The sequence below is a fragment of the Streptomyces sp. NPDC093795 genome (genome assembly GCF_044764665.1).
Lineage (GTDB): Bacteria > Actinomycetota > Actinomycetes > Streptomycetales > Streptomycetaceae > Streptomyces.
Genome location: NZ_JBIWIO010000003.1, coordinates 302,818 through 415,481 on the forward strand (window position 1 = coordinate 302,818; position 112,664 = coordinate 415,481).

Below are 112,664 nucleotides of genomic sequence, written 5' to 3' on the forward strand. Positions count from 1 at the left end.
CCGATGCGCGCGTTCACCAACGCGGTGGGTGTCGACGTCATCTCGTACGGCGGCACGAAGAACGGCATGCTCTTCGGCGAGGCCGTGGTCGTCCTCAACCCCGACGCGGTCAGTCACATGAAGCATCTGCGCAAGCTGTCCATGCAGCTCGCGTCGAAGATGCGCTTCGTGTCGGTACAGCTGGAGGCCCTCCTTTCGAAGGACCTGTGGCTGCGCAACGCCCGCCACGCCAACGCGATGGCGCAGCGCCTCGCGGCGGGCGTGCGCGAGGTGGACGGGGTGGAGATCCTCTATCCGGTCCAGGCCAACGCGGTCTTCGCGCGTCTGCCGCACGAGGTGAGCAGGCGGCTCCAGGAGCGCTTCCGCTTCTACTTCTGGGACGAGGCGGCGGGGGACGTGCGCTGGATGTGCGCCTTCGACACCACGGAGGACGACGTCGACGCCTTCCTCCAGGCGCTGAAGGAAGAGTTCGCCCGCACGCACTGAAAACCGCATGAATATACGGCCGGACGTAAAGTGATTGACTTCCGTCCGGCCATTTCTCTACGCTCGCCTCGCATGGAACTCGTCCAGCAGAGCCCCGACATCGCCGCCTACCTGGCCGCAAGTGACGTCGTCGACCATGAGCACCCCCTGGTCCAGGCGGTCGCGCACCGCCTCTCCGGTGACCACCCTGACGCATACACATACGCCCGAGCGGCCTACGTGTACGTACGTGACACCGTCCCGCACTCCATGGACACGGGTGATCTCCGGGTCACCTGGCGGGCCTCCGACGTCCTGGAGCAGCGGACCGGCATCTGCTACGCCAAGTCCGTCGCGTACGCCGCGCTCCTGCGGGCCCGTGGCATTCCGGCGGCCCTCTGCTACCAGCGGCTCGCCGACGACGACGGCTCGAACCCCGTGATCCACGGTCTCGTCGCGGTCCTGCTGCCCGGCGAGCGGGGCTGGGCCCGGCAGGACGTACGGGGAAACAAGCCCGGCATGGACGCCCAGTTCTCGCTGACGGAGGAGCGGCTGGTGTGGACCGTACGCCGGGAGTTCAATGAAGTGGATTATCCAGTGCTCTACACTGAACCACATCCGGTCGTTCTGGACGCGCTGCGCGCCGCGCCCGACGGGCCGACCCTCTGGCGGACGCTCCCCACGGAGCTCTGACCAGGTACTCCAGCTCCAGCCCCCAGCTCCAGCGAGACTCCAGCGAAACGGCGGACCATGACGCTCACACTCACCGTCTCCGACGAGGTGCGCACCCTCGTCCCCGGCTTCACCGCGCTCGCGATCGAGGCCCACGGTCTGGTCAACGGGCCCAGCGACGAGGCCAGTTCGGCCCTCCTCGACGAGGCCGCGCGGCGGCTCGCCGAGCGTCTCGACGGCCGCACCCCGGACCAGGACCCGCACATCGCCGCCTGGCGCGCCGCGTACACCGCGTTCGGCGCCAAGCCCTCCCGCACCCGCAACTCCGCCGAGGCACTGGCCCGCCGGGCACTCGCGGACGGCGGGCTGCCCCGGATCAACCGGCTCGTCGACGCCTACAACGCGATCAGCGTCGCCCACCTCATCCCGGTCGGCGGCGAGGACCTGGGCAGGATCCAGGGCGCCATGCGCCTGGTCCGGGCCACCGGCGACGAGCCCTTCGTCACCACGGCGGGCGGCGCGGAGACGGTGGAGCACCCCGAGCCCGGAGAGATCGTCTGGTGCGACGAGGAGGGGGTCACCTGCCGGCGCTGGAACTGGCGCCAGGGTCCCCGTACCCGCATCGACGACGACACGGTCGACGCCGTCTTCCTGCTCGAGTCGCTCGCCCCGATGACCCGGGACGAGCTCCTCGCGGCGGGCGCCGAGCTCGCCGAGTCGCTGGGGAAGGTCAGCCCGGGAGCCCGGATCACCGTCCGGGACCCGGAGTAACGGTCCTGCGTTCGAACGGGGAGGCCGTCAGCCCATTTCCTTGACCTGGGCCGGCGTCGGAGCCGTGCCCCCGAGGTGCGCGGGCACCCACCAGGTGTCGCTCGCGTCCTTGGGGCGGACCGGATAGGCGCGCTGCGCGGCCTCCAGGAGCTCCTGGACGCGCTCGCGCAGCCGCCGGGTGATCGCGCCCGCGTACTGGTCGGCAGGCGCCTCGACGGGCTCGCCGACGCGGATCGTCACCGGGATGTGGCTCCGCTTGAAGTTCCGCGGGCGGCCCTTCGTCCACACCCGCTGGGTGCCCCAGAGCGCCATCGGGATCAGCGGGACGCCCGCCTCCTGCGCCAGGCGCGCCGCGCCCGTCTTGAAGCCCTTGAGCGTGAACGACTGGGAGATGGTCGCCTCGGGGAAGACACCGATGATCTCGCCGGCCCGCAGCGACTCGAGCGCGTGCTCGTAGGCGTGCTCGCCCTGCGCACGGTCCACCGGGATGTGCTTCATGCCGCGCATGAGCGGCCCGCCGACCTTGTGCCGGAAGACCGATTCCTTCGCCATGAAGCGCACCAGACGCTTCTGCGGCAGCGCCGCGAGCCCCGTGAAGATGAAGTCGAGGTAGCTGATGTGGTTGCTCACCAGCACCGCCCCTCCGGTCCGCGGGATGTTCTCGGAACCCTGGGTGTCGATCTTCAGGTCGAGTGCCTTGAACAGGGTGAGCGCGGCACCGACGACCGGTCGATAGACGAGTTCTGCCATCGGAGAAAAACCTCTTCTTCGTGTGCCTGGGGATGGGTCGCCCCGCGAAGTTACGCGGCCGTAGGTTTTCGGCTTTGGGCAGATCGTGCCCCATGCGGGCCGCCGTGACCAGTCCAGGCAGCTTCGTACAGGGAGATTCTCGTCACTCGCGGTGGCCGTGGCGGGAATCGAACGCTCCCGTGCGACGCTGCACCGGAAGACATGGCCGAGAGGAAGAGGAAGGGGAAGAGGAGTGACCGAGGAACCGCCCGGACCTGACGCGCCAGGACACCTCGTGCTCGGCTCCGAGGTGCTCGGCGCCGAACTGGGGGAGAGGGCGACCCTCGTTCAGTTCTCCACCGCCTTCTGCCAGCCCTGCCGGGCCACCCGCCGTACCCTCGCCGAGGTCGCCGCGATGGTGCCGGGCGTGGGGCACGTGGAGATCGACGCCGAGGAACGGCTCGATCTCGTACGCGCGCTCGGCATCGCGCGGACCCCCACCGTCCTCGTCCTCGACCGCGCGGGCCGCGTCGTCCGACGGGCCGCCGGGCAGCCGCGCAGGGTGGACGTCATCGCCGCCCTGGGGCGCGCGGTCTGACGCGGTGACACTTCTCCCACATCCCGGTACGCACTTGACTGCACGCCGCAACGATCGTCACCCTGGCGGAGTGCCCCCAGAACTCCTTCTCTACGGCCGGACCCACGTGGACCTGGCCCGCAACGCGAGCGCGCGCTGTCCGGGTCTCTGACGACCCCAGGACTTCTCTCATGCCGCCCTCGCAGAAGGACAACTCCATGACGGTTTCGCCCGAGCTCCGCGCGGTCCCCACCATCGGTGCCCCCCGGCAGGCCTCTCCCGATCTGCTCCGTTCCGTCTTCCGTCGGCACGCGGCCGGTGTCGCGGTCGTCACCGCGCACGGCGAGCGGCCGGTCGGTTTCACCGCGACCTCGCTCAACTCCGTCGCCGCGGACCCCCCGCTGATCTCCTTCGGAGTGGGCACCACCTCCTCCAGCTGGCCCGTGCTCGCCGAGGCCGAACACATCGGCGTGCACATACTCGGCGAGCACCAGCAGGAGCTCGCCGCCACCTTCGCGCGCAGCGGCGCCGACCGCTTCGGCGAGGGGACCCGCTGGAGCCTGGGGCCCGAGGGGGTGCCCGTACTCGACGGCGTACTGGCCTGGATGGTCTGCCGCGTGGTGGCCAGGGTGCCCGCCGGGGACCACCGGATCGTGATCGCGCAGGCGGTCGCGGGCGACCCGGACGGGGCGGGCCGGCCGCTCCTCTACCACCACGGGCGCTTCAACGCGCTGCGCGACTGAGAGTTCCCGCGAGGGTCACTCCGCGCGCGTTGGCCAGATCACATGCCTGAGCGCTTGCTTACTCGTAACGAACTGGGTGTACTGACGAGTAATATCTGGTCGGGGCGTCCGGTGCCCCGACCAGAAACCCGCCCTTCAGGCGCCTATGCTGCGAGCAACAAGGCAGCCCAGTTATGACGATGCAGTAGGAGAGCCGGCGTGAGCTTGAGGATCGTTGTCTGTGTGAAGTACGTGCCCGACGCGACCGGAGACCGCAAGTTCGCGGACGACCTGACGGTCGACCGCGACGACGTCGACGGCCTGCTGTCGGAGCTCGACGAGTACGCGGTCGAGCAGGCCCTGCAGATCGCCGAAGAGGCCGACGACGCCGAGGTCACCGTGCTCACGGTCGGCCCCGAGGACGCCAAGGACGCGCTGCGCAAGGCGCTGTCGATGGGTGCCGACAAGGCCGTCCACGTCGAGGACGACGACCTGCACGGCTCCGACGTCATGGGTACCTCGCTGGTGCTCGCCAAGGCGATCGAGAAGACCGGCTACGACGTCGTCATCGCCGGTATGGCCTCCACCGACGGCACCATGGGTGTCCTCCCGGCGATCCTCGCCGAGCGTCTGGGCGTCCCGCAGGTCACGCTGCTCTCCGAGGTGAAGATCGAGGACGGCAAGGTGACGGGCCGCCGTGACGGCGACACCGCCTCCGAGCAGCTCGAGGCCTCCCTCCCGGCCGTCGTGTCCGTGACGGACCAGTCGGGCGAGGCGCGCTACCCCTCCTTCAAGGGCATCATGGCCGCCAAGAAGAAGCCGGTGGAGTCCCTGGAGCTGGACGACCTGGACATCGACGCGGACGAGGTCGGCCTCGCCGGTGCCTGGACCGCGGTCGACTCGGCCGCGGAGCGCCCGGCGCGCACCGCGGGCACGATCGTCAAGGACGAGGGCGAGGGCGGCAAGCAGCTCGCCGAGTTCCTCGCGGGCCAGAAGTTCATCTAAGGCTCGCGCGAGCCCCTCAGACCGTCCCTTTCGTTCGCAGGAGATTGAAGTCCCATGGCTGAGATTCTCGTCTACGTCGACCACGTCGACGGAGCCGTCCGCAAGCCCACCCTGGAGCTGCTGACCCTGGCCCGCCGCCTCGGTGAGCCCGTCGCCGTCGCGCTCGGCAACGGCGCCGCCGACACCGCCGCCGTCCTCGGTGAGCACGGTGCCACGCGCGTCCTGACCGCCGACGCCCCCGAGTTCGCCGACTACCTCGTCGTCCCCAAGGTCGACGCCCTCCAGGCCGCCTACGAGGCGGTGTCCCCGGCCGCCGTCCTGATCCCGTCCTCCGCGGAGGGCAAGGAGGTCGCGGCCCGCCTCGCGGTCCGCATCGGCTCCGGCATCATCACCGACGCCGTGGACCTGGAGGCCGGCGCGGAGGGTCCGGTCGCGACGCAGTCCGCGTTCGCCGCCTCCTTCAGCACCAAGTCCCGTGTCTCCAAGGGCACCCCGGTCATCACGGTCAAGCCGAACTCGGCCCCCGTGGAGGCCGCCCCGGCCGCCGGCGCGGTCGAGGCCCTCACGGTCTCCTTCGGCCCGCTGGCCACCGGCACCAAGGTCACCTCGCGCACCCCGCGCGAGTCGACCGGCCGCCCCGAGCTGACCGAGGCCGCGATCGTGGTCTCCGGCGGCCGCGGTGTCAACGGCGCCGAGAACTTCGCGATCATCGAGGCGCTCGCCGACTCCCTCGGCGCGGCCGTCGGCGCCTCGCGCGCCGCCGTCGACGCCGGCTGGTACCCGCACGCCAGCCAGGTCGGCCAGACCGGCAAGTCGGTCTCGCCGCAGCTGTACATCGCCTCCGGCATCTCCGGCGCGATCCAGCACCGCGCGGGCATGCAGACCTCCAAGACGATCGTCGCGATCAACAAGGACGCCGAGGCGCCGATCTTCGACCTCGTCGACTACGGCGTGGTGGGCGACCTCTTCGACGTCGTCCCGCAGCTGACCGAAGAGGTCAAGACCCGCAAGGGCTGACCTGCGAGTTCTGTCGCGCCCGGGGGCCGCGTGGTGATGATCACCGCGCGGCCCCCGGCCGTTTCGGACAACCATTGACGCAGGTCCCGACCGACTATTAACTTCGCTATACGGATTGTTGATTCCGTGAAGCGGAAAACAGGAGGATGTGGGATGGGTCAGCAGGAGAAGGTGTCGACAAGCCTCGCGGGCGCGGTCAGCGAGGGCATCAGCGCCTCCCTCGCCACGGTGGACGCCGAGCTGGACCGCCGCTACCCGGGAGACCCCGGCACCCGCCAGCCCGTCCACACCGTCTACGTCCCCGGGAACGTCTTCGACGCCGGCACCATCCGCTCCTGGGGCGACCAGGCCCTCGCCGCGCTCGACGAGCACGCCCCCGACGCCTCCTCCTTCGCCGCCGTCCTCGACCTCTCCGACGACCTCGCCGAAGACGTCTACGGCCGCGTACGCGCCAAGCTGGAGCGCGAGCCCATCGAGGACCTCCGGGTCGACTTCGAGGACGGGTACGGCGGCGCCGACGAGGACCAGGACGCCGCCCGCGCCGCCCGGCTGATCTCGGAGGCGTACGAGAACGGCACGGCCGCCCCGTACATGGGCATCCGGATGAAGTGCATGGAGTCCGCCGTCCGCGACCGGGGCATCCGCACCACCGATGTCTTCCTCACCGGCCTCCTGGAGAACGGCGGCCTCCCCGAGGGGCTCGTCCTCACCCTCCCCAAGGTCACCTATCCCGAGCAGGTCACCGCCTTCGTCCGTCTCCTCGAGGCCTTCGAGAAGGCCCACGGCCTCGACAGCGGCCGCCTCGGCTTCGAGATCCAGATCGAGACCAGCCAGTCCATCCTCGCCACCGACGGCACCGCCGCCGTAGCCCGCATGATCGGCGCCGCCGAGGGCCGCGCCACCGGACTGCACTACGGAACCTTCGACTACAGCGCCTGCCTCGGCGTCTCCGCCGCCTACCAGGCGAGCGACCACCCGGCCGCCGACCACGCCAAGGCGATCATGCAGGTCGCGGCCGCCGGCACGGGCGTACGCGTCTCCGACGGCTCCACCAACGTCCTCCCGGTCGGCTCCACCGAGCACGTCCACGAGGCCTGGCGCCTCCACTACGGCCTCACCCGCCGGGCGCTCTCCCGCGCCTACTACCAGGGCTGGGACATGCACCCGGGCCACATCCCCACCCGTTACGCCGCTGTCTTCGCCTTCTACCGCGAGGGCTTCGAGGCCGCCGCCAAGCGCCTCTCCGCGTACGCCAACCACGCCGGCGGCGACGTCATGGACGAGCCCGCCACCGCCAAGGCCCTCAGCTCCTACCTGCTGCGCGGCATCGACTGCGGCGCCCTCGACACCGCCGAGGTCGACGCGCTCACCGGCATGGACCGCACCGCCCTCGACCGCTTCGCGGCCCCGCGCCGGGGCGACCTCACGGCCTCCGCCGAGTAGCGGGACGGCGGGACGGGATCGCGCTGCCTGCTGGACAGCCGCCCAGCAGGCCGCCTCCGGTGGCGTCCGTCCCCCCGTTGTGGGCAATCGTCCCTCCCCCAGACTCCGTCCGGGGGGACCCCAAGGGCGGGACGGGTGGGCACAACGGGACGGCGCCCTTGGCGGCGCCTCCGCCCCCTGCGCCCCGGTACCCACCAGGACCGTAGCCGTGTGCGGGCCGGTGGTCGGTTTGTGCCCACGTCCCGCCCCGCCGGAATGCCCACAAACCGGGGGCGGTCTCAGACGGCCGGCGGTGCGATCTCGCCCGACCCACGGGCGAGGAGCGTGGTGCCGAGCACCACCCGCTGCGGCGCCTCGTCGGCCCCGTCGAGGCGCCGGAACAGGCGCTCCGCCGCCGTCCGGCCCAGCGCGGCCGCGTCCTGCGCGATGACCGTGATGCCCAGCAGATCGGCCAGCTCGATGTCGTCGAAGCCGACCAGGGCCACCGGTCGCGCGTGCCCGGCGAGGGCCCGGACCACCGTGACCGTGACCCGGTTGTTCCCCGCGAACAGCGCCGTCACCGGCTCCGGCCCGGCCAGGAGGTCCCGTACGGCCGTGCTCACCCGCCCGGGCTCAGTGGACCCCAGCGAGACCCAGTCGTCCCGGACCGGCAGACCCGCGTCCTCCATCGCCGCGCGGTAGCCGCGCAGCCGCTCGGCGGACGTGTGGATACGGGGACGGTCACCGATGAAGCCGATGCGGCGGTGCCCCTGGGCGATCAGATGGGCCACCCCGTCGCGGGCCCCGCCGAAGCTGTCCGAGAGCACGGCGTCGGCCTCGATCAGTCCCGCCGGGCGGTCGACGAAGACGGTGGCGACACCCGCCCTCATCTCGGGCTCCAGGTACCGGTGGTCGTCACCCGCGGGGATGACGATCAGACCGTCCACCCGACGCGCGCACAGGGCGAGCGCCAACTCCTGCTCCCGGTCCGGGTCCTCGGCGCTGGAACCGTTGATGAGCAGGGCCCCGTGCGCCCGTGCGACCTCCTCGACCGCCCGGCTGAGCGGTCCGTAGAACGGGTCGGCGAGATCCTCGAGGACGAGGCCGACAGTCGCCGTCCTGCCCTTGCGCAGGACGCGTGCGCTGTCGTTGCGGCGGAACCCGAGGATCTCGATGGCCTCCTGGACCCGGCGCTCGGTGTCGGGGGTGACCCCCGGTTCGCCGTTCACGACCCGGGACACCGTCTTCAGGCCGACGCCCGCGCGCGCGGCGACGTCCTTCATCGTGGGCCGGTTGCCGTAGCGGTGCTCGGGGCGGCGGGCGATGTCGGCCACGATGTGCGGTTCCTCCGTCGAAGATCGGTGTCGGGTCCCTCGGGGGAAGCATAGGGCCTGGACAACGTTGTCACCGGGCGGGAGACTGTACGGAGCACCGATCCGCCCGCCGCTTGGAGACCCCGCGCCATGCAGACCGATCCCGCCACGGGCCCCGCCGACGGTCTCGTCGTCGCCCTCGACATCGGCGGCACCAAGATCGCCGGCGCCCTCGTCGACGGAGAGGGCCGCATCCGCGCCCGCGCCCAGCGACCCACGCCCGCGCGTGAGGACGGCGAGACGGTGATGGGGGCGGTCGAGGACGTGCTCGGGGACCTCGCGGCCTCGCCGCTGTGGGAGGACGCCGGCGCCGTCGGCATCGGCAGCGCGGGCCCCGTCGACGCGCACCGGGGAACCGTCAGCCCGGTCAACGTGCCCGGCTGGCGCGACTTCCCCCTCGTCGAACGGGTCCATCGGGCGACGGGCGGACGGCCCGTCACCCTGGTCGGCGACGGCGTCGCCATGACGGCGGCCGAACACTGGCTCGGAGCCGCCCGGGGCCACGACAACGCCCTCTGCCTCGTGGTCTCCACGGGCGTCGGCGGCGGTCTCGTCCTCGGCGGCAAGGTCCACCCGGGCCCCACGGGCAACGCCGGTCACATCGGCCACATGGTGGTGGACATGGACGGCGAGCCCTGCGCCTGCGGCGGGCGCGGCTGCGTCGAACGCCTCGCCAGCGGCCCGCACCTCGCCCGCCGCGCCCTGGAGAACGGCTGGCGGCCGGGGTCCGACGGCGATGTCTCCGCCGCCGCCGTGGCCGCCGCGGCACGCGCGGGGGACCCGGTCGCCGTCGCCTCGTACGAGCGGGCGGCCCAGGCGCTCGCGGCGGGCATCGCCGCGACGGCGACCCTCGTCGAGATCGACATCGCCGTCGTCGGCGGTGGGGTCGCGGGTGCGGGCGAGGTCCTCTTCGCGCCGCTCCGCCGCAGCCTCGCCTCGTACGCCACGCTCTCCTTCGTCCGGAACCTGCGCGTCGTCCCCGCCGTCACGGGCACGGACGCGGGCCTGCTGGGCGCCGCCGCGGCGGCTGCGGGGAGTGCGGGCGGGGGAATCGCCCGGCCGGCGGCGGAGGGCCGGCACTCGGCGTCCGGGTGAGGAGGGTGTCCGGGGGACGGGCACCGTCCTGAGCCCGGTTTCACGCGCCTGTTTCTGCGCCGGGCGCAGTCGTGAACGGCGTTCGACGCGCTGTGCGCTCGTCGGATCAAGTGAATCCGAGTGAGTGTGTGTTGGTGCGGTTATGTGACCGGGCACGTTCCGATCAGCGGTCCGCACCGTTGAGAGGGACGTGAATGACGATCCAGGTTACCGAAGTCGAACTGGAAGGCATTCTCCGCCAGGCGCTGGGCGCCACGGGTACGGGGGAGCGCTGGACGGCCGACTCCGACGAGATGTGGTGCCGGGTGACGCCCGGCACCGGGACGCGCCGCGAGCAGGGGTGGAAGCTGCACCTATCGGCGACGGCGGCCTCCGCGCCGACGGTCCTCGAGAAGGCCCTGGACGTGCTGCTGCGGGGGGAGTCGACGTTCAAGTTCGCCCGGTCCCTCGACCAGGTGAGCGCGCTCAACTCCCGCGCCACCCCCCGGGGAAGCTCGGGCAAGTTCATCACCGTCTACCCGAGCTCCGACGACGAGGCGGCCCGGCTCGCCGAGGAGCTGCACCTCGCCACGGCGGGGCTCGCCGGCCCCCGGATCCTGTCCGACCAGGCCTACGCCGCGAACTCGCTGGTCCACTACCGCTACGGGGCCTTCGTAGGGCGGCGCCGGCTGTCGGACGACGGCCTCCTGGTGTGGTTCATCGAGGACCCCGACGGCAACCCGGTGGAGGACAAGCGCACCGGGCAGTACTGTCCCCCTTCTTGGGCGGTCTGCCCCTTCCCCGCCTCGGTGCCCGGCGCGCCACGCGCGGAGGAGAAGACGAGCGGCCCCGTGATGCTCGGGGGCCGGTTCGCGGTACGCGAGGCGATCCGGCACACGAACAAGGGCGGCGTCTACCGGGGCACCGACGCCCGTACAGACGCCCCTGTGGTGATCAAGGAAGCCCGGCCGCACGTGGAGGCCGACGCCTCCGGCTGCGACGTCCGCGACTGGCTGCGCGCCGAGGCCCGGACCCTGGAGAAGCTCAAGGGCACCGGGCTGGCCCCGGAACCGGTGGCGCTGTTCGAGCACGCCGGGCACCTGTTCCTGGCTCAGGAGGAAGTGCCGGGCGTCACCTTGCGGACCTGGGTCGCCGAACACTTCCGCGACGTCGGAGGGGAGAGCTACCGCACCGACGCCCTTGCCCAGGTCGGGCGCCTGGTGGACCTGGTCGCGGCGGCGCACGCCCGCGGCTGCGTCCTGCGGGACTTCACCCCGGCCAACGTCATGGTCCGCCCGGACGGCGAGCTGCGCCTCATCGACCTCGAACTCGCTGTCCTGGAGGACGAGGCCGCCCTCCCGACGAGGGTGGGAACCCCCGGATTCAGCGCCCCCGAGCGCCTGGCCGACGCACCCGTCAGTCCGACCGGCGACTACTACAGCCTCGGCGCCACCGCCTGCTTCGTCCTGGCGGGCAAGGTACCGAACCTGCTGCCCGAGGAGCCCGGGACCAGGGCCATGGAGCAGCGGTTCGCAGCGTGGCTGGCCGCCTGTACGGGGCCGCTCCGGCTCCCGGACGGCCTGACGGAGATGATCCTCGGTCTGATGAAGGACGATCCCGCCGAGCGCTGGGACCCGGCCAGGGCCGGCGAGGCGCTCCGGAGGGCGCTCCCGGCGCGGGCGGAGCACCACACCACACGCCACGCCGCCCCCCACACCGCACTCCACGCGGCGCGGAACGACGGCCGGGACGAAGACCGCGCCGCCACCGTCTCCGGAATCGTGGATCACCTCGTCGACTCGATCGATCCGGCGGACGAGCGGCGGCTGTGGCCCGTGTCCACCATGGCGGGGGAGGCCGACCCGTGCACCGTGCAGCAGGGCGCGGCCGGCGTCCTCGCCGTACTGACGCGGTACTGGGAGCTGACCGGTGACGCCCGCCTGCCGGGGCTCATCTCCACCGCGGGCCACTGGATCGCGGACCGCACCGACCTCCGTTCCACCCGTCCGGGGCTGCACTTCGGCGGCCGGGGAACCGCCTGGGCCCTGTACGACGCCGGGCGCGCCCTCGACGACCGGGCACTCACGGACCACGCGCTGGCCCTGGCCCTCGCCCCGCAACAGGCGACACCCCACTACGACATCACCCACGGCAGCGCGGGCAGTGGACTGGCCGCCCTTCACCTGTGGCACCGCACCGGAGACCCGCGCTTCGCCGAACTGGCGACCGACGCGGCCGACCGGCTGACCGCCGCCGCACGGCGTGACCAGCACGGGGTGGGCTGGCCGGTGCCCGGGGAAGCCGCTTCCCCGGAGGCCGGAGCGCGGTACCTCGGCTTCGCCCACGGATCCGCCGGCATCGGCTGCTTCCTCCTCGCCGCCGCGGCCGTCTCGGAGCGCGCGGAGCACCTGGAGCTCGCGGTGGAGGTGGGCGAGCACCTGGTGGCCGCCGCCGTACTCGTCGGCGAGGCGGCCCAATGGCCCTCACAGGCGTCGGACGTGCCCACGGCCCCGTACTGGTGCCACGGCGCGGCGGGCATCGGGACCTTCCTCGTCCGCCTGTGGCAGGCGACCGGGGACGACAGGTTCGGCGACCTCGCCCGCCGCGCCACGCACGCCGTCACCGAGCGCGCCTCCCGCGCCGCACTCGCCCAGTGCCACGGGCTCGCGGGCAACGGCGACTTCCTCCTCGACATGGCCGCCGCCACGGGTGATCCCGTCTACCGCGCCATGGCCGAAGACCTGGCCCGCCTCATCGTCTGCGAGAGGGCCCAGCGCGACGCCCACGTGGTCTTCCCCACCGAGTACGGGGACGTCTCGACCAGCTGGAGCGACGGATCCGCCGGAATCCTTGCCTTCCTCCTGCGGATCCACCACACCGACCCCCGGCACTGGATGGCCCAGCCGCCGGTCTGAGCGGCAGGAAGTCTGCCGCCCGCTCAACGCAAGAAGGAGCACGTCCATGGAGAACAAGGACCTCGAACTGCTCGCCCGTCTCCACGCCCTTCCGGAGACCGACCCCGTCGGCGTGGACGGAGCGCCGTACGCCGCGACGTGTGACTGCGTGGGTCTGCTGACCCTCCTCAACACGATCTGCATCGGCATCAGCTGCGCGTAACTCAGGCACCACCATCCGGTCGGCGGCTGAACCCGGGAAGCCGCCGGCCGGATGTTCACCGTCCTGTACGAGGCGGGGCCGTCCGCCGCGGAGGGCGTACCCCCAGACGAGGACCAGACCCATGCAGCTACCAGCCGGCGACGACCTTGCCCCGGCAGCCCCCATGACCACCGCCGTCACGAGCCCACCGGCCGCCCGGCGCGTACCCGAGTCCGGGTACGCCATCAGCATGCGCGGCCTGGCCAAGAGCTATCCGGGCCCGCAGGGCAGCACGACCCACGCGGTACGCGGCCTGGATCTGGATGTGTCGCAGGGCGAGACGTTCGCCTTCCTCGGTCCGAACGGAGCCGGGAAGTCGACCACCATCGCCATGCTGTGCGCCCTGGCCCGCCCCACCGCCGGTCACGCCACGGTCGCCGGCGCCGACGTGCTCACCCAGCCCCATCACGTACGCCGACACGTCGGCATGCTCTTCCAGAACAGCGCTGTGGACGCGGAGCTGACGGCCGAACAGAACCTCCGCATCCACGCCCGCCTCTACGGGCTGCCCCGCCGACACGCCCGCCTGCGCGCCACGGAGGTGCTGGAGACGGCCGGGCTGACCAACCGGAGGAGTTCCCCCGTACGCACCCTGTCGGGCGGCATGCGGCGCCGCCTGGAGATCGCCCGCGCCCTGCTGCACTCCCCCCGCGTGCTGTTCCTCGACGAGCCGACCACCGGCCTCGACCCCCACGCCCGCGTCCAGGTATGGGACCACCTCCGGGCCCTGCGCGAGCGGCACGGCAGCACCCTCTTCGTCACCACCCACTACCTGGAGGAGGCGGAGAACTGTGATCGCATCGCCATCATCGACAGCGGTCGCGTGGTGGCCCAGGGCACTCCCCGCGCGCTGAAGGCCGCGATCGGAGACGACCGGGTCGTCCTGCGCACGAGCGACGACACGACGGCGGAACGGGTCGTGCGCGCGGTCGTCCAGCCCGACCGCGCCATCGCCGTGGACCCGTCCGGCATCTCCTTGCGGATGCCGGACGGCAGCGCCTGGATCCCGCGCCTCTGCGCGGCACTGGAGCGCCACGGCATCGCCGTCCACGCCGCCTCCGCTGCCCCGCCCACGCTCGACGACGTCTTCTTCCACCACACCGGCCGCAGCCTCGACGCCACCGAGCGCGGCCACGCACCGGCCGTCCCCGCCCCGTGCGAAACCGAAGCCACGTCAGAGACCGGGGGCGCCCGATGACCACCGTCACCCTGAAGGCCCCTGACACCCCCGGCACCGCGGACACTTTCGGCTCGTCCGTCGGCGGACGGCCCGCACGCCTGCGGCGGGAACTGCGCGCGATCCACGCCCTGATCCACCGCGACCTGCTGCGCCTGGCCGGTCAACGCGCCCACACCGCGCTGATGCTGCTCCAGCCGATGCTCTACCTCCTCATCCTCGGGGGCGGCCTCGCCGCCCTCATCCCCCGTTCCTCCCTGGGCGTCGGCTACCAGACCTATCTCTTCCCCGGCATGCTGATGATGACGGTGCAGGCACCGGCCATCCTGGTCGGAATCCGCCTCATCACCGACCGGCAGAGCGGTTACCTCCGCGAGCTCCTCATGGCCCCCGTCAGCCGCTCCGCCCTCCTCCTGGGCAACTGTGCGGGCGGCACCCTGACCGCCACGGTCCAGGGCGCCGTGATGCTCGGCCTCGTCGGCACGGTCGGCCTCCCCTACGACCCGCTCCTGCTGCTCCTGCTCCTCGGCAGCATGATCATGGCCTCGTTCACGATCACCGCCCTGTCCCTGGCGATTGCCGTCACCCTCCGCAGGCCCGAGACCTTCCACACCTTCCTCGGGCTGATCATGATGCCGCTGCTGTTCCTCTCCGGGGGCTTCTTCCCCCTGCAGTCCCTGCCCGGCTGGGCCCAGGCCCTCGCCGGCGCCAACCCCCTCGCCTACGCGGTGGATCTCCTCCGCCGCTGCATCAGCCTTCGCGTCCCCGGCCAGCCGGCCGCCGCCGGTGTCGAGTGGGGCGACTGGCAGCCGCCCCTTCCCCTCGAAGCGGGCCTCCTCCTCGCCAGCGGCACCCTCGCCCTGCTGTGGGCCGCGCGACGCTTCAACCGTCCGGAATGACGCTCTCGCGGGGTCAGGACGTGCCGACTCCGGCGCGGGCCAGCGCGAACACCCCGAGGACGATCATCGCGACCCCCGCCGACTGGGGCACGAGCCACCAGCCCGCCCGTACGTGCTCCTCGTACAGCAGGACGCCCAGGGCCAGGCTCACCGTCGCGTCGCCGAGGGTCAGGGCGGGCTGGGAGGCGACGAGCGGCCCGCCCTGCATGGCGTGTTCGAGCAGCAGGAGGGCCCCGATCCCCGCGGCGCAGAAGGCGTAGGTCTGCCAGGCCGTCAGGAACGCGCCGATGCCGCCGTCGCCGAGGATGTGCATGGACGTCTTCATGAGGGCCGCGGTGAGCGCGTAACAGATCGCCGTCGCGGCGCCGAGGCAGCCGGCCCTGGCCCGCCCGGGCGGTCTGCGCACTCCGGCGGCGGCCAGGACCACCACGGCGACAGCGCAGGCCACGAGGGCCGGCACCCAGCGGTCCAGTTCCACATGGGTGCGGTTGCCGGTGGGCGACGCGGCCACGAGCGCCACCCCGAGCCCGGCCACGACCGTTGCCACGGCGGCCCAGAGGCGGGCGGGTAGCCGTTCGCGTGTCATGAGGGAGGCGATCAGCAGGGCGAGGGGCAGTTCGAGTACGAACAGCGGCTGTACGAGAGCCAGCGGCCCGGTCGCGAGCGCCGCCGCCTGCCCGACGCCGGCGGCGATGACGGCGAGGATGCCGGCCAGCCACACGGGGCGGTGCAGGAGGTCGAGGACCAGTCCGGGCCGGAAGGAGCCGGACTGCGGGACGGTGAGTGCGGCGCGCCGCTGGAGCACCGTGGCCAGCGCGTTGCTGAACGCCGCGAAGAGAGAGAAGAGGACCGGCAGGACGACGCCCATGCACCGATCCTCACCGGGGCGGCGGCCGTCCGGGGGACGACACCGGCGGGTGCCGGTGCGGAGGACCCGGTCGGGCCAATGCCGGAGGACGACGCGGACGCCTCCTCCCGGCCCGTCACTCCCTCCGTACCCCCTCCGGCGTCCGCTGTTCCACGATCACCAGGTACGTGTCGGACTCCAGGTCCATCACGACCCGGGCCGGCACACCCTCGTCGCGCCGCGCGATGGCGAACTCCTCCGCCGGCCAGCTGCCCCGCGGGCCGCCGGCCGGAAAACGTTCGAGAACCATACGACTCATCTCCGCACCCCCTCGTGCTTGCCGTTCTCAACGACGGCCGCGCGGAAGTGTCACGCACATGCCGAGACAGCGTTCGTGGTTTCCGTGGCAGGGTGTTGCGGGCAAGCCACTGGGGGCTACCGAAGAGGGGGAATCGTGATCGTCTGGATCAACGGTACGTTCGGCGCGGGAAAGTCCAGCACCGCGCGCGAGCTGGTCGATCTGATCCCGAACAGCACGCTGTACGACCCCGAGGTCACCGGCGGGGGACTGCGGCGTCTCCTCCCGGCCAAGCGGCTCGCCGAGGTCGAGGACTACCAGGACCTGCCGATCTGGCGCCGCCTGGTCGTCGACACCGCCGCCGCGCTGCTCGCCGAGGTGGGGGGCGTCCTCGTGGTCCCCATGACCCTGCTCAGACAGGAGTACAGGGACGAGATCTTCGGGGGGCTCGCCGCCCGCCGCATCGAGGTGCGCCACATCCTGCTCGCCCCGGAGGAAACGATCCTGCGGGAGCGGATGGACAGCCGGTCGGAATACGACGACCCGGAGATCGACGCCCGCGTACGCGACTGGTCCCACGAACACCTCGCGCACTACCGGGCCGCCCTCGACTGGCTCGCCGCCGACGCGTACACCGTCGACACCTCGGCGCTCACCGTCGCCGAGGCCGCCCGCTCCGTCGCCGACGCGGTCCGGACCGGTCTCGTCACCCCCTGCGGCATCGTCCAGACCCCCGACCCGACCGGCGAGACCGTCGCCGCGGGTGTCCTGCTCTTCGACGAGCAGGACCGTTTCCTCCTCGTCGACCCCACCTACAAGCCGGGCTGGGAGTTCCCCGGCGGCGTCGTCGAACCCGGCGAACCCCCGGCCCGCGCCGGAATGCGCGAGGTGGCCGAGGAGATAGGCCTCGAACTCGACGCCGTGCCCCGACTCCTGCTCGTCGACTGGGAACGCCCCCAGCCCCCCGGGTACGGAGGACTGCGCCTCCTCTTCGACGGCGGCAGGCTCGGCGCCGAGGACACCGCCCGCCTCCGTCTCCCCGGCGCCGAACTGCGCGGCTGGCGCTTCGTCACCGAGGAGGAGGCCGCCGAACTCCTGCCGCCCGTCCGCTACCGCCGCCTGCGCTGGGCCCTGCGCGCCCGCGAGCGCGGCACGGTGCTCAACCTGGAGGCGGGGGACCCGGTGGGCTGACGTGCGCCGGACCTATCCCGCCGCCGCGGCGAGCAAGGCCGCCGTGTCCTCGGTCACGGGAGCGCCGTGGCCGCAGCACAGCACCGAGGGGGCGAGCTTCGCGAGGTGCCGCATCGAGTCGAGCGCGAGCGCGCGGTCCACATGGAACACACCGAAGGTCACGCCCTGGACGGACGCCACCGTGTCCCCGGTGAACAGCACACCGTGGCGCGGGAGATGCACGGCGATCGAGCCGGGCGTGTGCCCCGGCGTGTGGACCACCACCGCGCCGTCGCCGAAGCCGAGCTCCTCGCCGTCCTCGACCTCCCGGTCCACCCGCGTCGGCGGCGCCTCCGGCACGGTCATCCCGTGCTCGAACAGCGGGACCTCCCAGTCCAGGAGGTCCGGTTCCGGCACCGGCGCCTCGCCCCGGATCACCGGAGCGTCGAGCCGGTGCGCGAGGATCTCCGCCCCGTGCCGGTCCGCGAGCTCCCGGGCCGAGCCCACGTGGTCCCGGTGGCAGTGGGTCAGCACGACGCGCCGCAGCCGGTCCGGGTCCAGTCCGGCCGCCCGTATCGCCGCCGCCGTCCCGGTCGCCGTGCCGACCCAGCCGGCGTCGATCAGGGTCAGTTCCTCCTCGTCCTGCCAGAGGTAGGCCTGGCCGATGGAGAAGTCGAGGAGGTGCAGGCGCGGGGTGATCCGGGTGAGTTCCATACGGCGAACCTACACATCCCCGCAGGTCCGCCGTATGCCTCTACGCTCTCGGCGAGCTTCGCCGAACGCTGAACCCAGAACCGAACCCCCGGCCCCGACCCTTCGTCAGACCTGCTTCGAGCGGGCGTAGTTGAGCAGGAAGTGCGCCTCCGCCACCGAGAGCCGCTCCAGCTCCTCGGGCGAGACGGACTCGTTGGGCGCGTGGATCTGCGCCTCGGGCTCGCTCAGACCGATCAGCAGGATCTCCGACTCCGGGTACAGCGACGCCAGCGTGTTGCACAGCGGGATCGAACCGCCCATGCCCGCCGTCTGCATCTCCTGACCGGGGTACGCGATCCGCATCGCCTCCGCCATCGACGCGTACGCGGGGCTCGACGTGTCCGCCTGGAACGGCTGGCCCTGACCCACCTGCTCGAGGGAGACCCGGGCGTTCCACGGCGTGTGCTTCTCGATGTGCGCGAAGAGCAGCTTCGTCGCCTCGGCCGCGTCCTGGCCCGGCGGCACGCGCAGGCTGAGCTGGGCGCGGGCCGACGCGGGGATGGAAGGGGTCGCCCCGGCCACCGGGTGGCAGTCGATACCGATGACGGTGACGGCGGGCCGCGCCCAGATCCGGTCGGCGACCGTACCGGCGCCCGGCAGGTCCACGCCCGTGAGGACCTTGGCGTCCCGACGGAAGTCCTCCTCCGGGTACTGCAGTCCCTCCCACGCCTTGTCGCACGGCAGGCCGTCGATGACGGTCGAACCGTCCGGGCCGCGCAGCGAGTCCAGTACGCGGATCAGCGCGGCCAGCGCGTCCGGCGCGGCGCCGCCGAACTGACCGGAGTGCAGGTTGCCCTCCAGGGTGTCGATCCGCACCCGGATCATCGTCATCCCGCGCAGGGTCGCCGTCACCGTGGGGAGGCCCACCCGGAAGTTGCCGGCGTCGCCGATCACGATCGCGTCGGAGGCGAGGAGTTCGGGGTGCTCCTCGGCGTACCGCTCCAGACCGCCGGTGCCCTGTTCCTCCGACCCCTCGACGATCACCTTGACCGTCACGGGAACGCCGCCGTTCGCCTTCAGGGCACGCAGCGCGAGCAGGTGCAGGACGAAGCCGCCCTTGCAGTCGGCGGTGCCGCGCCCGTACCAGCGTCCGTCGCGCTCGGTCAGCTCGAACGGCGGGGTGAGCCAGGCCGACTCGTCCAGCTTCGGCTGCACGTCGTAGTGCGCGTAGAGGAGGACGGTCGGCGCTCCGGCCGGGCCGGGCAGTATGCCGTACACCGCCTGCGAACCGTCCGGGGTGTCGAGCAGCGCCACGTCCTGGAAGTCCTCGGCGCGCAGGGCGTCCGCGACCCAGTTCGCCGCCGCCTCGCACTCGCTGCGCGGCGCCACGGCCTCGTCCGCCACCGACTCGAAGGCCACCAGTTCCGTGAGCTCGGCCTTGGCCCGGGGCATCAGGGACCGGACGGTCTCGGCGATCGGATTCGAGGTCATGGGCACGCTCCTGGTGGGTGCGACGTTACGACGTAAGGACGGCGATCGGCGTATGTCGTGGTACGACGAACGCACCGCCGATCCTACGGCGCGGGCCTTCGGGTACCGCGCCGTAGGATGCGTCAGGAGCAGACCACCGGTCGGATCAGGAGCAGAAGCACATCGTGAGCAGCGAGCACGCAGAGAACGCCGGTCCGGAGAACACCGCGCCCGAAGGTGCGGCTCCTGAGGGCATCGGTGTGGACGGGGCGGCGGACGTGGACCCGACGGAAGACGCGGAGGTGTACGCGACGTCCGACGTGGGGGACGACGCGACGGTCGACCCGGAGGCGGACGTCTGGGACGTCGTGGTCGTCGGCGCGGGGCCGGCCGGTGCGACCGCGGCGTACGCGGCTGCGGTGGCCGGACGCCGGGTGCTGCTCCTGGAGAAGTCCGAGCTTCCCCGCTACAAGACGTGCGGCGGCGGCATCATCGGCCCGTCCCGCGACTCGCTGCCGCCCGGTTTCGAACTCCCCCTCCAGGACCGGGTGCACGCCGTCACCTTCTCCCTCCAGGGACGCTTCGCCCGCACCCGCCGCTCCCGCCGCATGCTCTTCGGGCTCATCAACCGCCCCGAGTTCGACGCCCAGCTCGTCGAGCACGCGCAGAAGGCGGGCGCCGAGCTGCGGACGGGCGCCACGGTGAGCCGGGTGGAGCAGCACGGCCCGGCCGTCCCGGACCGCCGGACCGTCGCCGTCGTCCTCGCGGACGGCGAGACGGTGTTCGCGCGCGCGGTCGTCGGTGCCGACGGCAGCGCGAGCCGCATAGGGGCGCATGTAGGGGTGAAGCTCGGTCAGGTCGACCTGGGCCTCGAGGCGGAGATCCCCGTGCCGCCGTCGGTGGCCGAGGACTGGAAGGGGCGCGTCCTCATCGACTGGGGCCCGATGCCCGGCAGTTACGGGTGGGTCTTCCCCAAGGGCGACACGCTGACCGTCGGCGTGATCTCGGCGCGCGGCGAGGGCGCGGCCACCAAGCGGTACATGGAGGACTTCGTCGCCCGGCTCGGCCTGTCCGGCTTCGAGCCCACGATCTCCTCCGGGCACCTGACGCGCTGCCGCACCGACGACTCTCCGCTCTCCCGTGGCCGGGTCCTGGTCTGCGGTGACGCCGCGGGCCTCCTGGAGCCGTGGACCCGTGAGGGAATCTCGTACGCGCTCCGCTCGGGCCGCCTCGCGGGCGAGTGGGCGGTACGGGTCGCCGAGGCGGGCGACGCGGTGGACGCCCGGCGCCAGGCCCTCAACTACGCCTTCGCCATCAAGGCCGGGCTGGGTGTCGAGATGGCGGTCGGGCGGCGGATGCTCGCCCTGTTCGAGCGGCGGCCGGGGCTGCTGCACGCGACGATCACGGGGCTGCGGCCGGCGTGGAACGCGTTCGCGGACATCACCCGGGGTTCGGCGACGCTCGGCGGCATGGTCCGCTCGAACGGCATGGCCCGGAGGGCGCTGGAGGTGCTGGACCGGCGGATGGACACCTCGTCCGGTGTCGGCCCGGCGGGCCGTGGGGTCGGCCAGCGGGAGCGGTCGGCCACGTCGGAGGGCGAGGAGACACAGACCCCGGAGGTCTCGGAGACCCCGGAGGCCTCGGAGACCCTGGAGTCTCCCGAGACGCCCAAGAGCCCGGAGACGCCCAGGGGATCGGAGTCGTCCAAGGCGCCGGAAGTGTCCTGACGCCTCGGCGCGGGGGTGAGTGAGACAGCGGACGGGCTCCGCCGCTCCGGCCGGTTCACGCGGCCGGGGTGGTGGGGCCCGTCGTCGTGACGAGGAAGACGGGGTGCTTCGGGGCGACAGCGCGCAGCTCGGCATCGGAGGAGTCGGGACCGACGCCGCCGAAGAAGACACCGACCTCGGCCTTCCAGCGCTTGAGGTAGGCGCGCAGCAGCGCGGGCTTGTCGTCGTCCGCCACCTCGACGGCGGTGAACTCCTGCACGTGCTTGCCGAGGATCAGCTGCCCGCCGCCGGAGGCCCGCATGTTGTGGGTCCACTGGACGTGGCCACGGGGCGCGACGAGGTACCGGGCGCCGTCGATCGTCATGAGGTTGACGGGGGTACGGCGCCACTCGCCGCTCTTGCGACCGCGGACGGCGAGCACCCGGGAGCCCCAGACGCTGATGCCGCGCCGGGTCATCCAGGCGACGGCGCGGTTGAGGACGTTCACCGTGATCCAGCCGGGCTTCATGACGTGGGCGGTGGGGCTGAGGGGCTGAGCGCTCATGGTGTTCCTCCTGGGGAATCAGGGGCGCGGAGCAAAGTGTGAGCACCGCTCTCGCTTGAGATCAGTGTGCACGAAGCAGTGGCCCCAAACAAGAGCAGCGCTCTCACTTCGTCTCAGTGCTCCGAAAATGGCACACTGCTCTCCATGACGACCGTCCGAGGGGCCCGCGCCCGCGCCCGTATCGAGATCACCGCCGCCATCAAGGACGAGGCCCGAGGTCAGCTCGCCGCCGAAGGCGCCGCGAAGCTGTCCCTGCGGGCCGTCGCCCGCGAGCTGGGCATGGTGTCCTCCGCGCTCTACCGCTACTTCCCGAGCCGCGACGACCTGCTCACCGCCCTGATCGTCGACGCCTACGACGCCGTCGGCGCCGCGGCGGAGGCCGCCGCCGCCGAGAACCCGGCGCTGCGCCCCCTGGACCGCTGGACCGCCGTCTGCCGGGCGGTCCGCGCCTGGGCGGTCGCGCACCCGCACGAGTACGCCCTGATCTACGGGTCCCCGGTGCCCGGCTACTCCGCGCCCCAGGACACGATCGCCCCGGCCGCCCGCGTCGGCCTCGTCCTCATCGACATCGCCCGCCGGGCGCACACCGGCGAGGGCGTAGCCCTCCCCCCGCTCCCGGAGACCCTGCGCCCCGAAGCCGACCGCATCGCCGCCGACATCGCCCCGGACCTCCCCCCGGCCCTCGCCGTCGCGCTCGTCGCCGCCTGGTCGCAGCTCTTCGGCCTCGTGTCCTTCGAGGTCTTCGGCCAGTTCCACCGGGTCGTCGAGGACCGCGACACCTTCTTCGCGACGGCCGCCCGCCGCCTGGGCCAGGACGTGGGCCTGCTGCCCCGCGGCTGAACCGCACCGCCCCCGACCGCCGCTCAGGGTCAGGTGATCGCCGAGGTCTCCCGCCACACCCGGGCGAGCTCCGCGTCCCCGACGAGCGTCACGGCATCGACGGGCAGCCGGTTCCACAGGGTCAGGTACAACCGGCCGGCGGGACCGCTCAGCTCCGCATCAGATCCCCTACCGACCGCAGCACCCGCCACCGGCGAAGCCGACCGGCTCAGCCGCTCCGCCCGGGGCGGCTCAGCCGCAGACAGGCGTACGGTCCAGACGTCACCCGTGTCCGTCGTGCGCACCCTCAACGTCCGGGGCCCGGACGTCCGCACCCGGCTGCGGTCACGCCCATGGAAACCGCACAACAGCTCGTCGATGCCGTCGGCGCCGAGCGCCGGGTCCACCGGCCCGGGGCCGGTCCCGCGAGCCGACTCGACGTCCGCGCGGTGAACCAGGGTCTCGTGCGCCTGCCGCCGCGCCCAGAACGCGAGCGGCGAAGGCGCGGGGAGGAACGTCCAGCACTCCAGCGCCTCCGGCGCGGCGCGCAGGGCGGCGACGAGGCCCGCGTGCCCCTCGCGGTAGTGGGCGAGCAGTTCGTCGCCGTCGAGCGCCGGTTCGCCCTCGTCGGGCTGGTACGTGGTGTGCCCCTCGGCCACGTAGGCCGCGGCCCAGCGGTGGACCATCGTCGTGTGCCGGAGGAGGTCCCTGACCCGCCATCCGGGGCAGGTCGGCACCTCCGCGTCGGGCCCGGCCGCAGCCGCCGCATCGGCCAGGCCCCGGCCGGCAGTCTCCAGTGCCCCGATGTGCTCGGCGATCTCCATAGTCCCCATCCCCCCGACAGCCATATCCACAGGACGAAGTCTCGCAGCTCAAGAACGGCGGCGACTCAACACCCCCCATCGACCCCGGCGTTGCGGGCCCAGTAGCCCATCGCCGCCGCGCCGGCGGCCAGCACGGCGACCGTGGTGAGCGCCACCGGCAGCGAGAACCAGTCGGCGAGGAAACCGATGGACGGCGGCCCGAGCAGCATCCCGCCGTAGCCGAGCGTGGACGCGGTCGCCACCCCGCTGGGTCCTGCGACGGCTCCCGCGCGGGCCACGGCGACGGGGAAGATGTTGGCGAGACCGAGGCCGGTCACCGCGAAGCCGAGGAGTGTGGCCCAGACGGTCGGCGCGAGCGCGCCGAGCAGCATCCCACCGGCGGCCGTCGCGCCACCGGCGACCAGGGTGCGGGTCTGGCCGAGGCGTTCGAGCAGGGCGGTGCCGGTCAGGCGTCCCACCGTCATGGTCAGCGCGAAGACGGAGTACCCGGCGGCGGCCACGCCGGGGTGCGCGCCCAGGTCCTGTTCCAGGTGGAGGGCGCCCCAGTCGGCGAGGGCCCCTTCGCCGTACGCCGTGCAGAGGGCGATGACCCCGAAGACGAGCACGGTACGGCGCGTCCCGCCCCGCGACGGGCCGCCGGCGGGGGCGGCGGGCGCGAGGGACTCGGGCGGCGGGGCGGGGGAGGGGTGACGCAGGAGTACGGGACCGGCGAGAGCCGTCAGGACCAGGCCGACGACGGTGAGGCCGAGGAGATGGGTGGTCGGGGAGAGGCTCCCGGCGAGCAGCCCGCCGAGGCCGGCGCCGAGCATGCCGCCGAGGCTGAAGGCGGCGTGGAAGCTCGGCATCACGGGGCGCCGGAGCGCGGTCACGAGATCCACGGCGGCGCTGTTCATGGCGACGTTGATCCCGCCGTACGCGGCGCCGAAGACGAGCAGGACGAGGCCGAGGGTCAGCGGGGACCGCGTGAGCGCCGGCAGGGCGACCGACAGGGAGAGGAGAACGGCGGTGGCGACGGTGACGGCGTGGGAACCGTAACGACGGCAGAGCCGGCCGGTCAGCGTCATGGTGATCACGGCGCCCGCGGACACCCCGAGGAGGGCGAGGCCGAGGTCACCGGCCGAGGCGCCGGTCTGCTGCTTGACGGCGGGGATCCGGACGACCCAGCCGGCGAACAGGAAGCCGTCGAGCGCGAAGAACAGGGTCAGGGCGAGGCGGAGGCGGGACAGGGAGCGGGTGGCGGTGTCTCCGCCGGGGCCCCCCGATGCGGCCGTCCGTACTTTGTTTAGTAGCGGCACAAACTCAGGATAGGGGCAGAACGCCAGAAGCATCAAGCGGGCGGCACCCGCCCACGCACGGGAGCGGGGGACGCGCAGGGGTCGTGTTCGGGACGTGAAGCGTGATTTGTGGCGCGTAAAAGGAGCGTCCAACTCTCAAGGCCCAGAACGCGCCGTAAATCATGCAGTCCCGGACACGACCCCGGAGCGGCCCCCACGGCCCCCCACGCCAGAGGCGGACCCACCCACCGGCAGCAGACGACCCACCCACCTACCCGAGACAGACCCACCCACCGGCAGCAGACGGCCCCCCCCGCCCGCCCGGGACGGACCCACCCACCCGCCCGGGACGGACCCACCCGCCCGGGACGAACCCACCGGCCCGATCATGGGAGACTCGCCCCCATGAACGGCAAGGCGACGACGACCCGGACACGGCTGGACAGGGGGCGCAACGCGCTCGGGCCCGCCCTGGAGCTGGTGCACACCGGCAGGGCGCCGACCCGGGCCGTCCTCACCGCCGAACTCGGCGTCACCCGGGCCACCGCCGGTGCGGTCGCCGCCGAGCTGGAGGCCCTGGGCCTCATCCGTGTCGACTCGAACCCCGGCGCCGCCGCCGGCTCCCAGGGCCGCCCCTCGCACCGCCTCGCCGTCGACGAGAAGGGCCCCGTCGCGCTCGCGGCCCAGGTCCACGCGGACGGCTTCCGCGCCGCACTCGTCGGTCTCGGCGGCACCATCGTCGCCACGGCCCCCGGCTGCGTCACCGTCTCGGCCGACCCCGCCCAGGTCCTCGGCGCCGTGGTCGACGCCGGAGCCGACCTGCTCCGGGAGAGCGGCCGCCGGTGCGTGGGCGCCGGGCTCGCCGCCCCCTCGGCCGTGGCCGAGCCCGAGGGCACCGCGCTCAACCCGCTCCACCTGGCCTGGCCCGCGGGGGCGCCGGTCCGGGAGATCTTCGCCGAACGGGTACGGGCCGCCGGCATCGAAGGCCCCGCCTTCACCGGCAACGACGTGAACCTGGCCGCCCTCGCGGAGCACCGCCACGGTGCGGGGCGCGGAGCCCGGGACCTGCTCTGCGTGGCCACGGGCCACCGGGGCGTCGGTGGCGCGCTCGTCCTCGACGGACGCCTCCACACGGGCAGCGCGGGCCTGGCCCTGGAGGTCGGCCACCTCACGGTGAACCCGGAGGGCCGCCCGTGCCACTGCGGCAGCCGTGGCTGCCTGGACGTCGAGACCGACCCGCTCGCCTTCCTCACGGTCGCGGGCCGCGCCCCCGGCCCCGAGGTGTCCCTGCTCCAGCAGTGCCGCGACCTGCTGCGCACCAGCCCCGACGACCCGGGCGTCCGGGTGGCGGTGGGGGAGCTGATCGACCGTCTGGGGCTCGGCCTCGCGGGTCTGGTGAACATCCTCAACCCCGACCGGATCATCCTCGGCGGGCTGCACCGCGAACTCCTCGACGCCGACCCCGAGCGTCTCCGCGCGGTCGTCGCCGACCGCAGCCTGTGGGGCCGCAGCGGGGGAGTGCCGATCCTCCCCTGCACCTTGGACCACAACAGCCTCGTGGGCGCGGCCGAACTCGCCTGGCAGCCGGTACTCGACGACCCGCTGGCCGCCCTGGGCCGCGAGCCCGCCTGAGCGGTGCCCCGCTCCTAGGGGACCGGGGACCAGCCCTCGGGGTGGGCCTCGACCAGCGCGGCGAGCCGGTCGAGGGCCATGCGCGTGCCCGCTTCGTTGTCGGCGGCGGGCACAGCGTCCGGAACCCCCTCGTGGACGACGAGCACGTCCGTGCCTCCGCCGATCGCGATCAGGGTGGTCGTGAGGGTCATGGCGCCGCGCATCCTCGGGTCAGGGGCCTCGAACTCGACGACCTCGACCACACGTTCGTCCGCGAGCAGCTCCACGAAGCGCCCGTGGTACGTGTCCGTGCGCTCGCCGGACTTGCCGATGCCGTCCGCGGTCTCGTAGCGCAGCGAGATCCGGAAGGTGCCTCCTTCGCGGGCGTCGAAGTCATGCACCTCGCAGGTCATTCCGTACGGCACCCGCCAGCGCCCGACGGCCCCCGGGTCGAGCAGGGCCCGGTAGACGGCCGAGGGCTGGGCGTCGACATGGCGGGACACACGCGTCGTGTACACGCTGCAAGGCTAGGGCGTCTCGGTCCGGACCGCCCTCCGGCCAAGGACGGCCGGCCATGAAAGCCCCGCACGCGGAAACCCCGAACGCGCAAGCCCCAGCCGCGAAAGCCCCAGCCGCGCCAGCCCCGCCCGCGCCAGCCCCGCCCGCGAAAGCCCCGAACACCCCGAAAACCGGCCTGCCAGCGGAAACCGCTGGGCGGCGGCCGCCGGACGACGTACCCTTCCGCCTCATGATCACTACTGAATCCGATCTTCCTCCGCGTCTCGGCAGCCTCACCTTCCACGGCCCGCTCTCCGAGGCCCGCGCCACCCGAATGATCGAGCGGCTCGCCGCCTCCGAGCCCGCCGATGTGCTCGACATCGGGTGCGGCTGGGGTGAGTTGCTCCTCCGTGTCCTGGACGCCGCCCCGGCGGCGAAGGGCGTCGGCATCGACATCAACGCGGAGGACCTGGCCCGTGGCCGGGCGCTCGCAGAGACCCGGGGGCTCGCCGACCGCGTCGAGTTCGTCGAGGAGTCGGCCCTCGGCACCGATCGCGGTCCCGTCGACGCGATCCTCTGTCTCGGGTCGAGCCAGGCGCTCTGCGACCCCGAGCAGCCGCACGACCCCGCCGCCGCCCTGCGGGAGCTGCGCCGGCTGGTCCGGCCCGGAGGAAGGGTCGTCCTGGGGGAGGGCTTCTGGGAGCGCACGCCCACCGAGGAGGAGCTGGCCGGCATGTGGCCCGGGGCCGCCGCCGACGACCACCTCTCCCTCGGCGCCCTCGTGGACCTCGCCATCGAGGCGGGGTTCCGGCCCGCGTGGATCGAGACGGGCAGCGCGGACGAGTGGGAGGAGTTCGAGTCGGGTTACCGGTACGACACCGAGGTCTGGCTCGCCGCCCACCCCGACCACCCGCTCGCCGAGGAGACCCGCGAGCGCGTCGACCGGCAGCGCTCGACCTGGGTCAACGGCTACCGGCGGGTCCTCAACATGGCCTACCTCACGCTCGTCGCCGTGGCCTGAAACCGGCCCACGTAGGGCTGACGGCCGCCCGGCTCACCCCTGCCGTCGCCCGGCGCCCAGCTCCTGCCGCCCCGGCGCCGAGAGATGCAGGACCCGGAAGCGCTCACCCTCGTCGGTGGGCGCTTCCTCGTCCGCCCACAGGGTGAAGGCGAGCAGCTCCCAGTGGCGCGGGTCCACCGCGAGGGCGGATGCCACGACCCCGTGCCGCCGAGCCTCGCGCGCGTGCCGGGCCACGGCGTCCGTCACGGCCTCGCCCGGAGGGACGGCCTCCCCGATCGGAGTCCTGCGACGCGTCGCGGTACCCGGCGCCGACGTGGCCGCGGGCCCCTCCGCGTACGCCAGGCCCGTCCAGTGCTGCACCACGGGCCGGCCGAAGTCGCGCACGATGCCTTGGAAGCCAGGCCCCCAGAGGAAGGAGTTCATGCCTTCCGGAGTGCCCCACAGATAGAACGGCGCGTACTGGTTCACCGGCGCGCCGGCCTCCCGCTCCCGGACCAGGTACGCCTTGAGGCCGAGCCCGGGGAAGTCGTCGAGCAGATGGCCCCTGGTGGCCACCCGTTCGCGGATGATCCCCATGTCGTAATCGGCGGGCAGGGTGATCTCGTACTGCATGGCGTGCACAGGAGGGACTCCGCTTCTCCGGGGGTACGAGGTGGGGTCAGGCCGAGGCGCCGCGTGGCGCGAGCAGCGCGAGCAGCCCGCGTACCGCATGGTCGAAGGGCGCCCGCGAACCCGTGGCGCGGGCCAGCACGTACCCGCCCTGTACGGTCGCCACCACCGTCGCGGCGAGCTCCTCCGGATCGACGTCCCCGCGCAACTCGCCGCTGTCCAGGCCCTCCTGGATGACCTGGGCGAGTCTGCCGCGTACCAGGGCGAGTACGTCCTCGACCGGCGCGCGCAGCTCGGGATGCGCGATCACCTCCGGGTCCATCGTCAGCCGCCCCACGGGGCAGCCGCGCAGGACGTCCCGCTCGCGCAGCAGGTACGCCTCGATCCGGGCGTACGCCGAACCCTCACCGCCCAGCACCGCTTCGGCCGCAGCCGCGAGCTCCCCGGCCGAACGCCGGATCGCCGCGAGCGCCAGGTCGGGCTTGCCCGCGAAGTGGTGGTACATGCTGCCCTGGCCCACGCCCGCCGCTTGTTGCACGGCCTTGGGGCTGGTGCCGACGTAACCCCGCTCCCACAGCAAATCGCGGGTCGCCTCGATCAGCCGCTCGGGGGTGCTCATGCTCATGACGGCACTGTACATACCAGTAGGTACAGAAGAGAAGAGTCCCGCAGCGGGCCCGCAGGCCCACGGGCCTGCGGGCGGTCTCAGCTCGCGCGTCCCACCAGGACCGGCTCGGGCGTGAGCAGCGGTTCGGGCGCGAGGGCCGGTTCGAGGGCCGGGCCCGGGTCCGCCGGGGTGCTGAGCGGGACGCCGGAGAACCGTCCGTACCCGACGAAGGGACCGTCGGTCGCGGAGCCGTACACGTCGTGCGCACGTGCCATGACAGGGACGGGTCGCGGCGGCGCGGAGAGGGTGAACCACACCACCTTCCCGTCCTCGCCACAGGGGCGGACGCCCCAACTCTCGCTGACCGCACGGACGATGGCGAGGCCTCGGCCGGAGGTGGCAAGTTCGTCGAAGGCGTTGAGCGGGTCCGGGCAGCAGGCCTCCGGTATGCGGGGGTCGTGGTCCCGGACGGAGACCGTCAGCCGGTCGAGCAACAGCTCGATCTCGACGGTGCACCGTTTGTCCGGCCGCGCGTGCCGGTGGACGTTCGTCAGAAGTTCGGTGACTCCGAGCACGGCCTGATCGACCAGAGCGTCGAGGTGCCAGTGACGCAGATGCGCGGAGACAATTCTGCGGACCTGTCCGATCCGCGACGGCAGGGCTTGAAGCTCCACCGCGTAATACCTGCTCGGCTCGCTGATCACGGCTGCGACTCCCCGAAGTTGTCCGGAAGAAGACGAAGATTCGGATCTCTCCTGCGACACAGGGGCTCAGGCGGGGTGGCGACCGAAACGTACCGTCACCATCGGTGAACCCTCTGTGAGGTAATTACAGCGTGAACCAGTGGTGACCGTCCCGCAACTCACGGCGAGCCGAAGCCCGCTCCGGCGCCGCCCCGCCCCGTGGCCGCCGGCCGCCTCAGCGCCGCCCCGCGGCCCGCCTCAGCGCCGCGAGGAAACGCCCCGACTTCTCCGCGGCCTCGCCGTCGCCACCGCCCCCGTGATCGTCGCCGTGCAGCGTCAGCCGGTAGCGGGTGCCGTTCACCGTCGCCACCGCCTCGTCGGCCCTCGCGAACCAGGGGCGCCCCGCCCGGACCTTACTGACGGGCGCGCTGTCGATCTCGCTGCCGTAACTCGTGAGGAGGGCGAGCCTGCCGTCCTCGATCCGCACCTCCCCGGCGCGCGTCAGTGAACGCGGCCAGCGGTCGATCCGTACGCCCCTCGCACTGAACTCGGGTTCCGACATACCGATCCGCCCCTTTCACCCGGTGTCGTACCCAGTGTGCCGGGCCGCCCGCGCCCGCACCAGAGGCCCTCCCGCAAGTCATCCCTATGGACAGTCAAAGGAAACGTTTGCCCAGGTGGGAGGGGTATTGTCGAGAGCGGGGCACCCAGCGGAAGCGACCGAGGAGAGGCACGGATGAGCACCACGGAGAACAACGTGGGGAACCGCGCGGCCGCCGCGACGGTCACCGCCGCGACGGTGACCGTCGACGTCGACCGCAGCGACCCGGCGTACCGGTCCTGGCTCAAGGAGGCCGTCCGCAAGGTCCAGGCCGACGCCAACCGCTCCGCCGACACCCACCTGCTGCGTTTCCCGCTCCCGGAGAAGTGGGGCATCGACCTCTACCTCAAGGACGAGTCCACCCACCCCACCGGCAGCCTCAAGCACCGCCTCGCCCGTTCCCTCTTCCTGTACGGCCTCTGCAACGGCTGGGTGCGGCCGGGGAAGCCCGTCATCGAGGCCTCGAGCGGCTCGACCGCCGTCTCGGAGGCGTACTTCGCGAAGCTCATCGGCGTGCCCTTCATCGCCGTCATGCCCCGCACCACCAGCCCCGAGAAGTGCCGGCTCATCGAGTTCCACGGCGGGCAGTGCCACTTCGTCGACGACTCGCGCACGATGTACGAGGAGGCCGCCGCCCTCGCCGAGCGCACCGGCGGTCACTACATGGACCAGTTCACGTACGCGGAGCGGGCCACCGACTGGCGTGGCAACAACAACATCGCCGAGTCCATGTACCAGCAGTTGAAGCTGGAGCGGTATCCGGAGCCGGCCTGGATCGTGGCCACCGCGGGCACCGGCGGTACGTCGGCGACCATCGCCCGCTACGTCCACTACATGCAGCACGACACCCGCATCTGTGTCGCCGACCCCGAGAACTCCTGTTTCTTCGACGGCTGGACGCACCACGACCCGGACGCCACCGCGGACTGCGGCTCCCGCATCGAGGGCATCGGCCGCCCCCGGATGGAGCCCAGCTTCGTGCCCGGGGCCGTCGACCGCATGATGAAGGTGCCCGACGCGGCGAGCGTCGCCGCCGTCCGCGCCCTGGAGACCGCCATCGGCCGCAAGGCGGGCGGCTCCACCGGCACCGGCCTGTGGAGCGCCTTCAAGATCATCGCGGAGATGGTCGCCCACGAGCGGACCGGCAGCGTCGTCACCCTCATCTGCGACCCTGGCGAGCGCTACCTCGACAAGTACTACTCCGACGACTGGCTCGCCGCCCAGGGCCTCGACATCGCCCCGTACAGCGCCGCTATCGAACGGTTCCTGGCGTCCGGGGTCTGGCCGGAGTGAGCCGCCGGTCGAGCCGCCGCGCCGCGTCCCGGAACGACAGCCCCACGCCGGGCCCCGCGAGACGCAGTCCCATCCGGAACGGAGCGGCGCCGTCGGCCGCCATGGTCCACCGCAGACGGGTGCCCCTGCCCGTGGGGGAGAGGGCCCACTCCTCCGCGAGCGCCGTGACGCCCGGGGCGTTGGTGGTGTCCACCCGGTAGGCGTACCGGACGTCGGGCTCGGAGGCCAGGATCGTCTCCTCGAAGGCGATCCCGCCCCGCAACCGGACGGTCCTGCCGGCGCCGTCGCCGGTCGGGACGGCGGAGACGACCGCCGTGAACCAGGCGGGCATGCTCCCCACCTCCACGGCGAGCGACCGGTAGACGGCCGGGGGTGGTGCGGCCAGCGTCGCGGTGAAGACCAGGCGGACGGGCGCGGATGCGGTGAAGTCGAGCTCCACCGGCCTCAGTCGGCGTGCCATGGACCGAACCTCCCCAGGACGGAAGTGAAAGGGCACCCTAGCTGACGGGCTGTCAACAGCACAGGGGGGTCGCGGCACTTGGCGTGAAGGGAGGCCATCCATGGCGAGCGCCTGAGCAAGACGCCCCCGGGCTCGGCCTCCCGACTCAGCCCCCGGGCTCGGCCTCCCGACTCAGCCCCCGGGCTCGGCCTCCCGACTCAGCCCCCGGGCTCGGCCTCCCGACTCAGCCCCCGGGCCCACCCCCCCGACTCAGCCTCCCGACTCAGCCCTCGGGCCCAGCCCCCCCGCCTCAGCCCCTCCCCAGCAGCCCGTCCACCGCCCGCCCGAACAGCGCCCGGCCCGCCCGCGCGAGCACCGGGTCGAAAGCCCGCGGGAGTCCGCGTACGGACAGCTCCTCCGTCCACACCACCCGACTGCCGCCACCCGGCGTCCCCGTCACCTCGACGAGCGCCCAACCCCGTACCACCCGGCCGTACTTCTCCAACCGGCACGCGCCGGAGCGGCCGCCCTCCGGCGGTTCCCAGCGCACGACCTCCATCGCGTCGTCGAAGGACAGCCGGCCGAGGCCCGTACGGGCGGTGAACCGGGTGCCGACCCGGTTCGGCCCCGGTGTCAGCACCCTCGTCCGGGTCAGCGGCACGAGGCGGCCGTGCGCCGGCCAGTCCGTCAGCCGCCGCCACACCTCCCCGGGCGCCAGCGGCACCGTCCGCTCGACCCGGAAGCGGCTCACGCCTGCTCCTCGCCCGCCACCACGAGCCCCGGCAGCTGCTCCGCCACCTCGGCCCGTACGCCCTCGGCCAGGCCGCGGTCCGTCACCCAGGTGTCCACCTCGTCGAGGGTGGCGAAGGAACTCAGGCCCACCGTGCCCCACTTGGTGTGGTCGGCGACCACCACGACCCGGCGCGCCGACCGCATCAGGCACCGGTTGGTCTCCGCCTCCGCCAGGTTCGGCGTCGACAGGCCGGCTTCCACCGAGATGCCGTGCACCCCGAGGAACAGCAGGTCGAAGTGGAGCGAGCGGACCGCCCGGTCCGCGACCGGCCCCACCAGGGCGTCGGAGGGCGTGCGCATCCCGCCCGTCAGGACGACCGTCGCCGCCCCCCGCCGCGACTCGCCGCCGCTGCCCGCGAGCTGGGCCTCGTGGAAGACGTCCGCGACCCGGACCGAGTTCGTCACCACCGTCAGGTCCGGGACGTCGAGCAGATGCCGCGCCAGGGCGAAGGTCGTCGTCCCGCCGGAGAGCGCGATCGCCGTGCCCGGTGCGACCAGGGCCGCCGCCGCCCGGGCGATCTCGTCCTTGGCGCTGGGTTCGAGCACCGACTTGGCCTCGAAGCCCGGCTCGTGGGTACTCGCCTCGACCACCGGAACGGCTCCGCCGTGCACCTTCTCCAGCATGCCCTGCCGGGCCAGCGCGTCGAGGTCGCGACGGATCGTCATGTCCGAGACGCCGAGGCGTCGGGTCAGCTCGTTGACCCGGACACCGCCGCGCCGCCGGACCTCGTCGAGGATCAGGGCACGCCGCTGCTCCGCGAGGAGGTTCTGGTTGTCAGTCACCGCCGGGGCCGGTCCTTCCGCAGAAGACAAGGGGATGGCTGTCGGATTCGGTGAGGAACGGTGCGCAGGTGCACGTCCGTCCGCGATCCTGTTGCCGACGTCGCATCTTCCCACCCTGAGAGGAAGTCCCCTCAGTGTCCCCTGCCACACCCGCCCCGGAGAGCGGGGGCGCGGCGCTCGAACTCCTCGTCCACGGAGTCGGCGGAGCCACCCCCCAGGACATGCTCGACGACCCCAGGACCGTACGGATCACCGGCGACCGGACCGCCGCCATGCACCGGCGCGCCGAGGACATCGACGCCGAGGCCCACCCCGAGCGGTACGCGGCACGCCCGGTCCCGGAGGCGTACGTCTGGTCCAATCTGACCTCGGGCGACGGCGCCCGCGCCTTATGGCTGCTGCTCCTGCCGTTCATGGTCGCCAACCTGGCGCACTGGATGCGCCCGCCCTCCCGGGGCCGCCAGGAGCTCGTCCGCCTGTACGGGGTCCTCGTCCGGCTCGTCGCCCTCACCCTCACCGTCCTCCTGACCGCCGCGGCCTGCGAGGTCGCGCTCGACCTGACGGCCTGGCAGTGCGCCGGGACCGCCGCCTGCGCCGACACGTACTCCTGGCTCGGTTTCCTCTCCGCGGACCGCGGCGGCTGGTGGTCCCTGCCGGGCCGCCGCCTCGCCGTCGCCGCCCTGGTGCCGGCCGCGCTCGTCGGCCTCCTCTGGTACCTGTCGAACCGGACCTGGAGCGCGTACGAGGCCCAGCGCCCGCCCACCGGCTACGACGCCCCCATGGAGCCGACCGGCACCGCGACCGCAGAGACACAGCCGACCGGCATCGTGACCGCGGAGTCACAGCCGACCGGCGCCAACATGCCAGGCACCGCGACGCCGGCCGCCGCGGACCCCTTCCCCGATCCCGTCGAGCAGCGGCCCGCCCTCGGCCGCCCCGGCTTCTGGTACGGCCGCCGGCTCGTCGCCCGCCTCAGGGCCGCCCACACCGCCGCCGGTTTCCTCACCGTCTCCGCCGCCCTCGTCACGGCGACCGCACGGCACGACGCCACGACCCCCGGCGCCGAGGCCGGCGCCGTCATCGGCCTGCTCCTCCGGGCCGCCGTCGTCGCCCTCTCCGTTCTCGTCGTCTGGGTCGTCTGCCGCCGCGGCCGCAGCGAGCGCCGCCTCGACCTCCGCGTCGAACGCGCCTTCGTCTCCTGGCTGCCCGCCGTCTCGCTCGCCCTGCTCGCGCTCACCGCCCTGTACGCCGGCTGGTACCGCCCCGGCTGGACGTCCGCCGGCGCCCTCCCCGGCGACGCCGTCTTCGGCGCCCTCACCCTCGTCCAGGGCGCCCTCGTCGTCGCCCTCGGCGTGGTCGCCCTGCTGCTCCAGCGACCCGGCCGACACCCCCGGACCGCGCTGCGCGGCCTCGGCGGCCCCGCCGTCGCCATGCTCGCCTGCGCCCTCGCCGGAGTCATGTCCGGGGGAGTGGCCCAACGCGTCGCCGACTGGCTCGACGGTCCCGGCGCGGCCCACGGCGGCCCCCGGATCGGCCCGCCCGTCCTGCTCAGCTGGCAGGCGTCCGTCATCCCCGTCCTGCTCCTGCTGCTCCTCGCCCCCGCCGCCCTCCTCGCCGTACGGACCGTGCTCACCGCCCGGCGACTGCGCGCCACCGTCGAGGCCGACTACGACTCCGCCGACGAACGCGACCCGGTCCGTACGGGACAGATCGCGTCCGGCCGGGCGCGCGCCGCGCTCACCGACTCCGCGCCCGTCCTCGTCGGCGTCGTCTCCGGCGCCACCCTGTTCCTCGGGGCCGTCTCCGTCGCCGGGGCCTGGGCCAGCGGAAACGTTCCGGGACAGGCCTTCGACGGCGCCCACCCCGCCGTCGCGTCGCTCGCCTCCGCCACCCAGGCCCTCGGCTCCTGGATGATCGGCTTCGGCTTCCTGCTCTTCGTCACCTGGGGCCGCCGCGCCTACCGGGACGCCTCCGCCCGCCGCACCATCGGCATCCTCTGGGACGTCGGCACCTTCTGGCCGCGCGCCGCCCACCCCTTCGCCCCGCCCTGCTACGCCGAGCGGGCGGTCCCCGACCTGACCTGGCGGATGAGCTCCTGGACCCGGAGCACCGGCGGCCGGCTCGTCATCTCCGGGCACTCCCAGGGCAGCGTCCTCGCCGCGGCCGCCGTCTGGCAGCTGCCGCCCGCCACCCGGGGCCGGGTCGCGCTCCTCACGTACGGCTCACCCCTGGAGCGGCTCTACGGACGCTGGTTCCCCGCCTACTTCGGCCCCGAGGCGCTGCGCGCCCTGCACCGTACGGTGCACTGCTGGAACAACCTGTACCGCGCCACCGACCCCATCGGCGGACCCGTCCGGGTCCCCGCGGAGGACGGCCGGCCCGCCGTGGACGCGGCCGTCCTGCTCGACCCGGTCGCCTACGGCCGCACCCGCCGCCACCCGCTGCCCGAACCGATCCTCGGCCACTCCGACTACCAGGCCGACCCGGCGTTCGCCCTCCGGCGCACCGCCCTCCTCGACCAGCTTCTGCCCGCGCTTCCCCGGCAGCGCGACCCCAACGAGACGGCCGATCAGGGGAGTTCCGGAAGATCCTCCGGATAGAGCAGCGTCAGGTCGTCCGTGCTCGTCTCGGCGAGCGCGGCGACCCGCCCCGCGTGCCGCTCCACCATCGACTCGAACGTCTGCCGCGCCGTACGGCCGTTGCCGAAGGCAGGACCCTTGGGCAGCTTCTCGAAGTACACGAGCAGAGCCTCGTCCGTGCCCGGGGCGAGCCGGTACTCGTGCTCGTCCGCCTGCTGCCCGACGATCCGCAGCAGCTCGTCCGGATCGTAGTCGCCGAAGGTGATGGTCCGTGAGAAACGGGACGCCACACCGGGGTTGACCGTGAGGAAGCGCTCCATCTCCGCCGTGTAGCCCGCGACGATGACGACCACCGCGTCCCGGTGGTCCTCCATCAGCTTCACCAGCGTGTCGATCGCCTCCCGGCCGAAGTCACGCCCCGAGTCCTCCGGCGACAGGGCGTACGCCTCGTCGACGAACAGCACCCCGCCCCGCGCCCGGTCGAAGGCCTCCTGGGTACGGATCGCCGTCGACCCGATGTGCTCACCGACCAGATCCACCCGGGACACCTCCACCAGGTGCCCCCGCTCCAGGACACCGAGCGAGGCCAGGATCTCGCCGTAGAGCCGCGCCACCGTCGTCTTTCCCGTGCCCGGATTACCCGTGAACACCAGATGACGGCGGACCGAGGCCGCCTTGAACCCCGCCTCCTGACGCCTGCGCCCCACCTCGATCATGTTGGTGAGGGTGCGCACCTCCAGCTTGACGCTCTCCAGACCCACCAGGGCGTCCAGCTCCCCGAGCACGTCCTGCGAGGAACGGGACGCGGGTACGGGCTCCGGAGCGGCCTGAGGTACGCCCTGCGGTACGGCCCCCGTGGGGCGCGGCGCGGGCACCGCACCGAGCAGCCCCGCCGACCGGGTGGCCGTCAGGACCGTCCCCCCGTCGGGTACGGAGGAGCGGACCGCGCTCTCGTCGCTGGTGCAGTCCTCGGCGCTCGTCCCCTCCTCCGGGAACTCGTACCCGCCGCGCGCGCACCGCTCCGTACGGCACTTGCGCAGCGTGGTCCGACAGCCGTCCGTGACGTGGAACCCGTAACCGCCGCTGCCGGTGACCCGGCAGCCGTGGAAGGAGCCGCGCCCCTCAGCGGACACGTAGAAGCCGGCCTCGGCGGGCGAGGTGACCGTGCACCGGTCGATCGTCGGGTCGGCGCCCTTGGTGACGATGACCCCGGTCTGTACGGAGTCGATGGTGCAGCCGGCGAGCGTGCCGCCGCTGCCGTGGTCGCGGAACCAGGCGCCCGTCGAGGCCTCCCGGATCCGGCAGTCGTCGAGCTGCGCCGTCGCCCCGTCGCTCACCGAGACGGCCGTGTTCCGCACCTGCGACAGGTCGCTGTCGACGACGTCCACCCGCGAACCCCGGTCGAGGACGAACAGCGCGTCCGGTACGTCGTGCACCCGGCAGGCGTCGAGGACGGCCGTCGCCCCGTCGCTCACCCACACCGCCGGGTAGTCGCCCGTACTGTCGTGGATCTCGCACTGGTTGGCGTCCACCCGGGTCCCCGGGTCCCACACCGAAAGACCGTTGCGGCCGAAGCGGCGGACCGTCGACCGGGTCAGTGTCAGGACCGAACGCGAACGCAGGTCGACGGCGTTCTCGGGGACGTCGTGGATGTCGCAGTCCGAGAGCGTGAGCACCGCGTCGGTGTCGAGGGTGATGCCGTCCGCCGACGTGCGGTGCACGGAGGAGTCCGTGAGGTGGGCGGTGGCACGGGCCGCGATCTGGAGACCGGCGCCCTTGATCTCGTACACCTCGCAGCCGATGCCCTCCAGGGCGCTGCCCTCGCCGGTCACGGCGATCCCGGCGCCGGAGGCGTGGTGCACCCGGCAGCGCTCGAGACGCGGATGCGCCCCGCCGCGCACCGAGATGCCCGCCTGCCCCGCGGAGACCACCTCGCACTCCTCGAACACCCCGCCCGCTCCGTCGAGTACGGCGATGCCGACCCCGGCCGGGTTGTCGACCGTGCAGCGCCGGACCGTCGGCCGGGCCGCGCCCCGCACCTCGATCCCGGCGGCCGAGCGCGTCATGATCCGCAGATCGAGAAGCTCGGGCGTGCCGTCCTCGACGAGCAGCGCCGGCGCGGCGACGTCCTGCCCCTCGATGTGGAGGTCCTGCACGGTGACGGAGGCGCGGAGGGTCAGCGGCACCCCGTCCGGCGGCGCGATGCGCACCGAGCCGATGCCGCCCTCGGGGCCGCGCAGGGTGACGGCCCTGCGCACCACGAGGTTCTCCCGGTAGGTGCCAGGAGCGACGGTGAGCACGTCCCCATCCCCGGCGGCCTCCAGGGCGGCGGCCAGCGAGGGGTAATCACCCGTGCGGCGCCGCCACCGCGATGTGCCGGTGTGCGTCACCTGGACCGTGCCCTGTGCCATGGGTGTGTCCTGCCCCCGCCTCATGCCTCGCCGCTGAACCGATGCCCCACCGTAGCGCGCGTGGGGCCACGGGGTTGACGGGTCGCGGCGAGCACCCGTACGGGCTCAGCTGCCCGTTCCGGTGCGGCCCCAGTCCGGGCCGGTCGCCGCCCACGCCCGGTCGAGACGCGCGTACCGCAGCAGCACGAGCCGGCGTACGGCCAGGCGCCGGACGATCTCCACCAGAAGACCCGTGAGCAGCGCTGCCGTGAGACCGGCGACGGCCGCGTGCGCGCGGGCCGACCCGGCCTGCAGCGGCGGTGGCACCGGGCGTCCGTCCCGGTCCGTCCAGAGCGCGAAGGTGGCGCCGGGAGCGGACGTCCGCGGGACCGTCGTCACCGTTCCCGTACGGGCCGAGCCGTCGGGCGCCGTCCACCGGGCCACGACCTGGCGGCGCAGCCGCTCCTCCCCGGCCTCGTCGGCGGCCTCCGGGCCGCCCGCGGCGGGACGTACCACCTGAGCGGTCGTCGGCACGCGCTGTTCCTGCTGCGTACGGACCGCGCGCTGGAGCGAGTCGTCGGCCGAGGAGCCGGCCGCCCAGCCGGTCAGCGGCACCACGACACAGAGGAGTACGACCGACACGAAGGCGACCCAGGCCTCGGCGAGATCCGTGGTCCGGCGCAGGGAATTGTGCCGCCAGCGCCAGAGTCCGATGGCTGCGCGCACGTCGGGACCCCCTCGTCGTCCACCGCTCCTCCGACGAGTGTGCCCCGAGCTCCGCCCGTTCGCCCGTCGATCGGCCCCGGGCCGCTCAGTCGAGGACCTTCACCTCGTCGCCGACCCGGACCGTGCCGGTGTGTTCGGGGACGAGGTTCTGGCCGAAGATGACCCGGCCGTCGTTCTTGCGGTGCTGGGCGAGGGTCCGCAGCGGCTCCTTGCCCCGCTCGCCGGTGAACTGGTTCGTCGTGGTGACGACACAGCGCCCGCAGGGCCTGGCGACCCGGAACGTGACCTCTCCGACGGCGAGCCGCGTCCAGCCGTCCTCCGCCCAGGGGGAGGTCCCCTCGATCACCAGGTTGGGCCGGAACCGGTTCATCGGGAGGGGGCCCTCGTGGGCGTGGTCGCCCTGCGCGATGAGGGAGTTGAGGGCGTCGAGCGAGGACGTGGTGGCGACGAGCAGCGGATAGCCGTCCGCGAAGCTCACCGTCTCGCCGGGCAGGGCGTACGCCGGGTCGACCGGGCGCCGGTGTTCGGGCGCGTCCATGTGGACGAGCCGGAAGTCGCCCTCCAGGTACGCCGAGAGCCAGCCCTCCGCCGCGGCGTCGGCCGGGACGGCTTCGACGGGCTTGTCGAAGATCTCCACGGTGATGGTGGACGGGTCGGTGGTGGAGGGGTCCGGCACCTCGACCGTCAGGGGCGGACGGCCGGGCGCGGACAGTCTGATGCCGCCGCCCGGCAGCGGCTCCGCCGTGGCCAACGCCATCCGAGGGTGACGGCGTTGGGTCACGACCTTGGCCGTGGCGTCGACGACGGCCCAGCGGCGGTCCCCGGCCAGCCCCCAGGGCTGGACCTCGGCCTCCGTGGGAGCCAGCGCGCGCATGGCCTTCACCGGGTGGACGTGGACGGAGCTGAGCACAGGAGTCGACATACGGTCATCCTGCCAGCCGCTCCGGACCCCCCGCGGTCCGGTGCGGCCTGCTGTGGCCTGGTGATGCGGCCCGGTGCCTTACGCCCGTCAGTAACCCCCGCCCTGGTAGGGACGGTTGTACGGGTCGTCGTACGGCGCGGGGGCATGCACCGGCGCGGGGGCGGGCCGGGGCGCCGCCGGACGCATCGCCTCGTACCCCGCGGCCGCGGGGCGGGGCTGCTGCGGGTACTGACCGCCCTGGTAGCCACGCGGGGCCGCCTGCTGCTGCGGGATGTAGGGGGCGGGGGCGTGCTGCAGGGGCACAGGGGCCATCTGCTGCGAGGGCTGCGGGTATCCGTAGCCGCCGCCGTAGGACGGCTGCGGGGTGGGCGCCGCCGGAAGGGCGGGCAGCGCCGAGGGGAGCGCCGGCAGGTAGGAGCCGCTCGCGGAGAAGTTGCTGCCGGTGTCGTAGGCGGCGGGCACTCGGATCGGGGCGATCTGAGGCGTGCCCCGCTCCGCGACCAGGGAGTCGTAGATCGGGGTGTCCGGGAAGGACGGCGCGGTGTGGTAACCGCCTCCATAGGAGGAGCGGGGGGAGGTCATGGCCATAAGTTAAGCCCACGATGTGCCGGTTGGGGAGTCCCAATCTCCGGGTCATCCGTTTTACGCTGGTTTTGCTCGCCTGACCTGCCAAAACGCCGTCAAAGCCTGCGTTGGCGGCGGGGGTTTTCCCAGCGCGGCGCTGCCCTGTTAACAAGAAGTGGCGGGCGCGCTACAAAGGGCGACGTCGGCGTCGTCAAGTTTTCTTTCCCAGAACACTTCGTCGCGCCACGCGCCGTCGGCGTAGAAGTGCTCATGGGCGATGCCCCAGGAACGGAATCCGTGCTTGCGGAGGATCGCCTGGGACGCGTGGTTCTCCAGCTGGGTGTGTGCCTCCAGGCGATGCAGGCCCAGCTCGTCCGCGGCGACCCGCACCGCGAGGCCGACGGCACGGCTCGTGTGCCCGAGTCCCTGGTGGAGAGAGGAGACCCAGTAGCCGAGGAATGCCTTCTGGAACGGGCCGCGCAGGATCGTGAGGGTGATCTGGCCGATGACGGTCCCGTCGGAGACCACGACACCGGGCCACGCGAGCCCGTCGCCATGGGAATTCAGGAGATTTGCGATGACCGAGGCCTGTCCGTCGGGCGTGTAGAACTCCGGGGGCTTCGACGGCATCCAGCGCGCGTACGCCTGCTTGTCCCGGGAGAGCATCTCGGCGAGTGCGGGGGCGTCGGAGGGCTCGATCAGCCGAATCAACGTGGAGCTCACAGGTGTTCTGCCGTCTTTTCAGCCGCGCTCGTCGGTCGGGCGCGCGGGAGTACGAAGGGGGCGCGCCGATGATACGCCCGGACCCTCGCGGCACGAGTCGTCCAGAACCCGCACGGGATCAGCCGTCGGTCACCGGTCCGGGGCCGTCTCCGGGCGCGCGTACGTCCGGCCCTTCCAGGCCGCCCCGGCGCCCCGGTGGTGCCGTACCGCCGAGTCCACCGTCATCAGGAGATAGAGGAACGCGGTGAACGGCAGCAGCGGAGCGAGCCACAGCGGCTGCCGGTAGTAGCGGAGCATCGGCACGTACGTCCCCGCCATCACGGCCCAGGCCGCACCACCCGCCCAGGCCGCCACCGGGTCCCCACCCAGCACACCCGACACCAGTGCCACCGGCGGTACCAGATAGACGAGTACGAGACCGGCCACCGTCCCCGCGAGCAGCAACGGGTTGTGCCGCAGCTGCGCGTACGCGCTCCGCGCGACCATCCGCCACAGCTCCCCGAGCCCCGGGTACGGGCGGACGCTGTCGACCCGCTCCGCGAGCCCCAGCCAGATCCGCCCGCCGGCCCGCCGTACCGCCCGCGCCAACGACACGTCGTCGATCACCGCCTGCCGGATCGCCTCCGGGACGTCCGCCGCCACCGCCGTCTCCGTCCGCAGCAGCACACAGCCGCCCGCGGCCGCCGTCGCCAGAGGCCGCGCCCGGTTGATCCACCGGAAGGGGTAGAGCTGCGCGAAGAAGTAGACGAACGCCGGCACGACCAGGCGCTCCCAGGGGCTCGCGACCCGGAGGCGGGCCATCTGCGACACCAGATCCAGATCGTTCCCCACCGCCGCCGACACCAGCAGCCGCAGACTGTCCGGCTCATGGGCGATGTCCGCGTCGGTGAGGAGCAGGAACTCGGGTCCACGCGCGCGTGCCAGCGCCATGCCGTGCCGCAGCGCCCACAGCTTCCCCGTCCAGCCCCGCTCCGGTTCACCGGGCGACACCACGGTCAGCGGCAGCCCCCCGTGCCGGCCGGCCAGTTCGACGGCGAGTCCCCCCGTGCCGTCCGTACTCCCGTCGTCCACGAGGATCACCTCGACGACACCCGGATAGTCCTGGGCGAGCAGCGACGGCAGGCTCAGCGGCAGCACCCCCGCCTCGTCCCGCGCCGGTACGACGACGACCACACGCGGCCACCGGGGCGCGGTTTCCGCACCCGCGGTGTCCCCGTCCCCGCGCGCGTGGCCCCGGGCGGTCGACGGCAGCCGCTGGTCCGTCCGCCAGAAGAACCCCTGGCCCAGCAGCAGCCAGCCCCAGACGGCCGAGGAACCGAGCGCGAACCAGGCGAGGGTGCTCATTCGCGGCAGTCTGCCCCAGATCGCGGGGGATGTAAGGCTCATCGGCTAGGGTGACCGGGTGAAGATCGCGCTCATGGACTCCGGAATCGGCCTCCTCCCGGCGGCGGCCGCGGTGCGGCGGCTCCGGCCGGACGCCGATCTGCTCCTCTCCAACGACCCCGACGGCATGCCGTGGGGGCCGCGCACCCCCGAGGACCTCACAGCGCGCGCCCTGGCCGTCGCGCTCGCCGCCGCCGAACACCGCCCGCAGGCGCTGATCGTGGCGTGCAACACCGCCACCGTGCACGCCCTGCCCGCCCTGCGCGCCGCCCTCGAACCGGACATCCCCGTCATCGGCACCGTGCCCGCGATCAAGCCCGCCGCCGCGGGCGGCGGCAAGGTCGCCATCTGGGCCACCCCGGCCACCACCGGCAGCGCCTACCAGCGCGGGCTCATCCGCGACTTCGCCGACGGCGCCGAGGTCACCGAAGTGCCCTGCCCGGGGCTCGCGGACGCCGTGGAGCACGCCGACGCGGAGGCCGTGGACCGGGCCGTCGCCGCGGCCGCCGCGCTCACCCCCCGGGACGTCCGCGCCGTCGTCCTCGGCTGCACCCACTACGAACTGGTCGAGCAGCGCATCGTCGCCGCCCTCGAAGCCCGCCGCGCACCCGGACTGCCCCCGCTGGTCTTCCACGGCTCCGCGGACGCCGTCGCCGCCCAGGCGCTGCGCCGCATCGGCGCCGAACCGGCCCCCGACGCCGACCCCACCGGCGGCCTCTCCGTCCTGCTCAGCGGACGCCCCGGACCGCTCCCCGCCCTCGCTCTCGGCTACGCCGAGGGCCGGATCCTCGGGGCGATCGCACCCGCTCACTGAGCGTGCGCGGGCGGCTTCGCTCCGGCGCGCTGTCCCGGCCGATCCTGGGTACTCTCCCTCTATGAGGGAGCACGCCCGGAACCAGCACGCCGACGAGCGCAGACCCGTCGTCTGGACCGGCCGCGCCACCAACCGTTTCCAGTGGGTGGCGGCCGCCGCCGGTGCCGCCTTCATGGCCCTCGGCATCACCATCGCCGTGGAATCGCCCTGGACCTCCGGCATCGCGGCCCTCCTGATGGCCGTCATCGGCTGCGTCGCCGCCGGACTGCTCGTCCTCTTCGGCACACTCGCCTTCGTCCATGTGGCCGTGAAGGTCGACGACCTCGCCATGGAGGTCCGCTGCGGCCACATCGGCCTGCCGCGCCGCCGCATCCTCCTCTCCCACGTCGTCGGCGCGGACTTCGCACCGAGCGTCACCCCGCGCCACTGGGGCGGCTGGGGCTACCGCTGGCGCCCCGAGAAGGGCACGGCCGTGGTCGTCAGGCGCGGCGAGGGCCTGGTCCTCCGCCTCGGCGACGGGCGTACGTTCACGGTGACCGTCGACGACGCCGAATCCGCGGTACGCGTCATCCGCGACCACCTCCGCCCCCCGACCCCACCGGGACCGCCGGCGGCGACGGGCGTCTGAGGCCGGAGAGGCCACGCGAGCGCGCGCCCCGTGCCGTACACCCGCGGTACGTCCTGGCAGGTCACCGGGGTCCGTCCGGGTCCCTGCCGCCCTCCTGGCCGACAGGAACGACCCGTAGACTCCGCAGGGTGAGCGCCACCATCACCCCCGTCGACCCGTCCGGAACCGACACCGCACCCACGCCGGGTTCCCGGCTGCGGCGGTTCGTGCGGCCCGGCGCGGCTCTGCTGTCCGGGTTCCTGCTCTACCTGAGCTTCCCGCCGCGCCCCCTGTGGTGGCTCGCGCTGCCCGCCTTCGCCCTGCTCGGCTGGGCCCTGCGGGGCCGCCGCCTCCGGGCCGGGTTCGGCCTCGGCTACCTCGCCGGGCTCGGCTTCCTCCTGCCGCTCCTCGTCTGGACCGGCGAGGAGGTCGGCGCCGGGCCCTGGCTCGCCCTCGCCGCCGTCGAGGCCCTCTTCGTCGCCGCCGCCGGACTCGGCATCGCGGCCGTCTCCCGGCTCCCGTGGTGGCCGGTCTTCGCCGCCGGGGTGTGGATCATCGGGGAAGGGGCACGCGCGCGCGTGCCCTTCGGCGGCTTCCCCTGGGGCAAGATCGCCTTCGGGCAGGCGGACGGGGTCTTCCTGCCGCTCGCCGCCGTCGGCGGTACCCCGGTGCTCGGCTTCGCCGTCGCCCTCTGCGGTTTCGGCCTGTACGAGGCGTACCGGCAGGTCCGGGCGTACCGGGCCACCGGCGCCGTCCCCCGTGGTCCGCTCGTCGTCGCCGCGCTCTCCGTGCTCGTCCCGGTCGGCGGCGCCCTCGCGGCCCTGCCCCTCGTCGACGACGCGGCCGAGGACGGCACCGCCACCGTCGCCGCCGTCCAGGGCAACGTGCCCCGCCTCGGCCTCGACTTCAACTCCCAGCGCCGGGCCGTGCTCGACAACCACGCCGCCCGCACCCGTGAACTCGCCGAGGACGTCAAGGCCGGCCGCGCACCGCAGCCCGACTTCGTCCTGTGGCCCGAGAACTCCTCGGACATCGACCCGTACGCGAACGCCGACGCCGCCGACGTCATCGACGGAGCGGTCCGGGCGATCGGCGTACCGACCGTGATCGGCGCGGTCGTCGCCCCCGAGACCGGCAAGCTCCGCAACACCCTCATCGCATGGGACCCGGAGCGCGGCCCGGTCGCCGCCTACGACAAGCGGCACGTCCAGCCGTTCGGCGAGTACATTCCGATGCGGTCCGTCGTCCGCCTCTTCAACAGCAACGTCGACCGGGTGAGCCGGGACTTCGGCGCCGGCACGAAGATCGGCGTCTTCGATCTGGCGGGGACCAAGGTGGGCCTCGCCACCTGCTACGAGGCGGCCTTCGACTGGGCCGTGCGCGACACCGTCACCCACGGCGCGCAGCTCATCTCCGTCCCCAGCAACAACGCCACCTTCGGCCGCAGCGAGATGACCTACCAGCAGCTCGCGATGTCCCGGGTGCGGGCCGTCGAGCACAGCCGGTCGGTGGTCGTGCCGGTCACCAGCGGGGTCAGCGCGGTCATCCGTCCCGACGGCGAGATCGTCGCGCAGACGAAGATGTTCACCCCGGACGTCCTGGTCGAGAAGGTGCCGCTGCGCTCCTCGCTGACCCCGGCGACCCGGATGGGCACCCTGCCCGAGGCCCTGCTCGTGGCGCTCGGGGCCGCCGGCATCGGCTGGGCGGCGTTCCGCTCGGTACGGGCCCGGCGCGGCACGCGGGCGGAGTGAGCCGGGCCCGGCCCCCATCCCCGGCATCCTCCGACCGCCGCCCGTACATGATCTAGGGTCGAATCCATGGCTACCCCTGACTTCATCCGGGCCCTGCGCGAGACAGCCGGGCACCAGCTCCTCTTCCTCCCCGGAGTGAGCGCCGTCGTCTTCGACGACCAGGGCCGGGTGTTGCTCGGCCGGCGCTCCGACAACGGCCGGTGGGCGGTCATCGGAGGCATCGTCGACCCCGGCGAGCAGCCCGCCGACTGCGCGGTGCGCGAGGTGTACGAGGAGACCGCGGTGCGCTGCGAGGTCGAGCGGATCGTGCTCGTCGAGACCCTCCACAAGCCCGTCGTCTACGCCAACGGCGACGAGTGCCAGTTCATGGACGTGTCCTTCCGCTGCCGTGCGGTGGGCGGCGAGGCACGGGTCAACGACGACGAGTCCACCGAGGTCGGCTGGTTCGACGTGGACGACCTGCCGGAGCTGAAGCGTTTCTCCCGGCTGCGGATCGAGAAGGCGCTGGCCGACGAACCCACATGGTTCCACTCCACAGCAACCAGCTGAACTATGGGCTCGGCACACATCGGTGGGGGCGGAGCCCCTTCATAGGGTGCGGAGCATGAGACCCGCACCCGCATCCGTGGCGGCAGCCGCACCCGCAGCCCAGACCCGTGCCGTCGTCCTCGACCTCACCGGCCGCACCGCGCTCGTCACCGGCGCGGCCGGCGGCATCGGGCGCGCCTGCGCGCTGCGGCTCGTCGCCTCGGGGGCCCGGGTCAGAGCCGTCGACCGGGCCTCCGAGGGCCTGGAGACGCTGGTCGAGGAGGCCGCCGCGCTCCCCGGAAGCCTCGAACCCCGGCTCCTCGACCTCACCGACCTGGACGCCGCGGAGGCCGCCGCGGCCGGCGCCGACATCCTCGTCAACAACGCCGGACTCCAGCTCGTCCGCCCCATCGAGGAGTTCCCGCCCGACGTCTTCCACACCGTTCTCACGGTGATGCTGGAGGCCCCCTTCCGGCTCATCCGGGGCGCCCTGCCGCACATGTACGCCCAGGGCTGGGGCCGCATCGTCAACCTCTCCTCGGTCCACGGGCTGCGCGCCTCCCCCTTCAAGTCCGCGTACGTGGCCGCCAAGCACGGCCTGGAGGGCCTCTCCAAGACCGCCGCCCTCGAAGGAGCCCCGCACGGGGTGACCTCCAACTGCGTCAACCCCGGCTATGTGCGTACCCCGCTCGTCGAACGGCAGATCGCCGACCAGGCCGCGGCCCACGGCATCCCCCCGGAGCGGGTCCTCTCCGAGGTCCTCCTGAAGGACTCGGCGCTCAAGCGGCTCATCGAACCGGAGGAGGTCGCCGAGGCCGTCCTCTACCTCTGCACGCCCCCGGCCTCGTTCATCACCGGCACCTCCCTCACCCTCGACGGCGGCTGGACCGCGCACTGAACGTCCCGGCGAAGGTTGTCCACAGGGGTGGTGCGACCACACGTTCGGCAGGTATCCCTGTGTCCATGTCCCACGAACACGTGTCCTACCTGGAGCTCCTCGCCCGGGGAGCCGCCACGGAGGCCTACGACCGGCCCGTGCTCCTCGCCCGTGCGAGCGGCGCGGGCCCCGAGGCGCTGGCCGAGCTCGAAGAGGCCAAGCAGCTCGCCCTGCGCGTCCGGGCCGAGCTGGAGGGGCGGCGGCGCCGCGAGGCGGAGCTGTCCGCACTCTTCGCCACCGCGCACGACCTCGCGGGACTCCGCGACCTCGACGCGGTCCTGCGCGCCATCGTCCAGCGCGCCCGCTCCCTCCTCGGCACCGAGGTCGCCTATCTGAGCCTCAACGACCCGGCCGCCGGAGACACGTACATGCGGGTCACCGAGGGCTCGGTCTCCGCACGCTTCCAGCAGGTCAGGCTGGGCATGGGGGAGGGGCTCGGCGGTCTCGTCGCCCAGACGGCCCGCCCGTACGTCACCGACGACTACTTCGAGGACCCGCGCTTCCAGCACACCCGGACCATCGACGCTGCCGTACGGGACGAGGGCCTGGTCGCCATCCTCGGCGTCCCGCTCAGCCTCGGCAGCCAGGTCATCGGCGTCCTCTTCGCCGCCGACCGCAGGGCCAGGGTCTTCGAGCGCGAACAGGTCGCGCTGCTCGGCTCCTTCGCCGCGCACGCCGCCGTGGCCATCGACACGGCCAACCTCCTCGCCGAGACCCGCTCCGCCCTCGCGGAGCTGGAACGAGCCAACGGCATCATCCGGGAACACAGCGGCGTCATCGAACGGGCCTCCGAGGTCCACGACCGGCTCTCCGAACTCGTCCTGCACGGCGGCGGCGTCCACGACGTGGCCGAGGCCGTCTCCGAAGTGCTCGGCGGCACCGTCGAGTTCAGCGAGGAGGGCGCCGGAGCCGCCCGCCGCGCCGGTGGCCACGCGGTCCGCGAGGGCGAGGACTGGGTGGCCGCGGTCTCCGCAGGCGGCGAGACCCTGGGCAGCCTGGTCCTCCGCGGACAACCCGACCTCGACCCGGTCGACCAGCGCACCCTGGAGCGCGCCGCCCTCGTCACCTCCCTGCTGCTGCTCGCCCGCCGTTCCGCGGGAGAGGCCGAGCAGCGGGTACGGGGCGAACTCCTCGACGACCTCCTCGACGCACCCGACCGGGACCGCCGCCTGCTCAGGGAGCGCGCCGCCCGGCTCCGTACCGACAGCGAAGCCCCGCACGTCGTGCTCGCCGCCCGGATCGACCGGGCCGGCGGCCCGGCCGACCCCGACGCCGCCGGCCGCGAGGGAGCCGACCGGCAGCGCCTGTGGTCCGCGGCCACCCACCTGGCCGCCACCCGCCACGGACTCGCCTCGGCACGCGACGGCGGTACGGTCCTGCTGTTGCCGCTCGGCCCCGGCGAGAGCGCCGCCGACCTCGCCCGACAGACCGCGCGGAGCCTCGGCGGGACCCTGCGCGAACCGGTCACCGTCGGCGCGTCCGCCCCCGTACGGGCACCCCTCGACCGACCGGACCAGGTGGCCGTCGCGTACGAGGAGGCCCGCCGCTGCCTCGACGCGCTCGTCCTGCTGCACCGCGCGGGCCAGGGCGCCGCCGCCGAGGACCTCGGCTTCCTGGGCCTCCTGCTCGCCGACGGCCGGGACATCGACGGCTTCGTCGACCGGACGATCGGCCAGGTCGTCGCGTACGACCGGCGCCGGGGCACCGACCTGGTCCGCACCCTGGACGCCTACTTCGCGAGCGGCATGAGCCCGGCCCGTACCAAGGACGAACTCCACGTGCACGTCAACACGGTGGCGCAGCGCCTGGAACGGGTCGGCCGGCTCCTCGGCCCCGACTGGCAGTCCCCGTCCCGCGCCCTGGAGATCCAGCTGGCGCTGCGCCTGCACGCGCTCGCGGACGCGGTCACAGGGAAGTAGGGAGCACGGAAAGCCCCGTGCCCCGCTCGCGAGGAGCGGGGCACGGGGCTGTGTGGTGCCGAGCCCGAACCGGGTGAGCGGGTCCGTGGATCAGACGTCGGCGTGGACGTGGGAGTCCGCGGGGGTCCGCTCCTCGATCTCCCCGAGGTCGCGGTCGCGGGTCTCCTGGGCACAGACGATGGCGACGACGGTGAGCAGCGCGGCGGCGATCACGTACAGGGCGATCGGGGTCGAGTTGCCGTAGTCGGCGAGGAGAGCGGTCGCGATGAGCGGGGCGGGCGCGCCCGCGGCCACGGAGGAGAACTGGGCGCCGATGGAAGCACCGGAGTAGCGCATCCGGGTCGCGAACATCTCCGAGAAGAAGGCGGCCTGCGGGGCGTACATCGCGCCGTGCAGGATCAGCCCGACGGTCACCGCGAGCAGCAGGCTGCCGAAGGAGCCCCGGTCGATGAGGGCGAAGAAGGGGAACATCCACGCCCCGACACCGATCGCGCCGATCAGGTAGACGGGCCGACGGCCGATCCGGTCGGAGAGCGCGCCCCACGCGGGGATGACGGCGAAGTGGACGGCGGAGGCGATGAGGACCGCGTTCAGGGCGGTCTGCTTGGAGAGGTCGACCTCGGTGGTGGCGTACACGAGGATGAACGCGGTGATCACGTAGTACGAGATGTTCTCCGCCATGCGGGCGCCCATCGCGATCAGGACGTCACGCCAGTGGTGCCTCAACACGGCGACCAGCGGCATCTTCTCGACCTGTCCGGCGACCGCCTTGCGCTCCTCGGCGGCGGCGAGCGCCGCCTTGAAGACGGGTGACTCGTCGACCGAGAGCCGGATCCAGAGGCCGACGATCACCAGGACACCGGAGAGCAGGAAGGGAACGCGCCAGCCCCAGGAGACGAAGGCGTCGTCCGAGAGCAGCGCGGTCAGCGCGGAGAGCACACCGGTCGCCAGCAACTGCCCGGCCGGCGCACCGGTCTGCGGCCACGAGGCCCAGAACCCGCGCCGCTTGGCGTCCCCGTGTTCGGACACGAGGAGTACGGCCCCGCCCCATTCGCCACCGAGCGCGAAGCCCTGCACGAGCCGCAGCACGGTCAGCAGCACCGGAGCGGCGGAACCGATGGTCGCGTGGGTCGGCAGCAGCCCGATGGCGAACGTCGCCCCACCCATCAGGAGCAGGCTGAGGACCAGCAGCTTCTTCCGCCCGAGCCGGTCCCCGTAGTGCCCGAACACCAGCGCCCCGAGGGGCCGCGCGGCGAACCCGACCGCGTACGTCAGGAACGACAGCAGGGTCCCGACGAGCGGATCGGAGTCGGGAAAGAACAGCTTGTTGAACACGAGCGCCGCGGCGGACCCGTACAAGAAGAAGTCGTACCACTCGATGGTGGTGCCGATGAGACTGGCGGCGACGATCTTCTTGAGGGAGTTGGGTGGCGTAGGGGAGGGTGTTGCGGCGGCCATGTGCACCACTTCCAAGCAGGTACGGGGACGTTTCGGTGTCGCCATACCGTAGGAAGGGGCAGGTCAGGGGCGTATGTGGTGGGACACCATAGTTCTTGCTCCTGGAGTGCACGCGGCCACCATAAGGGCGGTGCCAGGCCTCCGCGACGGCCTCGACGAGGTCACGAAGGTCGCTGTCTGAATTGCACCGTTCGGACAGGACGACCCACGAAGGGCCTGCGCCGGACGAGGCGCGTTTCGAACGCTGGCCACGAACCTGACCGTGCGAACGATCAGTGAAGCGTGGCTGAGCCGTAACTTCGTCCCCGTCCCCGAGGACGAGCTTCGTCACACGGACACGAGCGTCCGGCGCACCATGTTCGAGTCATACGTCACGGCAGTCGACTGGAGCGACCGCGGCCCGGCGTTGAACAGCGCCGCGACGCGTTCGAGGTCGGTCACGCTCTCGTCGAGCGAGGCGCGCATCGCGAGGGCCGTGTCCTCGGCGACGTGCTGCTGAGAGGCGCGTACGGCCTCGGGCACCTCGTCGTGGCCCGCTCGGCCCAGGCCGAGCGCGGCGAAGGCCGCCCGCGACAGCAGAAGGGCCGACAGCACGGAGACGGGCGGGCGCGCACCGCCCAGCAGTGGCATGCCGCTGCTGCGACGGATTCGGAACGATCGCATGTCCTCCGGTCGCCCATGGGTCTCTCTCCTGCTCGACGTCCACGGGCGGCATGCGCCTGCCGGGCGAACTGGTCAAGTCCACCAAGTGAGTTGGGGTGAAGGGCGGCGTGGTCCCGGGAGTGGCGAAGATCGGGATCCATCCAACGTCCCCGCGAGGGGCGAGGACGGTACGTCCACGAGGCGAGTGCGTGAAACCGTGATGAAACCCGTCGATCGGGTCGGCCGCGGCCCGCCTGTGCCCACGGGAAGGACGGCGGGCACGCACGCCGGGGTCGCCGGGCACGGGTCGCGAGCGAGCCCCTCCCTGCGACGGGCCTCTGTGACGCACGACATGTGATCGTTCACCGCGTGTACACCGGAGTCCGGTGTTACCCGCCGCGCGGCCGCTGCCGTACGGACACACTCCGGCACCAGGCTCTCGCAGGTCCAACCACCCCCCTGCAGAGGAGTTTTGCGTGAATCGCTCCACCATCGTCCGATCAGCCGTGCTGACCGTGACCACGGCTCTCGCGGCGGCGGCACTGGCCGTGCCCGCCGAGGCCCAGCACCGCGCATACGCCGACACCCTGCCCGCCGTGACCCCCCGTGCGGAGACGCCGGTGCTGCACGACGACGACGAGGGCGGCAACGCCGACGCGGACGACCCGGCCATCTGGCGCAACACCGCCGCCCCCGGCCGCAGCCTCGTCGTCGCCACTGCCAAGGAGGGCGGCCTGCGCGTCTACGACCTGGACGCCCGCTTGGTGCAGTCGATAGCCGCGCCCCCCGCCGCGGGCGAGGACGACGCCCCCGGCCGATTCAACAACGTGGACCTCGTCCACGGCCTGCGCCTCTCCTCCGGGAAGGCCGACCTGGCCGTCACCAGCGACCGGGGCCACGACCGGCTGCGTTTCTACCGCATCGACCGTGACCGCGCCGGCGGTCCGCTGACCGACGTCACCGACCCGGCCGCGCCGCCCGTGTTCTCCCGGGACCAGGCCGAGATCAACGACCAGCAGACCTCCTACGGCCTGGCGACCTGGACGGACCCCGCGACCGGGAAGTCCTACGCCCTGGTCAGCCGCCGCGAGCGCACCAGCATCGCCCTCCTGGAACTGCTGCCGGCCGCGGAGGGCAAGGTCACCTACCGCAAGCTCCGCACCCTTGACCTGCCCTCCTCCTTCCGGGTGCCCGACGGCACCTCGTGGTCCCCGTGCGGCGAGCCCGGCGAGCTGCCGCAGGTCGAGGGCATGGTCGTCGACCCGGCCAACGGCATGCTCTACGCCGGCCAGGAGGACATCGGCGTCTGGCGGATGCGCGCCGACCTCACCGGCACGCCGAAGCTGATCGACAAGGTCCGCGAGTACGGCGTCCCCGGCGTCTACGACGAGGAGACCGAGGAGTGCACGCCGGGCACCGACCCCGGCTTCGGCGGCACGAAGATCTCCGCGGACGTCGAGGGCCTGACGCTGCTCACCGAGTCCGACGGCGACGGCTACATCCTCGCCTCCAGCCAGGGCGACAACACCTTCGCCGCCTACGACCGCGAGCTGGAGGACGCCAACGAGTACGAGGGCGGCTTCCGGGTCACCGCCGCGAACGACACCCTCGACGGCTCCGAGGAGTGCGACGGCGCCGCCGTCCTCAACGCCCCGCTCGGCTCCAAGTACCCCAACGGCCTCCTCGTCGTCCAGGACGGACACGACGCCCCTGGCGACGGCGACCGCGACTCGACCAACTTCAAGTTCGTCGACCTCGGCAAGGTCATGGACGCCCTCGACGACTGACCGCCCCAACGGGTCGCGGATCACCGCCCGCATGCCGACGCGCGGGCCGAACGGGCCCCGCGCGTCGGCGTTCCCTTGAACAGCATGGGTTCATGTGGCGGGCCGCGGAGCCGGCGTGTAGACGCGGCCGGGTTTGTCCTTCGCCGCCGTCTCCAGCTTCAGGGTGTCCTGGTCGCCAGTGATGAGGGGACTGTCCAGCACGATCCTGTCGCCCGTGGTGAGCAGTGCCACCGCCTGATGGCCTTTCAGGGACTGATGGGCGGCCTCGTCGAAGTCGTTGGGGACGGTGAGGTTGCGGAGGTGGGAGTCGTCCGAGCGGACGGCGACGGTGGCGCTCCCGAGAATGCCGTACGTGCGTCAGCGCTCCGTGGGGGCGAGTCCCCGCAGGCGCAGCCAGCGCAGGTGCTCGACGGCCGTGGCGCCCCTTCCGCCCGCGTGGTCGGCGAAGGGCCATTCCCTGATGTCCTTCTCGCCCGCGTAGTTCCGGTAGGCCGCCAGCACGGTCGACGGCGGGCAGACGGGATCCATCAGTCCGGCGCTGAACAGGGCGGGAGCCGTCGCCCGCCGCGCGAAGTGCATGCCGTCGAAGTGGGCGAGGGTCCTGAAGGCCCGCTCGGCCGCGTGGGGGGCGTGCCGGCGCAGGTAGTCGACGATCTCCGTGTACGGGCCTTCGGTCGCGGTCTCGGCACCCCTGCGGATGTGGCACAGGAACGGCACGTCGGGGAGGGCGCCGGCGATGTCGTCGCCGGCCAGGCCGGCCACGGCGAGGGCGAGCCCGCCGCCCTGGCTCGCGCCCTGGACGACGATCCGGTCCGGGTCGACGTGGGGGATGGAGCGCGCGGCGTCGACGGCGAGGACGCAGTCGGTGACGAGGCGACGGTAGTAGTGGTTGTGTGGATCCTCGACGCCCCGGGTCATATAGCCGTGCACCCAGTGGGGGCCCGCGTCCAGGTGGGGGTCGGGGGTGTCGTGGCCCTGGCCGCGGCTGTCGACGACGAGTTGGGCGTAGCCGGCGGAGGCGTACAGGAGGTGGTCGGTCACCAGGCCGCGTCCGCCGCTGTATCCGAGGTAGGTGATCACCGTCGGCAGCGGTTCCTCGGCCTGCGAGGGGAGGACGAGCCAGGCGGCGACAGGGTGGCCGCCCCAGCCGGAGAACCGTACGTCGTAGGTGTCGAGGGTGAGAAGGGGGGAGTCCCGCACGGGACGGACCTCCGGAGCACGTCCGGCCTCGCGGGCCGTCCGCAGGGACTCGGACCAGAAGGCGTCGAAGCCGGCCGGCTCGGCCGGGGGTTCGTCCCGGGCGGCCGGGTGGTCGAGGGGCAGGTCGGCGTACGGCATGGGAAGGGCTTCTCCTCGGAACGGGGTGGCCGGGCCGGCGGCGGGGCGCGGTCGTCGTACAACGGGCGGCGCGGAACTGTGTCGGTGCTCCGTAGACCCTCGCGCTCCGCAGACCCTCGCGCTCCGCCTCTCCGTGACAGCCCGGCCGCAACTGCGAAGGTCACTCTGCCCAGTCCTGACATCGTTGTCCAGTAGAGCCTTCCCGGTTAAGCCGAGGTTTAGTAAAACCACTCCTCCCCGACCGGTCATGCCTGGACCGAGCAGCTGAATTCCTTCATGCTCGTACCTGTCATCCATCCCCCGCACGAGAGGTCTCCCTTTCCGTGAGCGACTTCCCGGTCTTTCCGCCCGACTTCGAATTCGGTGCCGCCACGTCGGCCTACCAGATCGAGGGCGCTACACAGGAGGACGGGCGTGGGCCGTCGATCTGGGACACCTTCTCCCGGCACGCCGGCGCAGTGTCGGACGGCAGCAGCGGCGAGACGGCCTGCGACCACTACCACCGGCATCGGGAGGACGTGGCCCTCCTCGCGGACCTCGGGGTGTCCACCTACCGTTTCTCCGTCGCCTGGCCGCGCGTCCAGCCGTCGGGCTCGGGTCCGGTGAACGCCCGGGGGCTCGACTTCTACGCCCGCCTGGTCGACGACCTGCTGGAGGCCGGCATCAAGCCGGTCGTCACCCTCTACCACTGGGACCTTCCCCAGCCCCTGGAGGACAGGGGCGGCTGGCGGTCCCGGGACACGGCCGAGCGCTTCGCGGAGTACACGGCCCTGGTCGCGGAGAAGCTCGGGGACCGCGTAGCCCGGTGGATCACCCTGAACGAGCCCTGGTGCAGCGCCTTCCTGGGATACGCGAACGGCGAGCACGCTCCGGGAGCGTGCGGGGGGACGCCCGCGCTTGCCGCGGCCCACCACCTCCTGGTCGGCCACGGCCTGGCCATGGGCGCCCTGCGCGCCGCCGGGGTCCGGGAAGCGGGCATCTCCCTCAACCTCGACCGGGTCCGCCCGGCCACGCCGGACCCTGCCGACGCCGCGGCCGCCCTGCGCGCCGAGACCCAGCGCAACCTCATATGGACCGACCCGCTGCTGACGGGACGCTACGCACCCGGCGAGACGGACACCTTCGGAGAGCTGATCGAGCGCCAGGACTTCCGCCGCGAGGGCGACCTCGCGCTCGTCTCCGCCCCGATGGACTTCCTCGGCCTCAACTACTACACGCCGTCCACGGTGCGCGCGGCGCCCTGGCACGAGCCTGACCCGGCCCTGCGCACCGCGATGGACAACCGTTTCGAAGGGGTGGCCCACCCGGGCGTCCGCCACACCGCCATGGGCTGGGCCGTCGTCCCCGACGCCCTGAGGGACCTCCTGGTGTCCCTCCGCGACCGTTACGGCACCCTCCTCCCGCCGCTCTACATCACGGAGAACGGGTCCGCCGAGGACGACACCCCCGCCGCGGACGACACCGTGCACGACACGGACCGGATCGCCTACCTGGAAAGCCACCTCCAAGCAGCCACCGCCGCCATCGCGGACGGCGTCGACCTGCGCGGCTACACCGCGTGGTCGCTCCTGGACAACTTCGAGTGGGCCTTCGGTTACAGCAGGCGCTTCGGCCTGGTGCACGTCGATTTCGCGACCGGTACGCGCACCCCCAAGACGTCCTACCACTGGTACCGAGCGGCCATCGCGGCCTCCGCGACCCGCTAGGGACCGTGGCGAGCGCCCTTCGCCCCGCTGTGGGGCGACGCGCCGCCCCGGCGCATGCCGGGCGGCGGCCCGGCCGTCGTCCTCCGGCCCGCCGCCCCCTTCCCTGGACCGAGGCCAGGCGGCTGAGGAGGATCAGTGGTGTGCCGTCCGGGCCGGGCCGGGCCGCCGGAGGACGAGGTCCACGCCGCGCGCCGCGACGGAACGGGTCGGCGTGTTCGCGTACGACGCCGGGGCCGGCGCGGGGGAGTGGGGCGTGCGGGATCCTCTCTCGCCGTCGGAGGCGACGGGTGCGCCGGCTCGTTCCCGCCGACACGCCATCGCGACGACGACCTTGCCTAGTTCGTGGGCGAAGGCCGGGTCGGGCGGGCCCGCGACGCTGATGGCGATGCCGCCGGGCTTGAGGATCCGCAGGGACCTGGCCAGGTTGTCGCCGCCGAGGCTGTCGAGGACGACGTCGCAGCCGTCGAGGATCTCGGTGAAGTCCTGGGTGGGGTAGTCGATGACTTCGTCCGCGCCGAGCGCCTCGACCAGATCGGCCGTGGCGGCGCTCGCGGTCGTGGCCGCGTGCGCGCCCAGTGCCTTGGCCAGCTGGACGGCGACGGAGCCGAGGCCGCCGGCGCCCGCGTGGACGAGGACCTTCTGGCGCGGCCGCACGCGTGCCCGCTCGACCAGCGCCTGCCATGCGGTCAGGGCGACCAGGGGGAGCGAGGCGGCCTCGGGCATGGTGAGGGCGGCCGGTTTGGGTGCCAGGTCGTCCTGGTGGGCGGCGAGACGTCCGGCGAAGGTGCCGATGCGGTCCTTGTCGGGCCGGGCGTAGACCTCGTCACCCACCGCGAAGCGGGTGACGGCCGGGCCGACCCCGATGACCGTCCCCGCGAGGTCGTTGCCCTGGAGGAGCGGGAGACGGTAGGGCAGGAACGTCTTGAAGGCCCCGTCGCGGAGCTTGACGTCCAGCGGGTTCACGCCCGCCGCCCGGATCTCGACCAGGACGTCCTCGGCGCCCACCTGCGGCTCGGGTACCTCGACGGCGCGCATTTCGGCGGGGCCGCCGTACTTGTCGATGAGGAATGCCTTCATCGTCCTCTCCGTTCCTTCTCCCGTCGGCGGGAGGGCGGGGTTTTCCGTCCTTGGGCGATTTCTCCCAGTGCGGGACATTCTGTGGATCTTCCGGCTGGGGCGCGGTACGGCATTCTCGGCCGCGTCGGCCCTTCAGATCACCGCCACTCGCGGGCGGCACGCCGGTCTCCTGGGCGATGGCCGGGACTGTGTCGGCGACGGCGGTCTTCCGGCCGGCGCTCTCGGTGCGCACGACCGTGCCCAGGTGGGTCAGGCGCCCATGGGTGCCGCGGCGGTACTTTCCGGTGGGCGGTCCGCCGCCGAGCGGGGACCACGGGGGCGCCGAGTCCCGGGCTCTGGCCATGGGCGGCAGTTCGCGGTCGGCCGTGCGCTCGGCGAGGCCGTGCTCGTGCCTGATACCCACGATCGGTGCCGGGTTCTTCGGGGCCGCGAGGGTGACCGCGCGCGAGGCACGCCAGGCGGGAGGCTCAGCCCGCGTACGCCTGGGGTGTGGTGGCCAGGCTCTGCTTGACGTACCGGCTGGTCGGGTCGGCGAGGATCTCGGGCAGGCCCGTCTCGATGCCGTGCAGGGCTTGGGCCGCGACGTGGGAGGCGGCGGTCTTCTGGTCGGCGGGGACGTCGGCGGCCATGTCGGTGTCCATACGGAAACCGCCTGATCGGCGTCGCGGCGCAGGCGTATCGGTCACGCTCGCGGGCGGTTTTTCCGGGCTCGCCGCCCTCGCGAGGAACAGCACGGCGGGCATGGCCGGTGCCGGTGTCGCGCTATCGCTCGCGCCGAGCCGCCCGTCCCGGCGGGCCACGATGGCCTCCTCGGCCGGTGCAGGGCGGCGAGGGCTTCGCCGCGGTGGGCTCCGCAGGGTCGCCGAAGACCGTCTCGCGGAGTCCTGCCCCGCCCGGAGCGGTCCGACCGGATGGCGTCGGGGAAGGTGAAAGTGTGGTACCCACACCTGCTGATGCACGGCGAACGTTGCCATGCGGGACGCTTGCCTTTCCGCGCGGGGCTGCGACGGAGTTCGGGGTATGCGCCGACGCTCGAACGAGGGCGGACTCGAATTCAAATCTCGCGTCGTTCACACGACTTAACCGGATCCGTTACTCTGTAGACAACGTTGTCATCCGTTGGCAGATTGGTCCGCACAGTTCGGACGGTTCGGAGAGGTTGGGCGGGATGGTGTACGGAGCGCTGGACATCGGTGGTACGAAGATCGCCGGGGCGCTGGTCGATGCCGAGGGACGCGTGGTGGTGCGGGCGCAGCGGCCGACTCCCGCGCGGGAGTCCGCCGAGGCGATGATGGCTGCGGTGACCTCGGTGGTGGACGAGCTGGCCACCCATCCCGAGTGGGCGTCGCTGTCCTGCCTGGGCATCGGGAGCGCGGGCCCCGTGGACACCTACGCGGCCACGGTGAGCCCGGTGAACATCCCTGCCTGGCGCTGTTTCCCGCTCGTGGAGCGGGTGCGGAACCATCCCGCCGTGCCGGACGCCATCGAGCCCGTGCTGGTCGGCGACGCGGTCGCCATGGCGGCGGCGGAACACTGGATCGGAGCCGCGAAGGGCGCCGCGAACGCCCTGTGCATGGTCGTCTCGACCGGGGTCGGCGGCGGCCTGATCCTGGGAGGTTCCCTCCACGCGGGGACGACGGGGAACGCCGGCCACATCGGCCACATCACCGTCGACCAGAACGGTCCCGTGTGCCCCTGCGGCGCCCGGGGGTGCGTCGAGCGCTACGCCAGCGGTACGGCGATCGCGGTCCACGCGCTGGAATCGGGCTGGACGCCCCCGGCCGGCCTTCCCGCCACGGCCCGCGAGGTCGAGCTCTCGGCGCGCGCGGGCGACCCGAGGGCGCTCGCGGCGTTCGACCGGGCCGGCCGCGCCCTGGCCGCCGCCATCGCGGCGACGGCCGCGCTCGTCGAACTCGACCTGGTGGTCGTGGGGGGAGGGGTCTCGCAAGCGGGCGAGGTGCTGTTCGCGCCGCTGCGGCACCACCTGAAGTCGTACGCCGTCCTCGACTTCACACGGGACGTCCCGGTCGTGCCTGCCGGCCTGGCCCTCGACGCGGGACTGATCGGTGCCGCCGCCGCCGGTGTCGCAGCCTCCGGGCTGTCCCGCGCCGGAGCGGGGACGAGGGGTCAGACGGCCACCTGACGTCCGGCCTCCACCGGGACGCGGGCGGGGGCCTTCTCTTCGTGTCCACATACACCGTCACTGGGCGTCCTTCGGGGTGCCGCGGCGTCCAGCCCTTTCACCTCACCGTACGCACTCAGGGAAAGACCATGGATCTCCTCCGCAACACCGTCCAGCCCTACGACTGGGGCTCCCGCACCTTGCTGCCGGACCTCATGGGTGCGCAGCCCACCGGGGCTCCCCAGGCCGAACTGTGGATGGGTGCCCATCCAGCGGCGCCCTCCCGAGTGTCCAGAGGGGAGGTCGTGATGCCGCTGGACCGGGTGGTTGCCGAGGATCCGGAGGGCGAACTCGGAGCGGGCACCATGCAACGGTTCGGATCCCGTCTTCCGTTCCTGGTCAAGCTCCTGGCGGCTGAGGCGCCGCTCTCCGTGCAGGTGCACCCGGACCTCGCCCAGGCCCAGTCCGGATTCGCCCGGGAGAACGCGCTCGGGATCCCCCTGGACGCCCCGCACCGCAACTACCGCGACGACCAGCACAAACCCGAGATGATCGTCGCCCTCACCCCGTTCCGCGGTCTGTGTGGCTTCCGGAGCCCGGCGGACACCGCCGACCTGCTCGCTTCCCTGGAGGTGCCGGCGCTTCGGCCGTACGTCGAGACTCTGCGGGTCGTTCCCGAGCCCCAGGCGCTCGCCGAGGTGTTCCGAGCGTTCCTCCGACCGCCGACGGGCCTGATCGACGCTGTCGCCCGAGCACTGGCGGTCGCGGTGGCGGGCTCGGGCGAACCCTGCATCGCCGCCTATGACCGCATCGCGCAGATCTATCCAGGGGACGCCGGGCTGTTGTCGTCGCTGATGCTCCGGTACGTCGAGCTGAGCCCCGGCGAGGCGTTGTTCCTCGGCGCAGGAGTCCCCCACGCGTATCTCTCCGGGCTCGGCGTGGAGATCATGGCGAGCTCCGACAACGTCCTGCGGTGCGGGCTGACCTCCAAGCACGTCGACACGGAGGAGCTGACCCGGGTCGTCCGCTTCGGCGCACCCGCAGCCCGCGTCCTGACGCCTCGGGAAGAGGGGGGCGAGGAGGTGTACCCGGCGCCGGTGGACGACTTCCGCCTGTCGCGGTACCGCCTACGGGCTGGTGGACCGCGGCGGCGCGTGACCGTGGACGCCCCGCAGATCCTCCTCTGCACCGCCGGGACACTGACTGTCTCGTCGGCCGAGGAGAACCTCCACATCGGCCCCGGGCAGGCTGTGTACGTGCCCGCGGGCGCCGGAGCTGGACTGGAAGGTGCCGGTGTGGCCTTCCGCGCTACGACAGGCACTGCGGAACGCCTGGCCTGATCTGTGAAGGCGTCAACAAAACCATCACTAAACTTAACCGGTTATGTCTTGCCTATTGTTATCGGCCATCACGGCCTCTAGCCTCAACTCGGCCGCCAGGAACCGGCAGGAGAACTCGCTGATCGACGAGGGCGACGGCCTGAACCGCATCGGCGGTTAATCCCCACTGCCGGGAATCGAGCCGCAGCAATCTCCGGGCAGTGGGGCCCGGCGGCGGTCCGCCCACCACCCGTGGGCCCGCCCGGGGCTACCGACCCCGATCAGCCGCGATCTCACTCCATGTCAGGCACCCCCGCGCCCGCACTCCTCCCCGGGCGCGGTACCGAGTTGGGAGCACCACATGAACAGGACACGAGTCTTCTCGACGGCGACGCTGCTCGCCCTCGCCGCCACGATCACCTCGGTCCCCGTCACCGCCCAGGCCGCCGAGCGCTCCGACGGCTTCCGCGTCGTGGACGGACGGCTCGTCGACGCCACCGGCAAGGACTTCGTCCTCCGGGGCGTCAACCACGCCCACACCTGGTACACCGACCGCACCGGGCAGTCCCTCGCCGACATCAAGGGTCTCGGCGCCAACTCGGTCCGCGTGGTCCTCTCCACCGGCACCCGCTGGACGAAGAACGACGCCGCCGACGTCGCGGCCGTCGTCTCGCAGTGCAAGGCCAACCGGCTCGTCTGCGTCCTGGAGGCCCACGACACCACCGGATACGGAGAGCAGAGCGACGCCGCCTCCCTCTCCGAGGCCGTCGACTACTGGCTGGAGGTGGCGGGGGCCCTCAAGGGACAGGAGAAGTACGTCATCGTCAACCTGGGCAACGAGCCCCACGGCAACGCCGGCTACACCGCCTGGACGCAGGACACCAAGGACGCCATCGGCCGGCTGCGCGCAGCCGGCTTCGACCACACCCTGATGGCCGACGCGCCCAACTGGGGGCAGGACTGGTCGGGCATCATGAGCGAGAACGCCCCCGCCGTCTTCGCGGCCGACCCCGACCGCAACACCGTCTTCTCGATCCACATGTACGGCGTGTACGACACCGCCGCCGAGGTCGAGGACTACCTCGGCAGCTTCGTCGACCGCGGGCTCCCCATCGTGGTGGGCGAGTTCGGCTACGACCACTCGGACGGCAACCCCGACGAGGACGCGATCATGGCCACCGCCCGTCGGCTGGACCTCGGCTACCTGGGCTGGTCCTGGAGCGGCAACGGCGGCGGCGTCGAGTACCTCGACCTCGCCACCGCCTTCGACGCCGACCGGCTCAGCGCCTGGGGCGAGCGCCTCTTCAACGGTCCCGACGGCATCCGCCGGACCGCCAAGGAGGCCGGCGTCTACCGGCGCGGCTGCTCCATCGCCTACCGCCTGGACGACTGGGGCACCGGCTTCAACGCCGACATCACCGTCCGCAACACCGGCGAACAGCCCCTCAAGGGCTGGAAGCTCGACTTCACCCTCCCGGCCGGCACCACCGTGAACTCCGCCTGGAACGCCTCCGTCACCCAGACCGGCCGACAGGTCCGCGCCACCAGCGAGTCCTGGACCGCGTCCGTCCCGGCCGGCGGCGCCGTGAGCTTCGGCGTCAACGTCACGGGCCCCGGAGCCGTGCCCGCCTCCTTCAGCCTCGACGGCGTCCCCTGCGCCAAGGGCTGACCCTCTGGACCGCACCCGCCGCACCGGGTGCGAGAGGAGCGGGTTCCGCAGGCACGTCCCTGCCTCGGACCCGCTCCTCGTCCGCTTTCGGCGCCCCTGAGAGGACGCACGACGTTGAGGGGGCGCCCGTACGGGCGCCCCCTCAACGTCGTGCCTGTCCGCCTACGTGCGTCGCGGCGGGCCTGTCGACCCTCTCGGCGTCAGGGACGGGGTGGGCACCTGGCGGGAGCCCTGGTGAGTCCCCTCGATGATCCCGAACAGGGTGCGGGCGACCTCTTCGCCGAAGTGGTGCACGTCGTGGCTCATCGCGGACAGCGGTGGATGCGTCAGCCGGCACAACTGCGAGTCGTCCCAGGCCAGCAGGGACACGTCGTCGGGGACCGAGAGGCCCATCTCCGAGGCGACCGCGGCCCCGGCGACGGCCATGATGTCGTTGTCGTACACGATCGCCGTCGGCCGGTCCGGGGACATCAGGAGACTGCGGGTCGCCCGCGCGCCCTCTTCCCCGACGAAGCCGGTCGCCATCTGTCGCCCTCCGTCCAGGCCCAGTTCGGCCATGGTGGACTCGAAGGCGGCGGCGCGGATGCCACTGTGGCCGAGGCCGGCGGGGCCGCCGACGCGGGCGATGCGCCGGTGGCCGAGCGCGGCGAGGTAGCGCACCGCTTCGGCGGCGGCGGAGGCGTCGTCCGTCCAGACCGAAGGGAACCCCCCGGTCAGCGACGGGTCTCCGACGGCCACCACGGGCATGCCGAGGGCACGCAGGGACGGAACCCGCGGGTCGTCCTGGTGGAAGTCGACGAGGATCGCCCCGCCGACCGTCCGGCTGCGCCACCACTCCTCGTAGAGGGTGGTCTCCTCGTCCAGGTCGCGGACGAGCCGGAGCAGGAGAGAGCAGGACCGTTCGGTGAGGACGTCCTCGATGCCGGAGATGAACTCCATGTAGAAGGGTTCGAGGCCGAGCAGCCGGGCCGGCCGGCAGATCGCCAGGCCGACGATGCCCGCCCGCCGGCCGGAGAGGTTGCGCGCGGTCTGGTTCGGGCTCCAGCCGAGTTCCCGGGCCGCCGCGAAGATGCGCTCGCGGGTCGTCGGGGACACCCCGGAACGGTTGTTGAAGGCGAGGGAGACGGCGCCTTTGGAGACCCCGGCCCGCGCGGCGACGTCGTTGATCGTGACGCGCGGGCCGGAGATGCGAGGGGCTGGGGAGTTCACGCCGCTCCCACGCTGAACAGGGCCGCCCGCACGGCCTCAGGGTCGTCGCCCGCCCAGCCCCGCACCGTGATCCGAACCTGCTCGCCCGGCAGTAGGGTGACCAGGCCGTGGTCGGCGCTCGCCGACGGGGCCAGCCGGTCGGCCTGGAGCAGGAGGTCACGGACGAGGGTGCGGGCGGTGACCGTCACGACCGAGTCGCCGTTCCCGGCCGGCCCGATCAGGACGTCGTACACGGGCGCCGGATAGGCGAACTCCTTCTCGTACACCGGAAGATGGACCGCCCGCAGACCGTCCGCGTCGGCGACCAGCAGTTCCTTGCCGGAGTCGGCGTCCGGGAGCAGCGAGGCCGGGACGGCCAGGCGTACGACCGTTCGGGCCGCCGCCTCCAGCTCCAGCGCCGCCTCCTTCAGGACCGCGCCGTCCGCGCCGAGGCGGCGCAGGGTGACCGTGGTGCGCCAGGTGGTCCCGGACTGGTTGTCGAGGGCGAGCACCGGGCCCTGCTCGGCGGGGACGAGGGCGAGGAGGCGGTCGGCGTAGACGCGGCGCAGCTCGTGGTAGAGCGGCTTGAGGTGGCCGCCGCCGTCGATCGCGGCCCAACTGCTCACCGGCCAGCAGTCGTTGAGCTGCCACACGACCGTGCCCGCGCAGACCGGCCAGTGGGAGCGCCAGTGCTCGATGCCCGCTGCCACCGCCCGCGCCTGCACGACCTGCGCGAGGTAGTGCCAGCGGTCGAAGTCCCCCTCGGGCAGGCCGAAGTGGCGCTCGATGCCCCGGTTCAGCTTGCCGTTGCCGTCCTCGGCCTTCTGGTGGTGGAGCATCCCGGGGGAGTCGGGGGCCAGGTCCTCGCCCGGCAGGGCGCGCCGGAGGGTCGCGAGCGCGGGTGGCGCCTGCCACCCGAACTCCGCGCAGAAACGGGGCACATCGGCCCGGTACTCGGCGTAGTCCTGCCGGTTCCAGACCTCCCACGAGTGGTGGGTGCCGTGCCGGGGGTCGTTGGGGTGGTGGTCCCAGGAGCCCGACCAGGGGCTGCCGGCCGTGTAGGGGCGGGTGGGGTCGAGCTCGGCGACGATCCGGGGCAGGACGCCGAGGTAGTAGCCCTCGCCCCAGGAGTCGCCGGCCAGCGGCTGCTCCCAGTCCCAGTCGCGGAAGCCCCACAGGTTCTCGTTGTTGCCGTTCCAGAGCACGAGGCTGGGGTGTGGCATCAGACGGACAACGTTGTCACGGGCCTCCGCCTCCACTTCTCCGCGCAGCGGCTGCTCCTCGGGGTAGGCGGCGCAGGCGAAGAGGAAGTCCTGCCAGACCATCAGACCCAGTTCGTCGCAGACGTCGTAGAAGGCGTCGTCCTCGTAGATCCCGCCGCCCCAGATGCGGACGAGGTCGATGTTGGCCTCGGCGGCCTGGGTGAGGCGGGCGCGGTACCGCTCGGGCGTGACCCGGGAGGGGAGGACGTCGTCGGGGATCCAGTTGACCCCGCGGGCGAAGACCCGGACGCCGTTGACGACGAAGGTGAAGCCGGTGCCGTGCTCGTCGGCCGAGCGGTCGACGGTGACGGTACGGAAGCCGATCCGCCGCGACCAGGAGTCGAGCGGCTCGCCGCCCTCGTCCAGGAGCTCGACGTCGAGCCCGTAGAGCGGCTGGGCACCGTACCCCCGCGGCCACCACAGCTCCGGCTCTGGCACCTCCAGACGCAGCACGGTCTCTGCGCCCTCGAAGGGGGTCTCGGCGACCACACCGGCCACGGTGGCGCGGACGGTGAGCCGGCGGCCGGTCCCGCCGTCGGTGCGCGCGGCCCCGATCCGCAGCTCGACCCGCCCGGCCGTGCCGTCCACGGTGACCAGCGGCCGGACCTCGGCGAGCCGGGCGGTCGACCAGCGCTCGATCCGCACCGGCCGCCACATGCCGGCGGTGACCACGGTGGGTCCCCAGTCCCAGCCGAAGGAGCAGGCCATCTTGCGGATGTACTGGAACGGCTCGGGGTAGACGTTCGGTCGGTCGCCGGTGAGCGCGCGGACCCGCTCGGCCTCGTCGTACGCCGAGTCGAAGCGCACCTCCAGGCGGCCGCTCCGCCCTGTCACGTCGAAGCGGTGGACGCGGTGCATGTTCCGGGTCGAGCCGAGGGACACGCCGTCGAGCAGCACCTCGGCGGCGGTGTCGAGGCCCTCGAAGACCAGCTCGGACCGCTCGTGCGCGCCGTCGGCGGCGGCGAGGTCCGTCTCGTACGACCACGCCCGGCGGCCGACCCAGTCGATCTCCGTCTCGTTGAGTCCGAGGAACGGGTCCGGGATCACCCCGGCGGTGAGCAGATCGGTATGGACACAACCGGGCACCTGCGCCGGGAGCACTGCGCCCTCGTGGCGCAGGCTCCACCCCTCGTGCAGCTGGGTGACGTCCTTCATGGTGTGCGGCTCCAATCGCCTGGCAGCGGGCGGGATGCATGTACGGGCCGACAAGTTAGCCGTACATTTACTCAACTGTCCATGAACCGGTGAAGCGTGGCCTGTACGACATGGGGCGGATCGGACACGCGGCTTCATCGGCCCTTGATATTCGGCTGGTCCGGGTAACGATTAGGCATCACGCTGGAAATCAACACTTTACCGGTTCACGACTGGCTGACATAGTGCCGTCATCCCACCGATGACCTGAGCCGTGACTTTGAAGGAGTTGGGCCATGGGGAACAAGAAGACGACCGCGCTCTCGGGCGCTGTGCTGGTTGCCGTGATGCTGGCGCTGTCGGCGTGCGGTGGCGGGGGTGGCGGTGCCACCGGGGAGGTGGCCGCTCCTCCGTCGGACCCGAAGGAGGTCTCCGGCGAGATCAAGGTCCTCACGCAGCGGACCGACCTGGCGCAGAACGGGACGCTGGAGAAGTACGCGGCGGAGTTCAACAAGGTCTACCCGAAGGTGAAGGTCACGTTCGACGGCATCACCGACTACGAGGGGGAGGTGAAGATCCGCATGAACACCAAGGAGTACGGTGACGTGCTCTTCATCCCCGGTGCGGTCGCCAAGAACGACTACCCGAAGTTCTTCGCTCCCCTCGGTACGGCCGAGGAGCTGTCGAAGTACCGCTTCAGTGACAAGGCCGAGGTGGACGGCAAGGTCTACGGCATCGCCCAGTTCGGCACCGCCAACGGCTTCGTCTACAACAAGAAGGTCTGGCAGCAGGCGGGCGTCACCGAGTGGCCGAAAACCCCGGACGAGTTCCTGGTCGGCCTGAAGGCGATCAAGGACAAGACCGGCGCCACCCCGTACTACACCAACTTCAAGGACGGCTGGCCGCTGGTCCAGTGGACCAGCAACCTGGGGGTCGTCGGCTGCGACGACCAGGCGAGCAACGCGCTCGCGGGCCCGGTCTCGCCCTGGAAGGCCGGCAGTGAACTGCACACCACCGATGGTCTCCTTTACAACATCGTGAAGCAGGGCCTGTCGGAGAAGGACCCGTCGACCACCAACTGGGAGGCGTCCAAGACCCTCCTGGGCGAGGGTAAGATCGCCACGATGATGCTCGGCTCCTGGTCGATCACGCAGATGCAGGACGCGGCGAAGAAGGTCGGCGGCTCGGCCGCCGACATTGGCTTCATGCCGTTCCCGGTCCAGAAGGACGGCGAGCACTGTGCCGCCCTGGTCTCCGACTACCAGCAGGCCGTGAGCGTTCACTCGAAGAACAAGCCGGCTGCGCGCGCCTGGGTGGACTGGTTCACCGAGAAGTCCGGCTTCGCGGAGAAGGAGGGCGTGGTCTCCGCGGTCAAGTCCGCTCCGATGCCCGCCACCCTGAAGGAATTCGTTGACAACGATGTCATGTTGTTCGACCGTTCCGAGGCGAAGACCGCGGTCGTCAACGACATCGACGAGGCCTCGGAGATCGGCCTCAACAAGCAGGACTACCGCCAGAAGCTGATCGACACGGCCCGCGGCGCCGCGAAGGGGAGCCTCGAGGACCTCTTCGCCGACCTCAACAAGAGGTGGGACGAGGCGGCGAAGACCGTCGGTAGCTGATACCGACGGGGTGGGCCCCGGCCGCACGACACCGGCCGGGGCCCCCTGGACCTTCCGCAGCCGCGGACACGAAAGGCCGACATGACCCACACCACCGACACCGCACTAGAGGGCGCCGCCATGACAGGGCGATCCAGCATGGACAAGGCCAACGCTGACAGGCAGGGGGGGCTCCCTCGCCTGGCGGGCCGCCGACGCGGCCCCGCCGCCGGACGGACAAGATCCTGGCGCGACTCGCCGCTGCGGCGGATCACGCCCTGGCTCTTCCTCGCGGCCCCGCTCGCCCTACTGATCACGTTCACGTACGTCCCCGTCGCGAGCATGATCTCGTACAGCTTCACCGACTGGGACGGGGTGAGCCCGGACCGGGAGAACGTGGGGTTCGACAACTACGTCCAGATCTTCACCCGCCCCGAGCTCTTCCGGGTGTTCTTCGTCAGCGGCTACTACCTCGCGGCGTCCGTGGTGCAGATCGTCGTCGCGCTGTACTTCGCGGTGATCCTCAGCTTCAACCTGCGGTTCCGGAACTTCTTCAAGGGGATCCTCTTCTTCCCCTACCTCGTCAACGGCGTCGCGATCGGCTTCGTCTTCCTGTACTTCTTCCAGGACGGCGGCACCCTCGACTCCGTGCTGGCGTGGCTCGGCGTGACCACCGACCACTCCTGGCTGGGCGACCCGACCTCCGCCAACGTCTCCCTCGCCGGCGTCTCCGTCTGGCGGTTCACCGGACTGAACTTCGTCCTCTTCCTCGGCGCGATCCAGTCCATCCCGAGCGAGCTGTACGAGGCGGCGGAGCTGGACGGGGCAGGGAAGTGGCAGCAGTTCCGGCACATCATCGCGCCGAGCATCAAGCCCGTGATCAGCCTGAGCGCAATCCTGGCGATCTCCGGATCCCTCTCGGTCTTCGAGATCCCGTACATCATGACCGGCGGCGCGACCGGCACCCAGACCTTCGTCATCCAGACGATCAAGCTCGCGTTCCAGTTCAACAAGACCGGCCTGGCCTCGGCCGCGGCCGTGGTGCTGCTCGTGATCATCCTGCTGGTCACCTGGATCCAGCGCCGGCTCGTGCCCGACGACAAGGTGGACCTCGTATGACCTCGCCCGACCTCACCGCCGCCACAGTGAAGGGGCCCCGCACCTCCCGCCGCCGGCTGCCCGTGGGGAGCGTGCTGACCTACCTGTCGCTCCTCGTGGCGTCCGCGGTCGTCCTGATCCCGCTGGCCGTCGTCTTCCTGACCTCGCTCAAGACCTCGGAGGAGATCGGCGACGGCAGCGCGCTCTCCCTGCCGGGGAACTGGTTCAACTTGGACAACTACGTCACGGCGTTCAACGACGGCAAGATGCTGATGGCGTTCGGGAACACCGCGTTCATCCTCGTCTTCTCGATCGGCGGGACGGTGATCATCGGCTCGATGACCGCCTATGCCGTCGACCGCTTCGACTTCCGGGGCAAGAAGCTCGTCATGGCCGGCTTCTTGGTCGCCACCCTCGTGCCCAGCGTGACCACCCAGGTCGCGACCTTCCAGGTGATCAACAGCTTCGGCCTGATCGACACCCGCTGGGCGCCGATCCTGCTCTACATGGGCACCGACATCGTCTCGGTCTACATCTTCCTGCAGTTCATCCGGGGCATCCCGGTCTCCCTCGACGAGGCCGCCCGGCTCGACGGCGCCAACGCCTTCACCATCTACCGGAAAATCATCTTCCCGCTGCTGAAGCCGGCGATCGCCACGGTCGTCATCATCAAGGGGATCACCACCTACAACGACTTCTACATCCCCTTCCTCTACATGCACTCCGAGGACCTCGGGACGATCTCCACCGCCCTCTTCCGCTTCAAGGGCCCCTTCGGGGCGCACTGGGAGGCCATCTCGGCCGGCGCGATCCTCGTCATCGTCCCGACGCTGATCGTCTTCCTGCTCCTCCAGCGGTGGATCTACAACGGCTTCGCCCAGGGAGCCACCAAGTAGGAGCCGGAAGCCGGCCAGGGGCCGGGCCGTACGAGGGGACGGTTCAGCCCCTGGCCGGCTTCTCGGGGACGGGTGGTCAGCGCGGGGCCGGCGGCGGAGCGGTGCTGCCGCGGGGCACGAAGTGCGCGTACCCTTCGCGCACGCTGCCGACGTCCTCTCCGCCGATCAGCGCGAGGAGCGCGGTCGCGGAACGGGCTCCGTACGCGGCGATGTCGCGGGTGACGGCCGACAGCGTCGGGCGCACCACCTGCGTCAGCGGCGACTCGTCCCAGGCGACGACCGAAACGTCGGCCGGGATCGACAGACCCAGCTCCTGCGCCACCGACAGCGCGGCCACCGCCATGATGTCGTTGTCGAAGACGAGCGCCGTCGGCCGTTCGGGCGCGATCAGCAGGGCCCGCGCGGCCCGCGCCCCCGCGTCACCGGTGTAGTCGGTGTGCACTACTGTCGCCGCCGGGATCTCCGCCTCCCTGCAGGCGTCCGCGAGCGCGGCGTCGCGGACCGCTGTGTGCGCGAGTCCGGCGGGGCCCGCCACCCGCGCGATCCGCCGGTGCCCGAGCGCCGCCAGGTACCGCACGATCTCGCGGATGCTTTCGCCGTCGTCCGACCAGATGGCCGGCAGCCCGCCGGCAACCTGGGGCGGCCCGATGGCCACCGCGGGCAGGCCAATGTCTTGCACGGCGCCGACCCGTTCGTCCTCGGTCTGCAGGTCCATCAGGAAGACGCCGTCGACCCGCCGCTCGCCCCACCAGCGCCGGCAGACCTCGATCTCCTGCTCCTGGTCCCCGGCCATCTGGAGCATCAGCGCATACGTGTGCTCGGCGAGCACCGTCTCGACGCCGCTGATGAACTCCATGAAGAACGGCTCCACGCCGAGCGTGCGCGCCGGCCGTCGTACGACCAGCCCGACCGCCTGTGCCCGTCCGCCGGTCAGCGCGCGGGCGGCGCTGTTCGGCCGCCAGCCGAGTTCCTCGGCGATGGACTTGATCGCGGCCCTGGTGGCCTCCGAGACTCCCGGCTGCCCGTTGAGCGCGTACGAGACCGCCACCTTCGACACGCCCGCCCGCCGAGCGATGTCCGCCATCGTCGGCCGCTTCACCTGCACCCCAGCTCCATCCTGAACCTCGATACCTCGACCCTACCGCCAGGCCATGCGCTTGGTGGCTGGTCTCAGGGGGCGCAATGGGCGGCAAGCCCAACCGCAGGCTAGTACTCCAGCCGTAGATCGTGATCTTGCTGGTTGGATGCCGGGTTTCGGTCGAACTGGCGTCCGTCTCGATTGGTCCGCTCTGATGCGCTTGTCGTCTCAGCTGGGCTGGTCAGCGGAGGGTGGTGGTGCGCTCTCCGTTCCGTAGAAGCGGCCCTGTTCACAGAGGGCGTCGATCTCGGTGTTGTCCTCTTCGCTCAGTTGCGCATCCAGAGCAGCACTGATGACGTGTCGGGCGCGGGCCAACCGTCGGGCGACATCCCAGTCGGCGATGAATGTCCCGACGGTCTGGTCGTCGGCGGTTCCGGACGCCTGGCGGGATCCGAGTCGGTCGAGGGATACCACGAACTCGTTCAGGTCCTGCAGGACCGCGACGGCCTCGTCGAGGGGGATGCGGATCTCCCGGGAGGACATGTCCATCGGCCGAATCGACTCCAGAGTTGGTGCTCCAGCCCGGATAGTCCTGCTGGTCGGAGCTGGTCCGGGAACGGGTGCGACCACCGGTGATCATCGGTGTGTGAAGACAGAAGATCAGACGGTGGCCGTAGGTCACAGCATAGATCCTGACCGCTGGCACGACATGTTCGAGGTCCTGATGGGCCGTATCGCGCGGCGGTTCGCCCGAGTGGAACCGCGGCGCCGGGCGAGGGCACTGGTCCTCGGGCTGTTGTCGGACCTGCCACGCAAGAACTGCTGGACGCTCGCCGAGCACGCAGGGGACGCATCCCCGGACGGCCCGCAGCACCTGCTGTCGAGGGCCAGGTGGGACGCCGACGCGGTCCGCGACGACATCCGCGACTTCATCGTCGAGCAGCTGCACCACCGCGACGCGGTGCTGGTCGTCGACGAGACCGGCGACGTGAAAAAGGGCGCCTCCACGGTGGGCGTGCAGCGCCAATACACCGGCACCGCCGGACGCATCGAGAACAGCCAGGTCGCTGTCTACCTTGCCTACTCGACCCCGCGGGGACACGCGGCAATCGACCGGGAGCTGTATGTCCCGCGTTCCTGGGTCGAGGACACCGCCCGCTGCCGGGCCGCCGGGATACCCGACACCGTCGGCTTCGCCACGAAACCCGCGCTCGCCGCCCGCATGATCGGCCGTGCGCTGGACGCCAGCGTCCCCGCGTCCTGGGTGGCCGGTGACGAAGTCTACGGAGGCAACCCGCTTCTGCGGACCGCACTGGAGGAGCGCGAGGTCGGCTACGTCCTCGCCGTCGCATGCGACCACCAGATCACCACCCACGCGGGCAAGTTCCGCGCCGACACCCTGGTCAAGAAGCTGCCGAAACGGGCATGGCAGAAGCTCTCCGCCGGCGCCGGAGCCAAGGGACACCGCTTCTACGACTGGGCCCTGGCCGACATCACCGACGACCGGCCCGGCCACCGCCACCTCCTCGTCCGCCGCAACCGGCGCACCGGCGAACTCGCCTTCTACCGCTGCTACTCGGCGGATCGGGTGCCGCTGTCCACCCTCGTGAAAGTGGCGGGGCGCAGGTGGACGATCGAGGAGACCTTCCAGTCCGGAAAGGGACTGGCCGGACTGGACGAACACCAGGTCAGACGCTGGACGTCCTGGCATCGCTGGGTCACACTCGCGATGCTCGCCCACGCCTTCCTCGCCGCAGCCACCGCCCACCAACGCGTTCAAGAACAAACTCCGGACGGCCTGATCCCGCTGACCTGCAACGAGATCCAGCACCTGTTCACCACCCTCGTCGCCCAGACCAGCCACACAGACACGCACCGACTCCGCTGGTCCGACTGACGACGCTGCCATCAAGCCCGATCCCAGGCCAGCCACTACCGACGACAAGCCACTCTGACGTGAAGATCACGAACTACGGCTGGAGTACTAGGCGTCGGCAGAGAATCCTTCGCCCCAACAGACATACGGTGAAAGGGAGTTGCAATCATTGACATGCCTCCGCGCTGTCCCTGCGGTTCCTTCTGGATTAGGCGGTTAATGATTTTCCAGGTGAGCCGCCCCGCAGACAACCGGTTCCTCCTCCACTCCCTCCGGACGAAAGGGAACCCCATGAGTACGTCCCCCCACGCCGTTACACCGGCAAGACGAGCGGGCTCGCTGGCTTGGCTCCTCGCGGCGGTCCTGGCCCTCACCGGCCTCCTCGTCGCCCGCCCGGCTCCGGCCGCCGCCGACGGCATCGATTCCTTCGTCATCCGCTGCGGCATCCGCTTCTGCCTCGACGGCAAGGAGTACTTCTTCGCCGGCGCCAACGCCTATGACATGTTCACCTTCGGGGCGGGCTCGGGCGACACCGAGACCCAGTACATGGACAAGGCCCGCATCGACGCGCACTTCGCCCGCATGGCGGCCGACGGCGTCGACGTCGCCCGCGTCTGGATGTTCAGCCACGAGAGCTGGCACGGCTTCGAGGAGCGCGAGGGTGAGTTCAACGAGCAGCAGTACGCCGCCAGCGGCGGTGGAGGCGCTGCCGCCCGACGAAGGCGGTTCGGAGCGGCCAGTGAAGGCCGTCGACGTCGAGTCGGTGCCCGCACAGCGTGCCGCCTTGCCGTTTCATCCCTCGTTTGCCGGCAGCAGGGCTGTCCCAGCGGCTGATCCGGAGCCGCATTCTTCCGGTCCGATGCCCTGGATCTCGCGGGCCCGCGAGATGGTTTAGCTGGAGTTTCGTAAAACTTCGGAGTGGGCCCTCATGCACTGGCACCGGAGGGCCCGCCCGCCGCATGCTTCTCCGAGAGCACGCCGCCGTCCTCGCCCCAGGGAGATCCCGGCCGTCCCACGGCCGCGGGACCGCGCTGCCCTCGTACGCGGCGGGTCCGAGCCCTGGCCCCCACGCCGCCACCGGACGCGTGCCACGGCGAGAGGCGCGGCCGGTCCCGACGAAGGAAGCCCGCAGAAGCCATGAAGGACAGTCCGCTCGACCACCGCTACCGCGGTGAACACCCGGTCCACACCGTCCGCTACCTCTTCGGCCCCGACCGCGTCCGCCTCGCCGGAGCGGTCGCGGTGTTCTTCGCCAAGCACGCCCCCGTGTGGCTGCTCCCGCCGGTGACGGCGAACGTGATCGACATCGTCGTCGAGCACCGGCCGGTCTCCGAACTCTGGTGGAACTGCGCCCTGATGGTCACGGTGCTCCTCCTCAACCCGCCGCTGCACCTGCTGTACGTCCGCTGGATGCACGGGGCGGTCCGCCGGCTCGGCCGCGATCTGCGCTCCGCCCTCGTGACGCGGATGCAGCAGCTCTCCATCGGCTTCCACAGCCGCACCAGCTCGTCCGTGCTGCACGCCAAGGTGGTCCGGGACGTCGAGACGCTGGAGACGGGACTCCAGCAGACCGCGGACAACGGCCTCACCGCCGTCGCGACCCTGGCGGGCGGCCTCGCCGTCATCGCCGTCGTGACCCCGGTCTTCCTGCCGGTCTTCCTCGTCCTGATCCCCGTCGCCGTGCTGCTGATCGGCGCCCTGCGCGCGAGGCTGGGCGAGGGCAACACCTCGTACCGCCGCTCGGTCGAGCGCATGTCCGCCTCCGTCAGCGACATGACGACCCTCATCCCCATCACCCGCGCCCACGCGCTGGAGCGCACGGCCCTGGGCCGGGTCGGGCGCGAGCTCGACCGCGTCCAGCGGGAGGGGACCCGGCTGGACCTGCTCAACGCCCGCTTCGGCTCGCTCTCCTGGGTGGTCTTCAACGGGCTGGGCACGGCCTGCCTCGCGAGCGCGGCGCTCGTCGCGTACCACGGGTGGACGTCGGTCACGCCGGGCGAGGTCGTCATGCTCAGCGCGTACTTCTCCACGCTCACCGGCGCGGTGACGAGCCTGCTGGCCCTGGCGCCCGTCGTGGGCAAGGCGGTGGAGTCCCTGAGGTCCGTCGGCGAGGTCCTCCAGGCGCCGGACCTGGAGGTCAACGACGGCAAGCGGCAGGCGGAGGAGGTCGCCGGGGCGTTCCGCTTCGAGGGCGTGGGCCTGGCGCACGGCGACGGCGACGAGCCCGCCCTGAGCGGCGTGGAGCTCGACGTGCCGGTCGGCACCACGCTCGCGATCGTCGGCGGTTCCGGCGCGGGGAAGTCCACCCTGCTCAACCTGGTGCTCGGCTTCCACCGCCCCACGGCGGGCCGGTTGCTCCTCGACGGCCGGGACATGGCCGGCCTCGACCTGAGGAGCTTCCGCCGGCACGTCTCCGTCGTCCCCCAGGAGTCCGTGCTCTTCGAGGGGACCGTCCGGGAGAACGTCACGTACGGCATGGAGCACGTCGACGAGGCGACGCTGCGGCGCGCCCTGCGTGACGCCAACGCCGCCGAGTTCGTCGACGCGCTGCCGGACGGCCTCGACACCGTCGTGGGGGAGCGCGGCACCCGCCTCTCGGGCGGTCAGCGCCAGCGGCTGGCGATCGCCCGGGCGCTCATCCGCGACCCCCGGGTCCTGGTCCTCGACGAGGCCACGTCGGCGCTGGACGCCCGCTCCGAGGCGCAGGTCCAGGAGGCGCTGGCCCGTCTGGTCGCCGGCCGGACGGTCTTCGTCGTGGCCCACCGCCTCTCCACCATCAGGGGCGCGGACCGGATCGTGGTCCTGGAACGGGGGCGGGTGGTGGAGACCGGTAGCCATCGAGAACTCCTCGCACGCGGCTCCGCCTACGCCCGCCTCCAGGCGACCCAGCTGGCCTGAGCCGCCACACGACGAGGGGCGCCCTCCCGTCCTCGGAGACGGGAGGGCGCCCTGGTGCTCAGCGGTCGGCGGCGCTGCCGCGGACGACGCAGGAGCGCTGGTTCTCCCAGCCCCAGCCGTCGCCGTCGGGGTCGGTGGAGCCGCCGTTCATGCAGTAGGGATAGCCGTTGGGGGCCGTCCCGCCGGTGTTGCCGCCGCCGGATCCGGTGTCGGCGGCGCTGCCGCGGACGACGCAGGAGCGCTGGTTCTCCCAGCCCCAGCCGTCGCCGTCGGGGTCGGTGGAGCCGCCGTTCGCGCAGTACGGGTAGCCGTTCGGTGCCGTGCCGCCAGTGTTGCCGCCACCGCCGCCGGTTCCGCCGCCGTAGATCCTGGCGCGGGTGGAGGTGGTGGAGATCCCGTCGGCGCCGTTGAAGAAGCGGTTCCCCCAGGCGGTCAGGGAGCCGGCGTCGAATCCGTTCACCATGTCGAGGTACTCGACGCCGCTGCCGTTGCCGCTCCAGGACCAGCCGAGGTAGCCGACGCGGAGCGAGCGAGCGGTGGCCATGATGGCGTTCTCGTCGGGGTTGCCGTCGCTGTGGTTGTCGCCGAACTCGCCGACGACGATGGGCAGTCCGTTGTTCACGAAGTGGTTCAGGTAGTCCTGGACCTCGGCGGCGGTGTCGTACACGCCGTACATGTGGATGGAGAAGATGGTGTTGCGGTGCGGGTCGGCGGCGAAGACGGACGCGGCGTTGTTCCGCATGGTGTTGGACCAGTCCTGGCCCCAGTTGGGGGCGTCGACCATGAGCGCGTTCTCGATGCCGCCGCTCCGGAGTTTCCCGATGGCGCTCTTGGTGGCGTCGGTCCAGGCGGCGTAACCGCTGTTGCCGTAGGGCTCGTTGCCGATGTTGACGACGACGTAGTCCTCCTGGCCCTGGAGGGCGCTCTTGACGCCCACCCAGTAGTCGGCGGCCTGGTCGAGGGAGGCGGCGGCGCCGTCCTCGCCGTACCCGGTGGTGTCGTGCACCTCCAGGACGCAGATGACCTTGGCGGCCTTGCAGTCGCCGATGATCGACGCCACCTCGGACCCGCTGGTCTCCGTCCAGCGGTCGCCGCTGGAGAGCACGACGCGGACGGTGTTCGCGCCCTTGGCGGCGATGTCCGCGATGGCCCCGGTCTCCGTCGGATACCAGGTGTGCGCGTGGTTCACCCCGCGCATCACGAACTCGCTGCCGTCGGCCTCGTAGACGCGGCCGTTGCTGACGTGGATGCCGCTGTCGGCGGCCTGGGCGGCACCGGCGGTGCCGAAGACGGGCAGCAGCAGCCCGGCGACGCCGGCGAGAGCGCTGCCGGCGGCCGTGAACCACGTCCTGCGCGGTGACTTGGTCATGCCTCTCCTCGTGAGAAGTGGGGGAAGGGGCCCCGACCGCACAGAACTCCGATAAGACAACGTTGTCAGAGTTCTACGACCGAGCCACTGGTCTGCATGTCGGGGTGTCCACCATGAGGCACCCGTGGCCGGATCCATGTCAAGCGTGAAGGACGCTTTGATTGCGGCGAGATGAGATGGTGAAGTCAGTTCAGTGAACCTGCACTGAACGTGCAGGCCTTCTTGTAGTTCTGTTATCGAGTGCCAGCTGCTCGTCTACTGAACCGTGGCCCGTCGATCTGAACCGCCATGGCAGGTCGCGTACGTACTCGCAGCGCGGATTGTCACCGGCTGGACAGTGGCCGCCTCCGAAGCTTCCGGGTAGAGATCTTCGCCGGCGCTTGATCGCGTCGTCCTGAGCGCCGTACCCGGCCTCCTCACGTTGTTCACCGAGAGCATCCTGAACCCGAGCGTGCGTGGTGCCGGCCGCTGCACAGGTCAGGGCGCTTCTTCCAGCAGTTGCTCGGCCCAGATGGTCTTGCCTGCAGGGGTGTATCGGCTGCCCCAGCGATGCGTCAGCTGCGCCACCAGGAACAGACCACGGCCGCCCTCATCCGTCAGGCGGGCCCGCCGCAGATGTGGCTGTGTCTGGCTGGGGTCGGAGACCTCACAGATCAGGCGGTGATCCCGAATCAGCCGCAGCCCCACCGGGCCGCCCGCGTAGCGGACGGCGTTGGTGACCAGCTCGCTGACGATCAGCTCAGTGGCGAACGCCAGATCCTCCAGTCCCCAGGAGGTCAGTTGGCCGGTGACGCGACTGCGCGCGCTTCCGACGATGCTGGGGTCGGCGGGCAGTTGCCAAGTGGCGGTGGCGTCTTCCGGCAGTTGTCGCACCCGAGGGTTCCTGCAGCAGTTGCGCCATGATGCGGCCACCGATTTCCGTGACCGGGCGCCCGTTCCCGGCGCCGTCACCGGTACCCTCCCGCACCAGTGCCGGCCCACGCCCCGTGTGGTGCGGACCTCGTGCCAACGCTCCGGTGTAGAAGGACAGCAGGTCACCGGGGCGCAGCTGCAGTTCGGCAGATTCGAAGGGCTCCGCGCCTTTGCCCAGGGGCAGCCCCGGCTGCAAGGGCACGAGGTCGGCCTCATCGCCGTCCCGCGAAGCGAGCAACGGCCCCGGATGTCCCGCACTGGCCAGAACACAGTGGCAGTTGACCGGATCATAGACGGCGTACAAGCACGTCGCACCGTGGACGCTGCCGGCGGCCGGCGCGGCAGTGCCTCGATGCTTCTCGTCCTCGGCGAGGCGAACCACCAGGTCGTTCAAGTGGGACAGCAGCTCGTCAGGACTGAGGTCGAGGTCCGACAGGGTCTGCACCGCCGCCCGCAGCTGCCCCATCGCCGCCGTGGCGTTCATGCCTTGCCCGCCCGCGTTGCCCACGACGAAGGCCACTCGGCTGGAGGACAGGGCGATCACGTCGTACCAGCTCCCGCCCGTACCTGTCGCAGCGCGCGCGGGCATGTGAGCGCCGAAGGTGTTGGCAGCTTCGACATCCATCACCGGCCTTGGGAGAAGACCTCGTTGCAGCGCCTCCGCGGTACGGCGCTCAAGGGTGTAGCGCCGGGCGTTGTCGAGGCTCAGCGACGCCCGGGTGCCGATCTCGTCCGCCAACGTCACATCCACCGGATCGAAGGGAGTTCGTTCCCCGGTGCGCCAAAGCCCCACCGCCCCCAGCACCAGTCCCCGCGCCAGGAGCGGCAGCACCATCAGGGATGTGGCCGTCGGGGGCAGCATCAGCGCGGTCCTTTCCGCGTCACCTTCCAGCGCTGCCCGGGCCAGGTCCAGATCCGGCAGGACACCGGGCGTGCCTTTGCGCAGGTGTTCGACTTCTTCGTCGCCGATCCGGAAGGTTGCGCCGGCCGCGTGGGTCTCTCGCGGCCAGCATCCGTCGGCCGCCGCCACGGCGATTCGCCGCAGGGGCGTGCGGGGAGCGAGGAACGTCGGTTCTTCGCCGAGCAGTACGCCATCGGTCAGGTCCACCGCCCCCAGGTCGGCAAACGCCGGCACGAGTACGTCCAGCAGCTGCTCGGCGTTACGTGTGATGTCGAGAGAGCCGCCGGGGTTGCGGCTTCGTGGAGCAGCTCCAGCCGCTCAAGCGCTCGCGGATCGGCCCCGAGCACCTGCTCCGTGGTGGGCTGAGGCCGCCGTACGGTCTGAGGCCCGGAGTCCGGGGGCTCCGCCGCGAACAGCCGCATGAGGAAACGGCCCTCCGAACCCCTCGCGAGTATCGACACCGCCATCACCGCCGAGAACGGAGCACCGCGGACAGTGTGCAGGTCGGCACGCGCGCTCAGCACGAGCCCGCCCAGAGCGCCGGAGACGAGCTCGGCCCACACGGACGGATCGTCGAAGAACGCCGAGAGTTCCATACTGCGGATCTCGTCGATGGAGCCGTCGAACAGCCGTAGCGCGGAGGGCGTGCAAGTGAGCACAGCTCCCCTGGCATCCAGCACCAGGACGGCTGGTTCGTCGTCCAGGACATCGGCGGCGAGTGGGAACTCGTCATGCACGATGCATCACTCCAGCATGGTGAACGGCGCCGCTACGTCCATCGAACCGCTCAGCTCGCTGCTTCGCTCGTTAGCCAGGGGGGCCGTGCTTTTTCCCAGTGAGGCTCGCTCGGTAGCGTCTCTCCTGGCGGGAGTGCTGAGGCGGGCCCGAGACGCGGTCGACTACGTCGACAGCTGGCACCGGGAACGACTCAGGGACCTGATCCGCTTGCTGGAGCAGGCCCCGACCTGGTCCTGCTCTGCGGGGTGGCGGGATGTGAACCCCTTCTCGCCATGCCCGCCGATACGGACCACGCCGGCTGGTACACCGGCTCCGCGGCCCCGGGGGAGAACGGCAACACGATCCTGGTCGGACACCTGGACTCCTCCACCGGCCCCGCCGCCTTCTACGGCCTCGGTGCCCTGCGCGCAGGTGACCGGATCACCGTGCGGCGCCGCGACGGCCGGCCCGCCCACTTCACCGTCGCCACCACGGCCGTCTACACCAAGGACGCCTTTCCGTCCCAGCGTGTCTACGCCCCCACCCCACAACCGCACCTCACCCTCATCACCTGCGCCGACTGGGACGGCGGCCGTCGGACCTACCGGTCCCACCTCGTCATCACCGCCCACCCATGAACCCACTACTCCATGCTGGTTCGTCGGTTGCTCCGTTGGCTGGGACACGACCACGATCACTCCTGATAGTCGCTTTACCAGCCTTTTGATCTGTTTGTCTGCTTGCGTCGATGTCGCCTCCCGGCGGCGTCCTGGACCGTCTCGGAGACGAATGATGCGCAAAGCAGTTATCGCCTGCACGCTCGCCGCCTCGGTACTGGCAGCCGTCCCCTCCGCCATCGCGGCGGACACCCGCGGCGGCTGGGGAGGGGACGGCAAGGGCCTGACGTCCGTGGGCCTCACCGAGGACCAGCACCTGGTGGGCTTCCGGGTGCACGACACCTCCGACCTGTGGCACCTGGGCAGGGTCAGCGGTCTGCGGTCCGACACCAAGCTGGTCGGAATCGACTTCCGCGTCCAGAACGGCAAGCTGTACGGCGTCGGCGACCGAGGAGGCATCTACACCCTCGACAAGAACGCCCGGGCCGTGAAGGTCTCCCAGCTCACCGTCGCACTCGACGGCAGGTACTTCGGCGTCGACTTCAACCCCGCGGCCAACCGCCTGCGCGTCATCAGCGACACGGGCCAGAACCTGCGCCACAACATCGACGACCCCGCCGCGCCGCTCACCACCACCGTCGACGGCACGCTCACCAACCCCACCATGCCGCCGTCGACAGCGCTCGGAGTGACGGGCGCCGCCTACACCAACAACGACCTCGACACCACGACGGCGACCACGCTGTTCGACATCGACACCACCAACGACCGGGTCTCCCTGCAGTCGCCGGCCAACGCCGGCACCCTCGCCCCCACCGGCAGCCTCGGTGTCGACGCCGGACCGTCGGCGGGCTTCGACATCTACTACTCCCCCCGCAAGGGCACCGACCACGGGTTCGCGGCCCTCAGGACCGGCGGCAGCCACCGCTTCTACAAGGTGGACGTCCTCACCGGCCAGGCCCAGCTCATCGGCACGTTCCCCGCATCCCGCCGGGTCACCGACATCGCCCTCCCCCTCGACCAGAACTGACCACACCCCGCCGAACGGCCCGAGCCCTGCCGCCCCGGCGGCAGGGCCCCGGCCGGAACAACGGGCGGCGCAGGCGGGGCAGGTCTCGCCCGGTGAGCATGTCGACGACGGCAGCGGCGGTCCCGGTCATCTACAGCAGGTCCGGGACCGGCGTGAGGGCCTCGTCCGCGCGGTGGAGGAGGCCGGGCTCGGGGTCGACACGATCGTCGACATCCCGGCCGAGAGGCTGGATGTCGGTGCCGGCCGTGACGCCGGGGCCCGGCTCATCGGACTCTCGCCCCAGCCGACGGCCGTCTTCTGCGCGAACGACCTCCTGGCCCTGGGCGTCATGCAGACGGCCTTCGACGCGGGCGTACACATCCCGGACGATCTCGCCGTCGTGGGCCCCGACGACATCGAGTTCGCGGAGGCGAGTCTCATCCCGCTGACCTCGGTGCGCCACGCCGCCGCCGAGATCGGCCACTCGGCGGCCGAGCTGCTGTTGCGAGAGCTTGAACACTCGGATCCGCAGCATGACCATCGGCACACAGGCATCGTGCTCCAACCAGAGCTCGTCGTGCGCCGATCCAGTATGCCGCGAGCCTGAGAGGCCTTGCCTCTACCGGCCGGAAGCGCCTGGCGGCACCGTTCCGCTGCGGCGCGAAACCGTCTCGCGTCCCGTCGCGAAGCTTCGGCGACGTGGTCGCATGCCTGTCCTGGACGAAGCGAGGCGGGAACGACTGGCGGACCGCCGGGCGTCCCCGCCTCACCTGCGCAACTGGGTCAGGGCTCGTAGCGCCAGGAGATCGGGCGTGCCCTCGGCCCGTTCAGTGCCGGTCGGTGTCCCGCGAGCGCCTCACGCCCACGGCGGCCAGGACCGCGCCGAGTGCGCAGAGCGTGCCGGCAACGAGCACGGAGGTGTGGACGCCGTTCATGAAGGCCTGGTGGCTGCCCTCGGTGATGGCTGCCCGCAGGCCGGCGGGCATGGCGTCCGAGACGGGCGCGACGCCCATGGCAACGGCGTCCTTCGCCTCCAGCAGCCCTTCGGCCACGGGGCTCGGCGTCCCGGCGGCGGAGAGTTCCCCGGTGAGCGTCGTGCCGACCCGGCTGCTGATCAGCGAGACGAGGACGGAGGTGCCGAGGGCGCCGCCGATCTGGAGGGCGGTCGCCTGGAGGCCGCCGGCGACGCCGGCGTCCTTGACGGGGGCGTTGCCGACGATGGCGTCGGAGGATGAGGCCATGACCATGCCGACGCCGAGGCCCAGGGCGACGAACGGCGGCCACAGGAGCGTGTAGGAGGAGTGGGCGTCCCAGCTGAGCATGGTGAAACAGGCGACGCCCTGGAGTGCCATGCCGAGAGGCATGGTGAGACGGGGACCGAACCTGTCGGTGAGGGCGGCGCCCAGCGGGGAGGCCACGACCGAGGCCAGGCTCAACGGCAGCGTGCGGACGCCGGCTTCGACGGGGCTGAAGCCGCGGACGTTCTGCAGGTAGATCATGACGAAGAAGATCACGCCGAGCAGGACGAAGAAGTTCAGCGCGGTGATGATCGTGCCGATGGTGAGCGTCGGGTTGCGGAACAGGCGCATCGGCAGCAGGGGCGAGGTGACGCGGGTCTGCCACCACCCGAAGAACACCAGGAGCAGCAGGCCGGCGCCGATGGCGCCGAGGGTGCCTCCGGAGGTCCAGCCCCAGGTCTCTCCCTTGACCACGCCGAAGACGAGCAGGAGCAGGCCGGCGGCGAGCAGGACGACGCCGAGGATGTCGAACTTCTCCTGCGCGGCGGCCGCATTCCTGCTCTGGGGGAGGACGACCGTGCTGAAGGCGAGGGCAAGGACGCCGATGGGGGCGTTGATGTAGAAGACGGTTTCCCAGTTCACGTGCTGGACGAGGAGGCCGCCGACGATGGGACCGAGGGCGGTGGAGACCGAGGAGACCATGGCCCAGATGCCGACGGCCATGCCGAACTTCTTCGGCGGGAAGACGGCGCGGAGGAGGCCGAGGGTGTTCGGCATCAGCAGGGCGCCGAAGAAGCCCTGGAGGGCGCGGAAGGTGATGACGCCCTCGATGGAGCCGGCGAGGCCGATGGCGACGGAGGCGAGGGTGAAGCCGGCGACGCCGACGAGGTACAGGGTGCGGCGGCCGAAGCGGTCGCCGAGCTTGCCGCCGAGGATGAGGGCGGCGGCGAGTGCGAGAAGGTAGGAGTTGGTGACCCACTGGAGGTCGGGGGTGGAGGCGTGGAGGTCGCGGCCGATCTCGGGGTTGGCGATGGCGACGACGGATCCGTCGAGGCCGACCATGAAGAGACCGAAGGCCACGGCGATCAGGGTGAGCCACGGATTGGAGCGCCGGGCGGGGGCGGCCGTGTCGGGGGACGGGTGGCGGGACGGTTCGGCGAGGGTGCCGACGGAAGGCATGGTTGTGTCGAGTCTTTCGTTTCAAGGCATGCCGACGCTGCGGCTGTGGGCAGGAGCCAGAGCCGCTCAGGGGGCATGCGCAGATGCAGGCAGGTACGGGGTGCCACCACGGCACCCGGCGCGGCTTCGGCCGGGCCGGGTGGGATGGATTCAGTGAGTGGCGTGCAGACGCCGGTCGAGGCTGTTGAGGGCGCCGAGCGCGGAGCCGAGGGCGTCGAGTTCGCCGTCGGTCATCGTGCGCAGGACACGTACGACGCGGGCGCTCATGATCTGCGCGACCTCGTTGAGCCGCTGCTGGGCGACCGGGGTGAGGTGGAGGTGCGCCACACGCTTGTCGGCGGGGTCCTGCCGGCGCTCCAGCAAACCCTGCTCGGTGAGCTGGGTGACGAGCGCGCTGGCGTTGTTCGGCTTCATGAGCAGCGCTTTGGCAGCGGTGCGCACGGTGGTGCCGTCCTGTGTCGCGACGTAGCGCAGGAGAGCGAGCTGGGCCTCGGAGGGCTTGGGGTACGGGTAGTCCTGGTCGACGTACCGCTCGAGTGCTCGGCCCAGAGCGGGCAGGCATGCCACAAGGCCGGCGGCCGTGTGGTCGATGTCCTGCACGGACTTGCTGGGTGGGAGCATAAAAGCATTCAACTATGAGTTGATAGCTATGTCAAAAGACCTATCTTGCCGTACGGACCTCGGGGCGTGGACGGTTCTGGGGCGGCGGCGGAGACAGCGTCGCAGGCCTCGGCACAGCCCCTGGCCGGCGAGGTCGATGGTGCTCCTGCCGCGGGAGCGCACCGCGGCAGGAGCACGCTCATTGGTACACCCGCATCGTGCTTCAGTCGGAGTGCGTCCTGCGAGCGCCGAGGTGCTCTCGTTCAGTGAGCCGGGTGAGAAGGCGCATCAGCTCGCCCCGTTCTTCAGTGGGAAAGACGGAGAGCAGCTCGTCGTTGATCCTCTCCGCGGAAGGCGCGAGCGCGGCCTGCAGGGCCCTGCCCTCCGCCGTCAGCGCCAGGAGGGTCCGCCGCCGGTCCTGCTCGTCCCGTGCCCGGCTCACATGGTTCCGCTCGGTCAGTCGCCGCACGATGTGGTGGGTCGTCGACCTGTCCAGCGACGTCAGCCGGGCGACCGTGCGCTGGTCGAGCCCTTCGCCGTTGCGCAAGGTGTTGAGCACGGCGAACTGCTGGGAGGTGATGGTCTCGGAGACGTACCGGCACCACAGGGCGGTGTGGACCTGCTCGGCACGCCGGATCAAGTGACCGGCGTAGCGGTTCAGGTCGAGGGCTCCGGTCATCATCGCTTCCTTGTGCCGGCAGCTGTGCGGGGGGATCAGCCGCGACGGTGACCGGGCCGGGACTCGTACGGCGTGGCCCGCGAGCCGTCCACGCCCACTTCGAGGCGGCCGATCTTCTCGATCTCGACGACGACGTGGTCGCCGTCGCTGAGCGGGCCGACACCGGCCGGCGTGCCCGTGGCGATCACGTCGCCCGGGTGCAGGGTCATCACCGAGGAGGCGTAGGCGACCAGTTCGCGCACGCCGAAGATGAGGTACTCGGTGTTGGTGCTCTGGCGGGTCTCACCGGCCACGTCGCAGCGCAGGCCGAGCCGGTCGGGGTCGGGGATCTCGTCGGCGGTGACCACCCACGGGCCGATGGGGGTGAACGTGTCGAACGACTTGCGCGTCGAACGGTCCTCCCCGGAGCGGACGGTGATGTCCAGCAGGCAGGTGTAGCCGAAGACGTGGTCCAGGGCGTCGTCGGCGCTGACGTGTGATGCGGTCCGGCCGATGACGACGGCCAGCTCGCCTTCCTGGTCGGTGCGCACGTCGGAGTAGGGCAGGACGATGTCCTGGCCCGGGCCGATCACCGACGAGTTGGCCTTCAGGAAGACCCCGAGGTCCGCGATGGAGGTGGGGTAGTCCATCTCGGCCTTGTGGTCGAGGTAGTTGACGGGTGCTCCGATGATCTTGCCGGGGCGGGGCAGCGGAGCCTCCAGCGTCACCTCCGCCAGCGGCACCCGGCGCCCGCCTGCCAGGTTGAGCGTCGGCCCGGAGCCGTCGGACACCGTCTCGATGTACTGCTGGAGCGCGCCGGCCGGACCGGCGGAAAAGGGGGTGAGCTGGTCGGTCACGTCGGTGATCGTGTCGCCGTGGACGACGCCGAGTCGTCCCTTGTCGAACAGGGCCAGACGCATCGTGGCCTCCTTGGGGGTGTCGGAGAGGGGTGGGGTGATCAGGCGCCGGGGTCGGCGTTCTCGGTGCGGTACAGGCCCAGGGAGCGCATGACGGGCTCGTCGCTGTAGGAGAAGAGGACCGCGTCGGCGGACTTCGAGGTGTTCAGGTGCCGGTAGGAGGCCCAGCCCGGTATGGCGAAGGTGTCGTTCTCGGCCCAGTCGAGACGCTTGCCGTCGACGATGGTGGTTCCTTCGCCGCGGACGACGGTGAAGACCGTCGATGCGGTGTGGCGGCGGCCCGCTCCCTGGAAACCGGGGCGCAGTCGCTGGACGCGGCAGCCGATGGTGGGCATGACGGGGCCGCCGGTCCAGGGGTTGGTGTACTCCAGGACGATGCCGTCGACGTCGCTGCCGTCGGCGGTGTCGGCGATGGCCTCCAGGGCCCGGCTGGTTTCCTGCCAGGTGTAGCGGGTGACGGGCGAGTTCGGTCCGTCTTGCGTGATCCAGGCGGGGGTCAGGCGGCCGTGGAGGAACTGGCGGCTGCCGGCGTCGTCGGGGCGGGTGACGGGCTGGAGCCGCTGGGGGTACTTCTCGTAGAAGCCCGCTTCCAGGGCGTTGACGAGGGGGTAGTCCAGGGCGTCGAGCCAGATCATCGGCGCGTCGCCCTCGTGGGTGTGGTCGTGCCAGTGCCAGCCGGGGGTGAGCAGGAGGTCGCCGGGGGCCATGAAGACGCGCTCACCGTTGACGGTGGTCCAGGCGCCGTCGCCCTCCAGGATGAACCGGAAGGCGTTGGACGTGTGCCGGTGGGCCTGGGCGGTTTCCCCGGGCAGGATGATCTGCAGCCCGGCGTACAGGGTGTTGACCGTGGCGGGCGGATCGGTGAGCCCGGGGTTGACGAGCATCAGGACCCGTCGTTCGGCCTCGTCCAGGGACAGGGTCTGGGAGAAGTGCAGCAGATGGGGCCGCAGCTCCTTCCAGCTCCACCGGTAGGGGACGGCCCGGCTGCGGGGCTCGGCCGGGAACAGGTTGCCGTAGAAGCGCCAGAGCGGAGCGGCGCCGAGTTCGTCGAGGGCCTTGTAGGCGGGGTCGTCGGTCATGGTGTCTCCTCGCGGTGGTTGCTCACGGGGTGATCGAGGGCTGGAGGTCGCCGGCGGGGGTCCACACCCAGGCGACGTCGTCGAAGTCCTCGGGGGTGCGGTCGGACAGCAGCTGGTTGCGCAGGAAGGCCCCCATGCCGTCCATGTGGCAGATCTCGCCGAACCGTCGCGCGTTCGTCTGGATCGATGCGGCCCGCTCGGTCCGCAGGGCGGCGTAGGACGCGAACGCGTCCTCCGGGCGGCCGTGATCGCGCAGAGCGTGGCCGAGGGCCACGGCGTCCTCCAGCGCCTGGCAGGCGCCCTGGGCCAGGTACTGGAGCATGGGGTGGGCGGCGTCGCCCAGGAGCATGATGCGGCCGTGGACCCAGTCGGTGATGGGAAGCCGGTCGAACAGCGGCCAGCGCCGGTCGCGCGCGATGAGCGGTAGCGCGTCGCGCACGGTGTCGCAGGCGCCGGCGAACCGTTCCTCCAGTTCGGCCTCGGTGCCCCAGTCGTCGGAGTCGGGGGTGTAGTGGTCGCTCTCGAAGACGGCGACCTGGTTGTAGAGCTCGCCGCGCCGCACGGGGTACTGCACGAGGTGCATGCGGGGCCCGGCCCAGACGATGACCGACTCCGTCGTGGCGTGCTGCGCCATCGAGCCCGTCATGCTGCTGACGGGCAGGGCGCCGCGATACGCGACGTACTTCGAGCAGACGGGGGCGCCGTCGTTCACGAGGATCTGCCGCAGCCGGGAGTGCAGGCCGTCGGCGGCCACCACCGCGTCCGCCGTGAGCCGGTCGGGCGTTTCGGCGAAGTGCAGGCGCACCTCGGCCGGTGTCTGTACCGCGTCGGTGACGGTGCGTCCGGTGTGCAGGTCGATCGACGGGTGGTCCTGGCAGGCGGCCAGCAGCGCTCCGTGGAGGTCGGTGCGGTGGGTGACGAGGTAGGGGTGCTTGAAGCGGCTGCGGTAGGCGTCGCTGCGCAGGTCGAGCGCGGTGAGCTGCTTGCCGGTGAGCGCGTCCATCATGACGAGCTGGGGTGGGGCGACGGCGGAGCGCCGGACGGCGTCGAGGACGTCGAGTTCCTCCAGCGCCAGGGAGGCGTTCGGGGCCAGCTGCAGGCCGGCTCCGATCTCGCCGAACTGGGCGGCGCGCTCCACCACGGTCACGCGGTGGCCTGAGCGGGCGGCCGCGAGGGCGGCGGCCAGGCCGCCGATGCCGCCGCCGACGACGGCGATGTGCAGGGGCGAGGTCGTCACGGGTAGGTGCCTCCTTGAGGGACGGGGTCGATCCGCCTCCCGCCGCGGTGGATCTTCTGCGTCGGGATCGTTGGTGTACGGACCATCGGGGCAGGAGCGGGGACGGCTCCCGATGCGGGTCCGTGTGCGTGGACCCGCGGGGGCGGGATGGCTGTCAGCAGGCGGCGGTGGCGCTGTCGACGGTCACGGGTGCGCCCGTGCGGGCGCGGATGTCCTCGACGGTGACGCCGGGTGCGGTCTCCACCAGGGCCAGACCGTGACCGGTGACGTCGAGGACACCGAGGTCGGTGATGATCCGGTCGACGCAGGCTCGGCCGGTGAGTGGCAGGGTGCAGTCCGCGACGATCTTCGGTGTGCCGTCCTTGGCGGTGTGCTCCATCAGGATGATGACCCTGCGCGCGCCGTGGACGAGGTCCATGGCGCCGCCCATGCCTTTGACCATCTTTCCGGGGATCATCCAGTTGGCGAGGTCCCCGGCCGAGGAGACCTGCATGGCGCCGAGGACGGCGGTGTCGACGTGGCCGCCGCGGATCATCCCGAACGACAGGGCGGAGTCGAAGAACGAGGCCCCGGGCAGGACGGTGACGGTCTCCTTGCCGGCGTTGATCAGGTCGGGGTCGACCTCGTCCTCGCCGGGGTACGGGCCGGTGCCGAGGATGCCGTTCTCGGAGTGAAGCACCACGTGTACGTCGGAGGGGACATACGCGGGGATCAGAGTCGGCAGGCCGATGCCGAGGTTCACGTACGAGCCGTCGGTCAGCTCGGTGGCGGCCCGCGCGGCCATCTGGTTGCGGTTCCAGGCCATCAGGCGCGCACCGTCCTCTTCTCGATCTGCTTGTCGGCCGCCTGGGCAGGCGTGAGGGCCACGACGCGCTGGACGAAGACGCCCGGCAGGTGCACCTGGCCCGGATCGAGGTCTCCCGGTTCGACGAGCTCCTCGACCTCGGCAATCGTGATCCGACCGGCCATGGCGGCCAGGGGGTTGAAGTTGGCGGAGGCACGGCGGAAGACGAGGTTGCCGTGCCGGTCGCCGCGCCAGGCCCGTACGAGGGCGAAGTCGGTGGTGATGCCGTGCTCCAGGACGTGCGGCCGGCCGTCGTAGTCGCGGGTCTCCTTGGCGGGGGAGGGGACGGCGACGGTGCCGTCGGCGGCGTAGCGCCAGGGCAGACCGCCGTCGGCGACCTGGGTGCCCACGCCGGCCGGGGTGTAGAAGGCGGGGATGCCGCAGCCACCGGCCCGGAGTCGTTCCGCGAGGGTGCCCTGCGGGACGAGCTCGACCTCCAGCTCTCCGCTCAGGTACTGGCGGGCGAACTCCTTGTTCTCTCCGACGTAGGAGCCGGTGACCCGGCAGATGCGTCCGGCCGAGAGCAGGATTCCGAGGCCCCGGTCGTCGATGCCGCAGTTGTTGGAGACGACCTTGAGGCCGGTGGCGCCCTGGGCGTGCAGGGCACGGATCAGGGTCTCGGGGATGCCGCTGAGTCCGAAGCCGCCGACGGCGAGCGATGCGCCGTCGGGGATGTCGGCGACGGCATCCGCGGATTCACGGATGACCTTGTCCACGGTTCCGGGTGTCCTTTCAGGTGAGGGGGCCCGGCAGCACGACGGACCAGCCGCCGTCGACGACGAGATGGGCGCCGGATACGTAGGAGGCGTCCTCGGAGGCGAGGAAGACCGCCGCCTTGGCGACGTCCTGGGGCGTGCCGAGACGTCCGAGGGGGACGTGCTGGGCTGTGTCGCGCATGGGGTGGCTGTCGGCGAGGAGGTTGCCGCGTGATCCTTCGGTGTCGATCAGTCCCGGGCTGACGCAGTTGGCGCGGACGCCGTGCGCGGCGCCCTCGGCGGCGAGTTGGCGGGTCAGGGCGATCACTCCGCCCTTCGCGGCGGAATGCGCCGTGCGGTGGTTGGTCAGGGAGCCGCTGATCCCGGCTGTCGAGCCGATGGTGACGATGCAGCCGCGGCTGCGTGTCAGGTGCGGCCACGCGGCACGGGCGGTGAGCCACACCGAGTCCAGCTCGGAGCGCACAGGGGACGCGTAGTCGTCATAGGACTGTTCGAAGAGGGGGTCGAACCGCACCGAGCCGGCGTTGGTGAGGACGATGTCGACGCCGCCGAACGCCTCGGCCGCTTCCCCCACCCACGCTTCGACGGATTCGGGGCGGGTGACGTCCAAGGGGCCCGCCGTGAGAGCCGTGCCGCCTTCCCGGCCGATCTCCCGCTGCGTCTCCAAGGCTTCGTCATGCAGGAGGTCGCCGCCGATGACCAGGGCGCCTTCGGCCGCGAACCGGAGCGCCGCGGCCTTCCCCAGCCCGCGGGCCGTGCCCGAGATCAGGGCGACCTTCCCTTCCAGCCGTCTCATCGCGCGGCCCCGTCGAGCAGCGCGTCGGAGACGGACTTCACCCCGCCGTGCGAGGTGAGGCCACCGTCGACGGGGATCTCCGCTCCGGTGATGAACGACGACTCGTCGGAGAGCAGGAACACCACCAGCGGCGTGACCTCGTCGACGGTGCCCACTCGGCCCAGCGGCGTCTCGCGGATGTTCGTCTCCCGGAAGGCGGGCGCGGCCGAGGCCGTCATCTCCGTCTCGATGAAACCGGGGTGGATGGTGTTCACCCGGATCCCCTGGGGACCGAGTTCCATTGCGGCGGTCTTTGACAAGCCGCGCAGCGCCCACTTGCTCGTCGTATAGGCCACCGGGTAGTGGGCGGTCAGCGCGGCGGAGGAGCCGACGTTCACCACCGACGAGCCCGGCGGCATCAGCGGGGCCAGGTGCTGGATGCCGAGGAGCGGACCGTTCACGTTGACGGCGTGGACGCAGCTCATGTCCTGGGCGGTGACCTCACCGATCCGGGCCCGCCAGGTGATGCCGGCGTTGTTGACCAGGCCGTGCACCGCCCCGTACGTCTCGCGCAGGTGACCGGCCAGGTCGGCCCAGTCGTCGGCCAGGGTGACGTCGAGCCGGCGGACGCCTTCCCTGCCGTTCACGTCTGTGGCGACGACCGTGGCGCCCTCCCGCTCCAGTGCCGCCACCTCGGCGGCGCCCTGGCCCCGGGCCGCACCTGTGACGACCACAACCTTTCCCGCGAGGCGCCCGCCGCTCACGGCCGCTCCCGGTCGCGGCGCCGCCCCTTGGGCAGGGCGACCGGCTCGGTGCCAGGGACCACCCGGGTGGTGAGGGACCCGATCGCCTCCACGCTGAGGGTGACGGTGTCGCCGGGCCTGAGCGGCGGCGGGACCTGCTCGCCGGAGCGGCCCCACAGTTCGGCGAGGCAGCCGCCGTTGCCGCAGGTGCCGGAGCCCAGGACGTCGCCGGCGACGATCCGGGTGCCGCGCGAGGCGTAGGCGGCCATCTCTTCGAAGGTCCAGCTCATGTTGGACAGCAGGTCGGAGCCGACCTGCTCGCCGTTGACTTCGGCCGCCAGTGCCAGTCGCAGGAACCCGTCGGCGTCGCGGTAGGGCTCCAGCTCGTCGGCGGTGACCAGGTAGGGGCCGAGGCTGGTGGCGGTGTCCTTGCCCTTGCACGGGCCAAGACCGACCTTCATCTCGGCGGACTGGAGGTCCCGGGCGGACCAGTCGTTGAAGACCGTGTACCCGACGATGTGGTCCCGTGCCCGCTCGGGGGTGAGGTCGCGGCCGTCCCGGCCGATGACTGCCGCCACCTCCAGCTCGAAGTCGAGCACGGACGAGCCGGGCGGCATCGGCACGTCGTCGTGGGGGCCGTAGACGGCGTGGGGGTTGGTGAAGTAGTAGGTGGGCGCCTCGTACCACTGCTCGGGTACTCCTGATGCACCGCTCACCGACCGGCGCACGCCTTCGACGTGCTCCTCGAAGGTGACGAAGTCCCTGATGGAGGAGGGCTGGAGGGGGGAGAGCAGCCGGACCTCGGAGACGTGGGGCCCGGGCGGGACGTCCAGGGCCGCCGCGCCGGCGGCGAGCAGGCCGGGGAGGCCGTCGGTGTCGCGGATCAGATCGGTGAGCGAGGTGACGCCCGGCAGGGGGAAGAGCGTGCCGTCGTCCTCGACGACGGCGACGCGGGTCCGGTGCCGGTATTCGAAAGCGGCGAAGCGCATGATGCGGCTCCCAGGTGGAGAAACGGGGGACACGGGACCGGGCCTTCCGGGACGGAGAGAAGGCCCGTTGCCGGCCTTCTTCGGACGGCTCCGGTCCCGTGGACCGGGCCGGGAACGCGGCGGCGGCAGTCAGGGCGGACATGGTCCGCCGCGTTCCCGGGGTTCGTGGTGGCCGGTCTTAGACCGGCGGGGCGACGAAGCAGCCGCGGTCGGGGTCGTTGAAGGACTCCTTGGCGATCAGCTCGTTCATCGGGTTCGCCGTACCCCATTGGTCGGTGACCTCGGGCTGGGAGAAGTCGTAGACGTGGGGGTGCCAGGTGTCCTCGTCGAGGTTCTCCAGCTCGGTGGTGTACTCGACGGTGTTGCCGTGGGGGTCGAGGAAGTAGGTGAAGGTGTTGTCGCCCGCCATGTGCCGGCCGGGACCCCAGATCTTCCGGTGGCCGGCCCGCAGGACCCGGCCGGAGCCGCGCATGTACTCGTCGATGCCGCGCATCTCGAAGGAGACGTGGTGCAGGGAGGTGTGCGGTCCCTTGGCGAGGGCCATGGAGTGGTGCTGGTTGCTGATCCGCATGAAGTGCATGACGTCGCCCATGTGGGGGGAGCTGAGCGAGTCGGACAGCCGGAAGCCGAGGTGCCGCTCGTACCAGTCGCGGGTGCGGTCGAGGTCGGGCGAGTTGAGCACGACGTGCGAGAGCTTGACCGGGATGGCCTCCTTCTCCTCGATCTTGCGGTGCCGGCGGGCCTGGACGTCGGCGGAGACTTCGATGGTGCGGCCGTCGACGTCGAAGAAGCGGAAGCCGTAGCCGCCGCCGGGGGTGTCGACGGCGCCGGGCTGTGAGACCAACTGCACGCCGCCGGCGAGGAGCTGCTCGGCGAGGGCGTCCACGTCGGCCGGGGTCGCCGCGCCGTAGGAGACGAGGTCGAGGCGCTTCTCGTCTGCCTTGCGCAGCCGGACGACGTACTGCTCGGGACTGCCCTCGGCGGCGAGGAAGGAGATGCCGGAGTCCTCGGCGACCTTGGTCAGGCCCCAGACGCCGGCGTAGAAGTCGAGCTGCTTCTCGTAGTCCGGAACGGCGAGGTCGACGTGCCGCAGGTGGGTGAGCAGGCGGCTATTTGTCATGGGATGCCTCCTCAGGCGGGGGAGAGGTTGAGCAGTGCGGCGGCGTTGGAGCCGCGGACGGCGTGGAAGTCGGCCTCGGTCAGGCCCGCCGCTCGCAGCGCGCCGACGGGGTCGTCGGAGCCCATGTCGAAGGGGAAGTCCGAGCCGAGCAGCACCCTGTCCGCTCCGGCCGTCTCCACCAGCGCCCGCAGTACGGCCGGGTCGTGCACGAGCGAGTCGAAGTACAGGCGCTGCAGGTAGCTGCTGGGCAGCTGGGCGCATCCTGCCGACGCGTCGGGACGGGCCCGCCAGGCGTGGTCGCTGCGCCCGATGTGGGTGGGCAGGTAACCGCCGCCGTGGGCCGCGACGATCTTCAGCCCGGGGTGCCGGTCGAGGACGCCGGAGAAGATCAGATGCGAGAGGGCGACGGCGTTCTCGGTGGGCTGCCCCACGGTGTTGGACAGGTACCACCGGTCCAGGCGCTCATCGAGCGTGCAGCCGAAGGGGTGCAGGAACACGATCGCCCCGGTCTCCTCGGCACGCGCCCACAGCGGCTCGTAGACCGGATCGGACAGCTCCCGGCCGGGGGCGTGGCTGGAGATCTCCACGCCGGTGAGCCCCTGCTCCAGCGCGTGGTCCAAGGCGGGCACGAGCTGACCGGGATGCTGCAGCGGAACCAGCCCCAGGCCCCTCAGCCGGCCGGGCGCGGCCGCACAGTGCGCGGCGGTCGCCTCGTTCGCCAGCCGGTGGACCTTCTCCGCTGTGTCCGCGTCCGCCCAGTAGTGGTAGTGCGATGGCGAAGGACTGACGAGCTGCACGTCGACGCCCTGCGCGTCCATCAGGGCGAGCCGGACAGCGGGGTCGGTCAGGGCCGGGATGCGGTCTCGGACCATGGGGCCGCTGACGGCAAGGGCGGCGGGACCGTTGCGGCGGGCGTCGATTGCCCTGGCCTCGGCGTGCCCCGGCAGACCCGCGACGAGCGCCTCGATCTCCGGCAGCAGAACGTGGGCGTGCACGTCCACGGTGGGCGCGGTCACGGGAGCTCCCTGAGCATGGTCATGGTGCGGGCCATGAGCCCGGGCACGTCGGCGTCGCGGACGCCGTCGAGTTGCCACTGGCCGATCTGGACGGACGCCTCGACGACGGGTCGGACCCGTGCGATCCGGCGCTCGTAGTAGGCCTGGAACAGGGCCTCTTCCCACTCGCCGACCTCGGTGAGCATCTGGGCGAGGACCCAGGCGTCCTCCAGGGACAGTGCCGCGCCCTGGGCCAGGGTGGGCGGGCAGCAGTGCGCGGCGTCGCCGACGAGGACGACCCGGCCGCGGTGCCAGGAGCCCTCCACCAACAACCGGTCGAACCAGGTGTAGTTGACCTTCGAGGGGTCGGTGATGGTGGCGGTGATGGCCGGCCAGGCACCGCCGTAGGCGGCGGCGATCCGGTGCATCTCCTCGGCGTACGACTCCGTGGGTATGGAGGCGCGGTCGCGGTTCTTCTCGACGACGTACGCGTACAGCGTGGTGTCGCTGGTGGGGCAGTAGCCGGCGATGAACGCCGGGCCGCCGTAGGCGAGATCGGTACGTTCGACGCCGACGGGCCGTGGGGCGGCGACGCGCCAGATCGCCATGCCGGTCGGCTCGGGCTTGTCGGTGATGCCGATCTGGGCACGGGTGGCCGAGCCCAGTCCGTCGGCGGCGACGACCAGGTCGTAGCGGTGCTCGCTGCCGTCGCTCAGCCGGACGGAGACGCCGTCGGCGTCCTGGTCCAGGATGGTCGCGGTGGTGCCCAGGCGGACGGTCGCGCCGCTCGCGCGGACGGCGTCAATCAGGATCCGCTGCAGCCGCGGGCGCTGCATGCCGACGGTGGCCGGCAGGTCGTCGCCGCCGGTGCGCAGGTCGCGCTGGACGTGCAGGACGGTGCCGTCGGGGGCGGTGATGCCGACGGACCCGAAGGGGAATCCGGAGGCCTTGACCTGCTCCCAGACGCCGAGTTCGCGCAGGACGCGCAGGGCGTTGCCCTGGAGGGTGATGCCGGAGCCGGCGGTGGCGTTCCAGTCGTCCTTCGCCTCGACGAGGTCGACGTCGATCCCGGCGCGGCGCAGCAGGATCGTGGTGGTGTTGCCGGCCGCTCCGCCGCCGATGACCAGGACTCTGCGGGGTGTGCTCATGAGGGAACTCCCTTGTTCCTCGGGCTGATCGGTCCCGGGCTACTTGACGGCGACGGGGTTGACGGGGGATCCGACGGCGCCGGTGATGGGCAGGGGGGCGGCGGTGAGCCAGAACTCGTACACGCCGTCGGCGGCACAGTCCTCCGCGAGGGCCTCGAAGTCCCACATCTCACCGATCAGCAGGCCGATGTGCGGGATGACGACCTGGTGGAGCGGCTGGAAGGCGTGGTCGAACTCGTTGGGCCGTACCTCGAAGCCCCAGGTGTCGGTCGCGATGCCGACGATCTCGCTGCTGTGCAGCCAGGACGCGGTCGTGAAGGACAGGCCGGGGGCGGCGCCGCCGGCGTAGTCGCCCCATCCGTCGCGGCGTACCCGGGCGAGCTGTCCGGTCCGTACGAGGACGATGTCACCGCGGCCGACCGTGACCCCGCGGGTCTCGGCGGCGGCTGCCAGGTGCTCCTCGGTGATGGCGAAGCCGTCCGGCAGTTCACCGTCCTGGCCGGCCGTGCGGCCGATGTCGAGGAGGACGGCGCGCCCGGCGATGTGCGGCGCCATGTGCTCGATGCCGGTGATCTGGTCGCCGTCGGAGGTGACGACCTGCTCGGCCGGGCGTCCGTTCCACGCCACGCCGTGATCGAAGATGTGGCCCAGACCGTCCCACTGGGTGGAGCACTGCAGCGGCATCGCGATCACGTCGTCGGCGCCGCCGATGCCGTGGGGGAGCCCCTGGTTGCCGAGGGCGGCGTCCGTGCCGGTGTCGAGCATGGTGTGCACCGGGTTGGTCCGGCGCCGCCAGCCCTTCTGCGGTCCGTCGATGTCGAAGCGCTGGGAGAGCGAGAAGCTGACTCCGCGCCGGACGAGTGCGGCGCCTTCCCGGCGCTTTGCCTCGTCGAGGAAGTTCACGGTGCCCAGGCGGTCGTCCTCGCCCCAGCGGCCCCAGTTGGAGCAGGCTTTCGCGGCCTGGGCGATGGCGCCCTCGGGGTCGGTGCGGTTCACGCTTCCTCCGCGAGACAGCGGGTGCGCTGGGTACCGAGGCCGGTGATCGAGGCGTCCATGACGTCGCCGTCGCGCAGCAGTCGACCCCAGTGCATGCCGTTGCCCGCGGGCGAGCCGGTGAGCACGAGGTCGCCCGGCAGCAGCCGCGCGCTCTGGGAGGCGTACGACACCATGCGCGCCACGTCGAAGATCATGTCCTTGGTGGACTCGTCCTGCATGACCTCGCCGTTCAGGCGCAGGGTCAGCTGGAGGTCACTCGTGTCGCCGACGGAGTCGGCCGGCACGATCCACGGCCCGAGGGGCGTGAACCCGGGGGCGTTCTTGCTGCGCAGCCAGTCCGTCCCGATCTGCGGCATGTCCCTGCGGAACACGGTCGCCCGGTCGGTCAGGTCGTTGGCGATCGTGTAGCCCGCGACGTACTCCCCCGCCTCTTCGGGAGACACCTGATACGCGGGCCGGCCGATCACCGCAGCCAGCTCCAGCTCCCAGTCCGGCTTCTGAGCCCAGGCGGGAAGCATCACGTCGTCGTACGGGCCGGTGACGGAGGTGGGCAGGCCGATGAACATATACGGGAGGTCCTCGGCGGCCCGCCGATCCATGACCTCCGCCGCCTCGGCCCGTCGCTCCTCCTCGGAGCGCTCGTCGCCCGGCGCCCGGTGCGCGACGTGTAGGTCGATGACGTGCTGGCGGTAGTTGGCGCCCGACTGGAAGACCTGCCGCGGTTCGACCGGGGCGAGGACACGGAAGTCCGCCAGCGGGCGGGAGAGCCCTTCGGAGGATGCGAGCTCCCGCAGTCGCGGGAGAACGGTCGGCCACCGCTCCAGCAGGCCCCGCATGGTCAGGGCTGGGTCGGCCAGGGCCTCCCGCAGGTCCAGGACCTGCCCTTCGCGGTCGATGAGGGCGGGGAAGGCGGGGCCGTCGCCGGCCGAAAGGGTGCCGAGGGCGAAAGGCCCGGCGAAAAGGTCAGAAGCGGATTGAGGTTTCACCGACATGTCCTCCTGATTGCGGTGGGACTAATGTGGACCCGCATCGCGTGATCAGGGAAATAGATTCCGTGGATAACTACCATCGACTGTACAAATAGTGCTTGATTGCGCCGTTCCCAGAAGGGGCTCCGTACCGTGAACTTGGCCCGTCTCGACCTCAACCTCGTCGTCGCGCTCCGCGCCCTCCTCGAAGAACGCAACGTCACCAAGGCAGGGCAGCGCGTGGGCCTGAGCCAGCCGGCGATGAGCGCCGCGCTGGCCCGGCTGCGCCGGCACTTCGGCGACGAGCTCCTCGCCCGCGAGGGGAGCCAGTACGAGCTCACCGCGCTCGGCCAGGTCCTGCTGGACCGCACCGCCACCGCCTACGACGTCCTCGAACGCCTCTTCACCAGTCAGGCCACCTTCGACCCGGCCACCGAGACCCGCGAGTTCCGCATCATCGCCTCCGACTACGCCGTCGACGTCTTCGGCGTCGAGCTCGCCCGCGTCCTCCACGAAGAGGCCCCCGGCATCCGCCTAAGGTTCACCCGCACCCCCATCACCGTCATCGACGACACCGCGAGCCTTCTCAGTGCCACCGACGGCCTCCTGATGCCCCACGGCGTCATCAGCGACTTCCCCGCCACCGACCTCTACGACGACCGCTGGGTCTTCGTCGTCGCCGACGACCACCCCAGCGTCGAGGACCGCCTCACCCGCCAGGACCTCGCCCGGTTGCCATGGGTCACCTACCAGCGCACCTACGACGCCCCCGCCGTTCGCCAGCTCGGTATGCTCGGCATCGATCCGCGCGTCGAGGTCTCCGTCGACAGCTTCCACGCTCTACCCGCCCTCGTCGCGGGCACCCGCCGCATCGCCCTCGTCCAGGCCCGCCTCGCACACCGGCTCGCCCCCCTCGGAGGCGTGCGCGTGCTCGAGCCGCCCTACGAAGCCGTTCCCCTGCGCGAGGCCTTGTGGTGGCACCCGGTCCACACCCACGACGCGGCGCACATCTGGCTCAGAGAAACCGCCGCCAGGGTTGGGCGGCGCGTCGCCGATGCGCAGCTCTGATGCCTTCCTGCGCCCCCTTCGCCCCGGGGCGTTGCTCGGCATTGGTAAGTATCCATCCGATGGATCGGAATCATCGTTAAACCGGATGGCACAAGGGGTGGGCACGACGCCTGCCGACACGCATAGTCGAGGGCACCTCCGCCCCGGTCTCCCCACTGTTCTGGTGCGTCATCCCGACCGGGCGCCGTCTCCGCCCCTCTCCCGCCCTGGAGTGCTGTGATGCCCGCTCCTGCCGCACCACCGCGCCACGATCACGACACGGCTCCGGCCGGGCGCCTTCCCGCCGTCGTGCTCATGGCCGGCAGTTGTCTGCCCGTCCTCGGGGCGGTGCTCCTCGCCCCCGTGCTGCCCCGCATGCAGGACCACTTCGAGGGCGTGCCGGGAAGCGCGGCGCTGGTCCCGGTCGTCCTCACCGTTCCCGCGCTCGCCCTCGCCCTGCTCGCCCCCTTCGCGGGCATGATCGTCGACCGGCTCGGCCGCAAGCGCCTGCTCGTTGTCGCCACCGTCCTCTACGCACTGTTCGGGATGGCGCCCCTCTGGCTGGACTCCCTCCACGCCATCCTGATCAGCCGCGTCCTCGTTGGGGTGACGGAAGCGGCGATCATGACCGCCTGCACCACCCTCATCGGCGACTACTACAGCGGCGAACTGCGCAACCGCTACCTCGCCCTGCAGACCATGTGCGCTTCTGCCTCGGCCACCGTCTTCTTCGTCCTCGGCGGCGCGCTCGGAGCGGCCGACTGGCGCGCCCCCTTCTGGCTGTACGCCGTGGGCCTGCTGCTCGCGCCCCTCATGGCCCGCGTCCTGCCCGTCTCCCAGCCGCCGAAGCGCGGAGACGAGACTGGGGCGCAGTCCATGCCGCGCCCGTTCCCCGTGCGCCGCATGGCGGGGATCTGTCTCCTCACCGTCTTCGGCGCCGTCGTCTTCTACACCGTCCCCGTCGAGATGGCCTACCTCCTGGACGACCTGGGCACCGACTCCACCGGAACCATCGGCGCCGTCACCGCCGTGGCCAGCGCCGCCACCGTCCTCGGCTCCGTCCTCTTCACCCGCCTCTCCCCGGACCGCCGCCACCGTCTCCCCCTCCTGCTCGCGCTCTGCGCCGCCGGCTTCCTGATGATGGGCCTCGCCGACAGTCTTCCCCTCCTGATCGCCGGAGCCGTCGTCAACTGCGTAGGGACCGGCCTGCTGCTCCCGTCGCTGGTCACGAGGGCCATGTCCCTCCTGGGGTTCGCCGACCGGGGGCGCGGCATGGGCCTGTGGACCGCGGCCTTCTTCCTCGGCGAGTTCCTCTGTCCGCTGGTGCTCCTCGCGGGCAAGGGGCCGGCGGGCAGCCTCGCCTCCGCCGTAGCCCTTCTAGGGGTGACCACCGCCGTCCTTGCCGCCGCGCTCCTCCTCACTACTCGCCGCCCCGCTCCCGCCGGCTCGCCCGAAAGCGTGTAGCAGTGATAAGGACAAACGGCTACACGGGTACGCTCAAAGTCGACCCGCGCACGACGAGTTCGGGTGCCAGCACCTCATGAACGTGTTCATGCGCCGCTTGGGCCGTGTGCTCCACCTGACCGGCGACGACGCAGGCCGTCCCACGTTCCATGCAGGCCGCCACCGCCTGCTCGGCGTCGGCGTGCAAGACGATGACGACGCCGCGTACCTGGTGGGAGGCGAGCAGTGCGACATCGTGGCGCATGCGTCCCGGCTCGTGGCCTCGACCGCACATCAGCACACCCAGGTCTGCCTCCTCGGCCGCTCGTTCCACCCCGGCGGTAAGGGCCGCATCGAGAGGGTCCGTCACGTCCACGCCGTACAGAGCCATCAGTTGCGAAGAGGCGTTGCCGCGCAGTTGTCGGGCACCGGCGAGTCTGACATACCCGAGCGATTCGATGACGGATATGACCACTGCACGGGTGGGCGGGGAGACGAGTTCAGGACGGTTGAGGACGTTGGAGACCGTGCCGATGGACACTCCTGCTGTCCGGGCGACGTCCTTGATCCCGACACGCTGCGAAGGGCGCATCCCAGTGACCCGTGGCTACCGGACGCCGGGCGCCGCGGTGCTGCGCCGGACGACCAGCCGTGGGGTCATGGTGGTCAGCATGGCGCGGTCGCGGCGGCCTTCGACGCGTTCGATCAGCATCCGCGCGGCGGTCGCGCCCATGGTGCGTCCGGCCTGGTCGACGCTGGTGAGCTGGACGGGGGCGAGGGAGGCGATCGCGGTGTTGTTGTAGCCGACGAGGGAGACGTCGCCGGGGATGGACAGTCCCAGGTCGGCGGCCGCCCGGTAGACGCCCAGGGCCGCGACGTCGGCACCGGTCAGGATTGCCGTGGGCCGGTTCCCGCCGCTCAGCAGGGTGATGCCGGCCGCGTGGCCCCCGTCGTCGGAGTAGGTGGCGTGGTGCACGTGCGCGCGGTCGGACAGGCCGTGGCGGTCCATCGCCCGGAGGTATCCGTCGGCGAGGGCGATCTCCGGGGTGCGCCGCCAGCGGCCGGCCTTGTTGCCGGCCGCCGAGACCAGGGCGATGTCCCGGTGTCCCAGCGAGACCAGGTGGTCGACCACCAGCGCCGCGCCGAAATCGTCCGCGTCGACGACGGAGTCGTGCACGTCGGAAGCGTCGTGGTGGCCGATGACCACGGTGGGGGTCTCCGCGGCCGTGGCGAGGACCTCGGAGCGCGGCGTCCCCGGAGCGATGAGGATCAGGCCGTCCATCTGACGGTCCACCATGGAGCGGATCGTCCGGGCCTGTTCCTCCGCGCCGAACCCGGCCGCGCCGATCAGCACCGTGTACTCGCTGTCGTGCAGTTCTTCGCGGATGCCGTCGAGGATGTCGGCGAAGAACGGGTTGCGGACGTTGTCGAGCAGGACGCCGATCGTGTAGGTGCGTCCTCGCATGCCGCGGGCGGCGGCGTGGGGGCGGTAGTCCAGCTCAGCCATGGCCGTTCGGACGCGCTCCTGCATGGCCGGGCTCACCCCGTAGGCGTTGCGCATGACTTTGGACACGGCGGCGGTGGACACGCCTGCATGGCGGGCGACGTCAGTGATCGTCACCCGTTTGGTGTTCCTGGGCGAGCTGTTTGCAGCCATGAGAACCCGGGTCTCCTCACTCAATGTGCAACGTTCTATGCCCAGCGTTGTGAAGAGATCAACTCATCCGACCAGGCGACCATGATGTTACGCGTCTGTGTCTTGACGGCGCCAGAGGGATGGCGTCATGGTGTTGCCAGTTCGAATGGATAACGTTCTACGTACTTCCTTCCTGTGCGGCCGGCCTTCCCGCCGCCCCGGCGCCCGCTGAGCGCCCCCTTCTTCTCTCACGATCCCTGGGAGTCTCCAGTGCCCCACCGCACGATCCGCGCCCACCGCCTGACCATCGCCTCGGCCAGCGTCCTGTCCCTGGCCGTTCTCGCCACAGCCTGCGGCGGTAGCGGCGGTGGCACCTCCGCGACGCCGAAGGACTTCTCGTACCTCAGCGTCACCGAGAACACCACCACGCGGACGGCGCTGACCACGCTCTCCAAGGGCTCCTGCAAGGCCGAGAACGACGCCCTGCCGCTGAAGGTCGAGACCGTCCCGCAGGCGCAGCTGGATCAGAAGCTCCAGCTGCTCGCCGGCCAGGACGCACTGCCCGTCCAGTTCGCCGCCGGCAACGCCCCGGCGCTGACCAAGCAGCTCGACAAGTCCGGCAAGGTCGCCGACCTCCACCTCGAACTCGAGCGCCTCGGTGTCTCCAACCAGCTCGAGCCGGCGGCCGTCTCCACGATCAAGGCCCTGTACGGCGGCAAGCTCATGGCACTGCCGTACGAGTACAACATCGAGGGAATCTTCTACAACAAGAAGATCTTCCAGGAGAACGGCATCGCCGTTCCCGGCACGTGGGACGAGCTGCTGGCTGCCGCGGACAAGCTGAACGCCAAGGGCATCCAGCCGTTCTCCGCCTCCGGCGCGCAGGGTTGGCCGCTCACCCGCCTCATCAGCGGCTACCTCTACCGCAGCCTCGGCCCCGACGCCCTCAACAAGGTCGACGGCGGCACGGCCAAGCTGACCGACCCCGCCTACGTCAAGGCCGCCGAAGAGATCGCCGCGCTCGGCAAGAAGGGCTACTTCGGCAAGGGCGTCGGCTCCATCGACTACGACACCGCGATGAACCAGTTCCTCACCGGCAAGTCCGGCATGTTCTACATGGGCAGCTGGGCGCTGGCCAACATCTCCGACCCCAAGCAGAACAAGGTCGGCGTCGAGAACGTCGGCTTCATGCCCTTCCCCGCCGTCAAGGGCGGCGCCGGCTCGATCGACCAGTACCCCTCGAACATCGGCCTGGCCGTCACCCTCGGCTCGAAGAACTTCGACAAGAAGACCGGCGCCTGGGTCAGCTGCATCGCCAAGAACTACGGCAGCACCGCCCTCAAGGACCACGGCACCATCTCCGGCTTCAAGGTCAACACCCCGGTCAAGGATGCCAACGAGATCACCAGCACCGTTCGCAAGACCATCAGTTCCTCCAAGCAGAACGTCCTGTGGTTCGAGGCGCTCTTCAGCACCAAAGCGACCACGATCAGCAACACCAACGCCCCCGGCCTCGTCAACGGCAGTGTCAGCCCCAAGCAGTTCATGGAGACCGTCCAGGCAGCGCTCCGCACCGAGTAACCCCCCGTGAGACGGGCGACCGCCGGTCCATGGCGGCCGCCCGCCACCGCCTGGCCAGCCCTTCACAGCAACGAAGTGGACACCACTCATGCACCGCGTACTCGGTGACCGCAGGGCGATCCTGATCCTGCTCGGTCCCGCACTCCTCGTCTACACACTGATCATGCTCGTTCCGATGGTGTGGTCGCTCGGGTACTCCTTCACCAAGGGCAACTCCATCGAGGGCTTCACCGGGAACGGCCTGGCCAACTTCACCCGGCTCCTCGAAGATTCGGCTGTCCACGACGCCCTGTGGTTCACCCTGAAGTACGCGGTCATCGTCACCGCCGGCCAGGTCATCGCCGGCTACCTCCTGGCCCTGCTCTACGTCTTCTTCCTCAAGAAGGCCTCCGCGCTCATCCGCACCCTGGCCTTCTTCCCGGTCATCCTGCCCACCGTCGCCGTCGGCCTGCTCTTCCAGAAACTCTTCCAGGTCGCCCCGCAGCCCGGCCCCGTCAACTCCCTGCTCAACGCCTTCGGTCTGGAGTCCGTCGACTTCTTCGGCAGCGCGGGCAGCGCCTTCTGGGTCCTGATCGTCATGGACATCTGGCGCTCCATGGGCTTCTACGCCGTGCTGCTGTTCGCCGGCCTCGTCGACATCCCCGACGAGGTCCTCGAATCGGCCCGCCTCGACGGAGCCTCCGGCCTCCGTCTCATCCGTCACATCGTCCTGCCGCTGTCCCTGCCGGTCCTGATGTCGTCCCTGATCTTCAGCATCAACGGCACCCTCAAGGTCTTCGACTCCGTCGTCGCCCTCACCAACGGCGGTCCGGGCAGCGGCACCACCCCGCTGACCCTGTACATGTTCCAGTCGTCGTTCACCTACAGCGAGTACGGCTACGGCAGCACCATCGCGCTGCTCCTGACCGTGGTCTGCCTGCTGGTGAGCCTGGCGGTCTACCGCGTCTCGCGGCGCGACAACACGGAGAGCTGAACGCCATGGCCATCGACACCGCGCCGAAGACCACCAGCACCGGCCACAAGCGGGCCAAGCAGCCCCTCCGCGTCGTTCGCAGGACCGGCGGCCGCCTATGGATCCGGCTCGCCGTCGCCGTACTCCTCGTCATTGAGATCTACCCGCTGATCTGGATGTTCCTGACCTCGCTGAAGTCCAACAGCGACTATCTGAACAACTCCACCTGGAGCCTGCCCACCACCTGGGAATGGGGCAACTACGCCGAGGCGTGGACCACCGGGAACCTCGGCCTCTACGTCAAGAACAGCCTGCTGGCCGTCGTCCCCGCCCTCGCCCTCATCCTCCTGCTGGGCACCGCGGCGGGCTTCGCCCTGCAGATCATGGTCTGGAAGGGCCGCAACCTCACCCTCCTGGTCTTCCTCGCGGGCATGATGATCCCTCCCCAGATGATCCTGTTGCCGCTGTTCACCATCTACTTCCAGACCGGCCTCTCCGGCACCCTGTGGCCGCTGATCCTCACCTACACCGGCACCGGCCTCCCGCTGACCGTCTTCATGATGGCCACCTACTACAGGACCGTTCCCCGCGAGCTCTTCGAAGCCGCCACCCTGGACGGCGCCGGCATCCTGCGCGCCTTCTGGACCATCAGTCTCCCCGTGGTCCGCAACGCGTTGCTCACCGTCGGCCTGGTGCAGTTCTTCTTCATCTGGAACGACCTGCTCATCGCCCTGACCTTCACCAACAGCCAGGACCTGCGCACCATCCAGGTCGGCCTGCTCAACTTCACCGGCGACTTCGGCGCCACCCAGTACGGCCCGCTGTTCGCGGCCATCTGCATCAACGTCTTCGGCACCCTCGTGATCTACCTCTTCCTCAACCAGAAGGTCATGAAGGGCCTCACCTCGGGAGCGGTCAAGGGCTGACCAGCCCCTGACCCGCCCTCCCGAGCACACGAAAGGCCCCTTCCTTGCAGCCCCTCCAGCCTTCTCCCGTGCGCTTCGAGCACCTCCCGGACGGCCTCGGCATCGGCACCGGCACCCCCCGACTGTCGTGGACACCCGCGGTCGAAGCAGGCGACCAGCACGCCTACGAAATCGAAGTCGAACGCCGCGGCGAGACCCACCGAACCGGCCGCGTCACCGGACCCGACCACCTCTTCGTCGCCTGGTCCGGTGAACCACTCGCCTCCCGAGAACGCGCTGTCGTCCGCGTCCGCACGTGGACGGCGGCCGACGGCGAGCCGTCCGAGTGGAGCCGCCCCAGCTGCGTCGAGGCCGGCCTTCTCGCGCCGGGGGACTGGTCCGCGGTGCCCGTCGGTGCCGGCTGGGACGAAGACCCCGCGGCGGAACGCCGTCCCGCCCGGGTGCGCAAGCACTTCAGAGCCGACGACAAGCCGATCGAGCGTGCCCGGCTCTACATCACCGCGCACGGCCTGTACGAAGTGGAGATCAACGGCACCCGCGTCGGCGATGAGACTCTCGCCCCCGGCTGGACCGTCTACCCCCACCGGCTCCGCTACCGCACCTACGACGTCACCGCCCTCCTCACGCCCGGTGCCAACACCATCGGCGCCTGGCTGGGAGACGGCTGGTACCGGGGGAAGTACGGCTTCGACGGCGGCACCCGCAACATCTACGGCACCGACCAGTCCCTCATCGCCCAGTTGGAGATCATCTACACCGACGGCACTACGACCGTCATCGCCACCGATCACACCTGGCACGCCGCCGTCGGCCCCATCCTGGCCAGCGGTCTGTACGAGGGCGAGACCTTCGACGCCCGCCTCGACGACCCCGACTGGGCCACCCCGGACGCGTCGCCGCATGGCTGGACGCCCGTACGCACCGGCATCAGAGACCCCAGGACCCTCGTCGCGCCCGAAGGCCCGCCGGTCCGCTGCACCGAGGAGATCCTGCCGGTCTCGATCACCCGCACCGCGGACGGCCGCCATCTGCTCGACTTCGGACAGAACCTCGTGGGACGCCTGCGCATCACCGCAGACGGGCCCGCTGGGACCACCGTCACTCTCCGGCACGCGGAAGTCCTCCAGGACGGAGAACTCGCCACCCGCCCCCTGCGCGAAGCGCATTCCACCGACACGCTCGTCCTGCCCGGCACCGGGCCGTACACATGGGAACCCCGCTTCACCCTGCACGGCTTCCGGTACGCGGAGATCACCGGCTGGCCCGGCGAACTCACCCGCGGGGACGTGACCGCACGCGTCCATCACACGGACATGCGCCGCACCGGCTGGTTCGAGTGCAGCGACCCGATGGTCAACCGCCTGCACGAGAACGTCCTGTGGAGCATGCGCGGCAACTTCGTCGACATACCCACGGATTGCCCCCAGCGCGACGAACGGCTCGGCTGGACCGGCGACATCCAGGTCTTCGCCCCCACCGCGAGCTTCCTCTACGACTGCGCTGGCATGCTCGACTCCTGGCTCGCCGACGTCGGACTCGAACAGCTCCCCGACGGCACCATCCCCTGGTACGTCCCCGTCATCCCCGGCGAACCGATGTGGACCCCCATCCAGCCCGGAGCCGCCTGGGGCGACGTCGCCACTCTCACCCCCTGGGTCCTCTACCAGCGCTTCGGAGACCTCGAACTCCTGCGACGTCACTACCCCATGGGCAAGGCCTGGGTCGACCTTGTCGAAAAGCTCGCCGGCCCCGACCGACTCTGGGACACCGGCTTTCAGCTCGGCGACTGGCTCGACCCTGCCGCCCCGCCGGACGACCCCGCCGCGGGCCGCACCGACCGCTACCTCGTCGCCACCTCTTACTTCGCCCACTCCGCCCGCCACCTCGCCCGCGCCGCCCGCGAATTGGGCCACGTCGGCGACGCCACCCGATACGACACGCTTGCCGACGAGATCACCACGGCCTTCCAGAGCCGCTACGTCCACGCCGACGGCCGCATGACCAGCGATAGCCCCACCGCGTACGCCCTGGCGATCGCCTTCAACCTCCTGGGCCCCGGCCGGCGTCAGGCCGCCGGCGACCGCCTCGCCGAACTCGTCGACCAGGACGACGCCCGTATCGCCACCGGCTTCGTCGGCACCCCCCTCATCTGCGACGCGCTCACCGACACCGGCCACCTCGACACCGCCTACCGCCTGCTGCTGCAGACCGACTGCCCCTCCTGGCTGTACACCGTCTCCATAGGCGCCACCACGATCTGGGAACGCTGGGACAGCCTCCGTCCCGACGGCACCCTCAATCCCGGCGGCATGACCTCGTTCAACCACTACGCCCTCGGTGCCGTCGCGGACTGGCTCCACCGAGTCGTCGGCGGCATCGAAGTCACCGCGCCCGGCGCCCGGGCCCTTGCTTTCCGGCCCCGGCCGGGGGGCGGCATCACCTGGGCCCGCACCTGCCACGAAACCCCCCACGGCACCGCCTCCCTGTTCTGGGAAACCACCGCGGACGGCATGAAGGCCGAGATCACCGTGCCGCCGAACTGCACGGGGGTCGTCGAGGTGCCCGGCCACGAGCCCAGCAGCCTCACTCCTGGCACACACACCCTTTTCTCCTCCACAGCAGCCTGAAAAGAATTTCGCGACACCAGAAGTAAAAAGTGATACCCGGCATGGCTTTCCAGCCGTGCCGGGTACGTGCACATCGAGAGAAGGTCTCTTTCATTCATGTAGTGGATGGCGGCCATCGAATATTCGTATACCTGCTTAGTTGACCCCCGTCGACGGCTGGTCGAATCAGTTGGATCGGTCGAGGAGGGGATGTCATATGTGCAGCTCAGGGTGGGTCTGCTGAATTAACTGAACCTGACGGGTTGACCGGTGGCATTCACGGCCATAGCTTTTCGGTTCGCGTGAGGTGCCGAAACCAGAGCGCCTGGAAAATCCCTGGAGGTGCCCCGCGGGACGCGGGAATCCCTCAAGGGAGACGCTGATCGAACCGGCTCATTCCCCTACAGCCGGCCATGCAGCATCCGATGCGGCGGATCCCACCCGCCGCCCCCACCGTCCGGAGAGTCGCCGTGAACCGACGTACCTTCCTGTCCGCCGCCATCGCCACAGCAGCAGCCACCACTATGACTCCTATGACCACCGTTCAGGCAATCGCCGCCACCGACCCCCGCGCCTTCGACCGCGCCGACGCCGTCCTCGCGCGGATGACGGCGGCCGAGAAGGAGGCGCTCGTCCGCTGCGACTTCGCGGCCCTCGCCCACCTCGGCATCCCCGCGCTGACCATGGTCGACGCCTCCGCCGGACTGCGCGGCGAGCGGAACGTCACCGCCTTCCCCGTCCCGCTCGCCCAGGCCGCGGCCTTCGACGAGGATCTGGCCCGTCGGATCGGTGTCGCCATCGGCACCGAGGGGCGCGCCAAGGGTTACAACAGCCTCCTCGGTCCCACCATCGACCTCACCCGCACCTGGCACTTCGGCCGCCAGGCCGAAAGCCTCGGCGAGGACCCGCTGCTCGCCGGCCGCCTCGGCGCCGCCCTCACCACCGGCATGCAGAGCCGTCAGGTCACCGCCACCGTCAAGCACTTTGCCGCCTACACCCAGGAGGCGAACCGCTTCTTCACCGACACTCTGGTCTCCGACCGGGCCCTGCACGAGATCTACCAGGCGCCGTTCCGCCACGTCATCGCCGCCGCGCCCACCACTTCGGTGATGATGGCCTACCCCAAGATCAACGGCACCTTCGCCACCGAGAGTCCCGCACTCTTCGACGACGTCAAGAACCGGCTCGGCCTGCAGGGGTACACCGTCCCCGACTTCTGGGCCGGCAACGACCAGGTCGCCGCCGCCAGGGCGGGCATGGACCTCGCCGGACTCGGCCCCGGAGGCGTCAAACTGGCACCCGGCGCACTCACCAACGGCGCCGTCCCGGCCGCCCGGCTCGACGACGCGGCCCGCCGCGTCCTCGTCACCATGTTCGCCAACGGTCTCGTCGACAACCCCGTCCCCGGCCCCGGATGTCAGCACCGCCGAGCACAAGAGCCTCGCCCACGAAGCCGCTCTCGCCTCCACCGTCCTGCTCGCCAACCGCTCCTCGGCTCTGCCCCTGCCCGCCACCCTCAAGTCCCTCGCCGTCATCGGCCCCGCCGACTCCGATGCCCTCACCGGCGTCGCCGGTTCCACCTATGTCGACCCCGGCACCTGGACCACCCCTCTCCAGGCCGTGAAGAGCCGCGCGGGCGGCACCGTCACCGTCACCCACGCCCAGGGCACCACCGGTGACATTCCTCTGCCGGCCGTCCCCGCCTCCGTCCTGCGCACCACCGGCGGGACCGTCGGCCTCACCGGCCGCTACTACGCCTCCGCGCAGCCCACCGGCACCCCGGCCGTCACGCGCACCGACAGTGTCATCGACTTCACCAGCGCCCCCGTCGAGAGCCTCCCCGCGGTCTGGTCCGCGACCTGGTCTGGCACCCTGACGCCGACCCACACGGGCCTGCACCGCTTCTCCCTCCTCCTGGCCGGCACCGCCACCCTGAAAATCAACGGCGTCACGGTCGTCTCCGGCTCCCGAGGCACCCGCCGCTTCTTCCTCGGCACGCACGACTACCCCATCCAGGGCACCATCGAGCTCACCGCCGGCCAGACCGCCACTATCGAGATCACCTACAGCAACTCCGGCGCCGACCCGGACCCCGCAGGCCGACCCGCCTGCGGACTCACCCTCGGATGGCAGCCCGCCTCCCTCATCCCGGCCGCGGTCCAGGCCGCCCGCACCGCCGATGCCGCCGTCGTCTTCGTCAACCGCATGGCAGGCGAGGCCATGGACCACGAGCAGCTCACCCTCCCCGGGGACCAGAACCAGCTCATCACCGCAGTCGCGGCCGTCAACCCGCGCACCATCGTCGTCCTGAACACCGACGGCCCGGTCGCGATGCCCTGGCTGAACGACGTCGAGGCCGTCATCCAGGCCTGGTACGGAGGTCGCGGCATGGGCACCGCGCTCGCCGCCGTCCTCTTCGGTGACAGCGACCCCTCCGGCCGACTGCCCGTCACCTTCCCCGTCGGACCTGCCCAGGGCCCCGGCACCACCCCCGCGACCTACCCGGGCACGAACGCCACCGTCTCCTACGCCGAGGGCACCGCCATCGGCTACCGCTTCTACGATGCCAAGGGGCAGCAGCCCCTGTTCCCCTTCGGCCACGGGTTGTCCTATACCACCTTCGCCCACGGCTCGCTCGAAGCCGCTTACGACGCCACCGCCAAGTCGGTGACCGTCTCTGTCACCGTCACCAACAACGGAAACCGCCAGGGCACCGACATTGTGCAGATCTACGCCACCCTCCCGGCCGCCGCCGCCGCAGAACAGCGCCGCCTCGTCGCCTTCCGGAAACTCACCCTCGCCCCCGGAGCCGGCCGGCGCATCACCTTCACCATCCCCACCGACGACCTGACCGTGTGGAGCAACGGCGCCTGGACCCTCGTTCCGGGCCTCTACGCCCTCGCCACCGCCCGTAACTCCCGCGCCATGACTGCGCAGAGGACGGTCACCATCAACTGACCACGCAAGCAGGTACAGCCAGCCCGGGTGCCGAGTCCCTCTCGGCGCCCGACGGCAGAGTGAATTCGGCGGACTGCCATCGAGGCTCCTGCAGCCGTCTCCGCCATCGGACGTCGAGAAGTTCCACGCCCACGCAGCTGCTGCAGGCGCTCGACCACTTCGCACACCTCCCCAACTGGGACACGGTGACGCTCCGGGACGTGGCCGAGCGCGCCACGCTGATGGCCTCCCCCGAGAACAGTGAGCAGTGGAAACCGTCCTGTATCTGCGACGCCTGGCAGATGTAGGGCTCATGGGGCCGGACGGCCCCGCTCACGCTCCCCGCCGTCTGGTCGTCATCACGGTCCATCCATTCAGCCAGGAAGTCGCCGCTGGCAGCCGAGTCCGTTCGCGTCACCTGCGGAAGCAGAAGCACCACTGTCCCTCACCCCTACTGACACGAAACCAGATGAGTGTGCCGGCGAGGGTGATGGCGGCGAGGTAGCGGTCGGGACGTTTGTCGTAGCGGGTGGCGATGCCGCGCCATTGCTTGAGGCGGTGGAAGCAGCGTTCGACGACGTTGCGACGCCGGTAGACGCTCTTGTCGAACCCGCAGGGCCGTTCACGGCGTCGTTTCCGGCCGGCGAGCTGATCGACGCGCTCGGAGATCGTGGCCTTGATCCCGCGCCGCCGCAGGTAGGTCCGGAAGCTGCGGGCCGAGTAGCCCTTGTCCGCAAGACGTGGCCGGGCCGGGTGCGGGGTCTTCCCGGGCCCGGACCGGGGACGCGGATCAGGCTGATGACGGTCTCGGCCTGTGTGCAGTCGTTGCGGTTGCCGGCGGTGACCAGGAAGGCCAGAGGCCGGCCCCGCGCGTCGCAGGCGAGGTGGATTTTGCTGGTCAGCCCGCCGCAGGAGCGTACGAGGCCGCGTTCTTCGAGCCCCTTTGGCGACCGCGTGCTGGTGGGCCCGCACGATCGTGGAGTCGATCGCGACCAGCCAGTCCACCTCTGCCCGTGTCTGGGCCGCTGCCAGGAGGCGGTCGAAGGTGCCGTCGGCGGCCCAGCGTGCGAATCGTTCGTGGACGGTCTGCCAGGGTCCGAACCGCTCAGGCAGGTCTCTCCAGGGCAGGCCGGTGCGGAACTTGAACACGATGCCCTCGAGGGCCTGGCGGTGATCCCGCCACCGGCCACGAGCCCGACCGGCAGGCGGCAGCAGTGATTCGATCACCGCCCACGCGGCGTCAGAAATCTCCCCATCCCTCACGACCGGACCAATGATCCGATGATCGGAAAGACACCCCCTAGCCCTGGTCACCGGCCGGGGCTCTGCTCCTCGCCAGCGCCACGCTGGTCGTCATGCGCTGAACCGAGTCGGGTCCCCGCCCGGGCAGCTGCATGCGCCTATTTCCCCCGGCTGCGGGTAGAAGCCTCTCGCATACGGGAAGGTGCGGACATGAATGCCAGCGAGAAAGTCAAAGCCAAGGCGGAGCAAGTGATCGGGAAGGCCGTGAGGACGGTAGCGCATGCCCTTGGCAATGAAACCACTGCAGCCAAGGGTGCCGCTTTGGAAGGCCGCGGCCGGGGCCGGGGCCTTAAAGAGAAGGGCAAGGGATTTTTCAAGCGCTGACCCCGTATATGGCGAGCTGGAGCTGGAAGGTCGTCCCGCTGCGGATGCCAGCCGCCGTAGTTGTACGAGGCCGCCCATCTGCCTGGCTGGTACACGGCGCGATTACAGCCTGGACGGCGACGTTCGTGGTGCGGATCCGTGACGGTGCAGGAGGTGCAATGCAGGCCAGGCCGGACAGATCCCGGTGCAGCCGGGACCGAAGGTAATAGAGATGATGCTGCCGGTCAGGCTGACCGTGTTTCCATCTGCGGCGGGACCGCCCGCCAGGCTGACTGCGGTGATGGTAGGCGGTCCGATCGTAGCGGGCCGAAGCGCGGGGGCGCTCCATCCGTGCAGGTTCCGCCATCGGGCCGCGACAGTAGCCGCGGCGAGAAGGACGGCTGCGCCCGCATGAATATTTACAGTGGGCACGGGGCTCCTCCTCTGCTTCCGGTCTGCGGTTGATGATGGCGCTCCTCACAGCTCAGCGGGTCGCCCGCCCTGGCGTGCACGGGCGGTCGCAGCGGTTGCTTCGCGGATCTGGGAAGCC

101 protein-coding genes and 4 pseudogenes (1 of these 105 running past the window's edge) are annotated in these 112,664 nt (G+C 71.4%); 49 read left to right on the forward strand and 56 right to left on the reverse strand.

The genetic code is table 11. The features are described 5' to 3' along the window. The 3 genes from ACIRB7_RS10235 to ACIRB7_RS10245 all read left to right on the forward strand — a co-directional run. Nucleotides 1-486, forward strand: partial view of a threonine aldolase family protein gene (locus ACIRB7_RS10235; protein ID WP_403596158.1) — the 3' end only. Its footprint begins 600 nt before the window's first position; the window shows 486 of its 1,086 coding nt (coding positions 601-1,086); its start codon lies off the left edge, out of view; its stop codon occupies nt 484-486. Between the two features lie 72 nt (nt 487-558). Further along, on the forward strand, nt 559-1,158 hold the full coding sequence (locus tag ACIRB7_RS10240) for a transglutaminase family protein (RefSeq protein WP_403595161.1): 600 nt from the start codon (nt 559-561) through the stop codon (nt 1,156-1,158). A gap of 57 nt (nt 1,159-1,215) precedes the next feature. Beyond that, entirely contained in the window at nt 1,216-1,908 is a 693-nt protein-coding gene (locus ACIRB7_RS10245; protein ID WP_403595164.1) for a B3/4 domain-containing protein, read from the forward strand. Nucleotides 1,909-1,935: 27 nt separating this feature from the next. On the opposite strand, the gene ACIRB7_RS10250 is transcribed toward ACIRB7_RS10245, so the two are convergent. After that, on the reverse strand, nt 1,936-2,658 hold the full coding sequence (locus ACIRB7_RS10250) for a lysophospholipid acyltransferase family protein (RefSeq protein WP_403595166.1): 723 nt from the start codon (nt 2,656-2,658) through the stop codon (nt 1,936-1,938). Nucleotides 2,659-2,890: 232 nt separating this feature from the next. Between ACIRB7_RS10250 and ACIRB7_RS10255 the strand changes: the two genes are divergently transcribed. The 5 genes from ACIRB7_RS10255 (at nt 2,891) to ACIRB7_RS10275 (ending at nt 7,401) form a co-directional block, all read left to right on the forward strand. After that, a complete protein-coding gene (locus ACIRB7_RS10255) occupies nt 2,891-3,235 on the forward strand; it encodes a TlpA family protein disulfide reductase (protein WP_403595169.1) in 345 nt (114 codons plus the stop codon). Nucleotides 3,236-3,432: 197 nt separating this feature from the next. Further along, entirely contained in the window at nt 3,433-3,957 is a 525-nt protein-coding gene (locus ACIRB7_RS10260) for a flavin reductase family protein (protein ID WP_403595171.1), read from the forward strand. A 198-nt stretch (nt 3,958-4,155) separates the two neighbouring features. Further along, nucleotides 4,156-4,941: an electron transfer flavoprotein subunit beta/FixA family protein gene (locus ACIRB7_RS10265; protein WP_351212235.1), complete on the forward strand. Its 786-nt coding sequence runs from the start codon at nt 4,156-4,158 to the stop codon at nt 4,939-4,941. Nucleotides 4,942-4,995: 54 nt separating this feature from the next. Next, the gene (locus ACIRB7_RS10270; RefSeq protein ID WP_403595174.1) at nt 4,996-5,958 is read left to right on the forward strand and encodes an electron transfer flavoprotein subunit alpha/FixB family protein; all 963 of its coding nucleotides are present in this window, start codon (nt 4,996-4,998) and stop codon (nt 5,956-5,958) included. 153 nt (nt 5,959-6,111) lie between these two features. Continuing rightward, entirely contained in the window at nt 6,112-7,401 is a 1,290-nt protein-coding gene (locus ACIRB7_RS10275; RefSeq protein ID WP_403595177.1) for a DUF6986 family protein, read from the forward strand. A 278-nt stretch (nt 7,402-7,679) separates the two neighbouring features. On the opposite strand, the gene ACIRB7_RS10280 is transcribed toward ACIRB7_RS10275, so the two are convergent. Further along, nucleotides 7,680-8,663 carry a LacI family DNA-binding transcriptional regulator gene (locus ACIRB7_RS10280; protein ID WP_403596161.1) on the reverse strand — a complete coding sequence of 328 codons (984 nt, stop codon included), beginning with the start codon at nt 8,661-8,663 and terminating at the stop codon, nt 7,680-7,682. Nucleotides 8,664-8,843: 180 nt separating this feature from the next. Between ACIRB7_RS10280 and ACIRB7_RS10285 the strand changes: the two genes are divergently transcribed. From ACIRB7_RS10285 to ACIRB7_RS10305, 5 genes are all read left to right on the forward strand, one after another. Next, nucleotides 8,844-9,848 (forward strand): ROK family protein, encoded by a 1,005-nt coding sequence (locus ACIRB7_RS10285; protein ID WP_403595180.1) that lies wholly within the window; start codon nt 8,844-8,846, stop codon nt 9,846-9,848. Nucleotides 9,849-10,042: 194 nt separating this feature from the next. Next, complete coding sequence (gene lanL, locus ACIRB7_RS10290) at nt 10,043-12,742, forward strand: class IV lanthionine synthetase LanL (protein ID WP_403595183.1); 2,700 nt, start codon at nt 10,043-10,045, stop codon at nt 12,740-12,742. A 46-nt stretch (nt 12,743-12,788) separates the two neighbouring features. Then, nucleotides 12,789-12,944, forward strand: coding sequence for a VenA family class IV lanthipeptide (locus tag ACIRB7_RS10295; protein ID WP_351212245.1), 156 nt, complete (start codon nt 12,789-12,791; stop codon nt 12,942-12,944). A 121-nt stretch (nt 12,945-13,065) separates the two neighbouring features. Continuing rightward, complete coding sequence (locus ACIRB7_RS10300) at nt 13,066-14,181, forward strand: ATP-binding cassette domain-containing protein (RefSeq protein WP_403595187.1); 1,116 nt, start codon at nt 13,066-13,068, stop codon at nt 14,179-14,181. Continuing rightward, on the forward strand, nt 14,178-15,059 hold the full coding sequence (locus ACIRB7_RS10305) for an ABC transporter permease (RefSeq protein ID WP_403595190.1): 882 nt from the start codon (nt 14,178-14,180) through the stop codon (nt 15,057-15,059). Before ACIRB7_RS10300 ends, ACIRB7_RS10305 begins: the two co-directional genes overlap by 4 nt. A 13-nt stretch (nt 15,060-15,072) precedes the next feature. Here ACIRB7_RS10305 and ACIRB7_RS10310 read toward each other — a convergent pair whose 3' ends face one another. Continuing rightward, nucleotides 15,073-15,927 (reverse strand): DMT family transporter, encoded by an 855-nt coding sequence (locus tag ACIRB7_RS10310; protein ID WP_403595193.1) that lies wholly within the window; start codon nt 15,925-15,927, stop codon nt 15,073-15,075. 115 nt (nt 15,928-16,042) lie between these two features. Continuing rightward, nucleotides 16,043-16,225 (reverse strand): hypothetical protein, encoded by a 183-nt coding sequence (locus ACIRB7_RS10315; protein ID WP_403595195.1) that lies wholly within the window; start codon nt 16,223-16,225, stop codon nt 16,043-16,045. 135 nt (nt 16,226-16,360) lie between these two features. Between ACIRB7_RS10315 and ACIRB7_RS10320 the strand changes: the two genes are divergently transcribed. Further along, a complete protein-coding gene (locus tag ACIRB7_RS10320) occupies nt 16,361-17,395 on the forward strand; it encodes an NUDIX domain-containing protein (protein WP_403595198.1) in 1,035 nt (344 codons plus the stop codon). A gap of 12 nt (nt 17,396-17,407) precedes the next feature. Here the strand turns inward: ACIRB7_RS10320 and ACIRB7_RS10325 are convergent, their stop codons facing one another. Further along, nucleotides 17,408-18,088: an MBL fold metallo-hydrolase gene (locus ACIRB7_RS10325; protein WP_403595201.1), complete on the reverse strand. Its 681-nt coding sequence runs from the start codon at nt 18,086-18,088 to the stop codon at nt 17,408-17,410. A 105-nt stretch (nt 18,089-18,193) separates the two neighbouring features. Beyond that, complete coding sequence (locus ACIRB7_RS10330) at nt 18,194-19,558, reverse strand: dipeptidase (RefSeq protein WP_403595204.1); 1,365 nt, start codon at nt 19,556-19,558, stop codon at nt 18,194-18,196. Between the two features lie 299 nt (nt 19,559-19,857). Here ACIRB7_RS10330 and ACIRB7_RS10335 point away from each other — a divergent pair, with 299 nt between their 5' ends. Next, nucleotides 19,858-21,264, forward strand: coding sequence for a geranylgeranyl reductase family protein (locus tag ACIRB7_RS10335; RefSeq protein ID WP_403596165.1), 1,407 nt, complete (start codon nt 19,858-19,860; stop codon nt 21,262-21,264). A gap of 55 nt (nt 21,265-21,319) precedes the next feature. Here ACIRB7_RS10335 and ACIRB7_RS10340 read toward each other — a convergent pair whose 3' ends face one another. Continuing rightward, the gene (locus ACIRB7_RS10340) at nt 21,320-21,808 is read right to left on the reverse strand and encodes a nitroreductase family deazaflavin-dependent oxidoreductase (protein WP_351212259.1); all 489 of its coding nucleotides are present in this window, start codon (nt 21,806-21,808) and stop codon (nt 21,320-21,322) included. Between the two features lie 144 nt (nt 21,809-21,952). Between ACIRB7_RS10340 and ACIRB7_RS10345 the strand changes: the two genes are divergently transcribed. Then, a complete protein-coding gene (locus ACIRB7_RS10345; protein ID WP_403595207.1) occupies nt 21,953-22,648 on the forward strand; it encodes a TetR/AcrR family transcriptional regulator in 696 nt (231 codons plus the stop codon). Between the two features lie 29 nt (nt 22,649-22,677). Here ACIRB7_RS10345 and ACIRB7_RS10350 read toward each other — a convergent pair whose 3' ends face one another. Beyond that, entirely contained in the window at nt 22,678-23,451 is a 774-nt protein-coding gene (locus ACIRB7_RS10350) for a maleylpyruvate isomerase family mycothiol-dependent enzyme (RefSeq protein WP_403595210.1), read from the reverse strand. 65 nt (nt 23,452-23,516) lie between these two features. Further along, entirely contained in the window at nt 23,517-24,746 is a 1,230-nt protein-coding gene (locus ACIRB7_RS10355) for an MFS transporter (RefSeq protein ID WP_403595213.1), read from the reverse strand. Nucleotides 24,747-25,130: 384 nt separating this feature from the next. On the opposite strand from ACIRB7_RS10355, the gene ACIRB7_RS10360 reads away from it, so the two are divergent. Next, nucleotides 25,131-26,357 carry an ROK family protein gene (locus tag ACIRB7_RS10360; RefSeq protein WP_351212265.1) on the forward strand — a complete coding sequence of 409 codons (1,227 nt, stop codon included), beginning with the start codon at nt 25,131-25,133 and terminating at the stop codon, nt 26,355-26,357. Between the two features lie 14 nt (nt 26,358-26,371). On the opposite strand, the gene ACIRB7_RS10365 is transcribed toward ACIRB7_RS10360, so the two are convergent. Beyond that, nucleotides 26,372-26,854, reverse strand: a complete 483-nt coding sequence (locus tag ACIRB7_RS10365) for an SRPBCC domain-containing protein (RefSeq protein ID WP_403595216.1) — start codon at nt 26,852-26,854, stop codon at nt 26,372-26,374. A gap of 230 nt (nt 26,855-27,084) precedes the next feature. Here ACIRB7_RS10365 and ACIRB7_RS10370 point away from each other — a divergent pair, with 230 nt between their 5' ends. Next, entirely contained in the window at nt 27,085-27,855 is a 771-nt protein-coding gene (locus ACIRB7_RS10370; protein ID WP_403595219.1) for an SAM-dependent methyltransferase, read from the forward strand. A 33-nt stretch (nt 27,856-27,888) separates the two neighbouring features. Here ACIRB7_RS10370 and ACIRB7_RS10375 read toward each other — a convergent pair whose 3' ends face one another. From ACIRB7_RS10375 to ACIRB7_RS10390, 4 genes are all read right to left on the reverse strand, one after another. Continuing rightward, the gene (locus tag ACIRB7_RS10375) at nt 27,889-28,476 is read right to left on the reverse strand and encodes a DUF4865 family protein (protein WP_403595222.1); all 588 of its coding nucleotides are present in this window, start codon (nt 28,474-28,476) and stop codon (nt 27,889-27,891) included. A gap of 37 nt (nt 28,477-28,513) precedes the next feature. After that, the gene (locus ACIRB7_RS10380; RefSeq protein WP_403595224.1) at nt 28,514-29,104 is read right to left on the reverse strand and encodes a TetR/AcrR family transcriptional regulator; all 591 of its coding nucleotides are present in this window, start codon (nt 29,102-29,104) and stop codon (nt 28,514-28,516) included. Between the two features lie 65 nt (nt 29,105-29,169). Then, complete coding sequence (locus ACIRB7_RS10385; protein WP_403595227.1) at nt 29,170-29,775, reverse strand: ATP-binding protein; 606 nt, start codon at nt 29,773-29,775, stop codon at nt 29,170-29,172. Between the two features lie 214 nt (nt 29,776-29,989). Beyond that, nucleotides 29,990-30,316: a hypothetical protein gene (locus ACIRB7_RS10390; RefSeq protein WP_403595230.1), complete on the reverse strand. Its 327-nt coding sequence runs from the start codon at nt 30,314-30,316 to the stop codon at nt 29,990-29,992. Between the two features lie 174 nt (nt 30,317-30,490). On the opposite strand from ACIRB7_RS10390, the gene ACIRB7_RS10395 reads away from it, so the two are divergent. Next, nucleotides 30,491-31,648: a PLP-dependent cysteine synthase family protein gene (locus ACIRB7_RS10395; protein ID WP_403595233.1), complete on the forward strand. Its 1,158-nt coding sequence runs from the start codon at nt 30,491-30,493 to the stop codon at nt 31,646-31,648. On the opposite strand, the gene ACIRB7_RS10400 is transcribed toward ACIRB7_RS10395, so the two are convergent. The 3 genes from ACIRB7_RS10400 to ACIRB7_RS10410 all read right to left on the reverse strand — a co-directional run bounded on the left by ACIRB7_RS10400 (nt 31,608) and on the right by ACIRB7_RS10410 (nt 33,662). Further along, the gene (locus ACIRB7_RS10400; RefSeq protein ID WP_403595236.1) at nt 31,608-32,108 is read right to left on the reverse strand and encodes an SRPBCC family protein; all 501 of its coding nucleotides are present in this window, start codon (nt 32,106-32,108) and stop codon (nt 31,608-31,610) included. The two genes, ACIRB7_RS10395 and ACIRB7_RS10400, sit on opposite strands and share 41 nt — an antisense overlap. A gap of 289 nt (nt 32,109-32,397) precedes the next feature. Beyond that, nucleotides 32,398-32,838: an SRPBCC family protein gene (locus ACIRB7_RS10405; protein ID WP_403595239.1), complete on the reverse strand. Its 441-nt coding sequence runs from the start codon at nt 32,836-32,838 to the stop codon at nt 32,398-32,400. Continuing rightward, the gene (locus tag ACIRB7_RS10410) at nt 32,835-33,662 is read right to left on the reverse strand and encodes a DeoR/GlpR family DNA-binding transcription regulator (RefSeq protein ID WP_403595242.1); all 828 of its coding nucleotides are present in this window, start codon (nt 33,660-33,662) and stop codon (nt 32,835-32,837) included. The genes ACIRB7_RS10405 and ACIRB7_RS10410 overlap by 4 nt, the downstream gene beginning before the upstream one ends. Before the next feature lie 134 nt (nt 33,663-33,796). Between ACIRB7_RS10410 and ACIRB7_RS10415 the strand changes: the two genes are divergently transcribed. Next, entirely contained in the window at nt 33,797-36,262 is a 2,466-nt protein-coding gene (locus ACIRB7_RS10415) for a hypothetical protein (RefSeq protein ID WP_403595245.1), read from the forward strand. Here the strand turns inward: ACIRB7_RS10415 and ACIRB7_RS10420 are convergent. The 6 genes from ACIRB7_RS10420 to ACIRB7_RS10445 all read right to left on the reverse strand — a co-directional run bounded on the left by ACIRB7_RS10420 (nt 36,232) and on the right by ACIRB7_RS10445 (nt 42,910). Then, nucleotides 36,232-38,652: a right-handed parallel beta-helix repeat-containing protein gene (locus ACIRB7_RS10420; protein ID WP_403595248.1), complete on the reverse strand. Its 2,421-nt coding sequence runs from the start codon at nt 38,650-38,652 to the stop codon at nt 36,232-36,234. The genes ACIRB7_RS10415 and ACIRB7_RS10420 overlap by 31 nt on opposite strands. Before the next feature lie 105 nt (nt 38,653-38,757). After that, complete coding sequence (locus ACIRB7_RS10425) at nt 38,758-39,357, reverse strand: hypothetical protein (RefSeq protein WP_403595251.1); 600 nt, start codon at nt 39,355-39,357, stop codon at nt 38,758-38,760. Between the two features lie 85 nt (nt 39,358-39,442). Beyond that, complete coding sequence (locus ACIRB7_RS10430; RefSeq protein ID WP_403595254.1) at nt 39,443-40,279, reverse strand: MOSC domain-containing protein; 837 nt, start codon at nt 40,277-40,279, stop codon at nt 39,443-39,445. Nucleotides 40,280-40,366: 87 nt separating this feature from the next. Further along, a complete protein-coding gene (locus tag ACIRB7_RS10435; protein ID WP_403595256.1) occupies nt 40,367-40,861 on the reverse strand; it encodes a DUF6643 family protein in 495 nt (164 codons plus the stop codon). 147 nt (nt 40,862-41,008) lie between these two features. Further along, the gene (locus ACIRB7_RS10440) at nt 41,009-41,566 is read right to left on the reverse strand and encodes a GNAT family N-acetyltransferase (protein ID WP_403595258.1); all 558 of its coding nucleotides are present in this window, start codon (nt 41,564-41,566) and stop codon (nt 41,009-41,011) included. Between the two features lie 129 nt (nt 41,567-41,695). Next, nucleotides 41,696-42,910, reverse strand: a complete 1,215-nt coding sequence (locus ACIRB7_RS10445) for a glycosyltransferase (protein ID WP_403595261.1) — start codon at nt 42,908-42,910, stop codon at nt 41,696-41,698. A gap of 58 nt (nt 42,911-42,968) precedes the next feature. Here ACIRB7_RS10445 and ACIRB7_RS10450 point away from each other — a divergent pair, with 58 nt between their 5' ends. From ACIRB7_RS10450 to ACIRB7_RS10475, 6 genes are all read left to right on the forward strand, one after another. Continuing rightward, complete coding sequence (locus tag ACIRB7_RS10450) at nt 42,969-43,763, forward strand: glutamate racemase (RefSeq protein ID WP_403595264.1); 795 nt, start codon at nt 42,969-42,971, stop codon at nt 43,761-43,763. A gap of 61 nt (nt 43,764-43,824) precedes the next feature. Beyond that, a complete protein-coding gene (locus ACIRB7_RS10455; protein ID WP_403595267.1) occupies nt 43,825-44,391 on the forward strand; it encodes a hypothetical protein in 567 nt (188 codons plus the stop codon). 128 nt (nt 44,392-44,519) lie between these two features. Continuing rightward, a complete protein-coding gene (gene lnt, locus ACIRB7_RS10460; protein ID WP_403595270.1) occupies nt 44,520-46,121 on the forward strand; it encodes an apolipoprotein N-acyltransferase in 1,602 nt (533 codons plus the stop codon). 66 nt (nt 46,122-46,187) lie between these two features. After that, nucleotides 46,188-46,670: an NUDIX hydrolase gene (locus ACIRB7_RS10465; protein ID WP_403595271.1), complete on the forward strand. Its 483-nt coding sequence runs from the start codon at nt 46,188-46,190 to the stop codon at nt 46,668-46,670. Nucleotides 46,671-46,725: 55 nt separating this feature from the next. Beyond that, nucleotides 46,726-47,547, forward strand: a complete 822-nt coding sequence (locus ACIRB7_RS10470; RefSeq protein ID WP_403595274.1) for a 3-hydroxybutyrate dehydrogenase — start codon at nt 46,726-46,728, stop codon at nt 47,545-47,547. A gap of 65 nt (nt 47,548-47,612) precedes the next feature. Then, complete coding sequence (locus tag ACIRB7_RS10475; protein WP_403595277.1) at nt 47,613-49,505, forward strand: helix-turn-helix domain-containing protein; 1,893 nt, start codon at nt 47,613-47,615, stop codon at nt 49,503-49,505. Between the two features lie 90 nt (nt 49,506-49,595). Here the strand turns inward: ACIRB7_RS10475 and ACIRB7_RS10480 are convergent, their stop codons facing one another. Further along, entirely contained in the window at nt 49,596-50,963 is a 1,368-nt protein-coding gene (locus tag ACIRB7_RS10480) for an MFS transporter (RefSeq protein ID WP_403595279.1), read from the reverse strand. 327 nt (nt 50,964-51,290) lie between these two features. After that, nucleotides 51,291-51,626, reverse strand: coding sequence for a hypothetical protein (locus ACIRB7_RS10485; RefSeq protein ID WP_403595282.1), 336 nt, complete (start codon nt 51,624-51,626; stop codon nt 51,291-51,293). 455 nt (nt 51,627-52,081) lie between these two features. Between ACIRB7_RS10485 and ACIRB7_RS10490 the strand changes: the two genes are divergently transcribed. Continuing rightward, complete coding sequence (locus ACIRB7_RS10490; protein ID WP_403595284.1) at nt 52,082-53,392, forward strand: phytase; 1,311 nt, start codon at nt 52,082-52,084, stop codon at nt 53,390-53,392. A gap of 90 nt (nt 53,393-53,482) precedes the next feature. Here the strand turns inward: ACIRB7_RS10490 and ACIRB7_RS10495 are convergent, their stop codons facing one another. After that, nucleotides 53,483-53,623, reverse strand: coding sequence for a hypothetical protein (locus ACIRB7_RS10495; RefSeq protein ID WP_403595286.1), 141 nt, complete (start codon nt 53,621-53,623; stop codon nt 53,483-53,485). Nucleotides 53,624-53,749: 126 nt separating this feature from the next. Beyond that, entirely contained in the window at nt 53,750-54,730 is a 981-nt protein-coding gene (locus ACIRB7_RS10500) for an acetylxylan esterase (RefSeq protein WP_403595289.1), read from the reverse strand. Between the two features lie 323 nt (nt 54,731-55,053). Here ACIRB7_RS10500 and ACIRB7_RS10505 point away from each other — a divergent pair, with 323 nt between their 5' ends. Further along, nucleotides 55,054-56,436 carry a GH1 family beta-glucosidase gene (locus ACIRB7_RS10505; protein WP_403595290.1) on the forward strand — a complete coding sequence of 461 codons (1,383 nt, stop codon included), beginning with the start codon at nt 55,054-55,056 and terminating at the stop codon, nt 56,434-56,436. Between the two features lie 132 nt (nt 56,437-56,568). On the opposite strand, the gene ACIRB7_RS10510 is transcribed toward ACIRB7_RS10505, so the two are convergent. Together ACIRB7_RS10510 and ACIRB7_RS10515 are read right to left on the reverse strand one after the other, a co-directional pair. Beyond that, a complete protein-coding gene (locus tag ACIRB7_RS10510; RefSeq protein ID WP_403595292.1) occupies nt 56,569-57,513 on the reverse strand; it encodes an NADP-dependent oxidoreductase in 945 nt (314 codons plus the stop codon). Nucleotides 57,514-57,980: 467 nt separating this feature from the next. Then, a pseudogene (locus ACIRB7_RS10515) lies at nt 57,981-58,154 on the reverse strand (short-chain dehydrogenase); the annotation flags it as partial. Nucleotides 58,155-58,681: 527 nt separating this feature from the next. On the opposite strand from ACIRB7_RS10515, the gene ACIRB7_RS10520 reads away from it, so the two are divergent. The 3 genes from ACIRB7_RS10520 (at nt 58,682) to ACIRB7_RS10530 (ending at nt 62,623) form a co-directional block, all read left to right on the forward strand. Continuing rightward, complete coding sequence (locus ACIRB7_RS10520; RefSeq protein ID WP_403595295.1) at nt 58,682-59,656, forward strand: ROK family protein; 975 nt, start codon at nt 58,682-58,684, stop codon at nt 59,654-59,656. 128 nt (nt 59,657-59,784) lie between these two features. Then, nucleotides 59,785-60,975: a mannose-6-phosphate isomerase, class I gene (manA, locus tag ACIRB7_RS10525; RefSeq protein ID WP_403595298.1), complete on the forward strand. Its 1,191-nt coding sequence runs from the start codon at nt 59,785-59,787 to the stop codon at nt 60,973-60,975. Nucleotides 60,976-61,315: 340 nt separating this feature from the next. Continuing rightward, nucleotides 61,316-62,623, forward strand: a complete 1,308-nt coding sequence (locus ACIRB7_RS10530) for a cellulase family glycosylhydrolase (RefSeq protein WP_403595301.1) — start codon at nt 61,316-61,318, stop codon at nt 62,621-62,623. A gap of 162 nt (nt 62,624-62,785) precedes the next feature. On the opposite strand, the gene ACIRB7_RS10535 is transcribed toward ACIRB7_RS10530, so the two are convergent. Beyond that, nucleotides 62,786-63,832 (reverse strand): LacI family DNA-binding transcriptional regulator, encoded by a 1,047-nt coding sequence (locus tag ACIRB7_RS10535; RefSeq protein ID WP_403595304.1) that lies wholly within the window; start codon nt 63,830-63,832, stop codon nt 62,786-62,788. After that, complete coding sequence (locus ACIRB7_RS10540) at nt 63,829-66,228, reverse strand: glycoside hydrolase family 2 protein (RefSeq protein WP_403595307.1); 2,400 nt, start codon at nt 66,226-66,228, stop codon at nt 63,829-63,831. Before ACIRB7_RS10540 ends, ACIRB7_RS10535 begins: the two co-directional genes overlap by 4 nt. A 275-nt stretch (nt 66,229-66,503) precedes the next feature. Between ACIRB7_RS10540 and ACIRB7_RS10545 the strand changes: the two genes are divergently transcribed. From ACIRB7_RS10545 to ACIRB7_RS10555, 3 genes are all read left to right on the forward strand, one after another. Beyond that, entirely contained in the window at nt 66,504-67,829 is a 1,326-nt protein-coding gene (locus ACIRB7_RS10545) for an ABC transporter substrate-binding protein (RefSeq protein WP_403595310.1), read from the forward strand. A gap of 120 nt (nt 67,830-67,949) precedes the next feature. Then, complete coding sequence (locus tag ACIRB7_RS10550) at nt 67,950-68,927, forward strand: carbohydrate ABC transporter permease (protein WP_403596168.1); 978 nt, start codon at nt 67,950-67,952, stop codon at nt 68,925-68,927. After that, the gene (locus tag ACIRB7_RS10555; protein ID WP_403595313.1) at nt 68,924-69,802 is read left to right on the forward strand and encodes a carbohydrate ABC transporter permease; all 879 of its coding nucleotides are present in this window, start codon (nt 68,924-68,926) and stop codon (nt 69,800-69,802) included. The genes ACIRB7_RS10550 and ACIRB7_RS10555 overlap by 4 nt, the downstream gene beginning before the upstream one ends. A 76-nt stretch (nt 69,803-69,878) precedes the next feature. Here ACIRB7_RS10555 and ACIRB7_RS10560 read toward each other — a convergent pair whose 3' ends face one another. Continuing rightward, nucleotides 69,879-70,886: a LacI family DNA-binding transcriptional regulator gene (locus tag ACIRB7_RS10560; RefSeq protein ID WP_403595316.1), complete on the reverse strand. Its 1,008-nt coding sequence runs from the start codon at nt 70,884-70,886 to the stop codon at nt 69,879-69,881. Nucleotides 70,887-71,108: 222 nt separating this feature from the next. Further along, nucleotides 71,109-71,429: a hypothetical protein gene (locus tag ACIRB7_RS10565; protein WP_403595318.1), complete on the reverse strand. Its 321-nt coding sequence runs from the start codon at nt 71,427-71,429 to the stop codon at nt 71,109-71,111. Between the two features lie 175 nt (nt 71,430-71,604). Here ACIRB7_RS10565 and ACIRB7_RS10570 point away from each other — a divergent pair, with 175 nt between their 5' ends. The 3 genes from ACIRB7_RS10570 (at nt 71,605) to ACIRB7_RS10580 (ending at nt 75,654) form a co-directional block, all read left to right on the forward strand. Continuing rightward, nucleotides 71,605-72,777: an IS701 family transposase gene (locus tag ACIRB7_RS10570; protein WP_403596171.1), complete on the forward strand. Its 1,173-nt coding sequence runs from the start codon at nt 71,605-71,607 to the stop codon at nt 72,775-72,777. A 270-nt stretch (nt 72,778-73,047) separates the two neighbouring features. Then, nucleotides 73,048-73,590: a hypothetical protein gene (locus ACIRB7_RS10575; protein WP_403595321.1), complete on the forward strand. Its 543-nt coding sequence runs from the start codon at nt 73,048-73,050 to the stop codon at nt 73,588-73,590. Nucleotides 73,591-73,893: 303 nt separating this feature from the next. Further along, nucleotides 73,894-75,654: an ABC transporter ATP-binding protein gene (locus ACIRB7_RS10580; protein ID WP_403595323.1), complete on the forward strand. Its 1,761-nt coding sequence runs from the start codon at nt 73,894-73,896 to the stop codon at nt 75,652-75,654. Nucleotides 75,655-75,712: 58 nt separating this feature from the next. On the opposite strand, the gene ACIRB7_RS10585 is transcribed toward ACIRB7_RS10580, so the two are convergent. The 4 genes from ACIRB7_RS10585 to ACIRB7_RS10600 form a co-directional block, all read right to left on the reverse strand. After that, entirely contained in the window at nt 75,713-77,023 is a 1,311-nt protein-coding gene (locus ACIRB7_RS10585; RefSeq protein WP_403595326.1) for a cellulase family glycosylhydrolase, read from the reverse strand. Nucleotides 77,024-77,500: 477 nt separating this feature from the next. Continuing rightward, nucleotides 77,501-77,857, reverse strand: coding sequence for an ATP-binding protein (locus ACIRB7_RS10590; protein WP_403596174.1), 357 nt, complete (start codon nt 77,855-77,857; stop codon nt 77,501-77,503). Then, complete coding sequence (locus tag ACIRB7_RS10595; RefSeq protein WP_403595329.1) at nt 77,763-79,070, reverse strand: PP2C family protein-serine/threonine phosphatase; 1,308 nt, start codon at nt 79,068-79,070, stop codon at nt 77,763-77,765. The genes ACIRB7_RS10590 and ACIRB7_RS10595 overlap by 95 nt, the downstream gene beginning before the upstream one ends. Continuing rightward, nucleotides 79,034-79,573: a hypothetical protein gene (locus tag ACIRB7_RS10600; protein WP_403595330.1), complete on the reverse strand. Its 540-nt coding sequence runs from the start codon at nt 79,571-79,573 to the stop codon at nt 79,034-79,036. The genes ACIRB7_RS10595 and ACIRB7_RS10600 overlap by 37 nt, the downstream gene beginning before the upstream one ends. 273 nt (nt 79,574-79,846) lie before the next feature. Between ACIRB7_RS10600 and ACIRB7_RS10605 the strand changes: the two genes are divergently transcribed. The 3 genes and pseudogenes from ACIRB7_RS10605 to ACIRB7_RS10615 form a co-directional block, all read left to right on the forward strand. Continuing rightward, nucleotides 79,847-80,191, forward strand: coding sequence for a sortase domain-bontaining protein (locus tag ACIRB7_RS10605; protein ID WP_403595332.1), 345 nt, complete (start codon nt 79,847-79,849; stop codon nt 80,189-80,191). Between the two features lie 154 nt (nt 80,192-80,345). Beyond that, nucleotides 80,346-81,200 (forward strand): DUF4394 domain-containing protein, encoded by an 855-nt coding sequence (locus tag ACIRB7_RS10610; protein WP_403595335.1) that lies wholly within the window; start codon nt 80,346-80,348, stop codon nt 81,198-81,200. A gap of 118 nt (nt 81,201-81,318) precedes the next feature. Beyond that, a pseudogene (locus ACIRB7_RS10615) lies at nt 81,319-81,786 on the forward strand (substrate-binding domain-containing protein); the annotation flags it as partial. A 220-nt stretch (nt 81,787-82,006) separates the two neighbouring features. Here ACIRB7_RS10615 and ACIRB7_RS10620 read toward each other — a convergent pair. The 16 genes from ACIRB7_RS10620 to ACIRB7_RS10695 form a co-directional block, all read right to left on the reverse strand. Then, nucleotides 82,007-83,596, reverse strand: coding sequence for an MFS transporter (locus tag ACIRB7_RS10620; protein WP_403595338.1), 1,590 nt, complete (start codon nt 83,594-83,596; stop codon nt 82,007-82,009). Nucleotides 83,597-83,746: 150 nt separating this feature from the next. Then, nucleotides 83,747-84,217 carry a MarR family winged helix-turn-helix transcriptional regulator gene (locus ACIRB7_RS10625; protein ID WP_403595341.1) on the reverse strand — a complete coding sequence of 157 codons (471 nt, stop codon included), beginning with the start codon at nt 84,215-84,217 and terminating at the stop codon, nt 83,747-83,749. Nucleotides 84,218-84,419: 202 nt separating this feature from the next. Next, nucleotides 84,420-84,875 (reverse strand): MarR family winged helix-turn-helix transcriptional regulator, encoded by a 456-nt coding sequence (locus ACIRB7_RS10630; protein ID WP_403595343.1) that lies wholly within the window; start codon nt 84,873-84,875, stop codon nt 84,420-84,422. A 35-nt stretch (nt 84,876-84,910) separates the two neighbouring features. Then, a complete protein-coding gene (locus tag ACIRB7_RS10635) occupies nt 84,911-85,774 on the reverse strand; it encodes a fumarylacetoacetate hydrolase family protein (protein WP_403595345.1) in 864 nt (287 codons plus the stop codon). Between the two features lie 38 nt (nt 85,775-85,812). Further along, on the reverse strand, nt 85,813-86,850 hold the full coding sequence (locus ACIRB7_RS10640; RefSeq protein WP_403595347.1) for a cupin domain-containing protein: 1,038 nt from the start codon (nt 86,848-86,850) through the stop codon (nt 85,813-85,815). A 22-nt stretch (nt 86,851-86,872) separates the two neighbouring features. Further along, nucleotides 86,873-88,087, reverse strand: a complete 1,215-nt coding sequence (locus ACIRB7_RS10645) for an FAD-dependent monooxygenase (RefSeq protein ID WP_403595348.1) — start codon at nt 88,085-88,087, stop codon at nt 86,873-86,875. Nucleotides 88,088-88,241: 154 nt separating this feature from the next. After that, on the reverse strand, nt 88,242-88,892 hold the full coding sequence (locus tag ACIRB7_RS10650) for a CoA transferase subunit B (RefSeq protein ID WP_403595351.1): 651 nt from the start codon (nt 88,890-88,892) through the stop codon (nt 88,242-88,244). Next, nucleotides 88,892-89,647 carry a CoA transferase subunit A gene (locus tag ACIRB7_RS10655; protein ID WP_403595354.1) on the reverse strand — a complete coding sequence of 252 codons (756 nt, stop codon included), beginning with the start codon at nt 89,645-89,647 and terminating at the stop codon, nt 88,892-88,894. Before ACIRB7_RS10655 ends, ACIRB7_RS10650 begins: the two co-directional genes overlap by 1 nt. Nucleotides 89,648-89,663: 16 nt before the next feature. Continuing rightward, entirely contained in the window at nt 89,664-90,443 is a 780-nt protein-coding gene (locus ACIRB7_RS10660; RefSeq protein ID WP_403595357.1) for an SDR family NAD(P)-dependent oxidoreductase, read from the reverse strand. After that, complete coding sequence (locus ACIRB7_RS10665; protein WP_403595359.1) at nt 90,440-91,186, reverse strand: SDR family NAD(P)-dependent oxidoreductase; 747 nt, start codon at nt 91,184-91,186, stop codon at nt 90,440-90,442. The genes ACIRB7_RS10660 and ACIRB7_RS10665 overlap by 4 nt, the downstream gene beginning before the upstream one ends. After that, the gene (locus ACIRB7_RS10670; protein ID WP_403595362.1) at nt 91,183-92,154 is read right to left on the reverse strand and encodes a fumarylacetoacetate hydrolase family protein; all 972 of its coding nucleotides are present in this window, start codon (nt 92,152-92,154) and stop codon (nt 91,183-91,185) included. The genes ACIRB7_RS10665 and ACIRB7_RS10670 overlap by 4 nt, the downstream gene beginning before the upstream one ends. A 178-nt stretch (nt 92,155-92,332) precedes the next feature. Beyond that, nucleotides 92,333-93,274 (reverse strand): VOC family protein, encoded by a 942-nt coding sequence (locus tag ACIRB7_RS10675; RefSeq protein ID WP_403595365.1) that lies wholly within the window; start codon nt 93,272-93,274, stop codon nt 92,333-92,335. 11 nt (nt 93,275-93,285) lie between these two features. Then, nucleotides 93,286-94,290, reverse strand: a complete 1,005-nt coding sequence (locus ACIRB7_RS10680; RefSeq protein ID WP_403595367.1) for an amidohydrolase family protein — start codon at nt 94,288-94,290, stop codon at nt 93,286-93,288. Continuing rightward, on the reverse strand, nt 94,287-95,417 hold the full coding sequence (locus ACIRB7_RS10685) for an FAD-dependent oxidoreductase (protein WP_403595370.1): 1,131 nt from the start codon (nt 95,415-95,417) through the stop codon (nt 94,287-94,289). Before ACIRB7_RS10685 ends, ACIRB7_RS10680 begins: the two co-directional genes overlap by 4 nt. Before the next feature lie 39 nt (nt 95,418-95,456). Further along, nucleotides 95,457-96,413 (reverse strand): cyclase family protein, encoded by a 957-nt coding sequence (locus ACIRB7_RS10690; RefSeq protein WP_403595373.1) that lies wholly within the window; start codon nt 96,411-96,413, stop codon nt 95,457-95,459. Beyond that, nucleotides 96,410-97,405, reverse strand: a complete 996-nt coding sequence (locus tag ACIRB7_RS10695; protein WP_403595376.1) for a fumarylacetoacetate hydrolase family protein — start codon at nt 97,403-97,405, stop codon at nt 96,410-96,412. The genes ACIRB7_RS10690 and ACIRB7_RS10695 overlap by 4 nt, the downstream gene beginning before the upstream one ends. A 129-nt stretch (nt 97,406-97,534) precedes the next feature. On the opposite strand from ACIRB7_RS10695, the gene ACIRB7_RS10700 reads away from it, so the two are divergent. Together ACIRB7_RS10700 and ACIRB7_RS10705 are read left to right on the forward strand one after the other, a co-directional pair. After that, nucleotides 97,535-98,449 carry a LysR family transcriptional regulator gene (locus ACIRB7_RS10700; protein WP_403595379.1) on the forward strand — a complete coding sequence of 305 codons (915 nt, stop codon included), beginning with the start codon at nt 97,535-97,537 and terminating at the stop codon, nt 98,447-98,449. Nucleotides 98,450-98,668: 219 nt separating this feature from the next. After that, nucleotides 98,669-99,892: an MFS transporter gene (locus ACIRB7_RS10705; RefSeq protein WP_403595382.1), complete on the forward strand. Its 1,224-nt coding sequence runs from the start codon at nt 98,669-98,671 to the stop codon at nt 99,890-99,892. Nucleotides 99,893-99,911: 19 nt separating this feature from the next. Here ACIRB7_RS10705 and ACIRB7_RS10710 read toward each other — a convergent pair whose 3' ends face one another. Further along, entirely contained in the window at nt 99,912-100,463 is a 552-nt protein-coding gene (locus ACIRB7_RS10710; protein WP_403595385.1) for a LacI family DNA-binding transcriptional regulator, read from the reverse strand. A gap of 15 nt (nt 100,464-100,478) precedes the next feature. Continuing rightward, nucleotides 100,479-101,492 carry a LacI family DNA-binding transcriptional regulator gene (locus ACIRB7_RS10715; protein WP_403595387.1) on the reverse strand — a complete coding sequence of 338 codons (1,014 nt, stop codon included), beginning with the start codon at nt 101,490-101,492 and terminating at the stop codon, nt 100,479-100,481. Nucleotides 101,493-101,777: 285 nt separating this feature from the next. On the opposite strand from ACIRB7_RS10715, the gene ACIRB7_RS10720 reads away from it, so the two are divergent. From ACIRB7_RS10720 to ACIRB7_RS10745, 6 genes and pseudogenes are all read left to right on the forward strand, one after another. Beyond that, nucleotides 101,778-103,088 (forward strand): ABC transporter substrate-binding protein, encoded by a 1,311-nt coding sequence (locus ACIRB7_RS10720; protein WP_403595390.1) that lies wholly within the window; start codon nt 101,778-101,780, stop codon nt 103,086-103,088. Nucleotides 103,089-103,176: 88 nt separating this feature from the next. Then, nucleotides 103,177-104,061 (forward strand): carbohydrate ABC transporter permease, encoded by an 885-nt coding sequence (locus tag ACIRB7_RS10725; protein ID WP_403595392.1) that lies wholly within the window; start codon nt 103,177-103,179, stop codon nt 104,059-104,061. Nucleotides 104,062-104,066: 5 nt separating this feature from the next. Further along, nucleotides 104,067-104,966, forward strand: coding sequence for a carbohydrate ABC transporter permease (locus ACIRB7_RS10730; RefSeq protein WP_403595395.1), 900 nt, complete (start codon nt 104,067-104,069; stop codon nt 104,964-104,966). Between the two features lie 68 nt (nt 104,967-105,034). Further along, nucleotides 105,035-107,593, forward strand: coding sequence for a family 78 glycoside hydrolase catalytic domain (locus ACIRB7_RS10735; RefSeq protein ID WP_403595397.1), 2,559 nt, complete (start codon nt 105,035-105,037; stop codon nt 107,591-107,593). Nucleotides 107,594-108,255: 662 nt separating this feature from the next. Continuing rightward, a pseudogene (locus tag ACIRB7_RS10740) lies at nt 108,256-108,876 on the forward strand (glycoside hydrolase family 3 N-terminal domain-containing protein); the annotation flags it as partial. A 199-nt stretch (nt 108,877-109,075) separates the two neighbouring features. Continuing rightward, a complete protein-coding gene (locus ACIRB7_RS10745; protein WP_403596177.1) occupies nt 109,076-110,530 on the forward strand; it encodes a glycoside hydrolase family 3 C-terminal domain-containing protein in 1,455 nt (484 codons plus the stop codon). A 393-nt stretch (nt 110,531-110,923) separates the two neighbouring features. Here ACIRB7_RS10745 and ACIRB7_RS10750 read toward each other — a convergent pair. Continuing rightward, nucleotides 110,924-111,772 (reverse strand): annotated as a pseudogene (locus ACIRB7_RS10750) (IS5 family transposase). Between the two features lie 189 nt (nt 111,773-111,961). Between ACIRB7_RS10750 and ACIRB7_RS10755 the strand changes: the two are divergent. Then, nucleotides 111,962-112,135 (forward strand): hypothetical protein, encoded by a 174-nt coding sequence (locus ACIRB7_RS10755; RefSeq protein WP_403595400.1) that lies wholly within the window; start codon nt 111,962-111,964, stop codon nt 112,133-112,135. Nucleotides 112,136-112,664: the final 529 nt, after the last annotated feature.

Excerpts from the sequence above, each read along its gene's own strand:
- ACIRB7_RS10270 (WP_403595174.1), top strand. The coding sequence starts at position 4,996 with ATGGCTGAGATTCTCGTCTACGTCGACCACGTCGACGGAGCCGTCCGC.
- ACIRB7_RS10605 (WP_403595332.1), top strand. The coding sequence starts at position 79,847 with ATGCCCGCCGATACGGACCACGCCGGCTGGTACACCGGCTCCGCGGCC.
- ACIRB7_RS10370 (WP_403595219.1), top strand. The coding sequence starts at position 27,085 with ATGATCACTACTGAATCCGATCTTCCTCCGCGTCTCGGCAGCCTCACC.
- ACIRB7_RS10710 (WP_403595385.1), bottom strand. The coding sequence starts at position 100,463 with ATGCGCCCTTCGCAGCGTGTCGGGATCAAGGACGTCGCCCGGACAGCA.
- ACIRB7_RS10300 (WP_403595187.1), top strand. The coding sequence starts at position 13,066 with ATGCAGCTACCAGCCGGCGACGACCTTGCCCCGGCAGCCCCCATGACC.
- ACIRB7_RS10315 (WP_403595195.1), bottom strand. The coding sequence starts at position 16,225 with ATGAGTCGTATGGTTCTCGAACGTTTTCCGGCCGGCGGCCCGCGGGGC.
- ACIRB7_RS10560 (WP_403595316.1), bottom strand. The coding sequence starts at position 70,886 with ATGGCGGACATCGCTCGGCGGGCGGGCGTGTCGAAGGTGGCGGTCTCG.
- ACIRB7_RS10380 (WP_403595224.1), bottom strand. The coding sequence starts at position 29,104 with ATGTACAGTGCCGTCATGAGCATGAGCACCCCCGAGCGGCTGATCGAG.
- ACIRB7_RS10260 (WP_403595171.1), top strand. The coding sequence starts at position 3,433 with ATGACGGTTTCGCCCGAGCTCCGCGCGGTCCCCACCATCGGTGCCCCC.
- ACIRB7_RS10685 (WP_403595370.1), bottom strand. The coding sequence starts at position 95,417 with ATGAGCACACCCCGCAGAGTCCTGGTCATCGGCGGCGGAGCGGCCGGC.
- ACIRB7_RS10545 (WP_403595310.1), top strand. The coding sequence starts at position 66,504 with ATGGGGAACAAGAAGACGACCGCGCTCTCGGGCGCTGTGCTGGTTGCC.
- ACIRB7_RS10580 (WP_403595323.1), top strand. The coding sequence starts at position 73,894 with ATGAAGGACAGTCCGCTCGACCACCGCTACCGCGGTGAACACCCGGTC.
- ACIRB7_RS10400 (WP_403595236.1), bottom strand. The coding sequence starts at position 32,108 with ATGGCACGCCGACTGAGGCCGGTGGAGCTCGACTTCACCGCATCCGCG.
- ACIRB7_RS10455 (WP_403595267.1), top strand. The coding sequence starts at position 43,825 with ATGAGGGAGCACGCCCGGAACCAGCACGCCGACGAGCGCAGACCCGTC.
- ACIRB7_RS10570 (WP_403596171.1), top strand. The coding sequence starts at position 71,605 with ATGGGCCGTATCGCGCGGCGGTTCGCCCGAGTGGAACCGCGGCGCCGG.
- ACIRB7_RS10420 (WP_403595248.1), bottom strand. The coding sequence starts at position 38,652 with ATGGCACAGGGCACGGTCCAGGTGACGCACACCGGCACATCGCGGTGG.
- ACIRB7_RS10650 (WP_403595351.1), bottom strand. The coding sequence starts at position 88,892 with ATGGCCTGGAACCGCAACCAGATGGCCGCGCGGGCCGCCACCGAGCTG.
- ACIRB7_RS10675 (WP_403595365.1), bottom strand. The coding sequence starts at position 93,274 with ATGACAAATAGCCGCCTGCTCACCCACCTGCGGCACGTCGACCTCGCC.
- ACIRB7_RS10445 (WP_403595261.1), bottom strand. The coding sequence starts at position 42,910 with ATGAGCACCCTCGCCTGGTTCGCGCTCGGTTCCTCGGCCGTCTGGGGC.
- ACIRB7_RS10475 (WP_403595277.1), top strand. The coding sequence starts at position 47,613 with ATGTCCCACGAACACGTGTCCTACCTGGAGCTCCTCGCCCGGGGAGCC.
- ACIRB7_RS10345 (WP_403595207.1), top strand. The coding sequence starts at position 21,953 with ATGACGACCGTCCGAGGGGCCCGCGCCCGCGCCCGTATCGAGATCACC.
- ACIRB7_RS10295 (WP_351212245.1), top strand. The coding sequence starts at position 12,789 with ATGGAGAACAAGGACCTCGAACTGCTCGCCCGTCTCCACGCCCTTCCG.
- ACIRB7_RS10585 (WP_403595326.1), bottom strand. The coding sequence starts at position 77,023 with ATGACCAAGTCACCGCGCAGGACGTGGTTCACGGCCGCCGGCAGCGCT.
- ACIRB7_RS10310 (WP_403595193.1), bottom strand. The coding sequence starts at position 15,927 with ATGGGCGTCGTCCTGCCGGTCCTCTTCTCTCTCTTCGCGGCGTTCAGC.
- ACIRB7_RS10540 (WP_403595307.1), bottom strand. The coding sequence starts at position 66,228 with ATGAAGGACGTCACCCAGCTGCACGAGGGGTGGAGCCTGCGCCACGAG.
- ACIRB7_RS10480 (WP_403595279.1), bottom strand. The coding sequence starts at position 50,963 with ATGGCCGCCGCAACACCCTCCCCTACGCCACCCAACTCCCTCAAGAAG.
- ACIRB7_RS10240 (WP_403595161.1), top strand. The coding sequence starts at position 559 with ATGGAACTCGTCCAGCAGAGCCCCGACATCGCCGCCTACCTGGCCGCA.
- ACIRB7_RS10625 (WP_403595341.1), bottom strand. The coding sequence starts at position 84,217 with ATGCTCCCACCCAGCAAGTCCGTGCAGGACATCGACCACACGGCCGCC.
- ACIRB7_RS10620 (WP_403595338.1), bottom strand. The coding sequence starts at position 83,596 with ATGCCTTCCGTCGGCACCCTCGCCGAACCGTCCCGCCACCCGTCCCCC.
- ACIRB7_RS10640 (WP_403595347.1), bottom strand. The coding sequence starts at position 86,850 with ATGACCGACGACCCCGCCTACAAGGCCCTCGACGAACTCGGCGCCGCT.
- ACIRB7_RS10695 (WP_403595376.1), bottom strand. The coding sequence starts at position 97,405 with ATGTCGGTGAAACCTCAATCCGCTTCTGACCTTTTCGCCGGGCCTTTC.
- ACIRB7_RS10325 (WP_403595201.1), bottom strand. The coding sequence starts at position 18,088 with ATGGAACTCACCCGGATCACCCCGCGCCTGCACCTCCTCGACTTCTCC.
- ACIRB7_RS10610 (WP_403595335.1), top strand. The coding sequence starts at position 80,346 with ATGCGCAAAGCAGTTATCGCCTGCACGCTCGCCGCCTCGGTACTGGCA.
- ACIRB7_RS10360 (WP_351212265.1), top strand. The coding sequence starts at position 25,131 with ATGAACGGCAAGGCGACGACGACCCGGACACGGCTGGACAGGGGGCGC.
- ACIRB7_RS10705 (WP_403595382.1), top strand. The coding sequence starts at position 98,669 with ATGCCCGCTCCTGCCGCACCACCGCGCCACGATCACGACACGGCTCCG.
- ACIRB7_RS10350 (WP_403595210.1), bottom strand. The coding sequence starts at position 23,451 with ATGGAGATCGCCGAGCACATCGGGGCACTGGAGACTGCCGGCCGGGGC.
- ACIRB7_RS10575 (WP_403595321.1), top strand. The coding sequence starts at position 73,048 with ATGAGTACGTCCCCCCACGCCGTTACACCGGCAAGACGAGCGGGCTCG.
- ACIRB7_RS10340 (WP_351212259.1), bottom strand. The coding sequence starts at position 21,808 with ATGAGCGCTCAGCCCCTCAGCCCCACCGCCCACGTCATGAAGCCCGGC.
- ACIRB7_RS10390 (WP_403595230.1), bottom strand. The coding sequence starts at position 30,316 with ATGTCGGAACCCGAGTTCAGTGCGAGGGGCGTACGGATCGACCGCTGG.
- ACIRB7_RS10470 (WP_403595274.1), top strand. The coding sequence starts at position 46,726 with ATGAGACCCGCACCCGCATCCGTGGCGGCAGCCGCACCCGCAGCCCAG.
- lanL (WP_403595183.1), top strand. The coding sequence starts at position 10,043 with ATGACGATCCAGGTTACCGAAGTCGAACTGGAAGGCATTCTCCGCCAG.
- ACIRB7_RS10500 (WP_403595289.1), bottom strand. The coding sequence starts at position 54,730 with ATGCCGTACGCCGACCTGCCCCTCGACCACCCGGCCGCCCGGGACGAA.
- ACIRB7_RS10305 (WP_403595190.1), top strand. The coding sequence starts at position 14,178 with ATGACCACCGTCACCCTGAAGGCCCCTGACACCCCCGGCACCGCGGAC.
- ACIRB7_RS10755 (WP_403595400.1), top strand. The coding sequence starts at position 111,962 with ATGAATGCCAGCGAGAAAGTCAAAGCCAAGGCGGAGCAAGTGATCGGG.
- ACIRB7_RS10530 (WP_403595301.1), top strand. The coding sequence starts at position 61,316 with ATGAACAGGACACGAGTCTTCTCGACGGCGACGCTGCTCGCCCTCGCC.
- ACIRB7_RS10635 (WP_403595345.1), bottom strand. The coding sequence starts at position 85,774 with ATGCGTCTGGCCCTGTTCGACAAGGGACGACTCGGCGTCGTCCACGGC.
- ACIRB7_RS10250 (WP_403595166.1), bottom strand. The coding sequence starts at position 2,658 with ATGGCAGAACTCGTCTATCGACCGGTCGTCGGTGCCGCGCTCACCCTG.
- ACIRB7_RS10275 (WP_403595177.1), top strand. The coding sequence starts at position 6,112 with ATGGGTCAGCAGGAGAAGGTGTCGACAAGCCTCGCGGGCGCGGTCAGC.
- manA (WP_403595298.1), top strand. The coding sequence starts at position 59,785 with ATGGATCTCCTCCGCAACACCGTCCAGCCCTACGACTGGGGCTCCCGC.
- ACIRB7_RS10395 (WP_403595233.1), top strand. The coding sequence starts at position 30,491 with ATGAGCACCACGGAGAACAACGTGGGGAACCGCGCGGCCGCCGCGACG.
- ACIRB7_RS10245 (WP_403595164.1), top strand. The coding sequence starts at position 1,216 with ATGACGCTCACACTCACCGTCTCCGACGAGGTGCGCACCCTCGTCCCC.
- ACIRB7_RS10630 (WP_403595343.1), bottom strand. The coding sequence starts at position 84,875 with ATGACCGGAGCCCTCGACCTGAACCGCTACGCCGGTCACTTGATCCGG.
- ACIRB7_RS10565 (WP_403595318.1), bottom strand. The coding sequence starts at position 71,429 with ATGGACATGTCCTCCCGGGAGATCCGCATCCCCCTCGACGAGGCCGTC.
- ACIRB7_RS10510 (WP_403595292.1), bottom strand. The coding sequence starts at position 57,513 with ATGAAGGCATTCCTCATCGACAAGTACGGCGGCCCCGCCGAAATGCGC.
- ACIRB7_RS10660 (WP_403595357.1), bottom strand. The coding sequence starts at position 90,443 with ATGAGACGGCTGGAAGGGAAGGTCGCCCTGATCTCGGGCACGGCCCGC.
- ACIRB7_RS10555 (WP_403595313.1), top strand. The coding sequence starts at position 68,924 with ATGACCTCGCCCGACCTCACCGCCGCCACAGTGAAGGGGCCCCGCACC.
- ACIRB7_RS10550 (WP_403596168.1), top strand. The coding sequence starts at position 67,950 with ATGACAGGGCGATCCAGCATGGACAAGGCCAACGCTGACAGGCAGGGG.
- ACIRB7_RS10520 (WP_403595295.1), top strand. The coding sequence starts at position 58,682 with ATGGTGTACGGAGCGCTGGACATCGGTGGTACGAAGATCGCCGGGGCG.
- ACIRB7_RS10485 (WP_403595282.1), bottom strand. The coding sequence starts at position 51,626 with ATGCGATCGTTCCGAATCCGTCGCAGCAGCGGCATGCCACTGCTGGGC.
- ACIRB7_RS10730 (WP_403595395.1), top strand. The coding sequence starts at position 104,067 with ATGGCCATCGACACCGCGCCGAAGACCACCAGCACCGGCCACAAGCGG.
- ACIRB7_RS10330 (WP_403595204.1), bottom strand. The coding sequence starts at position 19,558 with ATGACCTCGAATCCGATCGCCGAGACCGTCCGGTCCCTGATGCCCCGG.
- ACIRB7_RS10670 (WP_403595362.1), bottom strand. The coding sequence starts at position 92,154 with ATGCGCTTCGCCGCTTTCGAATACCGGCACCGGACCCGCGTCGCCGTC.
- ACIRB7_RS10725 (WP_403595392.1), top strand. The coding sequence starts at position 103,177 with ATGCACCGCGTACTCGGTGACCGCAGGGCGATCCTGATCCTGCTCGGT.
- ACIRB7_RS10435 (WP_403595256.1), bottom strand. The coding sequence starts at position 40,861 with ATGACCTCCCCCCGCTCCTCCTATGGAGGCGGTTACCACACCGCGCCG.
- ACIRB7_RS10465 (WP_403595271.1), top strand. The coding sequence starts at position 46,188 with ATGGCTACCCCTGACTTCATCCGGGCCCTGCGCGAGACAGCCGGGCAC.
- ACIRB7_RS10430 (WP_403595254.1), bottom strand. The coding sequence starts at position 40,279 with ATGTCGACTCCTGTGCTCAGCTCCGTCCACGTCCACCCGGTGAAGGCC.
- ACIRB7_RS10280 (WP_403596161.1), bottom strand. The coding sequence starts at position 8,663 with ATGAAGGACGTCGCCGCGCGCGCGGGCGTCGGCCTGAAGACGGTGTCC.
- ACIRB7_RS10285 (WP_403595180.1), top strand. The coding sequence starts at position 8,844 with ATGCAGACCGATCCCGCCACGGGCCCCGCCGACGGTCTCGTCGTCGCC.